Here is an 87,365-nt window from a genome sequence, read left to right on the forward strand (position 1 = left end):
GCCGTCGGGTCAGACACAGAATCCATACGTCACCTCAGCGCCAGCGCTTTCAGCAACGCCATATGCGATTCCCCTGCTCTTATGGGGGAGATGGCTTTTGGCACGACGGCTATGGGAAAGCGCGACAGGCCTCGATGCCGATCTCGCGCGCCTGCGCCTCCGCCCCCGCCACCCATTCGGCAACGAGCGGATGCGCCAGCACGGCATCCGCATAGGCCTGGGCATCGGCCGCCAGCGGCACGGAATAGGTGCGGAAGCGGCTGGCCATGGGAGCCCACATGGCGTCCGCGAAGCAGAAGCGCGCGCCGAACAGGAAAGGCCCGCCCTGCCCCCATGTTGCGCGCGTCTGGCGCCAGCTTTCCTGCACCCGCGCCACCTGCGGGGCGACGCCCGGCCGACCCAGCAGCTTCGCATTGCTCGGCACGCCATTGGCGATGGGCCAGCGCTTCACCAGGTTCATCGGCATGGCCGCGCGCAGTTCCACGAAATGCGCATGCATCTCCCCGGCCGAGGAGCGCGCCGCCGTGCGGGCGGGCAGGTCGGCGGGCCAGATGTCGCAGCCTGGCGCCTTCTCCCAGAGATATTCCGCGATCGCCCAGGTGTCGGTGATGGCGAGGTCGCCGTCGAAGAGGATCGGGATCAGCCCGGTCGGCGAGATGGCGGCCAGCTTCGCCTTGCTGTCGTCGCGTGACAGCAGCAGCGTTTCCGTCTCGAAGGGCAGGCCCGAAAGCTTGCAGGCGAGCCAGCCGCGCATGGTCCAGGTGGAGGACCATTTGCCGCCGATGATCAGCTTCATCAGGAAACGCCTCCGTCATGCAAATGGCAGGCCACCGTGACGCCATCGGTCGTCACGTCGCGCGGCGCCTCCCGCGAACAGCGCGGGCCGGCGGCGGGGCAGCGCGGGTGGAAGGCGCAGCCGGGCGGCGGGCGGATCGGGCTCGGCACATCGCCGGCGGCCTCGGGCGGCTGCAGGGTTTCGGCCGTCACGGCCGCCAGCAGCGCCTTGGTATAGGGGTGGCGCGGCGCGTGCCACAGCGCCTCGGCCGGGCCGATCTCCACGATGCGGCCGAGATACATCACGGCGATCCGGTCGCACAGCCAGCGCACCAGGCGCAGGTCGTGGCTGATGAAAAGATAGGTCAGCGCCAGGCGCTGCTGCAGCTCCACCAGCAGATTCACCACCTGCGCCTGGATCGAGACATCCAGCGCGCTGGTGGGTTCATCCAGCACGATGAAGGCGGGCTCGATGGCCAGCGCGCGGGCGATGCCGACGCGCTGGCGCTGGCCGCCCGAGAGTTCGTGCGGATAGCGGCGCATCATGTCCGGGCGCAGGCCAACCGTGCTCAGCAGCTCCGCAATACGCGCGCGACGCGCGGCGGCATTGCCGAAACGGTGCACCACCAGGGGCGATTCGAGAATCCGCTCGATGGTCAGCGAGCGGTTGAGCGAGCTCTGCGGGTCCTGGAACACCATCTGCGCGCGGCGGCGGAAGCCGGGCAGGTCCTGCGCCGGGGGCGCGCCGTCGAACAGGACGGTTCCGGTGGTCGGCGGCTCCAACGCCAAGGCGACGCGACCGAGCGTCGATTTGCCGGAGCCGCTTTCCCCGACGAGGCCCAGGATTTCGGTCCGCGCGATGGAGAGCGACACATCCTGCACGGCGCGCACCACCGGCTGGTTCGGCAGCAGTCGGCCGAGCACGGAGGGCTTCGTGGCATAGTGGCGGGAGACGCCGGTGAGGCTGAGCAGCGGCGTGGTCATGCGGCCTCCGCACGCCAGCAGGCGGCGCGGCGGCCGGAGGCAATCTCGCGCAGGGGCTGCTCCGCGGTGCATTCGGGGGCGGCGCCGGGGCAGCGCGCCTGGAAGGGGCAGCCCGGCGGAAGGCGCGCCAGGTCGGGTGGTTCCCCGGGAATGGCGGGCAGCGGGCCGTCCCGCTTGGTGCCGCGTGGCACGCTGGCCAGCAGCGCCATCGTATAGGGGTGGCGCGGCGTGGCGAGCAGCGCCTGGGTCTGCGCCTCCTCCATGATGCGGCCTGCATACATCACCGCCACGCGGTCGCAGATGCGGCCGATGACCGACAGGTTGTGCGAGATCATCAGCATGGCCATGCCGAGCTCGCGGCGCAGCTCGTCCAGCAACGCCAGGATCTCGGCCTCCACCGTCACGTCCAGCGCCGTGGTGGGCTCGTCCGCGATCAGCAGCGAGGGGCGGCAGATCAGCGCGAGGGCGATCAGCACGCGCTGGCGCATGCCGCCCGAAAGCTGGTGCGGATAGGCGGCCAGGCGGCTTTCGGGCTCCGCGATCCGCATCCGGCGCAGCAGCACCAGGGCTGCCTCCCGCGCCGCTTCCTCCGTGCCGCCATGCAGGCGGTGGATGCGGGTCAGCTGGTCGCCGATGGTCATCACCGGGTTCAGCGCCGCGGCGGGGTCCTGCACCACCATGGCGATCTGCTTCGCGCGCAGGCCGCGCAGCGCCTCCGCATCCAGCTTGCGAAGGTCCTGGCCACGGAACAACAGTTCGCCGCCGATGGTGGCGCTTTCCGGCTGTTGCAGGCGGATGGAGGCGCGCGCGGTGACGGATTTGCCGGAGCCGGATTCGCCGACAAGCCCCAGCACCTCGCCCGCCGCGATATGGAAGGAGACGCCGCGGGAGGGGCGGATCTCGCCGCCCTCGCTGCGGAATCGCGTGACCAGGTCACGCACCTCGAAAAGCATCTTAGGCATCGCCACGCCGTGTCAGCTGCGCCGGGTCCATCACATCGCGCAGCAGGTCGCCGGCCAGGTTGAAGGCGACGACGGTGAGGAAGATCAGCAGGCCCGGGAAGATGGTCAGCCACCACTGGCCGGACATCACATAGGTGCGGCTATCCGCCAGCATGCCGCCCCAGCTGGGTTCGGGCGGCTGGATGCCGAGGCCGAGGAAGGACAGCGAGGCTTCGGTGAGGATGGACGTGGCCACCAGCAAGGTCGCAAAGACGGCGACCGGGGAGACACAGTTGCGCAGCACGTCGCGGAACAGGATGCGCGTTTCGCTGGCGCCCACCGCGCGTTCGGCCATCACATATTGCTCGTTGCGCTCGACCAGCACCGCGGCGCGGACGATGCGGGCGACTTTCGGCGCGTTCAACAAGCCGATCACCACCATCACCTTCATGATGTGCGGAATGACGAAGGGGCCTAATTCCAGGTCCTGCGTGCCGAGCGCGGCGACCACCGCGATGGCCAGCACGATCGGCGGAAAGGCCATCAGCACGTCCATCACCCGCATGATGGCGGAGTCCGTAAAACCTGGGCTGCGGAAGGCGGCGATGGCGCCGAGCGGAACGCCGATGGCCACCGCGATGCCCACGGTCGTCAGCCCCACCGTCAGCGAAACCCGCGTCGCATGCACGCAGCGGGCAAAAATGTCTCGGCCGAACTGGTCGGTGCCGAACCAGAAGGTGGCGTCCGGCGGCCGCAGGCGAAGGCGGGATGGGCGGTTCGGCAGGAACTGCGCGATCTGCTCGGGGAAGATGGCGACGACGACAAGCACCAGCAGGAAGGCGAAGGCGATCAGCGCGAGCGGGTCGCGCTTCATCACCATCCACAGCCGGTTGGGGCGCCGCGGCGCGGCGAGCGTCGCGCTCATCGGCGGATCCGGGGGTCGAGCACGGCGTAGAGCGCATCCATGCCAAAATTGATCAGCACAAACAGCGTGACGTTCAGCAGCACCAGCCCCTGCACCAGCGGATAATCGCGAGAGAGGATGCTCTCATACAACAGCCGCCCCATGCCCGGCAGGTTGAAGATCACCTCCGTCAGCACCGCGCCGGCCAACAGGTAGCCGAAGGAAAAGCCGGCGGCCGTCAATGTGGGAATCAGGGCATTCCGAAAAGCGTCGGTCCAGATGATGGTGCGTTCCGGCACGCCATGGGCGCGCGCCACCGCGATATGCTCCCGCCCCAGCACATCGAGCATGGAGGAGCGCAGCATGCGGGTGATGGTGGCGGCATAGGCGGTGCCGAGCGCCACCGCCGGCAGGATGATGTGCGCGGTGGAGGTGCCGATGCCCGCGCTGAGCGGCTGGTAGCCGCCCGGCGGCAGCCAGCCCAGCACCACGGCGAAGAGCAGGATGGACAGCAGCCCCTGCCAGAAGACCGGCATGGAAATGCCGATCATGGCGACGATCCGGAACAGGTGGTCCAGCGCCCCGCCCTTGTAGCGGGCCGAGAGCACGCCGGCGGGAATCGCGATCGCCATGGCGATCACCAGCGCCACCAGCGAGACATGCAGCGTGACCGGGAAGCGTTCCCCGATCATCGCGGCCACGCCGGCGGAATACATGAAGGACCGCCCGAGATCGCCGGTGACGGCGCCGCCGACCCAGGCGAAATACTGCTGCCACAGCGGCAGGTGCAGGCCGATCGCCTCCCGCATCGCCTGGATCTCGGCGGGCGTCGCATTGCTGGTCATCATCGCGATGGCCGGGTCGCCCGGCAGCGCGCGGACCACCAGGAAGATCAGCACGCTTGCGCCGAACAGCACCAGCGCCAGCGTCGCCGCGCGGCCGAGAAGAAAGTTCGCCATCAGCCCTTCTTGGCGGAGGTCAGGTCCATGAAATACGAATAGCGCGGCCCGAAGCCCGTGATATCCGCGCGCCACAGATGGTAGGCATTGAGCCGCCCGATCCACAAAGCCGGGCAATGATCGACCAGGATCTCCGACACCTTGCGCAGCGCCGGCTTCTTCCGCGCCTCGTCCAGGTACCGGAAACTCTCCATCACGGCGGTGTCATAGGCGGGGTTGCGATAGCCCATCCACTGCGCCTGGTTGCCGTCCTTGTGGTAGTTGTTCCAGATCAGATAGTCCTCGACGGAGGACTGCATCGAGGGATGCGGGAAGGCCTGCCAGTCGCCGTTCTGCGCGCTGCGATACATGCTGACGAAGTCGGTCTGGCGGATGTTCATGCGAATGCCGACCTCGGCGAGGTTGGCCTGCATCACAACCGCGGCCTCCCGCGCCTCCACATAGGCCGAGGGCACCGGCACGATCGCCTCGAAGGTGAAGCCGCGCGGCTGGCCCGCGGCGCGCAGGTGGAATTTTGCGCGGTCCGGGTCGTAGGCCAGCTGCTTGGCCAGGTCTTCCTCGTACCAGAACTCGTTCGGCGAGGCCGGCAGCGCGCTGGCCGTGACCAGGCCGGAATAGATCTCCTCGCAGATATAGTCGCGGTCGATGGCGCAGGAGACGGCGCGGCGCAGGTGGATATTGTCGAAGGGCGCCTTGGCCACGTTCATCGGCATGTAGAAGATGCCGGCGGAGGGCCGCACCGCGCCGCCAAAGCCGCGCTCTCGGCTGACGGCCGCGAAATCCTTCGGCGGGCAGTTGGAGATGATGTCGACGCTGCCGGTGCGCAGATTCGCCAGCTGCGTCGCCGCATCCGGAATGCGCACCAGCCTGATGGTCTGCGTTGCGGGCGCGCCGCCGAAGTAATCCGAAAAAGCCTCGAACTCCACGGCGACATCGGCCTGAAAGCTCTTCGGGATGAAGGGCCCGCAGCCGGCCATGCGGCTGCCGCGATACAGGTTCTCGCCCGTCGCGCCTTCGTTCGTCACATCGCTGCCGCGGCGCACGATGGCGGCCTCATACCCCATCAGCCGCATCCAGCCGACCCAGGGCTCCTTCAGCGAGACCTTGACGACATAATCGCCGTCCTTCTGCACATCGCCGATGAAGCGGCGCAGATTGCCGCGGCGGCGGCCGGTGCTGAGATACTTCTCGTAGCTGTAGAGCACGTCGTCCGAGGTCAGCCGGTCGCCATTGTGGAAGCGCACGTCGCGGCGCAGCTCGAAGGTATAGTTCAGCCCATCATCGGTGATCTGCGGCAGCGCCACGGCCAGGTCCGGCAGCAGCGTGCCATCCACGCCCACCTTCAGCAGGTTGGAATAGGCGAGCAGATTGGCGGCCGCGGTTTCCACATTGCCGACATGCCAGGGGTGGATATTCGGCAGATTGCCGAGCAGAGACGCCGTGACGGTGCCGCGCGGCTGCGCGCCGGCCCGATGCGGCAGGGATGCCGCAGCCAGAATGCCCGCAAGACCCGTCAGCGCGCCACGCCGGCCGATCATCCCGTCCATGCCCTGAGCCCCCTTGCATCGGTTCGCTGGAAGCATGGACGCAAGCTGTGCACCGCGGCAACCCCTGAAACGCCAGTGGCTTACCGTATACGCGCGAACCCTGTTCGCACCCGGTTGCCCTGCCCGCCGCAGTCGCTAAGTTGGCGCCGGCGCAAGAGGACGACGAGAAATGGACGGCATCGCAGCACGCGTGGACCAGGCAGCGGAAGCGGGGGGCGAGGCCGCGGTCGGCTTCCTGCGCGACCTGATCCGGCTGCAATCGGGCGGCGAGGAAGCGGTGCAGGCGCGCGTCGCCGCGGCGCTGGAAGACCTCGGCTGCATCGTCGAGACGCGGCGCTACCAGCCCGCCAGCATCGTGCTGCGCGAGGAATTCGCCAGCGAGGCGGCGATGGCCGCAGAGGAACGCGCCGCTGTCGTCGCGCGCTTCCCCGGCAGCGGCGGCGGCCGCAGCGTGATCTTCTTCGCCCATCCGGATGGCGAACCCTTCAACCCGCAGCATGGCTGGCTGCACGACCCGATGGCCGGCGAGATCGACAATGGCCGCATCCATGGCTGGGGCGTGGCCGATGACCTGGCCGGCGTCGCCACCATGGTGGAGGCGCTGCGCGCCGTGCGGGCGGCGGGCGTCGTGCCGAAGGGCGATGTGATCCTCACCTCCACACCGTCCAAGCGCCATGCGCGCGGCGTGCATGCGCTGCTGCATGGGGGCATCACGGCGGATGCGGCGGTCTATCTGCACCCGGCCGAATCCGGCATCGGCATGCGGGAGGTGAAGGCGCTCGCCTCCGGCCAGCTGGTCTTCCGCATTGTGGTGAAGGGGCGGCTGCCGGCGACGCAGGAGCCGGGTCACACGGCCTTCGCGCATACCGCGATCAATCCGATCGACAAGGCAATGGCCGTGCTCGCGGCGCTGAAGGCGCTCGATGCCAAGCGCGGCGCGCGGGTGCATCACCCGGCGCTGGATGCGGCGATCGGGCGCAGCACCAATCTGCTGGTCGGCGACTTCAAGACGCTGGGCGATGGCCGCGCCGCGCGCGTGCCGCCCGCCGTGCAGCTCTCCTGCGCCCTGTCCTTCCCGCCCGGGGAGAAGCTGGCCGATGTGCAGGCCGAGGTGGAGGCCGCGCTGGCCGCCGCCCAGGCCGCGGATGCGGACCTGGTGCTGGAGACGACCTTCCTGTCGGGCGTCACCGGCGCGGAGGTGAAGATGGACCATCCGCTCTGGATCGAGACCTGCGAGGCGGTGCGCCGCGGCACCGGGACCATGCCGGAGATCAACCCGCTGCATACCTCCTCCGATATCCGCAATCCGATGGTGCAGTCCGGCATTCCCTGCGTCGGCCTCGGCCCGCTCTGTGGCGACCTGACGCAGAATGGCGGGCGGGACGAATGGGTGGATGTGGCGGATTACCGCCGCGGCGTGGCGGTGGTGGCGGCGCTGATCGCCGGCTGGTGCGGCGCGGACTGACCGCCGCGGCGCGGCCCCGGCTGATCCGCGCACACGCGATTTTGGGCTTGGCGCGGCGCCGCCTGACGCCGCACCCTGGCGGGCCAGCAAGGAGCCCGCCATGATGCCACCGATACCCATCCAGGAACCCGCCTGGCTGCGCGAATTCAAGGCCTTCATCATGCGCGGCAGCGTGGTGGACCTGGCCGTGGGTATCGTCATCGGCGCCGCCTTCACGGCGATCGTCGGCAGCCTGGTGGAGGACCTGATCAATCCCATTGTCGGCCTGCTGGTCGGCGGGATCGACTTTTCCAATGTCTTCGTCGTGCTCAGCGGCGAGCGCCGGGCGACGCTGGAAGCGACGCGGGAAGGCGGCGCGGCGGTGCTCGCCGTCGGCCGCTTCATCAATGCCATCATCAAGTTCCTGATCGTGGCGCTGGCGATCTTCTGGCTGCTGAAGGTGCTGACCCGGCTGCATATCCGGCAGGAGGCGGCGAAGGGGCCGAGTTCCACCGACAAGCTGCTGGCGGATATCCTGGAGGAGCTGCGCAAGCGGCCGGAAGCCGCGGCTACGGCGCCCACTCCTCCCCCGCCCATGTCTCCGGCACCCTGAGGGCGCCAGACAGGACTTCCTCGCGCAGCTGATCCAGCCGCGTGGCGAGGGCGGGCGGCACATCCGCCGCCAGCGTCAGCCGGACAGCCTCCTGCACTTCCAGCCCGATGCGCCGGTCGGCGAAGCGATCGGCGAGGAAGGCGGCGATGGCGGCCTCGATCGCCACGCCATTATCGGCGACAGCGGAGGCGAGAAAGACGGGATGCTCCGCCGTCCAGTCCCGCACATTGCCGATGGCGCGCATGCCCGCCGCCTTGCAGGCCGCGATCGCCCCGGCGCGGCCGCCATCCAGCATGGCGAAGTTCAGCGTGGCGCCGGCGGCGGCCTGCGCCGCGATCCAGCGCGCTGCGAGGTCCGGGTCGTGCTGGTTGCCGCAGAAGCCGCTCAACAGGCGTGCGGTGGGATTGGCATGGGCGAGACCTGCGGCGAAGCCGGCGCGGCCGCGCAGGCCTGGCGGCACCGGCTCCCCCGAGAGATGCGCCGCGGTGCCGCCGGGGGCGATCCACCAGCCGGCCAGCGCGCCGGCGAGGAAGGCCGATTGCTCCTGCAGCACCTCGAAGCCCGCGATGTTCGGGCCGCTGATGCGCCCCTGGGTCACCGCGAAGGCGACGTCCGGGAAGGCCGGCGCCACCGCGGCCACCGCCTGTTCCCCCTGCCCGCCATGCGCGATGACGAGCTCCGCGCGCGCCGCCGCGGCCTCGATGGTTTGGGCGCGGCGGGCGGGGTTTGGCTCCCACAGCGTCTCGATCCGCACGGGCAGGTCGCCGCAACGGGCCAGGCACTGGACGCCGGCGGCGTTGAAGGCGCCGATCTCCAGCGGGTCCGTGCCGGGGCGGCCGAAGAGCACGGCCACCACCCGGGGCAGATGGCTCATTGCGCGGTGAGGCCCAGCGCCTTCACCGCGCCGCCGACCACGCGCACTTCCACGGATACATAGGTGGCGAATTCGGGCTGGGTCATCGGCCGCATGGCGATGCCGTGTTCCAGGATGCGGCTTTTCATCAGGGGGGTGTCGAGCGCCGCCGCCACCTCCCGGTGCAGCGTGGCGATAATGGGCGCGGGCAGCCCGGCGGGGCCCGCCAGGCCGAGCCAGTTCTCCGCCACCAGGCCCGGAAAACCACCCTCCGCTGTCGTTGGTACTTCGGGCGCCATTTCCTGCCGCGCGGGCGCGGTGATGGAAATGGCGCGCAGCCGGCCGGCGCGGATGTGCTCGACATTCTGCGGCAGCGTGTCGAAGGACAGCGGAATGGCGCCGCCCAAAAGGTCCGCCTGCATGGGGGCACTGCCGCGGTACGGCACATGCGTCAGCTGCGCCCCGGTGCGCTGGATGAAGGACTCGCCAAAAATATGGGCGACGGAGCCGGCGCCGGAGCTGCCGAAGCCCGGCGGGGCGGGCTGCGCCTTGATCCAGGCGACCAGGCCCGCGAGGTCGGTGGCCGGCACCAGGCGCGGATTCACCATGATCACCAGCGGCGTCGCGCCGAGATAGGCGATATGGGTGAAGCCCGTGACCGGGTCGTAGGGCACATTGGCGTAGATGGGCGGGGAGGTGACGATGGGCGCGGTATTGGAGAGCAGCAGCGTATAGCCATCGGCCGGCTGCGTCGCGACATAGGCGGCGCCCAGCGTGCCGCCGGCGCCGGGGCGGTTCTCCACCAGCACGCGCTGCGGCAGGCGCTGGGACAGCACCTCCGCCAGCACGCGCGCCACGATGTCCGACGATCCGCCGGGCGGGAAGGTGACGATGATGCGGATCGGCCGGCTCGGCCAGGCCGGCTGCGCGTGCAGCCCGCTGCTGGTGGAGAAGGCGGCGAGTGCCGCGAGAACGGGCAGGTGGCGGCGGCGCATGGCGGTGATCCTCACTCGTATCGCCCGCGAGGCAATTGCCGTGCCGCGGGCGCCCGGTGCAGGCTGCGCGCATGGATCCCAAAGCCCTGATGCCGGAGGCGCCGCGCCTGCTGGCCACCATCCTGCCCTCCGCCAATACGGTGGTGGAGCGCACCACCCGCGCCCTGCTGCATGACCTGCCCGGCCTGCTGCCGATCTTCACCCGCGTCGCCAAGCGCGGCGCGGTCGATCCCTTCCCGGATGGCTATGACTGGGAGGCGATGATGCAGGCCGCCGTGCTGCTGGCCGATGCGAAGCCGGAGGCGATCATCTGGTCCGCCAGCAAGGGTGCCGTGATCGGGCTGCAGCATGACCGCGAACTGGTGCGCCGCGTGCGGGCGGAAACCGGCCTGCCCTGCGCCACCAGCGGCCTCGCCCTGCTGGAAGCCCTGGCCCTGCTGGGTGCGCGCCGCGTCGCGCTGATCGGGCCGCATACGGCGGAGTACAACCACCGCGCCGCGCGCGGCCTGGCGGCGGAGGGGGTGGAGATGGTGGCGGAGGCCAGCCTCGGCATCACGGACAACCTGGCCTTCGCCTCGGTGGGCTATGAAGGCGTGGTCGCGCTGGCGCGGCAGGTGGCGCGACCGGGGGTGCAGGCCATCATCCTGTGGAACACCAATTGCGCCGGCGCGCCGATCGCGGCGGCGCTGGAGGCGGAGACCGGCATCCCGCTGCTGGATGCGACGGCGCTCGGCCTCTGGGGCGGGCTGGGCGCGGCGGGCATTCCGCAAGGCCCTGGCCCGGCATGGGGGCGGCTGTTTACCCTGGCGCCAGGGGGAGATGCGTGATGCCTGGGATATCCGTGCATGCGGTGGATGTGGCGAGCGGCCGGCCGGGGCTCGGGATGAAGGTAGAGATCCACCGCATCCTGCCCGATGGCGGCCGGCAGGCCGTGGCGGAGGGGCGGCTGGGCGCGGATGGCGCGCTGGACCACCCGGTGACCCAGGGCCAAGGCGTGCAGGAAGGGGTGCACGAAGTGCTGTTCCATATCGGCGATTTCTTCGCCGAGTCCCACAACCCGCCGCCGCCCTTCCTGGAGCTGGTGCCCTTCCGCTTCCGCGTCTTCGACGCGATGCTGCACTACCACTTGCCGATCAAATTCACCCCCTGGGGTTTTTCGCTGTATCGCGGCGCATGAGCCTGCTTCCGGGCGGCATGCCCCCCGCCAGCCGCGACCTGGCCGGCCGCGCCGGCGCACCCTCCTCCGCCCGCTGGCCAGGCGGGGCGAAGCTCGCGCTGTCCTTCGTGGTGAATGTGGAGGAAGGGGCGGAGCTGTCCCTGACCTCCGGCGATGCCCGCAACGAGGCGACCTATGAGGCGCGGGAGGAGGTGGTGGGCCACCCCGACCCCTGCATGGAAAGCCATTTCGGGTATGGCAGCCGGATCGGCCTCTGGCGGATATTGGATGCCTTCGATGCGCATGGCGTGAAGGCCACCTTTTCGAGCTGCGGGCGCGCGGTCGCCGCCACGCCGATCCTCGCCGCGGCGCCGCATGCGCGGGGGCACGAGATCTCCGCGCATGGCTGGCGCTGGGAAAGCCATGCGGGCATGGCGGAGGATACGGAACGCGCGGTGATCGCCGCGACCGTCGCCGCCATCCGGGATGCCACCGGCGAAAGGCCGGTTGGCTGGCACACGCGCAGCGCCTCCTCCGTCAATACCCGTCGCCTGCTGCTGGAGGAGGGCGGCTTCCTCTATGACAGCGACAACTACGACGAGGACCTGCCGCGGCTGCACAGCGCGACGCATGTGCGCCTGCCCTATGCCTTCGACACCAACGACATGCGCTTCGCCCCCGGCGGCGGCTTTGTTCACCACGAGGACTTCTCCCGCACCTGCATCGCGGCGATCGACTGGCTGCTGGCGGAGGGCGAGCCGCGCATGCTCTCCATCGGCCTGCATCTCCGCATCATCGGGCGGCCGGCGCGCATGCCGGGGCTGGCGGCGGTGCTGCGGCATGTGGCGGGGCGGGAGGAGATCTGGGTGGCGCGGCGTTGCGACATTGCGCGGCACTGGCTGACGCAGGAGACGGCGCCGTGAGACTTCTGGTGGTCAACAGCAACACGACCGACAGCGTCACGGCGCGGATTGATGCCGCGGCCAAGGCGGCCGCCTCCCCGGGCACGCTCGTGCAGACCGTCTCCGCGCCCTTCGGCCTGCCGCTGATCGTCAGCCGCGCGGATTGGCTGGTGGCGGGGCCGGCGACGCTGGCGGCGCTCGCGGCGCAACGCGGCCAGTATGATGCGGCGGTGATCGCCTGCTTCGGCGATCCGGGCCTCGACGCGGCGAAGGAACTGCTGGACGTGCCGGTGCTCGGCATCAGCGAGGCCGCCTTCCATGCCGCGAGCATGCTCGGCCGGCGTTTTGGCGTGGTCTCCTTCACCGCGGCGCTGCGGCCGATGTTCGAGGACTGCCTGGCGCATCACGGCCTGGCCGCCCGCTGCGCCGGCTTTCGCATGGGCCCCGCCTTCGCCGGCGATCCCGGCCTGGTGGCGGAGCAGCGCGCGGAACTGCTGGTGGAGCTTTGCCTGAACTCGGTGGAGCAGGATGGGGCGGAGGCGGTGATCCTGGCCGGCGGACCGCTGGCGGGCCTCGCCCCCGTCATCGCCGATCGCGTCCCGGTGCCGCTGGTGGATGGCACGGCGGCCGCGGTGCGGATGGCGGAGGCGCTGGTGGGCCTGGCGCCACCCGGCGCGCCCCGCCCGAAGCGCGCCCGCGCGCTGACCGGTTTTGCGCGCGAGATTGCCGCCCTCTACGCGGGATGAAGATGCGCTGGCTGCTGCTCGCACTGCTGACCCTGGCCGCGCCCGCGAAAGCGGAGACGCTGGCCGCCTTCCGCATCACCCCGCCCGGCCGCGAGGCCCCCGCCTCCCTGCTCATCCCCAATTCGCACCAGCCGGAGCCCGGCCTGCTGCCGCCCGCCGCCAGCGTCTTCGAGGGCCGCGCCGCGCTGCTGCTGGAATCGGTGGAAGACGCGGAGGATGTCAGCGACCTGCTGCGCGCCCCGCCCGGCTTTGGCGTGCTGGACCCCTTCCCGCCCGCCGAGCGCCGGCTGCTGGAGGCCGCCACCGCCTGCACCCGGCTGATCCCGGAGCCGCTGAGCCCGCTCGGCCTGTTCCTGGCCCTGCTGGCCGCCACGCAGCCCCCCGCCGCCCCCTGCCCCGGCCTCCCGCCGCCCAGACCCATGCCGGAGGGTGCCGCCGAAGCTGGCGGCGGCGACCCGGCGCTGCGGGCGCTGGCGCAGCGCCAGGGAATCCCCATCCAGGGGCTGGAGACGCGCCGCGACATGCTGCTGGCCCTGCGCGGCATGGGCGGCGATGCGGTGCTGCGCCTGGTCGGGCTGATGGCGCGCCAGCTGCGGCAGGGCGATCCGGTGCTGGAGGTGCGGATGGTCGAGGCCCTGCTGGCCGGCGATTTCGACCGGCTGCGCGCCCAGATGCTGGCGCCCATGGCCGCCGAGCCCGGCCTCGCCCAGGCCTTCGCCCGGCAGATGCTGGATGGGCGCAATGCCGTGATGGCGCGGCGCCTGGCGCAGCGGCTGCCGCGTGAAAGCCTGGTGATCGCCATCGGCGCCGCCCACGCCGCCGGGCCTGCCGGGGTGCCGGCCCTGCTGCGCCGGGCGGGCTTCCGGGTGGAGCCGGTGCGCATCCCGGCGGCGCCGCTGGAGTGATGTCGGCACGGCGATTGCATCGTCACGCCAACGCAATGCCGGAGAGACCGATGACCACCCGCCGCCAGATCCTCGCCGCCGCCATGATGGCCCCCCTCGCCGCCCCGGCCCTGGCGCAGAGCCCCTGGCCGAACCGGCCGGTGCGCATCCTGAACCCCTATGCCCCGGGCGGCACCAGCGACCTCATCATCCGCCCGCTGACGGACCGGCTGGAACGCGCCTTCGGCCGGCCCTTCATCATCGAGAACAAGCCCGGCGCCGGCGGCACGGTGGCGACCGCGGAAGCCGCGCGCGCGCAGGCGGATGGGCATACGCTGCTGGTCACCAATACCGGGCCGCTGGCCGTGGCCGCCGCCTTGTTCCGCAGCCTGGCCTATGATCCCCAGCGTGCCTTTTCCTGGGTCAGCATGCTCGGCGGCGCGCCCATCGTCTGCGCGGTGAAGGGCGACAGCCCGATGGCGACGCTGGCCGACTACAAGGCGCTGGCGGCACGGCGGGCGGAGGAGGTTTCCTTCGGCTCCTCCGGCATCGGCTCCATGGGCCATCTCACCGGCGTGATGTGGGGGCTGGAGGCCGGGGTGCAGATGCTGCACGTGCCCTTCCGCGGCGCGGCGGAGGCGCAGCAGAGCGTGCTGGGCGGCAATACCACCTCGCTCTGGGACACCTCGGGCGCCAATGCGGGGGCGATCCGCGGCGGCTCGCTGAAGGCGCTCGGCGTCTCCAGCGCGGAGCGCGTCTCGGCCCTGCCGGATGTGCCGACGCTGGTGCAGGCCGGCTTCCCGGGATCGGTCTCCACCAACTGGTTCCTGATGGCCGCGCCCGCCGGGCTGGACCCCGCCATCGCGGCGCGGCTGAACACGGAATTGCAGGCGGGCCTCGCCGATGCCGCCATCAAGGCGCGGCTGGAGAGCGTGGGCGTGGTCTCGCTCGGCGATATGAGCCCGACGGCCATCGCGGACTTCGTGGCCAGGGAGACGACGCGCTGGGCCCCGGTGGTGCGCGCGGCGGGCGTGCAGCCGAGCTGACGCCCGGGGGCAGCGTTCGGGCATCGGGCGCGCCGCGCATCGGCATCGCCCGCCCCCTTCGCACCGCAGCATCGGGGTGCCAGCATGGCTCGGCACATCGATGAGGGATCGCGGATGCCTGAGCTTCCCCGACGCGGCCTGCTGGCCCTGGCCGGCCTCGCCCCCCTGCCCGCGGCCGCGCAGACGCCGCCCTGGCCCAGCCGGCCGCTGCGCATCATCGTGCCCTATCCGCCGGGCGCCGGCACGGACCTGTTGGCGCGGGCCTATGCCCAGCGGCTGACGGAGCTGCTGGGCCAGCCGGTGGTGATCGAGAATCGCGCCGGCGCCAGCGGCATGATCGGCACGGAGGCCGCGGCGCGCGCCCCGGCCGATGGCTATACCATCCTGATGGCCAATTCCTCGGTGCTCGCCATCAACCCCGCGATCCGCGCCAGCCTGCCCTATGACCCGATCGGCAGCTTCGACCCGGTGGCGCTGGTCGGCGCCAATGACACCGCCCTGGTGGTGCGCAGCGCCTCGCCCTTCCGCAGCGTGGCGGATCTGGTCGCGGCGGCGAAGGCTTGGCCGGGGGCGCTCAGCTATTCCTCCGCCGGGACCGGCACCTCCACCCATATGGCGGCGGAATTCTTCAAGCAGATGGCGGGGGTGGATATCCTGCACGTGCCCTATCGCGGCAGCCCCCAGGCGGTGACGGATATGCTGGGCGGCCAGGTCGACATGACCTTCAACACGGTGAATTCGGTGGTGACGGCGGTGCGGGACGGCGCGGCGCGGGCGCTGGCCACCACCGGCGCCACGCGGGACCCGGTGCTGCCGGATGTGCCGACCCTGGCGGAGCTCGGCTTTCCCGCCTACCAGGCCAGCGGCTGGCTCGGCTTCGTGGTGCCGGCGGGCACGCCGAGCGACATCGTCTCCGAACTGGCGGGCGCCATCGCCCAGGTGGCGGCGCAGCCGGGCTTTGCCGAGCGCATCGCGGGCATCGGCCTGAAGCCGATCCTCAGCACCCCCGCCGAATTCCGCGCCATCATCGCGCCCGAGATCGCGCGCTGGACGGATGTGGCGCGCCGCGCCGGGGTGCAGGTCGAGTGATGCTGACGCGGGAGACGGTCTGCGGCACGCGCCACGCCATCTCATCCGGCCACTACCTGGCGACAGCCGCGGGCTTCGCGGTGCTGCAGGCCGGCGGCAATGCGGTGGATGCGGGCTGCGCGGCGGGGCTGGCACTCGGCGTGCTGCATCCGGACCTGGTGAGCGTGGCAGGTGTCGCGCCCATCATCCTGCGCACGGCGGACGGCCTGGTGGAGACGATTGCGGGCGTCGGCCCCTGGCCGGCGGCGACCGATGCACATTACTTCCAGCGCGAGCATGCCGGCCGGATGCCGGCGGGCGTGCTGCGCACGGTGGTGCCGGCCGCACCCTGCGCCTGGATCACCGCGCTGCAACGCCACGGCACCATGGGTTTTTCCGAAATGGCCGAACACGCCATCCGCTTCGCCGCGGAAGGATTCTCGGTCTATCCGCTGCTGGCCGAGAATCTCGCGAACCATGCGGCGGAGTATCGGCGCTGGCCGCAGAACGCGGCGATCTACCTGCCGGGCGACAGGCCGCCCGCGGCCGGCGAGCTCTTCCTCCAGGCGGACCTCGCCGCCACGCTGCGCTTCATGGTGGATGAGGAGCGCGCGGCCCGTGCCCGCGGCGCGGATCGCGTAGCGGGGCTGCAGGCGGCGCGGGATGCCTTCTATCGCGGCGATATCGCCCGGCGGATGGTCGATTTCCTGCAATCCGAAGGCGGCTGGCTGTCGCGCGAGGACCTTGCCTGCTTCCGCTGCCCGGTGCTGCCGGCCGTGGGCGTGGAATGGCGCGGCCAGCAGGTGTTCACGGGCGGTGCCTGGTGCCAGGGACCGACCTTGTTGCAGGCGCTGCGCATGGCGGAACGCGCCGGGCTCGCGGAGCTGCCGCACAACTCGGTGGACTACCTGCACCTGCTGGCGGAGGTGCTGAAGATCGCCTTCGCCGATCGCGAGCATCACCTGGGCGATCCGGACTTTGTCGATGTGCCGCTGGCCGCCATGCTGTCCGACGAGCACGTGGCCGCGCGCGTCGCGGCGATCGATCCGGCAGGTGCGCATCCCGGCATGATGGCGGCGCGGCTCGGCAGCGGGCGCGGCGTGCCGGCCGCCACGACGGCACTCGATCCGCCGGTCGAGGCCGGCACCTCCTATGTCTCGGTGGTGGATCGCTGGGGCGGGGCCTTTTCCTCCGCGCCCTCCGATGCCTCCTGGTCCAGCCCGGTGGTGCCGGGGCTGGGCTTCGTGCCGTCCAACCGCGGCTCGCAGAACCGCACGGACCCCACGCACCCCGCCGGCATCGCGCCGGGCAAGCGGCTGCGGCTGACGCCGATGCCGGCGCTGGCGCTGGGGGCGGATGGCAGCGTGATGCCCTTCGGCTCTCCGGGGAATGACGTGCAGCCGCAGGCGCTGCTGCAGGTGCTGATGAATCTGTTCGTCCATGGCCTGTCGCCGCAGGCGGCAGTCGAGGCGCCGCGCATCGCCAGCTACGCCTTCCCCGGCACCAGCGCCCCGCACGACCATTTCCCGTCCCGCCTGGCGGTGGAATCGCGCATCCCGGAAGCGACACGCGATGCGCTCGCGGCGATGGGGCACGACATCCGGCCATGGCCGGAACGCACCTGGCTGGCCGGCTGCGTCGAGCTGGTGCGGCAGGATGCGCGCGGCCTGCTCTCCGCCGCCGCCGATCCGCGCCGGCCAGCCGCGGCCATCGCGATATGATCCTGGCGCGGCTGCGGCGCATCGGTGCGCTGGCGGCGCCGACCGCGCTGGTCGCCATCCTGCAGGTCTTCGGCCAGCTCTTCGAGACCTGGCTGGCGGCGCGGCAGGGTACGGCGGCGCTGGCGGGCTGGGCCACGGTGCTGCCCTTCGCGCTGCTGATGCAGATGATGTCCACGGGCGCCATGGGCGGCGGCGTGGTCTCCGCCATCGCGCGCGCGCTCGGCGCCGGAAGGCGGGACGAGGCCTCCGCCATGGTGCTGCATGCGGGGCTGATCGCGCTCGCCGCCGGGTTTCTGTTCGCGCTGCCGCTGGCGCTGTTTCCGCGTGCGATCTTCGGCGCCATCGGCGGGGCTGCGGTGGCGGAGGCCGCGGCGCCCTATGCGGTCTGGCTGTTCGGCGCCGCGGCGGTCCCGATCTGGATGACCAACACCCTGGCCTCCGTGCTGCGCGGCGGGGGGCGGCATGCGCTGGCGGCGCGGGTGCTGGTGCTGGCCTGGCTGGCGCTGCCGCCCACCAGCTGGGCGCTGGCGGAACCGGTCGGCATGGGCCTGGCCGGCATCGGCGCGGCCATGGCGCTGGTTTTTGGTATCGCGACGCTCGCCATGGCGCTGGTGGTGCTGCGCGGCGGCGCCGGCTTCGTGCCGACCTTGCGGATGCGCCCGCGCGCGGCGGTCTTCGCAAAGATCCTGTCGGTGGGGCTGGTGGCGAGCGGGCTGGCGGTGGTGGCGAACCTCGCCACCATCCTGGTGACGGCGCAGATGGCAGCCTATGGCGCCGTGGCGGTCGCGGCCTATGGCATTTCCGCGCGGCTGGAATTCCTGATGATCCCCCTGGCCTTCGGCATCGGCTCCGCGCTCACCGCGCTCGTCGGCCGCGCGGCGGGGGCCGGGGATTGGGCGGAGGCGCGGGCCCTGGCCTGGACCGGCGCGGCCATGGCGCTGCTGCTGACCGGCGCGGCCGGGCTGGTGGTGGCGCTGGCGCCGGTGCAGGTGGCCTCGCTCTTCACCGGCGATGCGGCGGTGGTGGCGATTGCAGCACGGGGCCTCGCCTATGTCGGCCTTGCCTTCGGCGGCTTCGGGCTCGGCATGGCGCTGTATTTTGCCAGCCAGGGCGCCGGGCGCATGGGCTATCCGGTGGCCGGCGCGTTGTCGCGGCTCGCGCTGGCGGTCGGTGGCGGGGCATTGCTGGCCGGGCCTTTCGGCATGGGCATCGAGGGGCATTTCCTGGGTGTCGCGCTGGGCATCACCGCCTATGGCCTGGTGACCGCCGCCGGTGTGCGCCGGGCGGTCTGGCCGGGACGCGCCTGACGCGGCAGGATGCGCCCCAAGAAATCGGGGAAACGCAGCCTTGGCCGAATCGGGTGAGCTGGCCGCCTTGCGCGACACCGTGCGCCGCTTTGCCGAAAGCGAGGTGGCACCCCGCGCGGCGGAGCTGGATGAGAGCGAGGCTTTTCCGGCCGAGATCTACCGCGCCCTGGGCGGGCTCGGCCTGCTCGGCATCACCGTGCCGGACCGCCTCGGCGGGGCGGAGGCCGGGGTGCAGGCCTATGCCATCGTCATGGAGGAGTTGTCGCGCGGCTATGCCAGCGTGGCGGATCAGGTGGGGCTGGTGGAGTTGCTGGGCACGCTGCTTGCCGAACACGGCACGCCCGCCCAGCAGGCGCAGTACCTCACGCCCCTGCTGCGCTATGAGCAAAACTGCGCCTATGCGCTGACCGAGGCCGAGGCCGGATCGGACCTCGCCAATCTGAAGACCACCGCGCGCCGCGATGGCCCCGACTGGCTTCTGACGGGCGAAAAGATGTGGATCCACATGGCGCCGCGGGCGGATCTCGCGGCGGTTCTGGCGCGCACGGATCCCGCCGCCGGGCATCGCGGCATGTCGATCTTCCTGGTGGATCTCGCCGCACCGGGCGTCGAGCGGCTGCGCGCCGAGCACAAGATGGGCCAGCGCGCCTCCCCGGTCGGCGGGCTGCGCTTCCAAGATGTGCGTCTGCCGGGGGATGCGCTGCTGGGGCCGCAGGGACGTGGCTTCCACATGATGATGTCCGTGCTGGACAAGGGCCGCATCGGCATCGCCGCGCTCGCACTCGGCATCCTGCAACGCGCGCTGGAGGAGAGCATTTCCTACGCGAAGCAGCGCGTGCAGTTCGGCAAGCCGATCGCCGAGCAGCAGGCGATCCGTTTCCTGATCGCCGACATGGCGAAGGACGCCCATGCGGCGCGCCTGATGGTGCGCGATGCCGCGCAGGGCATGGATGAGGGCCGCCGTGTGACGCTGGAGGCGAGCATGGCCAAATGCTTCGCCAGCGATGCAGCTGTGGCCCGCACCGCGGATGCGGTGCAGATCCATGGCGGCACCGGCTATATCCGCGGCGTGACGGTGGAGCGGCTGTATCGCGACGCCAAGATCACGCAGATCTACGAAGGCACCAACCAGATCCAGAGGGTCATCATGGCACGCGAGATTTTTTCGTGACGCGCCCCGTTGCATTGGTCACCGGCGCGCGGCGGGGGATCGGGCGGGCCAGTTGCGTGGCGCTGGCGGCCGCCGGCTATGACGTGCTCGGCTGCGACCTGGGCGAGGACGGTTTCGCCGAGACCGGTGCGGCGGTGGAAGCCGCCGGCGGGCGCTTCGCCTGGCAGCTCTGCGATGTCTCCGACCTGGATGCGGTGGAGGCCATGGTGGACTGGGCCTGGACTCACTGGGGCGGGGTGGAGGCGCTGGTGAACAATGCCGGCGTCGGCGCCCTGCAGCGCGGCGACCTGCTGGAGGTCACGCCCGAATCCTGGGACCGGTGCCTCGACATCAATACCCGTGCGCCCTTCTTCGTCTCCCAAAACGTGGCGCGGCGGATGGTGGCGGAAGGCGCGCCGATGCGCGGCAATCGCGCCCTGGTCTTCATCTCCTCCGCCAATGCGGCGATGGCGAGCGCGGATCGCACGGAATACAGCGCCAGCAAGATCGCCGTCAGCATGGTGGCGCGCTGCTTCGCCATCCGCATGGCGGAGGAAGGCGTGCCGGTCTACGACATCCGCCCCGGCGTGATCCGCACCGACATGACGGCGGCCGTGACCGCAAAATACGACAAGCGGATCGCGGAGGGGCTTTCGCCGATCCGCCGCTGGGGCGAGCCGGAGGATGTCGGCCGCGCCATCGCCGCCCTCGTCACCGGCGCCATTCCCTTCTCCACCGGCGATGCCTTCCACATCGACGGCGGCCTGCACATGCATCGCCTATGAAGATCGACCCCGCGCTGCTGCGCTACGAGCAGGTCGAACCAGGCCTGGTCATCAAGACCGGCGGCATCACCGTCACGGAGGCCCATATCATCGCCTTCGCCGGGCTGACTGGCGATTTCTTCGACATCCATATGGATGATGATTATGCGCGCGGCCTCGGCTATCCCGGCCGCGTCGCGCATGGGCTGCTGGGCCTCGCGCTCTGCGACGGGTTGAAGAACCGGGCGCCGACGAAATTCGCGGCGATCGTCTCGCTCTCCTGGCGCTGGTCCTTTGCGGGGCCGATCCTGGTGGGCGACCGGATCGCGGCGCGGATCACGGTGCTCTCGAAGCGGCTGACCAAAAATCCGGCGCGCGGGATCGTCACCATGTCCTTCGACCTGACCAATCAGCGTGGCGAGGTCGTGCAGAAGGGCGAGAACGACCTGATGGTGCACACCTCAAAGGTCGACGAAGGCGCCTAGCTCAGCGCTGCGCAGGATCGCCTCGATCGTGTGCAGCACGGGCAGGCCGGTGGCCCCGTCATTCATCGGCGCGCGGCGCTGGGTGATGGCGTCACACACCTCCGCCAGCATGGCGCGGTGCGGTCCGTGGTCGAAGGCCATGGGGTCGGCGCCGCCCCCGCCGGCCATGGCGCCGTCCACGATCTCGACGGGGCGGCCCTTCACATGCAGCTCCAGACGCTCCGCCACCAGCGATGCGCTGCCGCCGGTGCCGGCGATCTCGACGCGTTCCGGATAGCCCGGCTCCGCCACGGTGGTCGCATCCAGCACGCCGATGGCGCCGCTGCGGAAGTGCAGCGCGGCGGCGGCCATGTCCTCGGTATCGATCGCGCGCAGCCCGCTGGTCTTCGCCAGGGCACCAACCCGCGCCAGTGGCCCCGCGAGATGCAGCAGCAGGTCCAGGGTGTGGATCGCCTGGGTCAGCAGCACGCCGCCGCCATCCCGCGCGCGCATCCCGCGTCCGGGCTGCGCGAAGTAGGCCGCATCACGCCACCAGCGGATGCTGGCCGAGCAGGACAGCAGCCTGCCGAGCTCGCCCCCCTCCACCGCCTGCTTCAGCCGCAGCGCCGCCGGCCGGAAGCGGTGCTGGAAGACCACGCCGAGCGTCACGCCCGCCTCCCGCGCCACCTGCACCAGCGCCTCGGCCTCTGCCGCCGTGCGCTCCAGCGGCTTCTCCACCAGCATGTGCTTGCCCGCCGCGGCCGCGGCGCGAGCCACCGGCAGGTGCTGACCCGGCGGCGTCAGCACCAGCACCAGATCCAGCCCGGTCGCGGCCAGCAGCGCCTCCAGGCTTTCGAAGACCGGTGCCTTCCAGCGCAGTGCAAAGCCATCGCGGCGCTCCGCACTCGGGGAAAAACCGCCGACCAGCCGCGCAGTGCCGGCTTCCTCCAGGTCGCGGATCGCCAGCATATGCGGCTGGGTCGCCATCCCCAGCCCGACGACGCCGATGCCGATCATGGCCCCGCCCCCTCCCGCAGCGCCGCCAGGCACAGCACGTTCATCTCGTTCTCATAGGCGAGGCCGGCGCTCAGCGGCGCTTCCAGCGATTGCCGCACCGCCGCCTTCACCGCCTGCACCGCGACGGGCGAGAGCGCCGCCAGACGCGCACAGAGCGCGCGCGCCGCATCTTCCAAGGCGTCGTCCGGCACCAGCTGCTCCACCAGCCGCAGCCGCAGCGCCTCCGCCCCGTCGATTGGATCCCCGGTCAGCAGCAGCCGCATGGCCTGGCCGAGACCCGCCACGCGCGGCAGCAGCTGGGAGGCGCCGCCACCGCCGACCCAGCCGCGCGTGACTTCCGGAAAGCCGATGCGGCTGCTCTCCGCCGCGATGCGGATATCGGCCGCCAGCGCCAGTTCGAAGCCGCCGCCCAGCGCCCAGCCCTTGATCGCGGCGACCACCGGCTTGCGGATCGCTCGCACGGCGCCCGGGTAGTCCGGCCGGTGCCGGAAATCCCAGGCCGTCCGGAAAGCCTCGATGGCGCGCAGATCCATGCCCGCGCAGAAGGCCCGCTCGCCCGCGCCACGCAGCAGCACCGCGCGCACTGCCTCATCCGCATTGATGGCACGCGCATGCTCGGCCAGCTGCGCGGCCATGGCATTGGTGATGGCATTGTGCTTGGCGGGCCGATCCAGCGTCAGCACCGCCACGCCCTCGGCCACCTCCAGGATAACCTGGCCGTCCTGCATCCCTCTTCCTCCCCTGCGCCACCCGGTTAGAGTGTTGGGAACAACGGTTGGGGAAACGGGCGCAATGCGCAAGGTCACGGCGCGGCAGGCGGCATCGCTGCTGCAGGATGGCGACACGCTGCTGATCGGCGGCTCCGGCGGCGGACATGCGGTGCCGGAGGCGCTGCTGGCAGCCCTTGGCGCGCGTTTTCGCGAGAGCGGTGCGCCGCGTGGCCTGACCGCGCTGCATCCGGTGGGGGTGGGCGATGGCGCTGCGCGCGGGCTGGGGCACCTGGCCCAGAAGGGCCTGCTCCGCCGCAATATCGCCGGCAGCTATGTGAACAGCCCGCCGATCGGCGCCATGGCGCTGGCCGATGAGATCGAGGCCTGGTCCCTGCCGCAGGGTTCTCTCAGCCAGCTGATGCGCGAGATGGCCGCGGGCCGCATGGGTCTGTTCACGAAAACCGGGCTGCACAGCTTCGTCGATCCGCGCCTGCAGGGCGGCCGGCAATCCGCTTCCGCGAAGGAAGACCTGGTGGAGCTGGTGACCATCCGCGGCGAGGAGATGCTCTTCTACAAGCCCTATCACATCGACATCGCCTTCCTGCGCGGCACCACCGCGGATGAGGACGGCAACGTGTCCATGGAGCAGGAGGCGGTGACGCTGGAGATGCTGTCGGAGGCGCAGGCCACCAAGCGCTGCGGCGGCGTCGTGGTGGTGCAGGTCAAGCGCATGGCGCCGCGCGGCAGCCTGAATCCGAAGATGGTGAAGATCCCCGGCATCCTGGTGGACCTGGTGGTGGTGGAGCCGGAGCAGGAACAGACCTACCTCACCCCCCATTCCCCCGCCTATTCCGGCGAGGCGCGGATCCCGCTGGATGACATCCCCCGCCTCAGGCTGGATGCGCGCAAGATCGTGGCGCGGCGCGGCGCGCTGGAATTGTTCCCGCGCGCCATCTGCAATCTCGGCTCCGGCATCTTCACGGGTCTCGCCAATGTGGCGGCGGAGGAAGGCTGCCTGGATGCCATCTGCCTGACCAATGAACAGGGCAATATCGGCGGCGCACCGGCCAGCGGCGGGGATGCGGGCGCGGCCATGAACCCCGATGCCACGGTGGACCAGCCCTACCAGTTCGATTTCTACGATGGCGGCGGGCTCGACCTCGCCTTCCTGTCTTTCGCCGAATTTGATGCAGCGGGCAACGTCAATGTCTCCCGCTTCGGCGGCAAGCTGATCGGGCCGGGCGGCTTCATCAACATCAGCCAGAATGCGCAGCGCGTGATCTTTGGTGGCACGCTGACCGCCGGCGGCAAGCCCAAGGCGGTGCAGCAGGTGGAGCAGATCACCTTCTCCGGCGCCTTCGCCCGGCAGCGTGGCCAGCCGGTGCTCTATGTGACGGAGGCCGCCGTCTTCCGCCTCGGCGACCGCGGTCCTGAACTGATCGAGATCGCGCCGGGCCTGACGGTGGAGGAGCTGTGCGGGCGCATGGGCTTCCGGCCCGCCATCGCGCCCGATCTGCGGGAGATGGAGGCGCGGCTTTTCGCCGAGCCGCGCATCGGCCTCGCCGCCCACATCGCAGGACGCCCCGCCAAGGCGCAGTCGCCGCGGCTGGCCGGGCTGTGAACTTCGGGATCGAGGTCGGGGCCGAGGCGCAGTTCACCAAGCAGGTGACGGAGCGCGACCTGCTGCTGACGGCCGAGATCACCGGTGACCACGACCCGCTGCATGTCGATGCCGCCTATGCCGCGCAGACGCCCTTTGGCCAGCGCATCGCGCATGGCGCGCTGGTTCTGGGGCTGCTCTCCGCCACGGCATCGGAGATCGCACATCGCGCCATCGCGGCCGGCTGCACGGGCGTGCCCGTCTCGCTGGGCTATGACGGCGTGCGCTTCCTCGCGCCCGTCTTCATCGGCGATCGGCTGCAGGCCCGCTATCGGGTGGCGGCGCTGGATCCCGCGAAGGGCCGCAGCGAGGCTGACTGCGAGGTGGTGAACCAGGCGGGCCGATGCTGCCTTGTGGCGCGCCATATCCTGAAATGGGTGCCTGCAAGCCGGTAACTGGGCGGTTTCCAAGCCCGGCAGGACCGGTCTAAGCTGCCCGTGTGAACCGGGCGAATGACCCGGCAGCAAGGGGAGTTGGTCCATGGAACGTCGCGCTCTGCTCGGCGGCATTGCCGCTGCAACCGGTCTGCTCGCCGCGCCGCATGTCGTGCGCGCGCAGGCGCCGATCACGCTGAACGGCGCCAGCCAGTTCAACGAGGAACACGTCTTCACCCGCGCCATGAAGCACTTCGCCGAGAAGGTCGTGGAGTACTACGGCCGTCCCGTGAACTTCGTCTGGCACCTGAACAGCTCGCTGGGGCTGGAGAAGCAGTATTTCGAATACATGTCCGCCGGCCGCGCCGTGGATTTCGGCATCGTCAGCCCGGCGCATATGTCCACCTTCAGCCGCGCCGCCCCCTTCATCGACGCGCCCTTCCTGTTCCGCGACCTGGCGCATTGGAACAAGGTGCTGGACGGGGACATGCTGAAGCCTGTCTCGGACGAGGTGGAGCGCCGCGCCCGCGTGGCGCTGATCGGCTATGCCGGCGGCGGCACGCGCAACATCTTCTCGAACCGCCCGGCCAGCAACATGGCGGAGCTGCGCGGTCTGCGCGTGCGCGTGCAGGGCGCGCCGATCTGGTCGCGCACCTTCCAGGCCATCGGCATGGCGCCGCAGGTCATCGCCTATAACGAGGTCTACAACGCCATCCAGAACAACGTCATCCAGGCCGGTGAGAACGAGGCCGCGGGTGTCGAGCAGATGCGCTTCTACGAGGTCGGGCCGAACCTGATCATGACGGAGCATGCCATCACGGTCCGCCCGCTCTGCTTCTCCGCTCAGACCATGCAGCGCCTGCCGCGTGAGCTGCAGGAGGCGGTGCGCCGCGCGGGCCGCGAGGCTGGCGTCTTCGGCCGCAATGCCGAAAGCGGCGAGGATGCGCAGAAGATCACGGCGCTGGAAGCCGCTGGCCGCCTGAAGAAGATCGCCTTCACCGAACGCGCGCAGATGAATGCCGCCGTGCTGCCGGTGATGGAGGCCTATGCCAAGGAGATCGATGCGGACCGCATCTTCGCCTCGATCAACGCGCTGACCTCCTGACCCTCCCGGCGGGGCGCGCGGCTGCGCCCCGCCACCCCTCTCCCCGAATAAAGCCCATAGGCGAAGGATACCCACCCGCATGCCGCCACAGGGCGCGCGCGGCCTGTTCCGCCGCATCAGCGCATTCTACGCCAGGCTGCTCGACGTCCTGCTGGTCGTCACCGTCATTGGCATCATCCTGCCGGTCACCCTGCAGATCTTCGCGCGCTTCACCGATTTCCTGCCGCGCTACATCTGGACCGAGGAGCTGTCCCGCTTCCTGCTGGTCTGGATGATCATGCTGGGCAGCATCCTCGGGGTGCGGGAGGGGACGCATTTCAACGTCGATCTCTTCTACAACCTGCACGGCCGCAGGAAGGCGGCGCTGGATATCCTCTCCTCGCTCTTCGTGCTCGGCTTCGCCTATGTCTTCATCGTCTATGGCTGGGAATTCACCGATACCGCCTGGTACCGGATCAGCGAACTGGCCGAACTGCCGCTCTGGACCATCCACATCGCCTGGCCCATCGCCGGCGTCAGCTGGCTGATCTTCGCCGGCGAGCGAATCTGGGACGACCTGCAGGTCCTGCGGCATGGCGAAGGGGCGACTTCCTGATGGGCGGCAATGTCCTGGCCACCGGCGATGCCGCCTGGATCATGTTCGGCATCTTCTTCGCCCTGCTGGCGCTGCGCGTGCCCGTGGCCGTCGCGCTCGGCCTCGCCTGCCTGCCCTCCTTCATCATCGAGGACCGCCTCTGGCCGATGATCCTGGTGCAGGAGACCTTCAACTCCTACAACTCCTTCATCCTGCTGGCCGTGCCCTTCTTCCTGCTGGCCGCCAATCTGATGACCGCGGGCGGCATCACGGACCGGCTGGTGACGCTGTCGCGCTCCATGGTCGGGCACCTGCCGGGTGGCCTCGCGCAGATCAACGTCGTGCTCTCCGTCTTCTTCGCCGGCATCTCCGGCAGCTCCACCGCGGATGCCGCCAGCCAGGGCAAGATCTTCATCGAGGCGCAGATCAAGGAAGGCTATTCGCCCAGCTTCTCCGTCGCCATCACGGCCGTCTCGGCGGTACTGGCGGTGGTCATCCCGCCCTCGATCCTGATGATCGTCTGGGGTGGCGTGCTGACCACCTCGATCGGCGCGCTGTTCCTGGCGGGCATCCTGCCCGGCCTGCTGCTGGCGCTGGCGCAGATGGGCACCGTGCATGCCTATTCGAAGGCACGCAACTACCCGACCTATCCGCGCGAGACCTGGGGCCAGCTCGGCTATGCGCTGGTCGTCGCCATCCCGGCGCTGATGACGCCCTTCATCATCATCGGCGGCAAGATCTTCGGCTGGTTCACGCCGACGGAGGCCGCCTGCGTCGCCGTGCTCTACGCGCTGGTGCTGTCGGTCATCGTCTACCGTCAGCTCGACATGAAAGGCCTGTTCCGGGCCTTCAGCGAGACGGGGCGCTTCGCCGCCATCACCCTGTTCTGCGTCGGCACGGCGAGCGCCTTCGGCTGGCTGATGGCCTTCTACCAGATCCCGCAGGCGGTGCTGTCCGGCGTCTCGGCCTGGGAGATGGGGCCGATCGCGGCCGGCTTCTTCATCGCCGGTGTCTTCCTGGTGGTGGGCTGCTTCCTGGATGCGATCCCGGCCATCATCATCGTCGGCACCATCCTGCAGCCGGTGGCGGCGGCGGCGGGGCTGCATCCCGTCCACTTCGCCATGATCAGCATCGTCTCCCTCGCCTTCGGCCTGGTGACGCCGCCCTATGGGCTGTGCCTGCTGATCTGCTGCTCCATCGCCAACCTCCGGCTGGTGGATGTGCTGAAGGACGTGGTGCTGATGCTGCTGCCGATGCTGGCGGTGCTGGTGCTGCTGATCCTCTGGCCGGACATGGCGCTGCTGATCCCGCGCCTGCTCGAGCCCGGCTTCATGGAGTAGCGGCGGCGGAAGGTTGCGGAACAGGGGGCGCGGGGGCAAGTAGCGGGAGTGACCACGCCCCCCTCCCCCCGCCCTGCCGCGCCTGTGGCCTCCCTCGGCCTGCTACTGCCGCAATTGCGGCCCTATCTGGGGCGGGCCCTGGCCGCGGGCTTCGCGCTGGTGGCCGCCGCGGGGCTCACCCTCGCCCTGGGCCAGGGGCTGCGGCACCTGATCGACGAGGGCTTTGTCGGCGGTGCGGCCGCCTTGAACAATGCGGCGATCTTCATGGGCAGCGTCGTCGCGCTGCTCGCGATCGCGACCTCCGCCCGCTACTACCTGGTCTCCTGGCTCGGCGAACGGGTGGCGGCGGATCTGCGGCGGCGGGTCTTCGACCATGTGCTGACGCTCTCGCCCAGCTACTTCGAAACCGCCCGCACCGGCGACATCCTCTCCCGCATGACGGCGGATGTGGGGCTGCTGCAATCGCTCATCGGCTCCGCCATCTCCATGGGGCTGCGCAATGCGCTGACCGGGCTCGGCGCGCTGGCCATGCTGCTGGCCACCAGCGCCAAGCTGGCCGGCATCGTGCTGGCCGTGCTGCCGCTGGTGATCGTGCCGCTGGTGGTCTTCGGCCGCCGCGAACGCCGCCTGTCCAAGGTGGCGCAGGAACGCGTGGCGGACCTGGCGGCGACGGCGGAGGAGGCGCTGAACGGCCTGCGCATCGTGCAGGCCTTCACGCATGAGCCGGAGGATCGCCGGCGCTTCTCGCGGGAGGTGGAGGGCAGCGTCGCCGCCGCGCTCCGTCGCATCGCCTCGCGCGGCTTCCTGATCCTGGCGGTGATCCTGCTGGGCTTCGGCGCCATCACCTTCAGCCTCTGGGTCGGTGGGCATGATGTGGTGGCGGGGCGGATGACGGGGGGCGAGCTGACCGCCTTCGTCTTCTACGCCGTGCTGCTCGCCTCCTCCGGCGCCTCGATGAGCGAGTTGTGGGGGGAGATCCAGCGCGCCGGCGGGGCGGCGGACCGGCTGCAGGACCTGCTCGACGCGCAATCGGCCATCACCGTGCCGGCCGTGCCGGCGCATCTGCCGCAGCCGGCGCAGGGCCGGGTGGAATTCCGGGAGGTGCGCTTCGCCTATCCGACGCGGCCGGGCCAGGCGGCGCTGGATGACTTCTCGCTGGAGGTGGCGCCGGGGGAGACGGTGGCGCTGGTCGGCCCTTCCGGCGCCGGCAAGACCACGGTGTTCCAGCTGCTGCTGCGCTTCTACGACCCCCAGGCCGGCCGCGTGCTGGTGGATGGGGTGGATGCGGCGAAGCTGGCCCCGGCGGAGCTGCGCGGCAGGCTCGGCCTGGTGCCGCAGGACCCGGCCATCTTCTCCACCAGCGTGGCGGAGAATATCCGCTACGGCCGGCTGGATGCGACGGATGCGGAGGTGGAGGCGGCGGCCGTCGCGGCGGCGGCGGATGACTTCATCCGCAAGCTGCCGCAGGGCTATGCCACGCATCTCGGCGCGCGCGGCGTGACGCTGTCCGGCGGCCAGCGGCAGCGCATCGCCATCGCGCGGGCCATCCTGCGCGACCCGCCCATCCTGCTGCTGGACGAGGCGACCAGCGCGCTGGATGCCGAGTCGGAGCAATCCGTGCAGCGGGCGCTGGAGGCCCTGTCCCAGGGACGCACCACGCTGGTGGTGGCGCATCGCCTGGCCACCGTGCGCAAGGCGGACCGGATCGTGGTGATGGAGGGCGGGCGCATCGTCGCCATGGGCACGCATGACGCGCTGGTGCGGGAGGGCGGGCTCTATGCCCGCCTCGCCGCCCTGCAGTTCTCCGAGGCCGGCTGAGACATTTTCAAGCCTTGCGGCTGCACAGGGCGACTCGGAAAATGCCTTGGAAAATGGAGCTGGAGCCATTCCACCGCTTACGGTGAAACGGCTTCAGCCTCAGGCCCGGCGCGGCGCTTCCTCATCGGGCAGGCAGCCGCCGGCGGTGCAGTCATCCACCGCCTTCGGCAGGTCCCGCGCCAGGCGCGCCAGCAGTTCCTGGCGCGAGAGGCCGGTGTGGCGGGTCAGCTCGTCGAGCGTCTCCGGCCCGATGGCGCGCTCCATTCGGTCCGGCGCCATGTCGCGGTTCGGACCCTGGCGCACCCAGGAATCCGCCGTCTCGCCCTCGCCGGAGGCGCGGAAGCGGTCCACCAGCTCCCGCAACCCGCCGCTGAGCCCGCCGCCGGCGGCCCCGCCGCCGAGCAGGCCGCCCAGCATGCCGCCCAGGCCGCCGCCCTGGGGTGCCGCGCCGGCAGGCTGCAACCCGCCGCGGCCGCCATTCAGCAGTTCGGCCAGCTTGTCGCGGTTCTGGTAGCCGGCAATGGCCAGCACGCCCAGCAGCGCCGTCATGGAAGGAAAGCCGCGGCTCATGGATCTTCTCCGGTTGTTGCGGGGAAAACCCCGCCGCGACGCGGGAGTTCCGGTCAGTCCGCGCCCGGCGCTGCAAAGGGCACGCCCACCGTGCGCACCAGCCAGGCCAGCCGGTGCCGCTGCGCCGCCTGGGCATGGGCGCGGCTGGCGGCTTCCGCCGCATCGCCATCCCGCGCCCGCAGCGCGGCGAGGATCGCCCGGTGCTCCGCATGCGCCTGCTCGGCGCGGCCGGCGACGGTCAGCAGGCTGGGCAGCAGCGCCATGGTGGCGGAGATCTGCTCCAGGCTGCGCAGCAGGTAGCGGTTATGCGCGGCGAGATACAGCAGCCCGTGCAGGCGCTGGTTGGTCTCGGCGAGCGCCCGGGCGTCCTGGAACAAGGCGGGCTCCCCGGCCACCAGCTCGGCCATGGCGCCGATCTCGGTCGGGCTGGCGTGCTGGGCAGCGAGCCGCGCGGCCGCGCCCTCCAGCACCTCCCGCATCACATAGAGCTCGACCACCTGCTGGTGGTCCGGGCGGGTCACGGTGAGGCCGCGGCGGGGCTCGTGGGTCAGCAGCCCTTCCGATTCCAGCCGGGCGATGGCCTGTCGGACCGGGGTGCGGGAGACGCCGAAGCGGGCGGCGAGGTCGGTCTCGGTCAGCCGCAGTCCGGGCGCCAGCGCGCCCTCGCGGATCGCGGCGCGGATGCGGCCATAGGCCTCCTGGCCGAGGTCGCGGGAGGGGGGCGGCAGGTCCATGATTCCGGGTGTAGCGCAGCCGGCCGGCGCGATGGAACTGCCATCTGGACATCAGTGGATACGAATGGATACAAGGACGCGCTGCCCGAGGAGACCCGCGTGCCGGATTTTGCCCGCCTCTACGACGTCTTGGTGGTCGGCGGCGGCAATGCCGCCCTCTGCGCCGCCATCACCGCGCGCCGGGCCGGCGCCTCCGTCATCCTGTGCGAGGCCTCCCCGCCCCCGCTGCGCGGCGGCAATTCGCGCCACACCCGCAACCTCCGCGCCTTGCATCCCGGCCCCACCCAGGTGCTGACCGACAGCTACCTGGAGGAGGAATACTGGGACGACCTGAACCGGGTGACGGGCGGCAAGACGGATGAGGGCCTGGCCCGCATGTGCATCCGCGCCAGCCAACACGCGCCGGATTTCCTGGCGAGCTGCGGCGTGGTCTTCCAGCCCTCGCTTTCCGGCACGCTGTCGCTGTCCCGCACCAACGCCTTCTTCCTCGGCGGCGGCAAGGCCCTGGTGAATGCGCTGTTCCGGGAAGCGGCGCGGCTCGGCATCGTGCTGCTGACGGATACCGAGGTGCAGCACATCCAGGTGGAGGAAGGCCATGCGACGGAGGCCATCGTCTCCCACAAAGGCTTCCCCGAGCGCATCCGCTTCAAGGCCCTCGTCGCGGCCAGCGGCGGCTTCCAGGCGAATAGAACCTGGCTGCGGGAATACTGGGGCGATGCCGCCGACAATTTCCAGATCCGCGGCACCCCCTATGCCCAGGGCACCATCCTGAAGGATCTGCTGGCACAGGGCGTGCAGCAGGTGGGCGACCCCACGCAGTTCCACGCGGTGGCAAACGATGCCCGCGCACCCATGGAGGATGGCGGCCTCGCCATGCGGCTGGACTGCGTGCCCTTCAGCCTGGTGGTGAACCGCGATGTCGAGCGCTTCTACGACGAGGGCGAGGATGTCTGGCCGAAGCGCTATGCCATCTGGGGCCGGCTGATCGCGCAGCAGCCCGGCCAGATCGCCCTGGCGGTGACGGACAGCAAGGCGGTGCTGAATTTTTTGCCCAGCGTCTACCCGCCCTACAAGGCGGATAGCATCGCAGAGATTGCCGCGATGGCCGGCTTCGATGCCGGCAAGCTTGAAAGGGTGGTGGCGGATTTCAACGCCGCCGTCCGTCCAGGCACCTTCAAGCCCATGGTGCCGGACGATTGCAGCACCGAAGGCCTCGTGCCGCCGAAAAGCCATTGGGCCCGGCGCATCGATACGCCGCCCTACTACGCCTATCCGCTGCGGCCGGGCATCACCTTCACCTTCCTCGGCGTGAAGGTGAACGACCAGGCCCGCGTGCTGATGGCCGATGGCAGGCCTTCCGCCAATATGTTCGCAAGTGGGGAAATCATGTCGGGCAATATCCTCGGCCAGGGCTATCTCGCCGGCTTCGGCATGACCCTCGGCACCGTCTTCGGACGCCTGGCCGGTGAGGGAGCGGCGCGCCATGTCCGCAACTGAGATGAGCAAGCTGGACCTGCTGCTGCAGGAAGCGACCGGGATCGAATCCGAGGCCTACCAGGACGCCCGCCGTCAGATGGCGGTCTGCAATGCCTGCCGCTACTGCGAGGGCTATTGCGCCGTCTTCCCGGCCATGGCCGCGCGGCGGGATTTCGAGAAGGCGGACCTGACCCACCTGGCGAACCTCTGCCATGGCTGCAAGGGCTGCTACCACGCCTGCCAATACGCGCCGCCGCATGCCTTCGGCATCAATATCCCGGCGACCTTCGCGACCATCCGGCAGGAGAGCTACGCGGAATACGCTTGGCCTTCGGGCGCGGGCAGGCTGTTTGCGCGCAACGGCACGCTGGTGGCGGGGCTGGCGACGCTCTTCGTGATGCTGGCGCTGATCCTCAGCGTGGCGATCAAGGACCCGGCGGTGCTGTTCAGCGCGCAGACCGGCACCGGCGCCTTCTTCCGCATCATCCCGATGTGGCTGATCAACCTGCTGGCTGGCGGCAGCTTCCTCTTCGCCATCCTCGCCATGGCCATGGGCGCCATCCGCTACTGGCGCGCCACCGGCGGCATGGGCGGCAGTTTCCAGCCAGCACCGGCGGCGGAAGCGGCGGTGGATGTGCTGACGCTCCGCAACCTCGGCGGCGGCGGGCATGGCTGCAACGACCTGGACGACAGTTTTGCCCAGCACCGGCGCTGGCTGCATCAGTCCATGTTCTTCGGCTTCATGCTCTGCTTTGCGGCCACCACCACCGGCGCGATCTATCACCACATCTTCGGCTGGCATTCGCCGCACGCCTTCCTGTCCCTGCCCGTGCAGCTCGGCACCTGGGGCGGCGTGCTGCTCTGCATCGGCACGGCGGGGCTGATCGTGGTGAAGACCATCACGGACCCCGTGCCGGTGGCCCGCAAGCTGATGGGCGGCGAATACGCCATGCTCGGCCTGCTCTTCCTGATCGGCGCCACCGGGCTGCTGCTGCTGGCGGTGCGGCATACCGGGGCGATGGGCCTGATGCTGGTACTGCATCTGGGCCTTGTGCTCGCGCTCTTCGTGGTGCTGCCCTATTCGAAGATGGTGCACGGGATTTATCGCGGCATCGCCCTGCTGCGGAATGCGCGGGAGAAGCGGCCGGCCTGAGGCCGGGCTTCCGCGAAACAGGGACGAAACATTCGCCCCTGTTGCGAAACGCGATCGAAACCTCGCCACCCTAGCAAGCGCCCCCACCGCAGGGGCGCTTCCGAGGGAGTGGATCCGGCCCGCTGCCCTTCCACACCACGAGGTTTCCATGACCACGCCCAGAATGGCGTCCCTTGCCGCGTCGCCCCATGTCGTCGAGGGCACCGATGGCACGGACTACCTGTTCGGCACGGCCGCCGCCGACCTGATCCTCGGCTATGGCGGTGACGACCAGATCTTCCATGACAGCCCCGCCGGATTGCAGGGCGACACGATCTCGGGCGGCGCGGGCTTCGACGCGCTGAACCTGAGCTTCGCGGGCGCGACAGCGGGCGTCACCTTCACCGTGGTCGATTCGGCGGAGATGATCTCGCTGCTCGGCGCGAAACTCGTCGATATCGAGGCCTATGCCATCACCGGCTCCGCCTTCGCCGACCGTTTCACCGGCGGCACCTGGGACGACCGTTTTGTTGGCGGCGGAGGCAACGACACGGCACTCGGCGGGCTGGGCGACGACACGCTCTTCGGCGAGGACGGCCATGACCGCCTGGAGGGCGGCAATGGCGACGACGCGCTGCTGGGCGATGCCGGCAACGACCAGCTCGGCGGCGGCAATGGCCGCGACCAGCTCTTTGGCGGCAGCGGCAATGACCGCCTCTATGGCCAGGCGGGCGAGGACCAGATGTTCGGCGAGGCCGGCCACGACCTGATGGACGGCGGCACCGGAAACGACACGCTGCGCGGCGGCGAGGGCAACGACACGCTGCTCGGCGAGGCCGGCGACGACAGCCTGTCCGGCGGCACCGGCGCCGATACGCTGAATGGCGGCAGCGGCAATGACGTGATCGAGCGCTGGCAAGGCGAGGGCGCCGATTCCATCGATGGCGGCACGGGCCTGGACCGGCTGGTGCTGCATGGCCTGTCCGGCAGCTTCGTCGCCAAGGCGGCCAATGTTCTGAACGTCCTGGCCGATGGCACCCGCATCCTCAACATCGAGGCCTACAGCATCGACGGCGACGAGCAGGCCAATCTCTTCGCCGGCGAGGCCGGGGACGACGTGCTGAACGGCTTCTACGGCGCGGATACGCTGCGCGGCGGCAGTGGCCATGACCTGCTGATGGGCGGCGAAGGCGCCGACCTGCTGGAAGGCGGCGAGGGCGACGACATCCTCATCGTCGGGGCCGGCGGCATCGACACGATCCGCGGCGGCGCCGGCATGGACACCGCGCGGATCGACCGCTTCACCTATTCCGATGCGATCAGCTACCGCTTCACTGGAAGCGCGACCGCCACCCTCTCCGACGGCACCACGCTGGTCGATATCGAGATCGTCGAGATCAACACGGCCTATGGCCATGATGTGCTGACGGCCGGCACGGCCAAGCGCGTGGTCTTCAACGCCGCCGGCGGCAACAATGCACTGACCGGCAATACCGGCAACGACGTGATGACGGCCGGCCATGGCAACGACACCATCCGCTCCGGCAGCGGCATGGACCGCATCGTCGATGGCGGCGGCAACAACATCATCGATTCCGGCGCCGGCGACGACGATGTCAGCGTGGACGGCGCTTCAGGCCATAGCCGCATCCAGCTCGGCAGCGGCAACGACGTGGTCTATCTCAACAATGGCGGCGGCAGCGCCGGCGGCCTCTATACGGTGGATGGCGGGGACGGCATCGACTTCGCCTGGATCAACCGCTCCGCCAGCAGCCGCGATCTGACCTTCACCCTTTCCGCCAATGCCGTGATGGCGAATGGCGATGTCACGCTGGCCAATGTGGAGCGCGTGCATATCCGCGCCGGCTCCGGCCGGGACAGCCTGGTGGGCGGCGCGCTGGATGACTGGTTCAACGGCATGTCGGGTGCCGATACGCTGCTGGGCCTGGGCGGCAATGACGAGCTGACCGGCTGGTACGGCGCCGATCGGCTGGAGGGCGGCGATGGGGCCGACATCCTCTGGGCCACCGGCGGCATCAAGGATGGTGAGGCCGATACGCTGCTGGGCGGCGCCGGGGCGGATGCGCTGCACATGAACCGCGGCGACCAGGCCGATGGCGGGACGGAGGAGGACAGCCTCTTCCTCGACCTGACCGAGGAATATGTCGATTTCGCCTTCACCTTCGCCACCGGCCTGGTGCAGGTGGATGCCACCACCCGCTTCACCGGCATGGAGCGCCTGTTCTTCGACGGCGGCCGCGGCCATGACAGCGTCACCGGCGGGGCCTTGGCCGATGTGCTGGAGGGCAATGCCGGCAACGACAAGCTGCGCGGCGGCGGCGGCAATGACGAACTGACGGATGGCGACGGTCATGACAGCCTCTATGGCGAGGCCGGCGACGATCTCTTCATCCGCACCGACTTCGACGCCAATGGCACCGACTATTTCGACGGCAGCTCCGGCGTGGATACGCTGCGCTTCAATATCGTCTCGGGCCAGCCGGTCTGGCTGGACATGGTGGCGCAGCAGTTCAATGGCGGCCTGGCCCAGGGCCTGACGCTCCGCATGATCGAGAATGTGGTCGGCAGCGACGCCGGGGACGATATCCGCGGCTCCGCCTCCGCCAATGCCTTCTGGGGCGGCAAGGGCTCGGATTACCTGGAGGGGCGCGAGGGCAATGACACGCTGGAGGGCGGCGAGGGATCCGACATGCTCTCCGGCGGTGCGGGGCGCGACAGCTTCCTCTTCGGCCTCGGCGCCACCGGCTCCGGCGACCTCATCCTGGACTTCGTCCGCGGCGAGGACCGCATCGCGATCGAGCGCGAGGCCTTCGGTCTGGGGAATGCCACGACCGCGTCCCTGGTCGTCGGCGCCAGCCCGGTGGTGAATGCAGCCGGGCCACAATTCCTCTTCGAAACCGGCACCGGCCGGCTCTGGTTCGATGCTGATGGCACGGGGGATCTGGCCGATATCAGCTGGGTCGCGACGCTGTCCGGCGTCACCGCCCTCTCGACGGCGGACCTCATCCTGGTGTGAATGGTCCCCGGCAGGTGGGGACGGGGCGATGCGGCATTTCTACGGATGGGCGACGCCCAATTCCCAGCGCGTCTCCATCATGCTGGAGGAGTGCGCGCTGGATTATTCCGTGACCGGCGTGAACATCCGCGCCCGGGAACAGTTCGCGCCCGAGATCCTGGCGCTGAACCCCTATGGAAAGATCCCGATCCTGGTGGAGGAGGGGCGCCCGATCTTCGAAAGCGGCGCCATCCTGCTGCATCTGGCGGAGCGCCACGGGGTGCTGATGGGGGAGGATCGCGCCACCACCCTGTCCTGGCTGATGGTCGCCCTGACCTCGCTCGGCCCCTTTACGGGCCAGGCGCATCACTGGACCGAGCTGGCGCCGCAGAAGCCGGAGGCGGCGCGGGCGCATGCCACCGCCCTCGTCGACCGGGTCTACCGCCTGCTGGACGGGCGGCTGGCGGAGGTGCCGTATATCGCCGGCGCCAGCTGCTCCATCGCCGATATCGCGGCCTATCCCTGGGTGGCGAAGCATGGCTGGGCCGACCGGACCCTGGACCCCACCCCGCATCTGGCCGCCTGGTTCGCCCGGATGGGCGAACGCCCGGCGGTGCGGCGCGGCATGGCGGTGCCGGCGGGGGCACGGCTGGAATAGTGCTCCCGCGGCCGTTCAGGGCAGCCGGATGGTGTTGAGGCCGGTGAAGGCCTGGTCCTCATCCTCGTCAACATGCCGCCGGCGAAGCTGCCGACGCCTTCCGGCAAGGACGGCTCCGTCGGCGCCGGCTGCGAAGCCGGGGGCACATGGTTCGGGAACAGGATCTGCAGGAAGGCCGGCGGAACCCCCAGCTACTGCAATCAATCAAGGACATCCGGCGGAACATCGGACTGGTAATAGGACGGTATGGTGATGCCTGGTGCCTCGATACCGATTGGGGGGGTGTCGGGCATCTGTAGGATCTCGGGCGGCACCTCGATGTCGGGCAGGGGGATGCCGACACCGCCGGTGGTGATGGTGTTCGGCGCGCTGACGAAGCCGCCGATGACCGAATCCAGCATTGCCTCGTCCAGCTTCTGCGGCTCCGACGTCATCTTGCCCGCGTGATTGGCCATGGCCCCGATCACCCCTTGCCTTGCGACACGGCGGGCTTCGACTGGGCCGACCCGGCCCGGACCCCGCTTGCCCGAACCATGCCTGTTACGGCCTTCCGTAGGAAGAAACGAGTTCCACTCGTTGCGATAGGACCGCCCTATGGCTTTCGGCGCGGCCAGCCCGCCGGCGAAACTTTCCTGGCGTGCCCCGTCTCGAAATCCCAGCTATGCTGCACTGCCGTCGTGGCACGCGAAGGATGCACCGGATGAACGCCCAAACCCCTCCCCCCGGGCGCGAACTGATGGCCAGGGGCGCCGAGACCCTGAGCCGCTTCATGGAACAGGCCCAGGCCATGGGTGAGGTCGCGCGCAAGCAGATGGCCGCCATGACCCCGGCGCTCGCCCCGCCGCGCATCCTGGATGGCGCCGGTCCCACCGGCTCGGCCTTCCTCGGCCAGTCCCCCTTCAAGCTGATGGCCGATGCCATGGCCTATGCGGTGGATGCCTCGCAGCGTTCCGTCCTGTTCTGGGACACGATGCGCCAAGCCGGCAATGCCTTCGTCGAGCATGAGAAGGCCGGCTGCCCGCCGGTGCTGGTCTTCGAATGGGACATGGTGGTGGATGGCCGCACCCTGCCCCGCCGCTGCAACTACGCCCTGGTCCGCATCAAGCCGCCGGAGGGGGTGCGCGAGCCCGACCCGGCGATGCGCCCCTTCGTCATCATCGACCCCCGCGCCGGCCACGGCGCCGGCATCGGCGGCTTCAAGTCGGACAGCCAGGTGGGCGTGGCACTCCGCCGCGGCCATCCTGTCTATTTCGTCATCTTCTTCCGCGACCCCGAGCCCGGCCAGACCATCCTGGACATCACCGAGGCCGAGGCAATCTTCCTGCGCCGCATCCACGAATTGCACCCGGATGCGCAGCGCCCCGTGGTGATCGGCAATTGCCAGGGCGGCTGGGCGGTGATGATGCTCGGCGCCTCCGAGCCCGATCTCACCGGCCCCCTGGTGCTGAACGGCGCGCCACTGTCCTATTGGGCGGGCGAGAAGGGCCGCAACCCGATGCGCTATACCGGCGGCCTGGCCGGCGGGTCCTGGCCCGCGGCGCTGCTGGCCGATCTCGGCAATGGCACCTTCGACGGCGCCAACCTGGTCGCGAACTTCGAGAGCCTTTCGCCGGGCAACACCAAGTTCCGCAAGTACTTCAACCTGTATGAGAAGGTGGACACCGAGGCCGAGCGCTTCCTGGAATTCGAGCGCTGGTGGGGCGGCTACTTCCTGATGACGCGGGACGAGATCCGCTGGATCGTCGAGAACCTCTTCATCGGCGACAAATTCGCCCGCGGCGAGATCAGCGCCGGCAAGGGCGCCAGCTTCAACATGCGGTCCGTAAAATCGCCGATCGTGGTCTTCGCCTCGGCCGGCGACAATATCACCCCGCCCGGCCAGGCGCTGCGCTGGATCGCCGACGTCTATCGCGACGAGCAGGAGATCAAGACCCTCGGCCAGACCATCATCTACCTGGTGCATGACGAGATCGGCCATCTCGGCATCTTCGTCTCCGGCAAGGTGGCCAACAAGGAACATGCCGAGATCGCCAATACCCTCGACCTGATCGAGAGCGTGGCGCCGGGCCTTTACGAGCTTCGCATCACCGGCACGGCCGGCACGGGCCTCAACACCGGCTACCAGGTGGAGCTGGTGGAGAAGACGGTGGCCGATATCCGCGCCGTCTCCGGCGATGCGGAGAACGAGGCCTTTCCGGCGGTGGCGCGCATCTCCGCGCTGAACCAGATGATCTACGACCTGTTTGCCAGCCCGATCGTGCGGCAATTCGCCACCGAGGAATCGGCCGAGCTGCGGCGGCAGATGAACCCGATGCGCGCGCGCCGCTACCTGGTGAGCGACGCCAATCCGCTGATGCGGCCGCTGGGCACCATGGCGGAGATGGTGCGCGCGAACCGCCAGCCCGTGGCGCCCGACAATCCCTTCGTCGCCATGGAACGCGCCTGGGCCGATGGCGTGGAGCGCAGCATCGATGCCTGGCGCGACTGGCGCGACCAGATGCAGGAAACCGCCTTCCACGCCGTCTATGGCACGCTCTCCGCGCTCAATGTCGCCTCCGAGGTGCCGACGCTGGACGCCGCGCCGGAACTGGCAGGCGAGACGCCGGATGTGCGCGCGGCGCTGGAGCGCATCGCGCAGGGCGGCTATGCGGAAGCCGTGGTGCGGATGATGATCCTGCTGGCCAAGGCGCGCGGTGGCGTCCGCCGCAGCCGCCTCGCCCGCTCCAACGCCCTGCTGACGACGGAGGAGCCCTTCGCGCAGCTCACCGCCTCCGCCCGCCAGGCGCTGATCCGGGAGCAGACGGTGGTGGTGGAGATGGCGCCGCAGCAGGCCTTCGAGACGCTGGTCACCCTGCTGCCCGACCCCGCCGAGCGCCGCCGCGCCCTGGCCACCGTGGCCGATGTGGCGGGGCCGGAGGAGGAGCTCGGCGAGCCGGCCCAGGCCATGCTCGCGCGCCTGCGCGCCCTGCTGGCGCCACCGCCGCGACGCCCGCGCCAGCCCGGCTGAGGCCGGGCCGCGGCGCGAAATTCATCCCTGCCCGGATTCACTCCTGGGCAATCGGGCCATGCCATCCTGCCCCTGCGTCCGGCACTCCCCCGTATCGGACCCCAAGGCCGCAAGAATTGCGGCGCCGAGGCAAGAGGGCCAAGCCGATGATGCCGCATACCGCTGCAAGCCAGAGACCCCACCGCGCCCCCGATTTCGTGGCCGCGACACTGCTCACCTCCGAGGAGGGGGCCGAGATCCACCTGATGGACCGCGAAGGCCGCCTTCTGCGGCTGCCGACGGACGAGGCCAATGCCCGCCAGCTGATCATCGGGCTCTGGCAGGCACTCGACCGCGCGAAGTAGCCGCCGGCGCCCGGATCGGGATTGCGCGGCGCCACACGGCTTCTATCGTGACCCCCAAGGGGAAGACCCGGGGGAAGCGACATGGCGGAAATGCGCAAGGTTGCGATCGTGGGGGCCGGGCTGATCGGCCGCGCCTGGGCGATGATCTTCGCCCGCGCCGGCTGGCAGGCCGCGCTGCACGACCCCTCCCCCACCGCGCTGGAGGCCGCCCCCGGCCTGTGCCGCGCCGGGCTTGAGGAGCTGGCACGCCACGGCCTCTGCGAGGACCCGGCCGCCGCCGCCGCACGCATCAGCCTGGCGCGCAGCCTGACGGAGGCGCTGGACCGCGCGGAATTCGTGCAGGAGAACGGGCCGGAGGATGCCGCGACCAAGCGCGCCATCTTCGCGGAGCTCGATTTCCTGGCGGCGCCGGACTGCGTCCTGGCGTCTTCCACCAGCGCCATCCCGGCCTCGGTCTTCACCGAGGGGCTGGCCGGCCGGGCGCGCTGCCTCGTCGCCCACCCGGTGAACCCGCCGCACCTGGTGCCGGTGGTCGAGCTCTCCGGCGCGCCCTGGACCTCGCCCGAAACCCTTTGGCGCGCGCGGGCCATCTTTGCGGGCATTGGCCAGGCGCCAATCACGGTGAAGCGGGAGATCGAGGGCTTCATCCTCAACCGCCTGCAGGGCGCGCTGCTGGCCGAGGCCTTCCGGCTGGTGCAGGAGGGCTATGTCTCGCCGCAGGACCTGGACACGACGGTGAGCGAGGGCCTCGGCCTGCGCTGGTCCTTCCTCGGCCCCTTCGCGACCATCGAGCTGAATGCGCCGGGCGGCATCCCCGATTACTGCGCGCGCTACGGCCCCTTCTACGGCCGCATCGCCGCCGCGCCGCCCTCGCCCGAGGTCTTTGGCGCGGCGGGGCTGGAGAGCATCATGGCGCAATGGGGCGCGACGCCCGACCGGGCGGAGATCGCCGCCCGCAGCGCCCGGCGCGACGCGCGCCTGGCCGCCCTGGCCGCGCATAAGAAGGAGGCCGAGACGGCATGACCCGCAAAGTCATCATCACCTGCGCGGTGACGGGCGCGATCCATACGCCCAGCATGTCCCCGCACCTGCCGATCACGGCGGAACAGATCGCCGATGCGGCGATCGGCGCGGCGGAGGCGGGTGCCGCCATCGTCCATCTGCATGCGCGCAACCCGCAGGATGGCCGCCCCGACCAGTCACCGGAGGCCTTCGCCCCTTTCCTGCGCGTCATCAAGCAGCGCAGCGACTGCGTGGTGAACATCACCACCGGCGGCGCGCCGACCATGACCATCGAGCAGCGGGTGAAGCCGGCGGCAAGCTTCGCGCCGGAGGTGGCCTCGCTGAATATGGGCTCCATGAACTTCGGGCTGTTCGGCATGCTGAACAGGTTCAAGACGTTTCAGCACGACTGGGAAAAGCCCTATCTGGAAAACAAGGACATCCTGTTCCGCAACACATTCGGGGACATCGAATACATCCTCCGCACCTGCTCGGAGAACAACACGCGCTTCGAATTCGAATGCTACGACACCTCCCACCTCTACAACCTGAAGTACTTTCTGGATGCCGGGCTGGTGAAGGCGCCGCTGTTCATCCAGACGGTCTTCGGCCTGCAGGGCGGCATCGGCGCGCATCCGGAGGATGTGATGCACATGAAGCGCACGGCGGACCGTCTGTTCGGCGACAGCTACAAATGGTCCGTCCTCGGCGCGGGGCGGAACCAGCTGCCCATCGCGGCCATGGCGGCGGCGATGGGCGGCAATATCCGCGTGGGGCTGGAGGACAGCCTCTGGGGCGGGCCGGGGCGGCTGGCGGCGAGCAATGCGGAACAGGTGCGCAGCGCAAGGCAGATCATCGAGGGGCTGGGGCTGAGCGTCGCGACGCCGGATGAGGCGCGGGAGATCCTGAGCCTGAAGGGCGGCGACCGGGTGAATTTCTGATGCGGCGCCCCGACCGGTTCAGTCACCGCCCGCGCGGTGCGACCGGTTGAACAGCAGCGCGCCCTCCGCCTCGGCCCGTGCCTCCGTGCAGGCCTCCGGGCCGGTGCGGCCGGCCAGGTGCGGCGCGGCGGCGAGGAGGGCTGCGAGGTCGCCATTCTCCGGCACGCGCATATGCGCGACGCAGACGGCGCCCTGCGGCGTCCAGCCGGCCTCGAAGGACTGCTCCGCCTCCATCGCAGGGGACTGGATGCCGACGCGGTCATAGAGGTCGATGCGCGTGCCGTCGCGCGTCCAGGCGCGCTCGGCATCACCATAGGCGCCGCGCATCATATGGACGCAGGCGGCGTGGAAAGGCGCCAGGCTGCGCCCGTCCGGCAGGCTGGCCCAGGGGCGGTAGCCGAAACGGATGCATTTGCCGATGCCGCCGGCGGAGCAGGTCAGCCGCAGCATGCCATCCGGCCCTGGATAGGGCATCAGCAGGCGCTCGCCCTGCGGATCGGCGCCGCAAAACGCCTGCCATTCCGTGGCGGCGGAGCTGCGGGCGGAGGCCTGGAACAGCCAGACATCGCCAGCCCTTGCCCCGCCGGCCATCGGCACCGCCTCGTCGCGCCGGGCGGTGTCGAGGCGCAGCTCCATGCCGTCGAATTGCAGCACGGCGCCCACAAGGTCGGCGCCGTGCAGGGCCGTGCCGTCCGAAAGGTCGACGCGAAAATCGCCGCCCTCCGCCCGCAGGCCGATCAGCCGCGGGGGCTGTTGCGCCGCCGCCGAGCCTGCCAGCAGGAGCAGGAGCGGGAGCAGGCGGCGCATGGTCTCCGCCTCCTCAGCGAAGCGGCAGCACGGTGCCGGAGGGCAGGATGATGCCCTGGATGGCCCGCGTCGGCGCCTCGGCCGCGGCGCCGTTGCTGACCTGGCCATTGAAGGTGCGGCCGTTGGCCACCTGCCCGTTGAAGGCGAGGCCGTTGGCGACCTGCCCGTTATAGCTGAGGCCGTTGCTGAACTGCCCATTGTAGCTCAGGCCGTTCAGCGTAACGCCCTGGTGGCTGACGCCATTGGCGCTGAGCACGGCATGCGCCGGAGCGGCCAGGGACAGGCCGAGCAGCGGGGCGGCGAAGGCGAGGGTGAGCGTGCGGATCATGTCTTTGTCCTCCGGTTGCAGTGGCGACGGACCGCTTGTCGCAGCGTCGCATTGCAAGCCGGTGGCGGCAGGGTGGTGATCCGTTGCCGACGGTTTCACCGCCTCGTCATGATGTTGCGGCCGCCGAAACATACGCCGCGAGGCTCAGGCGTGATGGCAGGCGACCAGCGCGCCATCCTCGCGCGGTGTCAGCAGGGGCCGTTCGGCGCGGCAGATCGCCGTCGCCTTCGGGCAGCGCGGATGAAAGGCGCAGCCCGCCGGCGGTGACAGCGGCGAGGGCAGCTCGCCCGCGATCGGCCTGAACTGCGCCGGCGCGTCGCCGTCCAGCCGCAGTTTCGGGACGCTGTCCAGCAGCCCCTGCGTATAGGGGTGCCGCGGCGCCGCATAGATGGTGCGCGAAAACCCGCTTTCGACGATGCGGCCGAGATACATGATGGCGACGCGGTCGCTGACATGCCGCACCACGGACAGGTCGTGCGAGATGAAGACGCAGGTCAGCCCCAGCTCCCGCCGCAGATCGAGAAAAAGATTCAGGATCTGCGCCTGGATGGAGACATCCAGCGAGGCCACCGGCTCGTCGCAGACCAGCATCTCGGGCTGCATCGCCAGCGCCCGGGCGATCGCCACGCGCTGCCGCTGGCCGCCGGAGAACTGATGCGGGAAGCGCGTCGCGAAGGCGGGATCGAGGCCGACGCGGGCGAGCCACTGCGCCACCATCCGCGGCGCCTCCGCCCGCGTCGTCAGGCCGTGCGTGACGGGGCCCTCCGCAATCGTCTCGCCGATGCGCATGCGCGGGTTCAGCGAGGCGAAGGGGTCCTGGAAGACCGTCTGGATTCGCGTGGTGGATTTGTGCCGCCCCACCATCGGCGCGACGCCGGAGACCAGCACGCGGCCCTCGGTCGGCGCCAGGATGCCCGCCAGCATTCTGCCCAGGGTGGACTTTCCGCAGCCGGATTCCCCCACCAGGCCGAGCGTCTCGCCCGCGGTGACCGACAGGGACACGTCGGAGACCGCCTGCACCGCGCGCCGCTCCACCGGCGCGCCCAGCGCCCCGGCGATACGGTCGCCGAGTGACAGCCGCGGGTCAAATCGCTTGGTCACCCCCTCGGCCACCAGGATCTGGTTCATGCGGCCACCCCGAGCGGATGGTGGCAGCGGAACAGACGGTCGCCGATGACGACATCCGGCGGATCGGTCGCGCAGACCGCATCGGCCCGCGGGCAGCGCGGCGCGAAGGGGCAGCCGGGCGGCAGGGACAGAAGTGAAGGCGTGGTGCCGGGAATCTGGTTCAGCTTCTCACCCGGCCGCGCCGTGGCGGGCAGGCTGTCCAGCAGCCCGCGCGTATAGGGATGGCGCGGGTCGCGCAACACCTCTCCCACCCGGCCGGATTCCACGATGCGGCCGGCATACATGACCAGCAGCCGGTCCGCGAGGGAGGAGACGGTGGCGAGGTCGTGCGAAATCCAGACCAGCGCCGTGCCCGTCTCCCGCGCCAGCTTCTGCATCTCGGCCAGGATCTGCGCCTGGATGGAAACGTCCAGCGCCGTGGTCGGCTCATCCGCGATGATGAGGTCCGGCCCATGCAGCAGCGCGGTCGCGATCGCCACGCGCTGGCGCATGCCGCCCGAGAATTCGTGGGGATAGGCATCGAGCCGCGCCGCCGCATCCGGAATGCCCACGCGGTTCAGCGTGCGCGAGGCGAGGTCCCGCGCTGCCGTCTCGCTGGCGCCGCCATGGGCGCGCACGGCGAGCGCCATCTGCTGGCCGATGGTCAGCACCGGGTTCAGCGTCGCCGCCGGGTCCTGGAAGACCATGGCGATGCGCTTGCCGCGCAGCTTCCGCATGGCGCCTTGCGGCAGCCCTACCAGCTCCTGCCCATCGAAGCGGATGGAGCCGGAGACGATGCGGCCGGGCGGGTCGACCAGGCCGATCAGCGAGAAGCCGGTGACGGATTTGCCGGAGCCGCTTTCGCCGACCAGCCCCAAAATCTCACCGCGTCGCAGGGTGAAGGACACGCCCTCCACCGCCCGCACCACGCCGGCGCGGGTGAAGAAATGCGTGCGCAGGTCGCGGACTTCGAGAAGGCTCATTTGCGGAGCCGCGGGTTGAATTGGTCGCGGATCTGGTCGCCGACGATGTTGATGGCGACGATCAGCAGGATCAGCGCGACGCCCGGATAGACGGAAATCCAGGCGCGCCCGTTCATCATATAGGGAAAGCCGTTGGCGATCAGCATGCCGAGCGAGGGCTCGGTCGGCGGCAGGCCGAGGCCGAGGAAGGACAGCGTGGCTTCCAGCGCGATGGCATTCGCCACCTGCACGGTGCCGACCACGATCAGCGGCGGCAGGCAGTTCGGCAGGATGTGGCGCAGCACCACGCGCCAGCTCGGCAGCGGCGTGGCGGAAGCGGCCTCGACATAGTCCTTCTGCCGCTCCGCCGTCGCGGCGCCATAGGCCGTGCGGGCGAAGTAGGCATATTGCGCGGCCACCAGCGCGATGATCAGCTGCGACTTCCCCTGCCCCAGCACGGCGACCAGCACCAGCGCCAGCAGGATGGCGGGGAAGGAGAGTTGCAGGTCCACCACCCGCATCACCAGCGCCTCCACCCAGCCGCCGAGATGGGCGGAGAGGATGCCGAGTGCGGCACCCAGCGTCATCGCCACCGCGCCGGCGACCAGCCCCATCTGCAGCGAGATTCGCAGCCCGTAGAGGATGGCGGAGAGCAGGTCCCGCCCCTGCGCATCCGTGCCGAGCCAATGCACATAGCCGCCGGAGCCAATGAAACCCGGCGGCCGCCGCGCATCCATCAGGTCCAGCCCCGCCAGGTCATAAGGGTCTTGAGGCGCAAAGATCGGCGCCGCCAGCGCCGCCAGAACCACAAGCACGACAACGGCCAGCGCGACGACCGCCACCCAGTTTTCCCGGTATTCGTCCCAAAAGGCCTTCATGCCGCGCGCCCCCGCCGCAGCCGCGGGTCGAGCAGCGCATAGGACAAATCAACGATCAGGTTGATCACCACGAAGAAGAAGGCGACCAGCACCAGGTAGGCGACCATCACCGGGCGGTCGAGCGAGGTGATGGAATCGATGATCAGCTTGCCGACGCCGGGCCAGGAGAAGATCGTCTCCGTCACCACGGCAAAGGCCAGCGTCGAGGCGAATTCCAAGCCGAAGACGGTCACCAGTGGAATCGAGATCAGGCGCAACACGTGCCGCCGCAGGATGGTCAGTTCAGAAAGCCCTGCGGCGCGGGCGAATTTCACCGTATCCGTCAGCATGATCTCCCGCGTCCCGGCGCGCGCCAGGCGGATCATCATGGCCAGCTTGAACAGGGACAGGTTCAGCGCGGGCAGCGCCAGGTAGCTCAGCCCCTCCAGCGTCAGGAAGGACCAGCCGATGCCGAAGACCTCCACCGTGGGCCCGCGATCCCCCGCCGGCAGCCAGCCGAGATTCACCGCGAAGGTCAGGATCAGCAGCAGGCCCACCCAGAAGGTGGGCACCGAAAAGCCGAGCACGGAGACCGCCATGATGGCCCGCGAGGACACCGCCTCCGGCCGATAGCCCGCATAGATGCCGAGCGGAATGCCGATGAAGGCGCCGATCAGCACGGCGGCCAGGGCCAGTTCCAGCGTCGCCGGCAGCCGCTGCATCACCAGCTCCAGCACCGGAATATCGAAGACCAGCGACCGCCCGAAATCCCCCGTCACCAGCCGGCCGAGGAAGGCAAAGTATTGTTGCCACAGCGGCAGGTCCAATCCGTAGCGGCGGATCACCTCCGCCCGGATATCCTGTGTCGCATCCGGGGCGATCAGCACGTCGATCGGATTGCCGATGGCGTATACGCCGATGAAGACGAGCGCCGACATGGCCAGCATGACGCCGACCGATTGCAGGAGTCGCTGGATGATGAAGCCGAGCATTCCGGTGCAGTATCGGGCCATGGACAGCGGAGGCAAGCCGTTCCTACCATCGCCGCACAGGATGCTTCCCCGGGGACCAAAACAATGACCCAGACCTTCCGCCGCCTGGCCCTGGCGGCCACCACCGGCCTGCTGATGACGGGCGCCGCCGGCGCGCAGACCCTGAACCTCGGCGTCCGCGCCGGGCCGGAGGGGGTGGACCCCCACTACACCGCCACCGGCACCCATGCCGAGGCGCTGAAGCATGTCTTCGATACGCTGGTGACCAGCGGCGAGAACCTGCAGCTGGAACCCGGCATCGCCGAAAGCTGGCGGCCGATCGATGCCACCACCTGGGAATTCAAGCTGCGCCAGGGCGTGACCTTCCATGACGGCAGCCCGATGACGGCGGAGGATGTGGTCGCCTCCATCCGCCGCATGCAGGTGCTGTCGGGCCCGAACCCGACGCGCATCTATGTCCGCAGCGTGAAGGATCTGCGGATCGTCGATCCGCATACGCTGCATGTCATCACGGACGGGCCGGCGCCGACCCTGCCGAACGATTTCATCCGGGTCTTCATCACCTCGGCGCGCGCCACCGCCGGCCTGACGCCGGAGACGAGCAACGAGGCCTTCAACACCGGCCGCGCCGCCATCGGCACCGGGCCGTATCGCTTCGTCTCCTGGACCCCGCGCGAACAATTCGTGGTGGAGCGCAACGACAGCTACTGGGGCGGCCGGCAGCCTTGGGCGCGGCATGTGCGCCGCGAGATCCCGAACGACGCCGCCCGCGTCGCGCAGCTGCGCACCGGCCAGGTGGATATGATCGTCCGCGTGCCGGCGGCGGATGTCTCGACGCTGGAGCGCGACCGCGCGCTGCGGGTGGTGAAGGCGGATACCGTCTATGTCTTCAACCTGCAGCTCGACCTCCGCGAGAGCACGCCGCAGGTCACCGCCCGCGACGGGTCGCGCCTGCCCACGAATCCCTATCGCGACATCCGGGTGCGGGAGGCGATGGACCTCGCCATCGACCGCCGCGCTTTGGCCGAGATCGCGATGGAGGGCCTCGGCACGCCGCAGGGCCAGATGGTCACGCCCGGCATCTTCGGGTTCAATCCGAATATCCCCGTGCCCACGCCGAACCTGGCCCGCGCCCGCACCCTGCTGGCCGAAGCGGGCTACCCCAACGGCTTCCGGATGGTGCTGAACTTCACCAACAACCGCCTGCCGGGCGACAACGGCGTGGGCACGGCCCTCGCACAGATGTTCGCCCGCATCGGGATCGAGGTGCAGGCCGCCGGCCAGCCCGCCGCCGTCATCTTCCCCGCCCGCGCGCGCGGCGAGCTGTCCAACATCATGGCCGGCTGGGGCACGCTGACCGGCGAGGCGAACTACTACTATTCGTCCAATGCCCATACCAACAACCCGGCGCTGCGGCTCGGCGCCTTCAACTGGCATGGCTATTCCAACCCGGAGATGGACCGCCTGATCCAGGCCGCCTCCATCGAGCTGGACGACAAGAAGCGGGAGGAGCTGCTGCAGCAGATTGCCACGCTCTTCACCCAGGACCGCGTCGGCATGCCGCTCGCCTCCGTCGGCACCGCCTGGGCGATGCGGCGGGACCGGGTGAACCTGGTGCGTGCCCGCACCGACGAGGACACGCTGGCGATGGACATCGTGCCGACGCGCTGATGTTTGTCCCGGAGCACAACTGGCGGGATATCGAGGCGCGGCTGCGCCTCGATGACCGCTGCGTGCTGCCGCTGGGCAGCACCGAACAGCATGCGCAGCTTTCGCTGGCGACCGATGCCATCCTCGCCGAGCGCGTGGCGCGGGAAGCCGCGGCGCCGGTCGGCGTGCCGGTCTTTCCCGTGATGCCCTTCGGCCTGGCGCCCTACTTTGCCGCCTTTCCCGGCAGCATCTCGCTGCGCGTCGAGACGCTGCTGGCCGTGATGCGCGACCTCGTCGCCAGCGTCACGCGCGTGGGGTTTCGCCGGGTGATGGTGGTGAACGGCCATGGCGGCAATGCACCCGTGGCCGCGCTGCTGCAGGAGATGATGGTGGAGACGCCCGGCCTCAGCCTGAAATTCCACAACTGGTACAACACGCCGCGCGTCTGGGCCGCGGCCATGGCGGCCGATCCCTCCGCCAGCCACGGCAACTGGTTCGAGAACTACCCCTGGACCCGCCTGCCCCACGCGCCGGCACCGGAGGGCCGCAAGCCCACCCCCGACCTCGCCCGCATGAAGGTGTCCGGCCCCGCGGAGGCTCGAAAGATTCTTGGCGACGGTGCCTTCGGCGGTCCCTGGCAGATCGACGACGCGACAATGCAATCCATCTGGGATATCGGCGTGGCCGAGACCCGCGAGGCGCTGGAGGGACCATGGCAGAGCCGATAGTCATCTGGGGCGCCGGCGCCATCGGCGGCACGCTCGGCGCCTTCTGGGCGCGGGCGGGGCATGAGGTGCTGCTGGTCGATACCGTCGCCGAGCATGTCGCGGCCTGCCGCACCACCGGCCTTTCCATCACCGGCCCGGTCGCGCAGTTCACGCAGGTGATCCCCGCCGTGACGCCGGCGGAGCTGACCGGCACCTATTCCCGCATCGTCCTCGCCGTGAAGGCGCAGCACACGGCGGCCGCGATCCCGATGCTGGCGCCGCATCTGGCGCCGGATGGCTTCGTCTTCTCCGCCCAGAACGGGCTGAACGAGATCGCGCTCTCGCGCGCCCTCGGCGCCGAGCGTGTCATGGGCTGCTTCGTCAATTTCGGCGCCGACTGGCACGGCCCCGGCGAGATCCTGTTCGGCAATCGCAGCGCCGTGGTGATCGGCGAGCTGGACGGCAGCACGCGGCCGCGCACGGAGGCGATGTTCGCCCTCTGCCGCGACTTCGAACCCGATGCGATCCTCACCGACGACATCTGGTCCTACCTCTGGGGCAAGATGGCCTATGGCGCGATGCTGTTCGCCACCGCGCTGAACACTGACAGCATGAGCGCCAACTTCGCCGACCCCGCCCGCCTGCCGGTCTGGCTGACGCTGGGGCGGGAAGTGGTGGCGACCGCGCTCGCCCATGGCGTCACGCCGCGCGGCTTCGGCGAGTTCCGCCCCATGGCCTTCGCGCCCGGCGCGCCGGAAGCCGAGGCCCGCGCGGTGGTCGACTGGCTGCGCGACTTCAACGCGGTGGGTGCCAAGACCCATTCCGGCATCTGGCGCGACCTGGCGGTGCGCAAGCGCAAGACGGAGGCGGATGCGCAGATCGGCCTGGTGCCCGGCCTTGCCGAGGAGAAGGGCGTGCCCGTGCCGATGATGGAAAAGCTGTGTGCGCTGATCGCGGAGCTGGAGACCGGCCGCCGCGCGCAGTCGCCCGAGACTTTTGCGGCGCTGCTGGCGTGAGCGATCCGGTCCTCGATCATCTGCTGGCGGATCGCACGGGGTTCGTCGCGCGCCTCGGGGCGCTGGTCGCCTGCCCCTCCGTCTCCACCGATCCCGCCTATGCGCCGGGCATGGCGGAGGCGCGGGACTGGTGGTGTGCGCGCCTCGCCGCGCTCGGCTTCGAACAGGTGCGCGAGGTTGCGGCGGGCGGCCACGCCGCCGTCACCGCGCGCTGGCATGGTGCGGGGCCGGAGGCGCCGAGGCTGCTGGTCTATGGCCATTACGACGTGCAGCCGCCGGACCCCCTGCCCGCCTGGACCTCGCCGCCCTTCCAGCTGACGCCGCGCAACGGCCGGCTGCATGCGCGCGGCGTCTCCGACGACAAGGGCCCCTCGCTGCTGGCGATCGAGACGCTCGGCGCCTTCCTGGCGGTGGAGGGCAAGCTGCCCTGCAACGTCACGATCCTGCTGGAAGGCGAGGAGGAAGTCGGCTCCGCGACCCTCGCCAAAATCCTGGAGGAGAACCGGGCGCTGTTCGCCGCCGATGCGGTGCTCTCGGCCGATGGCGCGCGTTGGCGGGCGGATCTGCCGACCATCACCGTGGCCACCCGAGGCGTCGCGGCGCTGGAGCTTTCGGTCCGCAGCGCGGGCAAGGATCTGCATTCCGGCCGCTATGGCGGCGTGGTGGCGAATGCGGCCCAGGCCATGGCGCAGCTGCTGGCCTCGCTGCGCGATTCACAGGGCGAGATCGCGGTGGAAGGCTTTGCCGATGGCAGCGCACCACTGGATGCGGCCACGCGCGCGGAACTGGCAAAGATTCCCTTCGACGTGGCGGCGCATGATGCGGCCATCGGCGCGCCGCCGAGCGGGCTCAGCACCGCGGCGTTTCTCGAACGCCTCTGGCTGCGTCCGACGCTGGAGGTGAACGGGGTCTGGGGCGGCTATACCGGCCCCGGCGGCAAGACCGTGATTCCGCACGAGGCATTCGCAAAACTGTCGATGCGCCTGGTGCCGGGGCAGGACCCGGCGCGCGTGGTGGCCGCCGTCTCCGCGCATCTGCGCGCGCACTGCCCGCCTGGCGTGACGCTCGAACTCACCACCCATCGCGACGGCAGCCAGGCCACCGCCGTGCCGCCGGCGCATCCGCTGCTGCTGGCTGCGGAGGCGGCGCTGGAATCCACCACCGGCACGAAGCCGCTGCGCGTCCGCATGGGTGCGACGCTGCCGCTGACCGACATCGTGCAGCGCGTGCTCGGCCTGCACACCGTCATGTTCTCCTTCGCCACGGCGGATGAGGATTTCCATGCGCCCGACGAGAACTGGCGCGAGAGCGCGATCCCGGAGGGTTTCGCGGCCTGGGTCGCGCTGCTGCGGCGGGTGGGCACACTGAAGCGGGGCGACTTCGCCGGCTGATCAGGCCGCGGTGGCACCAAGCCGCCGCATCGTCGCCAGCCAACCCTCTCGCGTCGCGTCGTCGCGCCCCGCGACATTGCCGAGCAGCGTCCAGCGCACGGGCCGGATGCCGACGAAATGCAGCAGGTTGCGTTCCAGGCTGCGCAGGCTGTGGGCGCGGAAGAAGACCCGGTAGAGGATCGCCGGCATCCCCATCGTCACCACCACCCGCGCCGAACGCCCGCGCAGCAGCCCGGCATTCAGCCCGCGGGCGCCGCGGGGAAAGGCGAAGCCGGGGCGCATCACCTGCTCGAACAGCGCCTTCAGCGCCGCCGGCACATCGCCGAGCCAGAGGGGGTAGAGGATGACGATATGCTCGGCCGCCTGGAACGCCGCCTGCACGGCGGCGACCTCCGCATCCGGCTCCGCCTCCCAGTCCGCCGTGCTGCGCAGCGGCGGCAGGGCGAGCTTCGCCGCCTCCAGCCGCGTCACGGCATGGCCGGCGGCGGCGGCACCCTCGGCATAGGCCTCGGCCAAGGCATGGATCAGGCGGGCGGGGTCCGGGTCCGGATGGCCATCCAGGACCAGGATCCGCCGGGGGGTCATCCCCGCAGCCCCGCGATCGCGGCCTCGGCCAGCGCATCCGGCGTGGCGGCGACATCCAGCAGGATGGCGCCCTCCTCCGGCGCCGGCGGTTCCAGAGTGGCGAATTGGCTGGCCACCAGGCTGGCCGGCATGAAGTGGTTCTGGCGCGCCGCCTGGCGCGCCGCGACCAGGGCCATGTCGCCCTGCAGGAAGACCAGCCGCAGATCCGGCGCCGCCGCCCGCAGCCGGTCGCGATAGCTGCGCTTGAGCGCCGAGCAGGTGACGACGCAGCCGATGCCGCGATGCGCCGCCAGATGCGCGCCGATGGCATCCAGCCAGGGCGCGCGATCGGCATCATCCAGCGCCTCCCCGCGGCTCATCTTCGCGACATTCGCGGCCGGGTGAAAACTGTCCGCATCGTCGAAGCGCAGGCCCAGCCCGGCGGCTATCAGCGGCCCGACGGTGGATTTGCCCGCGCCGGAGACGCCCATCACCAGGACCAGCGCCGTCATTTCGGCTCCAGATGCCCGCCAAAGGCATTGCGCATGGCGGAGAGCGAGCGGTCCGCGAAGGGCGCCTCCTGCCGCGACCGGAAGCGCGAATAGAGCGCGGCGGAGAGCACCGGCGCCGGCACCGCGCTCTCGATCGCCGCCTGCACCGCCCAGCGCCCCTCGCCACTGTCGCCGACCCGGCCGGAATAGGTCGAAAGCTCCCCATCCGCCGCCAGCGCCTGGGCCGTGAGGTCCAGCAGCCAGGAGGCGACGACGGAGCCGCGGCGCCAGGCCTCGGTGATATCGGGCACATCGAGATCCAGCCGCAGTTCCGGCGCCACGGCCTCGCTCCCCTGCTGGCGGAGCAGTTCCAGCCCCTCCGCCATCGCCTGCATCATCCCGTATTCGACGGCATTGTGGACCATTTTCGTGAAGTGGCCGGCGCCGTTGGCGCCGCAATGGACATAGCCCTGGGGGGGACGCGGATCGGCCTCCGCGCTGCGGCCCGGCGTGGGCGATGCGGCGGCCTCACCGGGGGCGAGGGCCCGGAAAATCGGGTCCAGCCGTTCGACCGGCCCGGCCGGGCCGCCGATCATCAGGCAATAGCCGCGGGCCAGGCCCCAGACGCCGCCGGAGGTGCCGATATCCAGCATCTCGATCCCCCGCTCCCGCAGCAACGCCGCGCGGCGGATGGCGTCCTTCCACATGCCATTGCCGCCATCGATGGCGACATCGCCCGGCGAGAGCAGCCCGGCGAGCTGCGCCAGCGCCTCCTCCGTCGCCGCGCCGGCGGGAAGCATCACCCAGACGGCGCGCGGCGCGGGCAGGCGGCGCACCAGGTCGGCCAGGCTTTCCGCCCCCTCCGCGCCCTCGGCGGCGAGGGTCGCCACCACGGCCGGGTCACGGTCCCAGACGGTGCAGGAAATGCCGGCGCGCATCAGCCGGCGCACGAGATTGCCGCCCATCCGCCCAAGCCCGACCATGCCGAGTTGCATTCCCGCCCCCTCCTCGCTGTCTGCCCAGGATGCGGGCCGGCCGCGGTCAGGACAAGCCGGCGGCGGCCTCGGCGGTCTTCGGCTTCACCGGGATCTTCAGGTAGCGCACCCCATTCGCCTCCGCCGCCGGGAAGCGGCCGGCGCGGATATTCACCTGGATGGAGGGCAGCAGCAGCGTTGGCGCGGCGAGCTTCGCGTCGCGGGCGGTGCGGAAGGCAACAAAATCCTCCTCCGTCTGGCCGTCCTTCACATGCGGGTTGTGGGCGCGCTGCTCCGCCACGGTGGATTGCCAGGCGAAGCGGTCGCGGCCCGGCGCCTTGTAGTCGTGGCACATCCAGAGCCGCGTCTCGGGCGGCAGGGCCAGCAGGCGGTGGATGGAGCGATACAGCGTGCGCGCATCGCCGCCTGGGAAATCTGCCCGCGCCGTGCCGTAGTCATGCATGAACAGGGTGTCGCCAACGAAGACGTCGTCACCGATCTTGTAGGCCGCGCAGGCCGGTGTGTGGCCCGGCACATGCAGCACCTCCACCTCCAGCCCGCCGATGCGAAAACGCTCGCCATCCGCGAAAAGATGGTCGAAGTCGCCGCCCTCGGGCGCCATGTCGTCCAGGCCGAAGACGGGACGAAAAATGGTCTGCACCCGCTTCACCCCGGCGCCGATGCCGATCCGCGCGCCGCTGTGCTGCTTGATCCAGGGGGCGGCGGTCAGGTGGTCGGCATGGACATGGGTCTCCAGCACCCAGTCCAGCGTCACGCCCTCGGCCTTGGCCGCATCCAGCAGCGCCTGGGCGGATCGGGTATCGGCCTCGCCGCTGCGATTGTCCCAGTCCAGCACCGGGTCCACCACCGCGCCGCGCCGCGTGGCGGGGTCCCAGACCAAGTAGGAGACGGTATTGGTCGGCTCGTCGAAGAAGGCGCGGATGGTCGCCGTCGGGGAGGGCATGAGTGGGCTCCTGCTCCAGCCGAGGAAGGATAGAGCAGAAATCGGCTTCAAGCCACGCTTCATGCGAAAGATCGTGCTGACGATCCCCGGCTGGAACCATGCCGGTTCAAAGGGAAGCGGGATGTGATCCGCGGCACCCCTCCGCGATCCTCCGGCACGGTTCTAGCCTGATCCGAGAGGTGGAGGTGCGAATGGCCGAGACAGCTAAGCCCCAGGCGCCGCAGCCGCTGGAGGACCGGGACCTGGACCGCGTCACCGGCGGCGATCGGGAAGGCGGCGAGATCTCCGATCCCATGACCGAGATGATGGAGCTGATCCAGGACATCCAGGAGAAGCTGGCGGAGATGGAGCAGGAACGGAACAACCCCGCGAACGAGGTCACCCGCCCCTGATCAGCGCCGCCCTGCCAGCGCCATCAGCACCCGCTCCGGCGTCGCCGGCAGGTCCAGCCCCTCCACCCCGATCGCATCCTTCAGCGCATTCGCCACGCTGATCGCGAGCAGCAGCGGCGGCTCCCCCACCGCCTTGGAGCGGAAGATGGTTTCGGACCGCGCCGGCGCGCCTTCCAGCAGCCGCACGTTGAACACCGGCGGCACGTCGCGAGAACCCGGGATCTTGTAGGTGGAGGGGCCCACCGTCCGCAGCCGGCCCGCAGAATCCCACCACAGCTCCTCGCAGGTCAGCCAGCCCATGCCCTGCACGAAGGCGCCTTCGATCTGGCCGCGATCCACCGCCGGATTCAGGCTGCGGCCGCAATCCTGCACGATGTCGGTGCGCAGGCAGCGATGCTCGCCGGTCAGCGTATCCACGATCACCTCGGACACGGCGGCACCATAGGAGAAGTAGAAGAAGGGCTTGCCGCGCATGGTCGCGCGATCCCAGTGGATATCCGGCGTGCGGTAGAAGCCGGTGGAGGACAGCGAGACCCGTTCCAGGAAGCAGAGTTTTGCGAGTTCGCCGAATTCGAGGAAGCGGTTGCCGCCCACCTGTTCGGCCCAGACGCGATTGTCCGCGAAGACCACCGCCTCCACCGGAATGCCGAAGCGCCTGGCCGCCACCTCCGCCATGCGGCCCTTGATGGTCTCCGCCGCATTGTGCGCGGCCCAGCCATTCAGGTCGCTGCCGGTGCTGGCGGCGGTGGGCGCGGTGTTCGGCACCTCGGCCGTGCTGGTCGCGGTGATGGCGATGCGGTCGAGGTCGACGCCAAAGACGTCGCAGACCACCTGCGCCACCTTCACGAAGAGCCCCTGCCCCATCTCCGTGCCGCCATGGTTCAGCCGGATCGAGCCATCCGAATAGACATGCACCAGCGCGCCGGCCTGGTTCAGGTGCATCACGCCGAAGGAGATGCCGAAGGCCAGCACCATGGAGCCGAGGCCGCGCCGCAGCGTGGGATGCGTCGCGTTGAAGGCCGCGATCTCGCCGCGCCGCCGGTCCCAGTCGCTGTCCTGCCGGGCCTCCGCCCAGACGCGGGCGATCAGGTCGCCCTCGACCTTCTGGCCATAGGGCGTCTCCTCCCCCTTGCCCGGCGCGCCAAGGAAGTTCCGGGCGCGCACCTCCTCCGGCGGCAGGCCGCAGGCGGCGGCGATGCGGTGCACCACATCCTCCATCAGCAGCGCGCCCTGCGGCCCGCCGAAGCCGCGGAAGGCGGTGTGGGAGACGGTGTTGGTCTTCACCGCGCAGGCGGTCAGTGCCACATCGGCCACGTCGCAGCAGTTCAGCGCATGGGTGACGGCGCGGAAGACGACGCCGGGCGACATGTCGACGGACCAGCCGCCATCCGCCGCCAGCAGCGCCTGCAGCCCCAGCACGCGGCCCTGGTCATCGAAACCCGCGGTCCAGCGATAGAGGAAGGGATGGCGCTTGCCGGTGGCGATCATATCCGCCCGCCGCGACAGCCGCAGTTTTACGGGTCGCTCGGTGTGCCGTGCGGCCAGCGCCGCGGCGGCGGCAACCCAGCTCGCATTGCTCTCCTTGCCGCCAAAGCCGCCGCCCATGCGCCGGCAGGTGACGGTGACGCCGTTGCAGGCGCCACCGAGCACGCGGGCCACCACATGCTGCACCTCGGAGGGATGCTGGGTGGAGGAGAGCACGGCGATCTCGCCATCCTCGCCCGGCGTCGCGATCGCGATCTGGCCTTCCAGGTAGAAATGCTCCTGGCCGCCGGCGCGGAATTCCGCCTCCATCCGGCGTGGGGCCGCGGCGATGGCGGCAGCGGCATCGCCGCGCGCCAGCAGCTGGGGCGGCACCACATACTGCTCGCGCTCCAGCGCGGCCTCGATGCTCAGCACCGGCTCCAGCGGCGTGATCTCGGCGCGCACCGCGGCGGCGGCGCGCAGCGCCGCGTCGCGGCTGGTGGCAACCACCATGGCCAGCGGCTGGCCGGCGAATTCCACCAGGGGGTCGGCAAACAGCGGCTCGCCGGCGCCGGAGGCCGCGATGTCGTTCTCGCCTGGAATGTCGCGCGGGCCGAGGACGGCGACGACGCCGGGCATGGCCAGGGCAGCGGCCGTGTCGAGTGCCACCAGCGTGCCATGCGCGACGGGCGAGAGCACCAGCACGGCATGCAGCGTGCCGGCGGCCTCCGCCGCGTCATCGGCGAAGCGCGCCTCGCCGGTCGTGTGCTTCAGCGCGCTGTCATGCCGCAGCGCGGCGCCCATGCCCTTCATGGCGCATAGTCCGCGACATCGAGGGCGAGGTCCGGCTGCGCGGCCCGCAGATGCAGCCGCCGCAACAGCCCCTGCGCCACCATCAGCCGGTAGGCCGCGCTGCCGCGCCAGTCGGATTGGGGCGCGATATCCTCGGCCAGCGCCTCCGCCGCCGCAGCCAGGGCCGCCGCATCCAGCCGGCGCCCGAGCAGCGCCGCCTCCGCCCTGGGCGCCCGCGCCGCCATCGGGCCGACGCCGCCGAAGGCGAGGACGGCCTCCGCCACCCGTTCCCCCTCCAGCCGAAGCCGGAAGGCGGCGCCGACCGTCGCGATATCCTGGTCATGCCGCTTGCTGACCTTCTCGCAGACAAACAGGTCCCCCGGCGCCGGCCGCGGCAGGGTGACGGAGACCACCACTTCGTCCGGCGCCAGGTCGTTCGCGCGGTAGCCCCTGAGAAAATCCTTCACCGGCAGCACGCGGCTGCCGCGGACGGAGGCCAGCGTCACCTGTGCCCCCAGCGCCAGCAGCGGCGGCAGCGCATCGCCGATGGGGGAGGCCGTGCCGAGATTGCCGCCCAGCGTGCCGAGGCCGCGGATCTGCCGCGACCCCAGCCGCGCCAGCAGCGCGGCAAAGGGCGCGAAGCCCGGCTCCTGCCGGAACAGCGCCAGAAGCCGGGCATAGGCGACGGCGGCGCCAGCCTCGATGGCCTCCGGCCCCGCCCGCAGCGCGTGCAATTCCGGCACGCCCAGCAGGCAGATCACCTCGGCCGGCCTTTCCCGATGGTCGGAGACGCGCAGGCCGAGATCCGTGCCGCCGGCCAGCAGCCAGGCCTTCGGATGCGCCGCCCGCAGCGCCAGCAGCTCCTCCAGCGCCGCCGGCCGATGAAACACCTGTCCCGGCGCCTCGAAGCGCGCGGCTTCGGGCGCGGGCAGCTCCGGCGCCGCGGCACCGTCATCGGCGAGTTGCGAAAAAACCTCGAGGATCGGCCGGTAGCCGGTGCAACGGCAGAGGTTGCCGGCGAGGGCTTCATGCACCTCCCCGCCCTGGCGGGCGAAGGCCCAGGCCGTCAGGACGATGCCGGGCGTGCAGAAACCGCATTGGGTGCCGTCGCTCTCGGCCATGGCGCGCTGGATCGGGTGCGGCCCGCCATCCGCGCCGCGCAGCCCCTCCACCGTGCGGATCGCGCAGCCGTGCATCTGGCCGAGCAGCGCCAGGCAGGCGTTGATGGGCGTGCGGCCGCCATCCGCGTCCTCCAGCACCACGGTGCAGGCGCCGCAATCGCCCTCCGCGCAGCCTTCCTTGGTCCCGGGCAACGCCGCCGGCCCGCGCAGCCAGTCGAGCAGCGAGGTGGTGGGGGAGGTGCCGGGCGGCAGGCTGACCGGCCGCCCGTTCAGGACAAAGGCGATGGAGCTGGCATTCATGCCCGGAGGATAAGCAAAAGCCGGGCCTCACGCCTACTCGGGCGGCGCCTCCCCCAGCAGCCGCGCGGCCAGGGCCACCAGCCCGCGCAGCGGCACCGGCAGCCAGGCCGGGCGATTGGCCAGTTCATAGCCCACCTCGTAGCCCGCCTTCTCCAGCAGGAAGAGGTCGAGCGCCGAGGCCGCGCCGGGCGCCACCGGCCCCGCCTCGGCCTCCCAGGTCGCGTCATAGGCGGCCAGGAAGGCCGCCGCCGCCGCCTGCCGCCAGCGGGCGATCAGCGCGGCGCGGCGCGGCGTCGGCGCGGCCGTCGCGGTGCCGGAGTCCTCCGTCGCGGCGGCCACCGCGGCGGCATAGTCCAGGCTCCGCAGCAGGCCGGCCACGTCCCGCAGCGCGCTGGACTTGGCCCGCCGCGCATCCAGCGGCCGCGCCGGCTCGCCCTCGAAGTCCAGGATCACCGCATCACCGGGCGCGACCAGCACCTGGCCCAGGTGGAAGTCGCCATGGATGCGGGTGGCGGTCAGGCCCGCGGGCGCCGGCGGAGTCTTGCGGATCTGCGCCAGCAAGGCGTCCTTGCGCTCCAGCAGCCAGGCGGCCAGCGGGGCCGCCTCACCCTCCAGCGCGGTGCGGCCCAGCTGGTCCAGGCTGCGGGTCAGCATCTCCTCCGTCTGCGCCACCCAGGCCTGCATCATCGCCGGGTCGGCGGGCTCCGGCGCGAAGTCCGGATCCTCGGAGGGCCGCGCCAGCACCAGGTGCAGCTGCGCCAGGCGCCGGCCGATGGCTTCCGCCAAGGGAAGGTAGCCGGCCAAAGGGTCCTCGGGCTCGGCCTCCGTCAGGGCGGCGTCGTCCACCGTCCGGGCGAGCCAGTCCAGCGTCCAGCCCCAGGCATCGCCCTGGTTCCGGCTGAAGGCCTGCAGCACCATCAGCGTATGCGGCTGGCCATCCGGCCCGCGGCGAACCACCTCCCCCAGCAGGGCGGGCGTGCCGGGATAGCCGGAGGCGGTGAGATGGCGCGCCATCTCGGCCTCCGGGTGCCGGCCCGGCAGCACCCGGCGGAACAGCTTCAGCACCACCGCCTCGCCGATGATCACGGTGGAATTGGACTGCTCGACGCCGAGCCGCCGCACCTCCGGCACCTCGGGCAGCGCCATCTCGCGCAGCGCCTCGGTCGCCGTGAAATGCAAGGTGCCCTGCGGCGTCTCCAGCGTCGTGCCGGCGCGGCAGGCGGCCAGCATGGCACGGACGAAACCGTCCACCGCCATGGCATCCGTCAGCAGGCCGACGCGCGGGCCCTGGCGCAGCCGGGCCAAGGCGAGCTGGCCGGCCGGCAGGCTTTCCTCCTCCACCCCGATGCGCGCCAGCGGCAGCGACCAGCGATTGCCATCGGCGGATTCGATTTCCGCCAGGATCATCAGCGGCGCGGTGTGGAAGGGCACCGCATAGGCGAATTTCGGCGGTGCGGTCATCGCCTGGTCCTTGGCGCCGAACCAGCGGCGGCGGCGCAGCCATTCGGGCAGCACCTCGCGCTCCAGCACCCGGCGCGCCTCCTCGATCAGCGCCTGCGCGCTGCCCGCCTTCATGTCGGCCGGCGCCACCAGCGTGCGCAACTCCGGCAGCGGTTCCGGGGCCGGGCTGTGCCAGGGCGGCAGCTGTGCGCCTTCGGCCAGCAGGAACCAGAAGAAACCATAGGGCGGCAGGGTCAGCGGATAGCTGGCGCCACCGATCGGGGGGAAGGTGGTGCCGCCCAGCATCTCCACCGGCACGCGGCCCGCCATGGAAGACAGGTCCAGCTCCACGGCCTGTGCCGCACGGGACAAGTTGAAGACGCAGAGCACGACATCGCCCTCATGCTCGCGCAGATAGGCCAGCACCTTGCGATTGCCGGGATAGAGCAGCCGCATGGCGCCGCGGCCGAAGGCGCGGGATCGGCGGCGCACCGCCAGCACGCGCCGCGTCCAGTTCAGCAGGCTATGCGCGTCGCGGGACTGCGTTTCGACATTGATGGCCTGGTAGCCATACATCGGGTCCTGGATGGTCGGCAGCACCAGCGCCGCGGGATCGACGCGGGAGAAGCCGCCATTGCGGTCCGGCGACCATTGCATCGGCGTGCGCACGCCATCGCGGTCGCGCAGGAAGACATTGTCGCCCATGCCGATCTCGTCGCCGTAATAGATCACCGGCGTGCCGGGCATCGACAGCAGCAGCCCGTTCATCAGCTCGATGCGCCGGCGGTCATTCTCCATCAGCGGCGAGAGGCGGCGGCGGATGCCGAGGTTGATGCGCGCCCGCCTGTCCGCGGCATAGACGGACCAGAGCGTATCCCGCTCGGAATCCGTCACCATCTCGAGCGTCAGCTCGTCATGGTTGCGCAGGAACACCGCCCATTGGCAGCCCTCCGGAATCTCCGGGGTCTGGCGCAGGATATCGGTGATCGGGAAGCGGTCCTCCTGCGCCACGGACATGTACATGCGTGGCATCAGGGGGAAGTGGAAGCACATGTGGCATTCGTCGCCAGCGCCGAAATATTCCTGCACATCCTCCGGCCACTGGTTCGCTTCCGCCAGCAGCATGCGGTTCGGGTAGCGATCCTCCAGCGCCGCGCGGATGCGCTTCAGGATGGTATGCGTCTCGGGCAGGTTCTCGTTGTTGGTGCCGTCGCGCTCGACCAGATAGGGCACGGCGTCCAGCCGCAGCCCGTCCACGCCCAGGTCGAGCCAGAAGCGCATCACCCGCAGCACCGCCTCCAGCACCCGCGGGTTGTCGAAGTTCAGGTCGGGCTGGTGGCTGTAGAAGCGGTGCCAGTAGTAGGACTTCGCCACCGGGTCCCAGGCCCAGTTCGATTTCTCGGTATCCAGGAAGATGATGCGGGTGCCGTCGTAGCGGTTGGGGTCGTCCGACCAGACGTAGAAGTCGCGCTGCCAGGACCCCGGCGGGGCGTTGCGGGCGCGCTGGAACCAGGGGTGCTCGTCGCTGGTGTGGTTGATCACCAGCTCCGTGATCACCTTCAGGCCGCGCGCATGGGCTTCCCGCACCAGGCGGCGGAAATCCGCCAGCTTGCCGTAGTCCGGATGCACGCCGGTGTATTCGCTGATGTCATAGCCATCGTCGCGCCGCGGCGAGGGATAGAAGGGCAGCAGCCAGATGGCATCCGCGCCAAGGCCGGCCACGTGGTCCAGCCGCGAGATCAGCCCGGCGAAATCGCCGATGCCGTCGTCATTGCCATCCATGAAGGATTTCGGGTGCAGCTGGTAGATCACGGAATCGCGCCACCACTGGGCCTCAAGCTCGGCCCGTGGCGCCTCCGCCCCGGGCAACATCTCGCGGCCCAGGCCCGGCTCCGCCGTGCCGGACTGTCCCATCGCCTGAGCCTTGGTGATCGCTCCGTCAGCCATGCTTGTCCCCTCGGTCAAGCCTGCGGAACGCGACGGAGGCCGCGCCGTTCCGCCTGCGGCGCCGATACGTCACCAAACCGGCGCCAATGCGCCGCCATCCGCCGGCCCTGGCCCATCAACCCAGGATTACAACGATGTCAATTGTCGCCAAATCCCAGCCAACGTCTTGGGAATGCGACACGCCCGGCGTGTGCCAGGCACGGCCGCCGCGCCGGTCTCAGCTATTGGGAAAGCCGATGAAGACGTAGCCGACCTGGCGGATGGTGATGATGCAGCGCTCCCCCAACTCGGGGGCCAGCTTCTGGCGCAGGTGCAGCACCGCATTGTCCACCGCCCGGTCCCCCGGCCGCCAGGCGCGGCGGAAGACCTGCTGGGTCAGCGCCTCACGGGTCTGCACCTCACCCGGCATGGCGGCCAGCACCGCGAGCAGGTCGAACTCCGCCCCGGTCAGCTCCAGCAGGCTGCCATCGGGCCGCACCAAGCGGCGTTCCACCGGCTGCAGGCGCCAGCGGTCGCGGCGCGGCGGCGGCGCGACATTGCCGGGGCGGCGGATCCGCGCCCGCAGACGCGCCACCAGCTCGCGGCCCGAGACTGGCTTCACCAGGAAATCGTCGGCGCCGAGCTCAAGCCCCAGCACGCGGTCCGTCTCCTCCCGATTGCCGGTGACGATCAGGATCGGCGCCTCCGTCCGCGCCCGCAATTCCGGCAGATGCGGCAGCGTATCCACAGGGCCGAGGCGCTGGTCCAGGATGATCGCATCCAGCCGATGCGTCTCGACGATCGCGACCGCGGCGGCGAAGGAATTGGCGACGATGGTGCGCAGGCCGTAGCGCGCCAGATAGGCGGCCATCTCGTCCGTCAGTTCCCGCTCGTCATCCGCCAGCAGGACGAGCGGCACCAGGGCCTGGCCAAGCAGGGCCTGGTCCTCGGCACGCTTCTCCCGCTCCACGGCACCGGGCTGGGCGCGCATTGTCGCCAAGGTCATGCTGTGTCTCCCGGAGCGGGGCCTGTCCCCACAAATGGAGACATAAGTCGACGTTAACCTTTAGCCGAGGATACCCGCCGACGTCGAGCGCCACACGCAGCAATTGCGAGATTTCTTAATACCAAACGTGACAACACGCTGACGCGTTAACGTCTCATTCATCGGTTCGCCTTCCAGGGCGGTCAGGCTGCGTGGTGCCGCCCTGTGCCGGTCCGAGATGCAAGACGGAGCGACACGATGAACCTGCCGATCGGGCTTGGCGGCCCGCACCCAGCCCCCAGGCCGCGCCTGCCCGCTGGCGACCTGGCCCCCGATCTGTCGCCGGACCCGGACCCGGGTGCCGTGCTGCTGGTGGATGACGAGGGGGAGGTGCTGGAGGAGCTGGCCGGCGCCCTGGGCCGGCGCGGCCTGACCGTGCTCTCGGCCACCACCGCCGAGGCGGCGCTGGCGGTGCTGCGCTGCCGTCCGGATGTCGCCGCCCTGGTCACCGATATCCGCATGCCGGGGACCGATGGACTGGCGCTGGCCGAGGCCGCGCTGCGCGGCCGCAGCCAGGCGCAGGCGCTGGAGGTGGTGCTGGTCACCGGCTATGCCTCCGCCACCCATGGCATGGCGGCGGCGCGGCTCGGCGCCTTCGGCACGCTGCAGAAGCCGATGCGCGGCGCCGAGCTGGCCCGCATGGTGCGGGAGGCGCTGGAGCGCGCGGCGCTGCGCCGCGCCGCCGTGGCGCATGCGGATTGGGACGCGCCCTGCGCGGCGACGGCGGTGGACGCGGCGCCCGGCTGGCCCCTGCCGCTGCGGCTGGCCGGCACGCCGGAGGCGGGTTGGCCGCCGCGCCGCGCCAGCGGCACGATCCATGCCCCGATCGCCTGGACCCGCCGGCCGACCGCGGCGGAGCGGCTGACGCCGATCCCGGAGCCGCAGCCGCGCCACCTGCCGCCCGGCACCCCGCGGGCCGAGCCGGCCGGCTGGCCGCAGGAGGTGCCGCTGAGCCCCTGCCGCGCGGCGGAGGCGCTGCTGCGGACCCTGGCCCAGCGGCTGGATGCCGAGGGCCATGGCATAGAGGGCATCGCCCGCGACCTGCGCGGCCCGCTCGGCGACCTGCTGCGCGCCGCGCCGCGCCAGCCGCCCGCCCCGCGGGAGCCGCGGCGTCTGCTGCACCTGCTCGACGAGTTGATGGATATCGCGGCGCTGGAAGAAGGGGCGGCGCAGCCGCGCCGGGCGCCGGTCTCGGCGCAGGCGCTGCTGGAGCGGGCCGCGCGGGAGCTGGAGGCGCTGGGCCTGGACTGCGACCGGGGCCCGGTCCCCCCGGGGCAGGCCGCGCGCGCCTTCCTGCTGGACGATGCGCGGCTGGCCCGCGCCATGGCCCTGCTCGGCGGCACCACCCTCGGCGGGCCGGCCGGCGGCCGCGCCGGGCTGGCGGTGGAGGCCGCGGGCGGCCAGGTGCAGCTGCACCTGCTGATCCAGCAGGGCGCGCCCCCGCAGCCGGAGGCGGAGGCCGGGCGGCGCATGGCGATCGCCATCGCCCGGCGCCTGGTGACGCTGCAGGGCGGGCGGCTGGATGCCTGGGGGCTGCCGCAGGGCGGGCTGCGCGCCCGGATGCTGGTCCGCGCCAGCTGATCCGGCCTGCGGGCGGGGTGCCCAGCCGCCCCTCGCCCGCCAGGGCGCCCGCCGCCCCAGGGAGACCACCGCATGCTCGCCGAATCGCCCTTCCGCCGGGGCCCCCGCCGGGTGGCGCCGCGCAAGGCCGCAGGCCCGCCGGCGCCGCGGGCGCGGCTGCGGCGCGGCCTGGCGGCCCTGACCCTGGCGGCACTGCTGCTGACCCCGGCCTGCTGCCAATTCGGCGCCGGTGCGCGGGACCGTGATGGGGGCGGAACATCCGGCCCGGCGCGGAACCCGGGCGGGGGCCTGCCGTTCGCCCAGCACCTGCCGTGAAGCATCGAGGGAGCATGCCATGTCCGACGAGGACCTTATCCGCCAGCGCGCGCATGAGATCTGGGAGCGCGCCGGCCGGCCAGAGGGCCAGCACGAGGCGCATTGGGCCCGCGCCCGCCATGAGCTGGCGGAGGAAGCCGCCGCGCCGCCGCCCGCAACCAGCGCCAGCCCGGCGAAGGCGCCAGCCTCGGTGGCACCCGACAAGGCTGTGCCGGCGGCGGCCAAGCCGGCCCGGCCCAGGAAGACGGAAGCCGCGGCCGGGCGGAAGACCGGGCGCCGCTGAGCCGCGCCCCGGGCGGCGCCGTCAGTAGATGTCCGGCTCCGGCGTCGCCTCCCCCGCCTCCAGGAAGCGCAGGTCGCAGCCCTCATCCGCCTGGGTGACCTGGTCCAGATACATGGAGGTCCAGCCGCGCGCATAGCGGCGGGCGGGCGGCACCCATGCGGCCTGGCGACGCGCCAGCTCCGCCTCCTCCACCAGCAGGTCCAGCCGGCGGTTCGGCACATCCAGCCGGATCAGGTCGCCGTCGCGCACCAGGGCCAGCGGCCCGCCGACATGGCTCTCCGGCGCCACATGCAGCACGCAGGTGCCGTAGCTGGTGCCGGACATGCGGGCATCGGACAGCCGCACCATGTCCCGCACCCCCTGCTTCAGCAGTTTCTGCGGGATCGGCATCATGCCCCATTCGGGCATGCCGGGGCCGCCCTGGGGGCCGCCGGACTTCATCACCAGCACGCTGTCGGCCGTCACGTCGAGATCCGGATCGTCCAGGCGCTTCTTCAGGTCGGCATAGTTCTCGAAGACCACCGCGCGGCCGGTATGGCTCAGCAGCCGCGGATCGGCCGCGCTGGTCTTGATGACCGCGCCGCGCGGCGCGAGCGAGCCCTTCAGCACCGCAAGCCCGCCCTCCGCCTGTAGCGGATTGTCGAGCGGGCGGATGATGTCCTCGTTGAAGACATCCGCATCGGCGATGTCCTCGCCCAGCGTGGCGCCGGAGACGGTCTTCGCGCTGAGGTCCAGATGCGGCGAGAGCCGGTTCAGGAAGGCGCGCGACCCGCCGGCGGTGAAGAAATCCGCCATCAGCCAGGTATCGCCATTCGGCCGCAGATTGGCGATCAGCGGCACGCGGCGGCTGATCGCGTCGAAACGCTCGAGGTCCAGCTCCAACCCGGCGCGGCGGGCCATGGCGATGATGTGGATGATCGCATTGGTCGATCCGCCGAAGGCCATGGTGGCGGCCACCGCATTGTCGATGCTGCCCTGGCTCAGCAGTTTCGCGGGCGTCTCGTCCTGCCAGACCATGTCGACGATGCGACGGCCGGAATCGGTCGCCATGCGCGGATGCGCGGAATCGGCGGCTGGGATGGAGGAGGCGCCCGGAAGCGTCAGGCCCATGGCCTCCACCGCCAGCATCATGGTGGCCGCGGTGCCGGCGGTCATGCAGGTGCCGAAGGACCGCGCCATGCCGCCCTCCATGTCCTTCCACTGCGCCGGGGTGATGGTGCCGGCCCGCAGCTCCGCATGGTATTTCCAGGCGTCCGACCCCGAGCCCAGCGTCTTGCCGCGCCAGCTGCCGCTGTTCATCGGCCCGGCGGGGACGAAGATGAAGGGCAGGCCGGCCGAGAGCGCGCCCATCACCAGCCCCGGCGGCGTCTTGTCGCAGCCGCCCAGCAGCACCAGCCCGTCGCAGGGCTGGCTGCGCGCCAGCTCCTCCGTCTCCATCGCCAGCAGGTTCCGGTAGAGCATGCTGGTCGGCTTCATGTACTGCTCGGTCACCGGATGCGCCGGCAGTTCCACCGGGAAGCCACCCGCCTGCCAGACGCCGCGCTTCACCTCCTCCGCCCGCGTGCGGAAGTGGAAATGGCAGGGGCTGAGCTCCGACCAGGTATTGATGATGCCGATCACCGGCTTGCCGCGGAAATCGGACTCGGAAAAGCCCATCTGCAGCATGCGGGACCGGTGGCCGAAGGCGCGCAGGTCGTCCACGCCATACCAGCGATGGCTGCGCAGCTCCTCCGGCCGCTTGCGGGCGCCACCCCTCATGCCATCCGCCATGCGCTTCTTCCCCTGTGGGCAGGCTGCCCTACAAAACAATACTCTCGGCAATCTGCCAGTCGCGCGCTGGCACGAACAGCCCGGCGGCCTTCCGACGGGGTTCGGGCCCGCTTGACCATGCCCGCGCCGCCTTACAGTTTCGCGGCCTTGCATGCCGCCCGCCGGAGACATGATGGCCCTGTTGCTGCCGCGCCGCCCCCTGAAGGCGATGTTCATCCACCAGAACTTCCCGGGCCAATATGCCCACCTGGCCCCGGCCCTGGCGCAGCGGCAGGGCGTGCAGGTCTGGGGGGTGGGGGAGAAGCCGGGCTATAGCGCGCCAGGGGTCAACTACATCTCCTACGGCGCGCCGAAGGGTGCCGGGGATCAGACGCATCGCTACCTGCGCTCGCTGGAGGCCTCCACCCGGCGCGGCCAGCACATGGCCAACAAGCTGGTGCAGCTGCGCGACAAGGGGCTGCGGCCGGATATCATCGTCTGCCATCCCGGCTGGGGCGAGGGCCTGTTCCTGAAGGACGTCTTCCCGCAGGCGCGCACGCTCTACTACTGGGAATTCTACTACAACTCGACCGGCCAGGACCTCGGCTTCGACCCGCAGCAGCAGGTGGGCCTGGACGATGCGGCGCGCGTCCGCGTGCTGAACGCGACCCAGCTCATCTCCCTGCAGGCGGCCGATTGGGGCATCAGCCCGACCCGCTGGCAATGGAGCCGCTACCCCGCCTGGGCCCGCCGGCGCATCACCTGCCTGCATGAAGGCGTGGATACCGTGCGCTGCGCCCCCGATCCGCAGGCGGTGTTCCGCACGCCGGAGGGGCGCGAATTCCGCCGCGGCGACGAGGTGATCTCCTATGTCGGGCGCAACCTGGAGCCCTATCGCGGCTTCCCCAGCTTCATGCGCGCCCTGCCCCGGCTGCAGCGCGAACGCCCCGACCTGCACACCGTCATCGTCGGCGGCAATGAGATCTCCTACGGCCGCAAGCCGGAGGGGGCGGAGAACTGGAAGGCGAAGATGCTGGCGGAGCTGGAGGGGCAGCTCGATCTCTCCCGCATCCACTTCACCGGCCGCGTCGCGCATGACGACCTGCACGCCCTGTTCCGGGTGACGCGGGCGCATGTCTATCTCAGCTACCCCTTCGTGCTCTCCTGGTCGATGCTGGAGGCGATGGCCTGCGGCGCGCTGATCGTGGGCTCCGCCACCCCGCCGGTGGAGGAGGTGGTGGAGCACGGCCGCAATGGCCTGCTGGCGCCCTTCTTCGAGCCCGACACCCTGGCGAAGACGGTGCTGAAGGTGCTGGCGGATCCGGAGGGCCATGCGAAGCTGGCCGCCCAGGGCCGCGCCGATATCATCGCGCGCTACGACCTGCGCAGCATCTGCCTGCCGCGGCAGCTCGACCTGGTGGAGAAGCTTGCGGCGGGCGGGGAGCCGGAGCCGGAGCGGGAGGATTAGGTCGCGCTGCCCGCCTTCCCCTTGCCCCATTCAACCCGGAATCTGGCGGGCGACCCTGTCGGCCACCTTCCCGTGCGGCCTGGCTTGTATTAAGAAATCGCACGTCTCTCGAAACGTGGATCGGATAGGCCGGTGTCCAGAACTCTCTTTATTGAGACGAACGGGCCAGATGTTCCGCGCCGAGGACAACCGCAGGTCTGAGCCAGGAAGACAGGGGAGTGGTCGCCATGCCGGACGGGATCGGACCGCAAGCCGCCGAGATCCGCCGCGCCGGCAATGTCGAGGCGGTGCCCTTCGCCATCGACGGACCCCTGCTGGTCTCCGTCCGCCGCTTCGCCGATGCGCGCGGCGCCTTCGTCGAGACCTATTCGCGGCGCGACTTCGCAGCGATCGGCATCGCGGATGAATTCGTCCAGGACAACCAATCCATGTCGGTCGCCGTCGGCACCGTGCGCGGCCTGCATTTCCAGGTGAATCCGCATGCCCAGGGCAAGCTGGTGCGGGTGCTGCGCGGGCGGATCCTCGATGTGGCGGTGGATCTCCGCGCCGCCTCCCCCAGCTTCGGCCGGCATGTGGCGGCGGAGCTTTCGGCCGAGAATGGCCGGATGATCTGGGTGCCGCCCGGCTTCGCGCATGGCTTCGTGACGCGGGAGGCTGAGACCGAGGTGGCCTACAAGGTCACCGCCCTCTATGCGCCGGATTGCGACCGCTCGCTGGCCTGGGACGACCCGGCGCTCGGCATCGACTGGGGCCTGGCCGAGGTGGCGGCGACGCTCTCCGACAAGGATCGCCGCGCGCCCCGCCTGGCCGATCTCGGACCCGCCTTCTGATGCGCATCCTGGTCGCGGGCCGCGAGGGCCAGGTGGCGCAGGCGCTGCTGCGGCGCTTCGCCGGGCATGAGGTGGTGGCGCTGGAACCGCCGGCGCTGGACCTGACGGAGGAAGCCTCCATCGCCCGCGCCATGCGCGAGGCGGCGCCGGAGCTGGTGGTGAATGCCGCCGCCTATACCGCGGTGGACAGGGCGGAGGACCAGGAAGCCCTGGCCTTCGCCGTGAACCGCGACGGCGCCGCGCGGCTGGCCGCCGCCGCCGCCGCATGCGGGGCGCCCTTCGTGCATTTCTCCACCGACTATGTCTTCGACGGGCGGAAGGGCGCGCCCTATGTCGAGACCGACCCCCCCTCCCCCCTCGGCGTCTATGGCCGCAGCAAGGAGGAAGGGGAGCGTGCGGTGCTCGCCGCCAATCCGCGCAGCGTCATCCTCCGCACCGCCTGGGTCTGCAGCCCGGACGGCGCCAATTTCGTGAAGACCATGCTGCGCCTGGCGGCGGAGCGGGAGGAGCTGCGCGTGGTGGCGGACCAGCATGGCGCGCCGACCTTTGCCGCCGACCTGGCCGAGGCCGTGGCCCGCATGGCGCCCCGCCTGCTGGCGGCGCCGGCCGGCGATGCCGCCTTCGGCCTGTTCCACCTGACCGGCGCGCCCCATACCACCTGGCACGGCTTCACCGCCGAGATCCTGGACCAGGCGGCCCGGCGCGGGCACAAGCGGCCGGGACTTGCCGGGATCGCAACGAAGGATTACCCGACGCGGGCCGCCCGCCCGGCCGATGGGCGGCTCGACTGCAGCCGCATCGGCCAGGTGCATGGCATCCGGCCCGCGGATTGGCGCCAGTCGCTGGCGCAGTGCCTGGATGTGCTGGTCGGACCAGCAGGGGAGAATGGCGTATGAAGGGCATCGTGCTGGCTGGCGGATCGGGCACGCGCCTGCATCCGGCGACACTCGCCGTCTCGAAGCAGCTGCTGCCGGTCTTCGACAAGCCGATGGTCTACTACCCGCTCTCGGTCCTGATGCTGGCCGGGATCCGGGAGATCATGATCATCTCCACCCCGCATGACCTGCCGCTGTTCAAGCGCCTGCTGGGCGATGGCGCGCGCTGGGGCCTGAAGCTGGAATATGCCGAGCAGGACAAGCCGCGCGGCATCGCCCATGCCTTCGTCCTGGCCGAGGATTTCCTCGCCGGCGAACCCTCCGCCCTGGTGCTGGGGGACAACCTGTTCCATGGGCATGACCTGGAGGCCCGGCTGCGGGAAGCGCAGGACAATGCCGCCACGCAGGGTGCCACCGTCTTCGCCTATCGCGTGGCCGACCCGCACCGCTACGGCGTGGTGGAATTCGATGGCGAAAGCCGCGCGCTGACGATCGAGGAAAAGCCCACCCTGCCGCGCTCCGACTGGGCGGTGACGGGCCTCTATTTCTACGATGGCCGCGCCGCCGCGCTCGCCAAGGCGCTGGCCCCCTCGCCGCGCGGGGAACTCGAGATCACCGACCTCAACCGGGTCTATCTGGAGGAAGGCTCGCTGCGCGTTGTGCGCCTCGGCCGCGGCTATGCCTGGCTCGATACCGGCACGCATGACAGCCTGCTGGAGGCCGGCGAATTCGTCCGCGCCATCGAGAAGCGCACCGGCCAGAAGGTGGCGGCGCCTGAGGAAGTGGCCTGGCGCATGGGCTTCATCGATGGCGATGCACTTCGCGCCCTCGCCGCGCCGCTGCGCAACAGCGGCTATGGCACCTATCTGGAAGGCCTGCTGGCCCGCGAGGATTCATGACCGTGGAGGGCGACCAGGACGGCGGGGCGCTGGACCCGCAGGCGCAGGATCCAAAGTACCAGGCCCGGCAGGAACTGGCCGCCAGCGGCCTGATCGACGCCGCCTGGTATGTCGCCCAATACCCCGACGTCGCCCATGCCGGGGAGGATGCGGTCCAGCACTTCCTGCAGCAGGGCTGGGAACAGGGCCGCGCGCCCTGCTTCTACCTCGACCCGGGCTGGTACCTCTCGACCCATGCCGATGTGCGGGAGGCCGGCATCGACCCGGTGCTGCATTTCCTGCGGCATGGCGATGCCGAAGGCCGCCGCCCCGGCCCGCATTTCGACACCGCCTGGTACCGCAGCCGCAATGGCCTGGCGCCGGAGGAAGCAGCTCTCGCGCATTTCCTGCGCCACCGCGACTACGGCGCCAGCCCGATTCCGGAATTCGACGGCGAATTCTACCTCTCGACCTATCGCGACGTCGCCCGCGCCGGCGCCGATGCCTATCAGCACTACGTCACCCTGGGCTGGCAGGAGGAGCGCGAGCCGGCGCCCGATTTCGACCAGCGCTACTATGTCCAGCACCACATGGCGGGCCGGCTGACGGAAGCGCCGCTGCTGCACTGGCTGCGCCACCGCCACGATGCCGGCGTGCATCCGCGCATGCCGCAGGAAACGCCGACCATCCCGCGCGAGGTGCGCCGCAATACCCGCCCGGCCGAGGAATTCGAGGAAGTCCGCCCGCTGCCGGACGGCGCGCGGCCGCGGGCCAAGGTGCTGGCCTATTACCTGCCGCAGTTCCACGCGATCGCGGAGAATGACCGCTGGTGGGGCCGCGGCTTCACCGAATGGACCAACCTGCCACGCGCCCTGCCCCGCTTCGCCGGCCACTACCAGCCCCGGGTGCCGCGCGATCTCGGCCACTACAACCTGACCGACATGGAGGTGATGCGCCGGCAGATCGCCCTGGCCAAGCGCGGCGGCGTGCATGGCTGGATCTTCTACTGGTACAGCTTCAACGGCCACCGCCTGCTGGAAAAGCCGGTGGATGCCTTCCTCGCCGATCGCAGCCTGGACATGCCCTTCGCCCTGATGTGGGCGAACGAGAACTGGACCCGCCGCTGGGACGGCGCCGAGAACGACATCCTGATGGGCCAGGACTACCGGCCGGAGGATGAGCCGGAGCTGGTGGCCACCCTGGCGCGCCACTTCGCCGACCCGCGCTACATCCGCGTGCAGGGCCGCCCGGTGCTGATGGTCTACCGCGCCGGGCTGATCCCGGAGCCGAAGGAGATCGTCGACGGCTGGCGCAAGCGTTTCCGCGATTCCCATGGCGAGGACCCGGTCTTCGTCATGACCCAGTCCTTCGACGACATCGACCCCACCGAATTCGGCTTCGACGGCGCCATCGAATTCCCGCCGCACAAGCTGGCCAAGCGCTGCACCCCGATCAGCGCGCATCTCGACTACCTGGACCCCGACTTCACCGGCACGGTCTTCGCCTATGACGACGTGGTGCGCGTCTCGCTGGAGGAGCCGACGCCGGATTTCCCGCTGATCAAATGCGCCGTGCCGGGCTGGGACAACGACCCGCGCAAGCAGGGCCAGAACACCGTCATCATCCATGGCTCGAAGCCCGCCAGCTACGAGGCCTGGCTCTCCGAACTGGTGGAGCGCGCCGCCCGCGCGCCCTTCTTCGGCGAGCCGCTGGTCTGCGTGAATGCCTGGAACGAATGGTGCGAGGGGGCCTATCTCGAGCCCGACCTGCACTACGGCGGCGCCTTCCTGAACGCCACCGCCCGTGCCGTGGTCGGCGCCCGCGCGGCGGAGGCGCCGGGCCTGCTGGTCTGCGCCGCGGATGCGGAGGAGAGCGAGGCCGCCCGCCGGCTGATCGAGGCCAGCGCAGCGCTGCGCCGCGCCACCGGGCTCCGGCTCGATGTGCTGCTGCTCGCCGGCGGCCCGCTGGAGGAGGATTTCGGGCGCCTCGGCGCGCTCACGGTCGCCACCACGCTGGAAGAGGCGGAGGCGGCGCTTTCCACTGCCGCGGCCGATGGGCTGCGCAGCGCGCTGATGACCAGCGCCGCCGCAACCCGCCTGGCGGCGCGGGCCAAGGCGCGCGGCATCGCCGCCACCGTGCTGCTGCAGGAAATGCCCGGTGAGCTGCGCGCGAAGGACCAGCTGGCCGGCCTGCGCGGGGCGCTGCGCCATGCCGAGAGGGCGCTGCTGCCCGCCGAGGCGGTGCGGGAGGCCCTGGCCGCGGAACTCCCGGCCCTGGCGGAGACGCCGCTGCGGGTGCTGGAGCCCGGGCTCGCCTATCCCGCGCCGCGCGATGCCGCGGCCGGCGCCGCCTCCCGCGCCGATCTCGGCCTGGGGGAGGCCGATCGGCTGCTGCTCGGCGCCGGGCCGGGCGACCTGCGACATGGCTTCGACCTGTTCCTGCAGCTGTTCCGCCGCCTGCGGGCGCAGCAGCCGGCGCTGCAGGCGGTCTGGGTCGGCGCCATCGATCCCGGTCTGCGCATCTGGCTGGGCAGCGAGCTGGCCGCCGCGCGGGCCGAGGGGCTGCGCGTGGTGGAGCATATGCACGAGCCCGGCCCGCTCTTCGAGGCCGCGGACCTGCTGGCGCTGACGGCGCGGGAGGCGCCCTTCCCGCTGGTGGCGCAGCAGGCGCTGGCCGCCGGCCTGCCGCTGCTCGCCTTCGCCGGCGCCGGCGGGGCCGCCGCCCTGGCCGAGGCCTTTGGCGGCGCCGCCCTGCCGCTGGGCGATGTGGAGGCCATGGCCGCCGCCGCCGCCCGGCTGCTGGCCTCGCCCCGCGAGGAAGCCGCGCGCGCCGCCCGCAGCACCGCGGCGCTGGATCGCTTCGCCTTCGACCGCACCACCGCCACCCTGCGCGGCCTGCTGCTGCCGGACCTGCCGGACCTCTCCATCGTGGTGCCCGGCCAGGGCCGGGGCTTCATGCTCACCAGCCGGCTGGACGCCGTCTTCCGCCAGGACCTGCCGGTGCGGGAGGTGGTGCTGCTGGAGGATGCCGCGGATCCCCGCGTGGCGGAGGGCGCCCGTCTGGCCGCCGAGCGCTGGCAGCGCGAGCTGCGCATCGTGCCGGGCGCCGGCGGCGGCTGGGCCAGCATCGCCGCGGCGGCGCTGGCGGCGACGGAGGGGGCCTTCCTCTGGATCACCGACCCCGACCAGGCGCCGGGCGGCAATTTCCTGCGGCGTGCCCTGGCGGCCCTCGCCGCCGATCCGGCCGCCCCCTTCGCCGCGATCTCACCCCAGGCACCCGGGGCGGTGGTCTGGCGCCGATCGGCGCTGGAAGCGGCGCGGCTGGCGCCGGACCCGCTGGCCGATCCGGCGGGCCTCCTGCTGCCGGGCGTGGCCCTGCTTCGGCTGGCCCCGCTGGCCGCCGCCCCGCCCCGCGATACGGCTTCGCGGCAGCCGAGACCAGATCTCAGGGCTGGTGACGCCGCATGAAAACGCGCCGCATGCCCGGAAAACCGGCATGCGGCGCAATCTTCGAGGCCAGGCGTATGCAAAGCAATCCGCCGCCGCGCGCCTTCGCGCCATCGACACATTCTTAATTTCGCCCCTTCTTTTCACCCGCTGTGTCCATCCGTCACAAAAAGACAAAAACTGTGCACCCTAGGCGCTTGGGGCGCGACTTTGAGGTCATTTCTGTGCTTGCTGCGCAGCCAAAATGGTTGACTCCAACCCCGTCCATTTCCTAATACAAACCAGAGATAAACGGGCGCGATCTCGCGAACCCACACCTCTGCGGAGGCTACTATGTCTGGTTTCGCCTCGATCTCCGGCGGCAGCAGCGATGACGTGCTGACCGCGCCCGCCGGGCCCATCGACCACCTGATCGCCGGCCTCGATGGCAATGACCTCATCCGTGGCCTGGGCGGCGACGACCTGCTGCTCGGCGGTGGTGGGGATGACGTGATCCAGGGCGGCATCGGCCAGGACATCCTGCGCGGCGGCATCGGCGATGACGATCTCAACGGCGGCAATGGCAGCGACATCCTCGATGGCGGCGCCGGCAACGACGCCCTGGATGGCGGCAATGGCCCCGATTCCTTCGAATTCGACGACGGCTTCGGCCATGACCTGATCATCGGCTTCCAGGTCGGCACCGATACGCTGCATATCGCCAGCAATATCAACGCGACCGGCGTGGCCGCGCCGAGCGACCTTCTCTCCCTGGTCTCGGCGGACAGCTTCGGCAATGCGGTCATCACGCTGGGCAGCGATACCATCACGCTGCAGGGCATCAGCGTCTCCGACCTGACCAACAATATCGGGTCCATCGTCCAGATCGTCTGAACCCCGGCCGCCTGAACCCGGGACGGCGCCCCCAGCATGCCGGCAGACCTTTCCGACACGGCACCGCTGCCCGCCTGGCTCCGGCTGGGCACGGAGCTGCTCGGCGTGCTGCTGCGGCCGGCCCTGGCCGGGGCGCGGGATTTCGCGCTGCGCCTGGGCGAAGCGCCCACCTTCCAGCCGCTGTCGCAGCTTCCCCTGGCCGGCGGCGGCGCCCTGCTGCTGGCCCGCGCGCCGCAAGCCGCGTCCGAAGCGCTGTTCCTGCGCCTGGGGGATGCGCAGTGGATGGCGCTGGGCCCGCCCGGCAGTCGCGCCCTGCTGCAGCCCGTCGCCGCCACGCCCCGCTTCCTCGCCCTGCTCGCCAGCAAGGCGGCCGGCCCGCTGCGCGCTGCGGCGGATGCCGCGCTGGCCGTCGATCTCGCCGCCCTGGCCGCCCCCCATCTGCAGCCGGCGGCAGAGGCGGTGCGGCCGGTGGTGGGCCTGGCCCAGGGGCGCGCGCTCTGGCGCCTCGATGCCGGCGGCTGGCTGCTGACGCCGCAGGGCCTCGCCCGGGTGGCGGAGCCGGAGGCCGGGCTCGCCTTGCTGCCCGCCGGCGCCGGCGGCGCCCTGCTGCTGCGGGCGGAGGCCCCCCCGTTGCGCCTGCCCGCCGACCCGGCCCCGCCGCCGGGGCTGATCGAGATCGCCAGGCAGGCGGAGGCCGCGCCGCGCGGCCTGCTGCGCCAGGCCCTGCTGGCGCTGCGCCGCCATGCGCAGGAGCCCTGGTGCCGCGACCTGCTGCGCGATGCGCAACTGCTCTCCATGGCCCCCGCCCGCGCCGCGGCGGAGCCCGGCCAGGCCGTGGCGGCGGCGCTGGACCGCGCGATCTCGGACCATGCCGGGGGCGTCTTCCTGGTCGGCTGGCTGCACGACCCGCTGCGCCTGACCCGCGGCCTCGCCCTGCGCGGCCCCTTCGGCAGCACGCCGCTGCCGCCCGAGGCGCTGTTCCGCGTCAGCCGCCCGGATGTGGTGAAGCGCTTCGAACAGGCGGCTTTCGGCACCGCCGATCCCCGGCCCGGCTTCGTCGCCCATCTGCCGGATGCCGGCCCCGGCCCGGTGGCGCAATGGCGCCTGGACCTGGCGCTCGGCTCCGGCGAGGCGATCGAACTGGTGGCCGGCCCCGCCCTGCTGCCCGCCCCCCAGGCGCGGGAGGCGGTGCTGCGCGGCGTCAACCCGCTGGATGTCGGCCCGGAAATGCTGGACCGCTGCCTGGCCCCGGCGGCGGAGCGCCTGCACCGGGCGGCCGCGGCGGAGCCGCTGGAGACGGAGGTGCTGCGGATCGGCCAGGCGCCGGCCCGGGCCGAGGTCAGCCTGGTGATCCCGCTCTATCGCAACCTGCGCTTCGTCCGCCACCAGGTCGCCGCCTTCGCGCGCGACCCCATGCTGCGCCAGGCCGAGATCATCTATGTGCTGGACAGCCCGGAGCAGCGCGGGGAGGCCGAGCACCTGCTGCGCGGCATCTGCGGCTTGACCGGCCTCGCCGCGACGCTGGTGCTGCATGGCCGCAATGCCGGCTATGCCACCGCCTGCAACAGCGGCGCGGCGGTGGCGACGGCGCCGCATCTGCTGATGCTGAATTCGGATGTGGTCCCGGATGCGCCCGGCTGGCTGTCGCCCATGCTGGCGCGGCTGGCGGCCGACAAGCGCCTCGGCTGCGTCGGGCCGAAGCTGATGTTCGACGATGGATCGCTGCAGCATGCCGGGCTCTACTTCGCCCGCGGGCCCGGCGATGACTGGACCAATTGCCACTATTTCAAAGGCTTCCCGCGCCACTACCCGCTGGCCTGCCGGGCGCGGGAGGTGCCGGGCGTGACCGGCGCGGCCATGCTGATGCGGCGCGCGGCCTGGGATGCGGTGGGCGGCTTCTCGGCCGAGTACATCGTCGGCGACTACGAGGACAGCGACCTCTGCCTGCGTCTGCGCCAGGCCGGCTTCGGCATCCTCTACGAGCCGGCGGCGGAGCTGTATCACTTCGAGCGGCAGTCGATCTCCCAGCATGGCGGCTACGCCGGCACCGTCGCCGCCGCCTACAACCGCCGCCTGCATCACCGCCGCTGGGCGCCGGCCATCGCCGCGCTGATGCAGGATTTCCCCCGCATGGGGGAAACCCACGCCGCCGCCTGAAACCTCCGGTGTCCCGGATGCTGTCTTTACTCTAGCGTAGTCACCCCATGCGCCTGCTCGTCTTCTGCCATAACCATCCTGACCTGCAGCCGGGCGGCACCGAGGTGGTGGCGCGCGGGCTGTTCCGCGCGCTGCGCGACCGGCATGGGGTGGAGGGGCTGTTCCTCGGCGCCGTCACCGCGCAGCACCGCGAACGCCGCCCCGGCACGCTGTTCCAGTCGATCGGCGCCCATGCGGATGAGATGCTGGTCTGGCTCAGCCATTTCGACCGTTTTCACCTCTCCCAGGTCGATAGCTGGGGCCTGGCGGAGCTGGTGGAAGTCGTCGCCGACTACCAGCCGGATATCGTCCATTTCCACCACCTGCTGTATTTCGGGCTGGAGACGCTGGAGCTGGTGCGCCGCGTCGCGCCGCGCGCACGCATCGTGGTGACGCTGCACGACTTCTTCGCCCTCTGCCCGCAGGAAGGCCAGTTGCTGACCACCGATGGCCGGCTCTGCCCCGGCCCCTCCGCCGATGGCTGCCGGCGCTGCTTCCCCGGCCGCGGCAGCACCGACCTGGTGCTGCGGGAGATTGCGGTACGCGGCGCCATGGCGGGGGTGGACCTGCTGCTCGCGCCGTCCGACTTCCTGCGCGACCGCTTCATCGCCGCCGGCTGGGATGGCGCGCGCATCGAGGTGATGCGCAATGGCATCGCCGAAGGCCCCGCCGCGCCGCCGCGCCTGGCGCCGGATGGGCGCCGGGACCGCTTCGGCTTCTTCGGCCATATCAACCGCTTCAAGGGCAGCATGGTGGCGCTTGCCGCCTCCGCCCGGCTCAGCCGGCAGGGCGTGGCGCATGACCTCGCCTTGCATGGCGGGACCGCCTTCCAGCCGGACGACTTCCTGGAGAACTTCAAGGCGGCGCTGGAGGCGGCGCCGGATGCGCGGCATCACGGGCTCTATACCGCGGCCGACATGCCGGCGCGGATGGCGGCGGTGGATTGGGTGGTGATGCCCTCCATCTGGTGGGAGAATGCGCCCCTGGTGGTGCAGGAAGCTTTTCGCCATGGCCGCCCGGTGATCTGTGGCGATGTCGGCGGCATGGCGGAATCGGTGCGGGACGGCGTGGATGGGCTGCATTTCCCGGTCGGCGACGCCATCGGCCTGGCGCAGGTGATGCGCCGCGCGGCGGAGGAGCCGGGGCTCTGGGACCGACTGGCCCAGGGCATCGCGCCGCCGCGCAGCCTGGATCAGGCGGCGGCCGCGCATCTGGCGCTCTATCGCCGCCTGCTGGGCCTGCCGACGCCTTTGGCCGCCGCCCGCCCCGCCGCCCTGCGCAGGGAAGGACGCGCGCGTGTCCGCCTTGGCTGAAGCCCTGCCCGGCCCGGATATCCGCGGCTTCGTCGATGCGGTGACCGGCAACCAGATCGATGGCTGGGCCTTCGAGCCGGCGCAGCCGACGGAACGCGTGGTGGTGGAGTTGCGGCTGGATGGCGTGGCGGTGGCCACCAGCGTCGCCGACCGGCATCGCACGGACCTGATCCGCGCCGGAATCGGCGATGCCTCGCACGGCTTCCGCTTCCCGCTGAAGCCGGCCTGGGCGGAGCGCCGCGCCGATCTCAGCGTGGTGGCGCGCGGCGCCGAGGGGGGCGAGGTGGTGCTGCCCCTGTTCCGCCGCGGCGCACCGGCGGAGGCGCGGCTGGACCATCGCGCGGCGGCCCCCAATCCGCAGCTGGTCAAGGTGATCGAGCAGCTGGTGGTCGGGCAGCGGGCGCTGGAATCGCGGCTGCAGGAGCTGGCGCAGCGCGCCGCCGACCAGCCCCTGCCCGCGCCGCTGACGGCCGAGCCGGCGGAGGTGGAGCAGCGCATGGCGGTGCTGGAGGCCTGGGTGGCGCGGCTCGATGAGCGCCTGGCCAGCCTGCAGGCCGCCACCCCCGCCCCCCGCGCCCCCGGGCCCGCGGGGCTGGATACCTGGCAGGTGGTGCTGATCGCGCTGCTGGCGCTGACCGGCCTCGGTGCGCTCGCCGCCTTCGCCCTGGTGCTGGCGCTCTAGTGGCCCAGGCGCGCAGCCTGCCCCGCGGCGCGGCCGCCCCCGCCAGCGGCGGGGCGCGGGACGTGATCGAGGTGGCGCGGGCGGAGGTGGCCGCGGCGGCGCGGCTGACGCTGGCGCTGGGGCTGGCGCTCTCGCTCGCCACCTTCGGCGTGGTCGCGGCCAAGCTGCTGATCTGGCAGATGGTGCTGCCCACCGGCAATCCCTGGACCCTGGCCGGGCTCGCCATCGCCTTCTGCCTCGCCGTCGGCATCCTGCTCGGCCTGGACCAGCTGCGGGAGCTGGGGCTGATCGCCATCTCGCATCGCCTGGCGCGGCGGCTGGCGGCGCCGCTGGTGCTGGCCGCCGCGCAGCAGCCGGGGCGCTCCGACCTCGCCGCCGCCCAGGCGCTGCGCGATGTGGAGGAGCTGCGCCGCAACCTCACCGGCCCGGTACTGACCGGGCTGGTGGATGCGGTGCTGGTGCCGACGCTGATCCTGCTGCTGCTGTTCTTCCACTGGGCCTTCACCCTGTGGGCGCTGTCCTGCTGCCTGGCCGCGGCGCTGCTTTCCCTGCTCGGGGACCGGCTGACGCGGCGCGCGCTGGGGGCGGCCAATGAGGCGCAGGCGCGCACCGCGGGGCTGGTCGCGGATGCCATGCGCTGCGCCGAGGCGGTGGAGGCGATGGGCCTGCGCGCGCCGCTGGCCGCGCGCTGGCAGGCGCGGCTGGGCGAGGGTGCATCGGCGCTGCGGGGCGCCCAGGCCGGGGCGCGCTGGGTCGGCGCCGGGCTTGCCACCATCCATGGCGTGGGCTCAGGCGGCGCGCTCGTGGTGGGCACGCTGCTCTCGGCGAATGGGATCAATGTCGGCTACGGCATGGTGCTGGCCATGCTGGTCACCGGCCAGATCATCACCCCCTTCGCGCGCCTCGGCGGCGCCAGCCATGAATGGGGCGCGGCGAGCGCCGCCTGGAAGCGGCTTTCGGAGATGATGCGCCCGGACCGCACGGCGGATGGCGCCATCGCCTTCCCCTGCCGGGAGGGGCGCCTGGTGCTGGAGCGCGTGAGCTTCGCCCATCGCGGCGCGCCCCGCCCCCTGCTGCGCGAGGTGGCGCTGGAGGTGCCGCCGGGCCGGATCGTCGCCCTGGCCGGCACCGCAGGCGCCGGCAAGACCACGCTGCTGCGCATCGCGATCGGCATGATCCGCCCCTCCGCCGGCGGCGCCTTCCTGGATGGCCAGGCCACCTGGCAATGGGCGCGGGAGGATTTCGCCCGCCATGTCGGCTACCTGCCGCAGGACCCGCTGCTGACCGACGGCACCATCGCCGAGGCCATCGCACGGCTCGGCGTGCCGGACATGGCGGCCGTGATGCAGGCGGCGCGGCTGGCCGATGCGCATGGCCTGATCTGCGCCCTGCCCGCCGGCTATGCGACGCCGACGCGCGCCGAGGGCCCGCTTTCCGCAGGCCAGCGGCAGCGCGTGGCGCTGGCCCGCGCGCTCTACGGCAGCCCCCGCCTGCTGGTGCTGGACGAGCCCGCCGCCTTCCTCGATGCGGCCGGCGAGGAAAGGCTGGTGCTGCTGCTGCGCAACCTTGCCGCCCGCGGCACCGGCATCCTGCTGACCTCGCATCGCCCGGCGCTGCTGGCGGCGGCGCATCGGGTGGTGACGCTGCGCGGCGGCCAGGTGGTGGCGACCGCCGGCGCGCCGCTGCTCACGGCTCCGGGTCGCGCGGCATGAGCGGGCAGCTCACCGAGGCCTGGGGCGCGCTGCGCGCGGCGCCCGCCTTCCGCCGGGTGCTGGCGCTGACGCTGGCCATGTCCCTCGCGCGGCAGGCCGCGCTGCTCGGCATGCCGCTGCTGACCATGCATATCTTCGATGGCGTGACGGAGGGCCACAACCTCGACACGCTGACGGTGCTCTCCATCGCCTTCGTCGTGGCGCTGTCCATGGCCGGCGCGCTGCGCGCGCTGCGGGCCGCGCTGATGTCCGCACTCGCCGAGGATATCGCCCGCAGGCTGAGCCTGGAGGCGCTGCAGGCCGCGGTGCGCAGCGCGCTGCTGGGCAGCCGCCAGCCCGGGCTGGCCGCGCTGCAGGATGCGGCGGAGCTGCGCCGCTTCCTCGGCGGCAATACCCTGGCCGATATGTTCGACATGACGGCGCTGCCGGTGGCGCTGCTGGTGCTGTTCCTGCTGCACCCGGTCTATGCGCTGGTGGTGGCCAGCGCCTGCGTGATGATGGGCCTGCTCGGCCTGGTGCTGGACCGCACCACGCGCGGCCTGCTGCGCGGCGCCTCCGAACGCCAGCTGCGCAATGCCGGGGAATTGCAGGGCCGGCTGCGCCAGTCCGACATGCTGGAGGGGCTCGGCATGCTGGCCGCCGTGGTGCGGCGGTGGGAGCCGGCGCAGGCGGCGGCCCTGGCCGAGGGCGACCGCGCCCAGGCCCGGGCGCGGGCGCTGCGCGGGGTGACGGAATTCGCCTCCTACATGGCGCAGGGCGCGGTGGTGGTGGTGGGCGTGGTGCTGGCACTGGGCGACCAGGCCTCGCCGGGGTCGATCATCGCGGCGATGATGCTGGCCGGCACGGCGACGCAGCCCATCGCACGCATCGTGCTGGCCTGGCGCGAATGGGCCTTTGCCGCCCTGGCCTGGCGGCGGCTGCAGGAGCTGTTCGCGGATCATGCGGAGCCGGCCCCGCGGCCACCCGAGGCGGAGGCGCATCCGGGGCTCTGGCTGCGCGACCTGCGCTGGACGCCGCCGGGCGGACTGCAGCCTGTGCTGGCGGATCTTTCCCTCTATTGCCCGCCGGGCTCCATCACCCTGGTGCTGGGGCCGAATGGCGTCGGCAAGTCCAGCCTGCTGCGCCTCGCGCTCGGCCTGCTGCCGGCGGATGGCGGCGATGCGCTGCTCAGCGGTCAGAACACCAGGCATGCGGACCGCGCCACGCTCGGCCCGCGCATCGGCTATCTGCCGCAGGACGTGCAGCTGCTGGAGGGCAGCGTGCTGCAGAATATCGGCCGCTTCGGGCCGGAGGATGCGGCGGGCGTGGTGGAGGCGGCGCGCCAGGCCGGCGCGCATGACATGATCGGCCGCCTGCCCCAGGGCTATGCGACGGAAGCCGGGCCAACGGGCGGCCTGTCCATGGGCCAGCGCCGCATGGTGGGCCTGGCGCGTGCCCTCTACGGCGCGCCGGAACTGCTGGCCCTGGACGAACCCGAGGCGGGGCTGGACCAGGCGGGGCGGGAGGCGGTGCGCGATGCGGTGCTTGCCGCGCGCGAGAACGGCGCCGCCTGCCTGCTGATCAGCCACGAGCCGGCGCTCTGGGCCGGGCATGTCGACCAGTTGCTGCGGCTTGCGCCCGGCGGCCATTGGCGGGCGGAAGCGCCCGTAGGAAGGTCGGCATGACCGCGCGACTGACCGGCCCCCGCGCCCTGCCGCTGCATTTCGCCGAGGCCGAGGCGGCAGCCGCCACCCCCGATGTGCGGCGCGTGATGCGCGCGGCGCTGCTGCTGCTGGTGGTGGGTTTTGGCGGGCTTCTGGGCTGGGCCGCCATCACGCCGATCGAGCGCGCCGTGGTCGCGCGCGGGGCGCTGGTGGCGGAAGGGCGGCGCAAATCCATGATGCTGGCGGAGCCCGGCATCCTGCAGGAATTGCTGGTGCGCGAAGGCCAGCGCGTGCAGGCGGGCCAGGTGCTGCTGCGGCTCGACCCCACCTCGGCCGAGGCCAATGCGGTGCAGCTGCGCGCCCAGTCCCGCCTGCTGACCGCCCGCGTCGCCCGGCTGCGCGCCGAGCAGCAGGACCAGCGGCAATTCTCCGTGCCCGCGGAGATCATCGCGGCGGCGCAGGCCGATGCCGCCCTCGCGGCGCTGCTGAACGCGGAGCTGCGGCTGTTCCTGGCGCGATGGGAAGCCTTCGACAGCAACCAGCAGGTCTATGAACGCCGCGTCGCCGTGCCGCGGGAACAGCTGCAGGCCGCCGGCGCCCAGCGCGCCGCCGCCGCCGCCCGCGCCGCCTCCGTCCGCGCCGACCTGCAGGGGCTGCGCCCCCTGGCGCGGCAGGGCTTCGCCCGGGTGCGGGAGGTTCGGGAGCTGGAGCGGCTGGAAGCCCAGGCGCGCGGCGAGATGGGCCTCTATGCGGCGCAGGAGGCGCAGTTCCGCCAGGCCATCGCCCAGGCGGAGGCGGAGCTTGCCACCCTGCGCCTGACCCGCGCGCAGGATATCGCGCGCGAATTGCAGGATGCGCAGCAACAGCTGGTGGAGGCCGAGCAGCGCCTGATCGCCGCCGAGAATATCCGCGCGCGGCGCGAGCTGGTGGCCAGCGAGCCGGGGATCGTCACCGATATCCGCTTCGTCACGCCGGGCAGCAGCATCACCGATGGCCAGCCGGTGCTGGACCTGGTGCCGCTGGATGACCGGCTGGTGGTCGAGGCCCGCGTGGCGCCCACGGATGTGGAACAGCTGCGCGTCGGCCAGCCGGTGAATGTGCGCCTGACCGCGCTGCGCCAGCGCACCACGCCGCTGCTGGCCGGGCGCCTGACCTATGTCTCGGCCGACCAGCAGACCGATCCGCAGGGCGTGGTCTATTTCCTGGCCCGCGCCGAGATCGCGGCCAGCGAGCTGGAGCGGGTGCCCGGCCTTCGGCTGAATGCCGGCATGCCGACCGAGATCTTCGTCCTCGGCGAGGTGCGCAGCGCGCTCAGCTACCTCGTCTCGCCGATCCGGGATTCGTTGCGGCGCGCGTTGCGTGACTGAATTGCGGCGGGAGTCCCGCTTCGGCTGCATGGCACCCCTCTGAAGCGATGCTGGTCCTGTCTTTCGCCAGGGTGCAGGAACTGGCCTCCTGTCCCCGGTTGACCCTGACCTGATGACCTCGACCGAGCCCTCCGCCGAGGCGCTGCGGCTTTCCGCGCTCGACCGCTACGACATCCTCGATACCGGGTCCGAGCAGGCCTTCGACGATATCGTTCGCATCGCGTCTCAGATCTGCGATGCACCGATCGCCATCGTCAGCCTGGTCGGCGCCGACCGCCAATGGTTCAAGGCGCGGGTCGGCCTGCCGGCGCAGGGCACGCCGCGCAGCCAATCGGTCTGCTCCCATGCCATCCAGGGCCGCAGCCTGTTCCAGATCACGGACCTGGAGGCGGATGACCGCACACGGGAAAACCCGCTGGTCACCGAGGAACCGCATCTGCGCTTCTATGCCGGCGCGGTGCTGGAGACGCCGGATGGCCACGCGCTCGGCACGCTCTGCGTCATCGATACCGCGCCGCGTCCCGCGGGCCTCACGGAGCCGCAGGCGGAGGCGCTGCTGGCCCTGTCGCGCCAGGTGATGGCGCAGCTTGAGCTCCGCCGCAGTGCCCGCGCGGAGGCGGCCAATCGCCGGATGCTGGAGGTGACGCTGGAGCGGCTGGCGGCCAGCGAGCGAGAGCTGCTGCTGCGGGATGAGCGGCTGCAGATGGCGCTCGATGCCTCGGGCAGCGTCGGCCTCTGGGACTGGCCCGTGGCCACCAATCGACTGACCGGAGATGCGCGCTTCGCGCGGCTCTATGGCCTGGAGGTGGACCGGACTGCGGCCGGACTGACCATGGAGGAATACCAGGAATTCGTCCTTCCCGAGGACATCCCCCCGCTGCGCGAGAAGATCCGTGCGGTCTTCGAGGAGGGTGCCGATTTCCGCGTCGAGTATCGCGTGGCCCCGCCGGGCAAGACGCTGCGCTGGGTCGAATGCCGGGGCCGGCTGGTGCAGGACGAGGCGGGCCGGCCGCTGCGCTTTTCCGGCACCGCCGTGGATGTCACCGACCGCCGCAGCCGGGAGGAGCAGAAGCAGCTTCTGATGGAGGAGCTGTCGCACCGGGTGAAGAACACCTTCGCCATGGTCCAGGCGCTGGCGATCCAGACCCTGCGCGGCGCCGATCCCGAGGCCTCGCGCTCGCTGCAGAGCCGGCTGGCGACGCTGAGCCGGGCGCATGACGTGCTGGTGCAGACCAGCTGGTCCGCCACCACCCTGCACCGGCTGCTGGACACCGTGCTGCGGCTGGAGACGGAGGGCCCGCGCTTCCAGCTCTCCGGCCCCGACCTTCCGATCGGCTCGCGCGCCGCGCTCTCGCTCTCGCTGCTGCTGCATGAACTGGCGACCAATGCGATGAAATACGGCGCACTCAGCCGCGAAGCGGGCCGGGTGGCGATCGACTGGCGGATCGAGGGCCGGCGCTTCCTGCTGGGCTGGCGCGAGAGCGGCGGCCCGCCGGTGCGGCCGCCGGCCGAAACCGGCTTCGGCGCCCGGCTGATCCGCATGGGCATCTGCGGCGCGCGCCATGCCGAGCTGCATTTCGGCTGCGGCGGGCTGCAGGCCGAGTTCGGCGCTGATCTCGCAGTGGTGACCGAGGACTAGGTGTGTAGTCCCGAGGAGTAGTGGTGCATCCTTCTCACCTCAGGAGGAGGATGCGTTGTGGCAGCAGGTCTTCATGGCTCAGCCCGAACGACGCCGCGAGTTCGAGCCGAGCTCCAAGCGTCGCAAGCGCCGACCCGCGCCCTCGCCGCCCGGTACCGCCTGAACCCCAAGACCGTCGCCAAGTGGCGCAGGCGCACCACCACCGCCGACGCCCCCATGGGACCGACCCGCCCGCGCAGCACCACCCTGACCGAGGTCGAGGAGGCCGTCGTCGTCGAGTTCCGCCGCCGCACCCTCCTGCCGCTCGACGACGTTCTGGGCGCGCTGCGCGAGACGATCCCCCGGCTCACCCGCTCCGCCCTGCACCGCTGCCTGGCCCGCCACGGCATCTCGCGCCTGCCTAAAGGCGAGGAGAAGGCGACCAAGCACGGCCGCTTCGCCGAAACCGCCATCGGCTTCGGCCACGTCGATGCCTGCGAACTGCGCCTGGCGGAGGGCAAGCGCCACCTGTTCCTCGCCATCGAC

77 protein-coding genes and 1 pseudogene are annotated in these 87,365 nt (G+C 71.0%); 50 read left to right on the top strand and 28 right to left on the bottom strand.

Annotation, left to right across the window (positions count from 1 at the left end):
- Positions 1–109: 109 nt before the first annotated feature.
- The 6 genes from ACTIF1_RS17685 to ACTIF1_RS17710 are packed head-to-tail and all read right to left on the bottom strand — an operon-like array spanning position 110 to position 6,109.
- Positions 110–796, bottom strand: coding sequence for a glutathione S-transferase N-terminal domain-containing protein (locus ACTIF1_RS17685; RefSeq protein ID WP_439597773.1), 687 nt, complete (start codon positions 794–796; stop codon positions 110–112).
- Positions 796–1,758, bottom strand: coding sequence for an ABC transporter ATP-binding protein (locus ACTIF1_RS17690; RefSeq protein WP_439597774.1), 963 nt, complete (start codon positions 1,756–1,758; stop codon positions 796–798). Before ACTIF1_RS17690 ends, ACTIF1_RS17685 begins: the two co-directional genes overlap by 1 nt.
- Positions 1,755–2,720 (bottom strand): ABC transporter ATP-binding protein, encoded by a 966-nt coding sequence (locus ACTIF1_RS17695; RefSeq protein WP_439597775.1) that lies wholly within the window; start codon positions 2,718–2,720, stop codon positions 1,755–1,757. Before ACTIF1_RS17695 ends, ACTIF1_RS17690 begins: the two co-directional genes overlap by 4 nt.
- Positions 2,713–3,624, bottom strand: coding sequence for an ABC transporter permease (locus ACTIF1_RS17700; protein ID WP_439597776.1), 912 nt, complete (start codon positions 3,622–3,624; stop codon positions 2,713–2,715). The genes ACTIF1_RS17695 and ACTIF1_RS17700 overlap by 8 nt, the downstream gene beginning before the upstream one ends.
- Positions 3,621–4,562, bottom strand: a complete 942-nt coding sequence (locus ACTIF1_RS17705; RefSeq protein WP_439597777.1) for an ABC transporter permease — start codon at positions 4,560–4,562, stop codon at positions 3,621–3,623. Before ACTIF1_RS17705 ends, ACTIF1_RS17700 begins: the two co-directional genes overlap by 4 nt.
- Positions 4,562–6,109, bottom strand: coding sequence for an ABC transporter substrate-binding protein (locus ACTIF1_RS17710; RefSeq protein ID WP_439597778.1), 1,548 nt, complete (start codon positions 6,107–6,109; stop codon positions 4,562–4,564). Before ACTIF1_RS17710 ends, ACTIF1_RS17705 begins: the two co-directional genes overlap by 1 nt.
- Positions 6,110–6,278: 169 nt before the next feature.
- Between ACTIF1_RS17710 and ACTIF1_RS17715 the strand changes: the two genes are divergently transcribed.
- On the top strand, positions 6,279–7,574 hold the full coding sequence (locus tag ACTIF1_RS17715; protein ID WP_439597779.1) for a M20 family metallopeptidase: 1,296 nt from the start codon (positions 6,279–6,281) through the stop codon (positions 7,572–7,574).
- A 100-nt stretch (positions 7,575–7,674) separates the two neighbouring features.
- Positions 7,675–8,166, top strand: a complete 492-nt coding sequence (gene mscL / locus ACTIF1_RS17720) for a large conductance mechanosensitive channel protein MscL (protein WP_439597780.1) — start codon at positions 7,675–7,677, stop codon at positions 8,164–8,166.
- Here mscL and ACTIF1_RS17725 read toward each other — a convergent pair.
- Together ACTIF1_RS17725 and ACTIF1_RS17730 are read right to left on the bottom strand one after the other, a co-directional pair.
- Complete coding sequence (locus ACTIF1_RS17725; protein ID WP_439597781.1) at positions 8,123–9,040, bottom strand: BMP family ABC transporter substrate-binding protein; 918 nt, start codon at positions 9,038–9,040, stop codon at positions 8,123–8,125. The genes mscL and ACTIF1_RS17725 overlap by 44 nt on opposite strands.
- Complete coding sequence (locus ACTIF1_RS17730; protein WP_439597782.1) at positions 9,037–10,014, bottom strand: Bug family tripartite tricarboxylate transporter substrate binding protein; 978 nt, start codon at positions 10,012–10,014, stop codon at positions 9,037–9,039. Before ACTIF1_RS17730 ends, ACTIF1_RS17725 begins: the two co-directional genes overlap by 4 nt.
- Before the next feature lie 71 nt (positions 10,015–10,085).
- Between ACTIF1_RS17730 and ACTIF1_RS17735 the strand changes: the two genes are divergently transcribed.
- The 12 genes from ACTIF1_RS17735 (at position 10,086) to ACTIF1_RS17790 (ending at position 21,243) form a co-directional block, all read left to right on the top strand.
- On the top strand, positions 10,086–10,841 hold the full coding sequence (locus tag ACTIF1_RS17735) for an aspartate/glutamate racemase family protein (RefSeq protein ID WP_439597783.1): 756 nt from the start codon (positions 10,086–10,088) through the stop codon (positions 10,839–10,841).
- A complete protein-coding gene (locus ACTIF1_RS17740) occupies positions 10,841–11,191 on the top strand; it encodes a hydroxyisourate hydrolase (protein WP_439597784.1) in 351 nt (116 codons plus the stop codon). Before ACTIF1_RS17735 ends, ACTIF1_RS17740 begins: the two co-directional genes overlap by 1 nt.
- Complete coding sequence (locus tag ACTIF1_RS17745) at positions 11,188–12,093, top strand: polysaccharide deacetylase family protein (protein WP_439597785.1); 906 nt, start codon at positions 11,188–11,190, stop codon at positions 12,091–12,093. Before ACTIF1_RS17740 ends, ACTIF1_RS17745 begins: the two co-directional genes overlap by 4 nt.
- Positions 12,090–12,818: an aspartate/glutamate racemase family protein gene (locus tag ACTIF1_RS17750; RefSeq protein WP_439597786.1), complete on the top strand. Its 729-nt coding sequence runs from the start codon at positions 12,090–12,092 to the stop codon at positions 12,816–12,818. Before ACTIF1_RS17745 ends, ACTIF1_RS17750 begins: the two co-directional genes overlap by 4 nt.
- The gene (locus ACTIF1_RS17755) at positions 12,815–13,723 is read left to right on the top strand and encodes a TraB/GumN family protein (protein ID WP_439597787.1); all 909 of its coding nucleotides are present in this window, start codon (positions 12,815–12,817) and stop codon (positions 13,721–13,723) included. The genes ACTIF1_RS17750 and ACTIF1_RS17755 overlap by 4 nt, the downstream gene beginning before the upstream one ends.
- Positions 13,724–13,773: 50 nt before the next feature.
- The gene (locus tag ACTIF1_RS17760) at positions 13,774–14,748 is read left to right on the top strand and encodes a Bug family tripartite tricarboxylate transporter substrate binding protein (protein ID WP_439597788.1); all 975 of its coding nucleotides are present in this window, start codon (positions 13,774–13,776) and stop codon (positions 14,746–14,748) included.
- 114 nt (positions 14,749–14,862) lie between these two features.
- The gene (locus tag ACTIF1_RS17765) at positions 14,863–15,837 is read left to right on the top strand and encodes a Bug family tripartite tricarboxylate transporter substrate binding protein (protein ID WP_439597789.1); all 975 of its coding nucleotides are present in this window, start codon (positions 14,863–14,865) and stop codon (positions 15,835–15,837) included.
- Positions 15,837–17,537 carry a gamma-glutamyltransferase family protein gene (locus tag ACTIF1_RS17770; RefSeq protein WP_439597848.1) on the top strand — a complete coding sequence of 567 codons (1,701 nt, stop codon included), beginning with the start codon at positions 15,837–15,839 and terminating at the stop codon, positions 17,535–17,537. The genes ACTIF1_RS17765 and ACTIF1_RS17770 overlap by 1 nt, the downstream gene beginning before the upstream one ends.
- The gene (locus tag ACTIF1_RS17775) at positions 17,534–18,844 is read left to right on the top strand and encodes an MATE family efflux transporter (RefSeq protein WP_439597790.1); all 1,311 of its coding nucleotides are present in this window, start codon (positions 17,534–17,536) and stop codon (positions 18,842–18,844) included. Before ACTIF1_RS17770 ends, ACTIF1_RS17775 begins: the two co-directional genes overlap by 4 nt.
- Positions 18,845–18,884: 40 nt before the next feature.
- Positions 18,885–20,015 (top strand): acyl-CoA dehydrogenase family protein, encoded by a 1,131-nt coding sequence (locus ACTIF1_RS17780; RefSeq protein ID WP_439597791.1) that lies wholly within the window; start codon positions 18,885–18,887, stop codon positions 20,013–20,015.
- Positions 20,012–20,779, top strand: coding sequence for a 3-ketoacyl-ACP reductase (locus ACTIF1_RS17785; protein WP_439597792.1), 768 nt, complete (start codon positions 20,012–20,014; stop codon positions 20,777–20,779). Before ACTIF1_RS17780 ends, ACTIF1_RS17785 begins: the two co-directional genes overlap by 4 nt.
- Entirely contained in the window at positions 20,776–21,243 is a 468-nt protein-coding gene (locus tag ACTIF1_RS17790; protein ID WP_439597793.1) for a MaoC family dehydratase, read from the top strand. Before ACTIF1_RS17785 ends, ACTIF1_RS17790 begins: the two co-directional genes overlap by 4 nt.
- Here ACTIF1_RS17790 and ACTIF1_RS17795 read toward each other — a convergent pair.
- Complete coding sequence (locus tag ACTIF1_RS17795; RefSeq protein ID WP_439597794.1) at positions 21,220–22,239, bottom strand: Gfo/Idh/MocA family protein; 1,020 nt, start codon at positions 22,237–22,239, stop codon at positions 21,220–21,222. The genes ACTIF1_RS17790 and ACTIF1_RS17795 overlap by 24 nt on opposite strands.
- Positions 22,236–22,967, bottom strand: a complete 732-nt coding sequence (locus ACTIF1_RS17800) for an enoyl-CoA hydratase/isomerase family protein (RefSeq protein WP_439597795.1) — start codon at positions 22,965–22,967, stop codon at positions 22,236–22,238. Before ACTIF1_RS17800 ends, ACTIF1_RS17795 begins: the two co-directional genes overlap by 4 nt.
- 64 nt (positions 22,968–23,031) lie before the next feature.
- On the opposite strand from ACTIF1_RS17800, the gene ACTIF1_RS17805 reads away from it, so the two are divergent.
- From ACTIF1_RS17805 to ACTIF1_RS17830, 6 genes are all read left to right on the top strand, one after another.
- Entirely contained in the window at positions 23,032–24,570 is a 1,539-nt protein-coding gene (locus tag ACTIF1_RS17805) for an acyl CoA:acetate/3-ketoacid CoA transferase (protein WP_439597796.1), read from the top strand.
- Positions 24,567–25,004, top strand: coding sequence for a MaoC family dehydratase (locus ACTIF1_RS17810; RefSeq protein ID WP_439597797.1), 438 nt, complete (start codon positions 24,567–24,569; stop codon positions 25,002–25,004). Before ACTIF1_RS17805 ends, ACTIF1_RS17810 begins: the two co-directional genes overlap by 4 nt.
- 85 nt (positions 25,005–25,089) lie before the next feature.
- Entirely contained in the window at positions 25,090–26,088 is a 999-nt protein-coding gene (locus tag ACTIF1_RS17815; protein WP_439597798.1) for a TRAP transporter substrate-binding protein, read from the top strand.
- A gap of 79 nt (positions 26,089–26,167) precedes the next feature.
- Positions 26,168–26,683, top strand: coding sequence for a TRAP transporter small permease (locus tag ACTIF1_RS17820; protein ID WP_439597799.1), 516 nt, complete (start codon positions 26,168–26,170; stop codon positions 26,681–26,683).
- Positions 26,683–28,002, top strand: coding sequence for a TRAP transporter large permease (locus tag ACTIF1_RS17825; RefSeq protein WP_439597800.1), 1,320 nt, complete (start codon positions 26,683–26,685; stop codon positions 28,000–28,002). Before ACTIF1_RS17820 ends, ACTIF1_RS17825 begins: the two co-directional genes overlap by 1 nt.
- 84 nt (positions 28,003–28,086) lie before the next feature.
- Positions 28,087–29,820 carry an ABC transporter transmembrane domain-containing protein gene (locus ACTIF1_RS17830; RefSeq protein WP_439597801.1) on the top strand — a complete coding sequence of 578 codons (1,734 nt, stop codon included), beginning with the start codon at positions 28,087–28,089 and terminating at the stop codon, positions 29,818–29,820.
- A gap of 99 nt (positions 29,821–29,919) precedes the next feature.
- Here ACTIF1_RS17830 and ACTIF1_RS17835 read toward each other — a convergent pair whose 3' ends face one another.
- Positions 29,920–30,390, bottom strand: coding sequence for a YidB family protein (locus ACTIF1_RS17835; RefSeq protein WP_439597802.1), 471 nt, complete (start codon positions 30,388–30,390; stop codon positions 29,920–29,922).
- A gap of 53 nt (positions 30,391–30,443) precedes the next feature.
- Positions 30,444–31,124: a GntR family transcriptional regulator gene (locus ACTIF1_RS17840; RefSeq protein WP_439597803.1), complete on the bottom strand. Its 681-nt coding sequence runs from the start codon at positions 31,122–31,124 to the stop codon at positions 30,444–30,446.
- Positions 31,125–31,178: 54 nt separating this feature from the next.
- Between ACTIF1_RS17840 and tcuA the strand changes: the two genes are divergently transcribed.
- From tcuA to ACTIF1_RS17860, 4 genes are all read left to right on the top strand, one after another.
- Positions 31,179–32,621, top strand: coding sequence for an FAD-dependent tricarballylate dehydrogenase TcuA (gene tcuA / locus ACTIF1_RS17845; RefSeq protein ID WP_439597804.1), 1,443 nt, complete (start codon positions 31,179–31,181; stop codon positions 32,619–32,621).
- The gene (tcuB, locus tag ACTIF1_RS17850; RefSeq protein ID WP_439597805.1) at positions 32,608–33,753 is read left to right on the top strand and encodes a tricarballylate utilization 4Fe-4S protein TcuB; all 1,146 of its coding nucleotides are present in this window, start codon (positions 32,608–32,610) and stop codon (positions 33,751–33,753) included. Before tcuA ends, tcuB begins: the two co-directional genes overlap by 14 nt.
- Positions 33,754–33,901: 148 nt before the next feature.
- A complete protein-coding gene (locus tag ACTIF1_RS17855; protein ID WP_439597806.1) occupies positions 33,902–36,769 on the top strand; it encodes a calcium-binding protein in 2,868 nt (955 codons plus the stop codon).
- A gap of 28 nt (positions 36,770–36,797) precedes the next feature.
- Positions 36,798–37,406: a glutathione S-transferase family protein gene (locus ACTIF1_RS17860; protein ID WP_439597807.1), complete on the top strand. Its 609-nt coding sequence runs from the start codon at positions 36,798–36,800 to the stop codon at positions 37,404–37,406.
- A gap of 200 nt (positions 37,407–37,606) precedes the next feature.
- On the opposite strand, the gene ACTIF1_RS17865 is transcribed toward ACTIF1_RS17860, so the two are convergent.
- Positions 37,607–37,861, bottom strand: coding sequence for a hypothetical protein (locus ACTIF1_RS17865; RefSeq protein ID WP_439597808.1), 255 nt, complete (start codon positions 37,859–37,861; stop codon positions 37,607–37,609).
- A 281-nt stretch (positions 37,862–38,142) separates the two neighbouring features.
- On the opposite strand from ACTIF1_RS17865, the gene ACTIF1_RS17870 reads away from it, so the two are divergent.
- The 4 genes from ACTIF1_RS17870 to ACTIF1_RS17885 all read left to right on the top strand — a co-directional run bounded on the left by ACTIF1_RS17870 (position 38,143) and on the right by ACTIF1_RS17885 (position 42,700).
- On the top strand, positions 38,143–40,413 hold the full coding sequence (locus tag ACTIF1_RS17870; protein ID WP_439597809.1) for a DUF3141 domain-containing protein: 2,271 nt from the start codon (positions 38,143–38,145) through the stop codon (positions 40,411–40,413).
- Positions 40,414–40,610: 197 nt separating this feature from the next.
- A complete protein-coding gene (locus tag ACTIF1_RS17875; RefSeq protein ID WP_439597810.1) occupies positions 40,611–40,757 on the top strand; it encodes a hypothetical protein in 147 nt (48 codons plus the stop codon).
- An 81-nt stretch (positions 40,758–40,838) separates the two neighbouring features.
- Complete coding sequence (locus ACTIF1_RS17880; RefSeq protein ID WP_439597811.1) at positions 40,839–41,780, top strand: 3-hydroxyacyl-CoA dehydrogenase; 942 nt, start codon at positions 40,839–40,841, stop codon at positions 41,778–41,780.
- The gene (locus tag ACTIF1_RS17885; RefSeq protein ID WP_439597812.1) at positions 41,777–42,700 is read left to right on the top strand and encodes a 3-keto-5-aminohexanoate cleavage protein; all 924 of its coding nucleotides are present in this window, start codon (positions 41,777–41,779) and stop codon (positions 42,698–42,700) included. Before ACTIF1_RS17880 ends, ACTIF1_RS17885 begins: the two co-directional genes overlap by 4 nt.
- An 18-nt stretch (positions 42,701–42,718) precedes the next feature.
- Here ACTIF1_RS17885 and ACTIF1_RS17890 read toward each other — a convergent pair whose 3' ends face one another.
- From ACTIF1_RS17890 to ACTIF1_RS17915, 6 genes are all read right to left on the bottom strand, one after another.
- A complete protein-coding gene (locus ACTIF1_RS17890) occupies positions 42,719–43,507 on the bottom strand; it encodes an ADYC domain-containing protein (RefSeq protein WP_439597813.1) in 789 nt (262 codons plus the stop codon).
- A gap of 13 nt (positions 43,508–43,520) precedes the next feature.
- The gene (locus tag ACTIF1_RS17895) at positions 43,521–43,835 is read right to left on the bottom strand and encodes a hypothetical protein (protein ID WP_439597814.1); all 315 of its coding nucleotides are present in this window, start codon (positions 43,833–43,835) and stop codon (positions 43,521–43,523) included.
- Between the two features lie 144 nt (positions 43,836–43,979).
- On the bottom strand, positions 43,980–44,963 hold the full coding sequence (locus ACTIF1_RS17900) for an ABC transporter ATP-binding protein (protein WP_439597815.1): 984 nt from the start codon (positions 44,961–44,963) through the stop codon (positions 43,980–43,982).
- A complete protein-coding gene (locus ACTIF1_RS17905) occupies positions 44,960–45,925 on the bottom strand; it encodes an ABC transporter ATP-binding protein (protein WP_439597816.1) in 966 nt (321 codons plus the stop codon). Before ACTIF1_RS17905 ends, ACTIF1_RS17900 begins: the two co-directional genes overlap by 4 nt.
- Positions 45,922–46,782, bottom strand: a complete 861-nt coding sequence (locus ACTIF1_RS17910; protein WP_439597817.1) for an ABC transporter permease — start codon at positions 46,780–46,782, stop codon at positions 45,922–45,924. The genes ACTIF1_RS17905 and ACTIF1_RS17910 overlap by 4 nt, the downstream gene beginning before the upstream one ends.
- Positions 46,779–47,774 carry an ABC transporter permease gene (locus tag ACTIF1_RS17915; RefSeq protein ID WP_439597818.1) on the bottom strand — a complete coding sequence of 332 codons (996 nt, stop codon included), beginning with the start codon at positions 47,772–47,774 and terminating at the stop codon, positions 46,779–46,781. Before ACTIF1_RS17915 ends, ACTIF1_RS17910 begins: the two co-directional genes overlap by 4 nt.
- Positions 47,775–47,837: 63 nt before the next feature.
- Here ACTIF1_RS17915 and ACTIF1_RS17920 point away from each other — a divergent pair, with 63 nt between their 5' ends.
- Genes ACTIF1_RS17920 through ACTIF1_RS17935 form a run of 4 tightly spaced genes read left to right on the top strand, consistent with a single transcriptional unit; the run spans position 47,838 to position 52,517 of the window.
- On the top strand, positions 47,838–49,424 hold the full coding sequence (locus ACTIF1_RS17920; protein ID WP_439597819.1) for an ABC transporter substrate-binding protein: 1,587 nt from the start codon (positions 47,838–47,840) through the stop codon (positions 49,422–49,424).
- The gene (locus ACTIF1_RS17925) at positions 49,424–50,131 is read left to right on the top strand and encodes a creatininase family protein (RefSeq protein ID WP_439597820.1); all 708 of its coding nucleotides are present in this window, start codon (positions 49,424–49,426) and stop codon (positions 50,129–50,131) included. The genes ACTIF1_RS17920 and ACTIF1_RS17925 overlap by 1 nt, the downstream gene beginning before the upstream one ends.
- Positions 50,116–51,126, top strand: coding sequence for a ketopantoate reductase family protein (locus tag ACTIF1_RS17930; RefSeq protein WP_439597821.1), 1,011 nt, complete (start codon positions 50,116–50,118; stop codon positions 51,124–51,126). The genes ACTIF1_RS17925 and ACTIF1_RS17930 overlap by 16 nt, the downstream gene beginning before the upstream one ends.
- Positions 51,123–52,517, top strand: a complete 1,395-nt coding sequence (locus ACTIF1_RS17935; RefSeq protein WP_439597822.1) for a M20/M25/M40 family metallo-hydrolase — start codon at positions 51,123–51,125, stop codon at positions 52,515–52,517. The genes ACTIF1_RS17930 and ACTIF1_RS17935 overlap by 4 nt, the downstream gene beginning before the upstream one ends.
- Here the strand turns inward: ACTIF1_RS17935 and ACTIF1_RS17940 are convergent, their stop codons facing one another.
- The 4 genes from ACTIF1_RS17940 to ACTIF1_RS17955 are packed head-to-tail and all read right to left on the bottom strand — an operon-like array spanning position 52,518 to position 55,510.
- On the bottom strand, positions 52,518–53,102 hold the full coding sequence (locus tag ACTIF1_RS17940; RefSeq protein WP_439597823.1) for an NAD(P)H-dependent oxidoreductase: 585 nt from the start codon (positions 53,100–53,102) through the stop codon (positions 52,518–52,520).
- On the bottom strand, positions 53,099–53,593 hold the full coding sequence (locus ACTIF1_RS17945; RefSeq protein WP_439597824.1) for a gluconokinase: 495 nt from the start codon (positions 53,591–53,593) through the stop codon (positions 53,099–53,101). The genes ACTIF1_RS17940 and ACTIF1_RS17945 overlap by 4 nt, the downstream gene beginning before the upstream one ends.
- Positions 53,590–54,567 (bottom strand): phosphogluconate dehydrogenase (NAD(+)-dependent, decarboxylating), encoded by a 978-nt coding sequence (gene gnd, locus ACTIF1_RS17950; RefSeq protein WP_439597825.1) that lies wholly within the window; start codon positions 54,565–54,567, stop codon positions 53,590–53,592. The genes ACTIF1_RS17945 and gnd overlap by 4 nt, the downstream gene beginning before the upstream one ends.
- Before the next feature lie 46 nt (positions 54,568–54,613).
- Positions 54,614–55,510, bottom strand: a complete 897-nt coding sequence (locus ACTIF1_RS17955; RefSeq protein WP_439597826.1) for an MBL fold metallo-hydrolase — start codon at positions 55,508–55,510, stop codon at positions 54,614–54,616.
- Positions 55,511–55,701: 191 nt separating this feature from the next.
- On the opposite strand from ACTIF1_RS17955, the gene ACTIF1_RS17960 reads away from it, so the two are divergent.
- Complete coding sequence (locus ACTIF1_RS17960; protein WP_439597827.1) at positions 55,702–55,902, top strand: hypothetical protein; 201 nt, start codon at positions 55,702–55,704, stop codon at positions 55,900–55,902.
- Here the strand turns inward: ACTIF1_RS17960 and xdhB are convergent, their stop codons facing one another.
- The 4 genes from xdhB to ACTIF1_RS17980 all read right to left on the bottom strand — a co-directional run bounded on the left by xdhB (position 55,903) and on the right by ACTIF1_RS17980 (position 63,951).
- Positions 55,903–58,179 carry a xanthine dehydrogenase molybdopterin binding subunit gene (gene xdhB / locus ACTIF1_RS17965; protein WP_439597828.1) on the bottom strand — a complete coding sequence of 759 codons (2,277 nt, stop codon included), beginning with the start codon at positions 58,177–58,179 and terminating at the stop codon, positions 55,903–55,905.
- A complete protein-coding gene (locus tag ACTIF1_RS17970) occupies positions 58,176–59,579 on the bottom strand; it encodes an FAD binding domain-containing protein (protein ID WP_439597829.1) in 1,404 nt (467 codons plus the stop codon). Before ACTIF1_RS17970 ends, xdhB begins: the two co-directional genes overlap by 4 nt.
- 33 nt (positions 59,580–59,612) lie before the next feature.
- Positions 59,613–62,891, bottom strand: coding sequence for a maltose alpha-D-glucosyltransferase (gene treS, locus ACTIF1_RS17975; RefSeq protein WP_439597849.1), 3,279 nt, complete (start codon positions 62,889–62,891; stop codon positions 59,613–59,615).
- A gap of 292 nt (positions 62,892–63,183) precedes the next feature.
- Positions 63,184–63,951: a response regulator transcription factor gene (locus ACTIF1_RS17980; protein ID WP_439597830.1), complete on the bottom strand. Its 768-nt coding sequence runs from the start codon at positions 63,949–63,951 to the stop codon at positions 63,184–63,186.
- A 237-nt stretch (positions 63,952–64,188) separates the two neighbouring features.
- Between ACTIF1_RS17980 and ACTIF1_RS17985 the strand changes: the two genes are divergently transcribed.
- From ACTIF1_RS17985 to ACTIF1_RS17995, 3 genes are all read left to right on the top strand, one after another.
- Positions 64,189–65,571, top strand: a complete 1,383-nt coding sequence (locus ACTIF1_RS17985) for a response regulator (protein ID WP_439597831.1) — start codon at positions 64,189–64,191, stop codon at positions 65,569–65,571.
- Between the two features lie 72 nt (positions 65,572–65,643).
- The gene (locus ACTIF1_RS17990; protein WP_439597832.1) at positions 65,644–65,886 is read left to right on the top strand and encodes a hypothetical protein; all 243 of its coding nucleotides are present in this window, start codon (positions 65,644–65,646) and stop codon (positions 65,884–65,886) included.
- A 19-nt stretch (positions 65,887–65,905) separates the two neighbouring features.
- Positions 65,906–66,169, top strand: a complete 264-nt coding sequence (locus ACTIF1_RS17995) for a DUF2934 domain-containing protein (RefSeq protein WP_439597833.1) — start codon at positions 65,906–65,908, stop codon at positions 66,167–66,169.
- Positions 66,170–66,190: 21 nt separating this feature from the next.
- Here ACTIF1_RS17995 and araD read toward each other — a convergent pair whose 3' ends face one another.
- A complete protein-coding gene (gene araD / locus ACTIF1_RS18000) occupies positions 66,191–67,939 on the bottom strand; it encodes an L-arabinonate dehydratase (RefSeq protein WP_439597834.1) in 1,749 nt (582 codons plus the stop codon).
- 151 nt (positions 67,940–68,090) lie between these two features.
- On the opposite strand from araD, the gene ACTIF1_RS18005 reads away from it, so the two are divergent.
- The 14 genes and pseudogenes from ACTIF1_RS18005 to ACTIF1_RS18070 all read left to right on the top strand — a co-directional run.
- Positions 68,091–69,386 (top strand): glycosyltransferase family 4 protein, encoded by a 1,296-nt coding sequence (locus tag ACTIF1_RS18005; protein WP_439597835.1) that lies wholly within the window; start codon positions 68,091–68,093, stop codon positions 69,384–69,386.
- A 227-nt stretch (positions 69,387–69,613) separates the two neighbouring features.
- Entirely contained in the window at positions 69,614–70,216 is a 603-nt protein-coding gene (gene rfbC, locus ACTIF1_RS18010; protein ID WP_439597836.1) for a dTDP-4-dehydrorhamnose 3,5-epimerase, read from the top strand.
- The gene (gene rfbD, locus ACTIF1_RS18015; RefSeq protein ID WP_439597837.1) at positions 70,216–71,112 is read left to right on the top strand and encodes a dTDP-4-dehydrorhamnose reductase; all 897 of its coding nucleotides are present in this window, start codon (positions 70,216–70,218) and stop codon (positions 71,110–71,112) included. Before rfbC ends, rfbD begins: the two co-directional genes overlap by 1 nt.
- Complete coding sequence (gene rfbA, locus ACTIF1_RS18020; protein ID WP_439597838.1) at positions 71,109–71,990, top strand: glucose-1-phosphate thymidylyltransferase RfbA; 882 nt, start codon at positions 71,109–71,111, stop codon at positions 71,988–71,990. The genes rfbD and rfbA overlap by 4 nt, the downstream gene beginning before the upstream one ends.
- Complete coding sequence (locus ACTIF1_RS18025) at positions 71,987–75,436, top strand: glycosyltransferase WbsX family protein (RefSeq protein ID WP_439597839.1); 3,450 nt, start codon at positions 71,987–71,989, stop codon at positions 75,434–75,436. The genes rfbA and ACTIF1_RS18025 overlap by 4 nt, the downstream gene beginning before the upstream one ends.
- 312 nt (positions 75,437–75,748) lie before the next feature.
- On the top strand, positions 75,749–76,288 hold the full coding sequence (locus ACTIF1_RS18030) for a calcium-binding protein (protein ID WP_439597840.1): 540 nt from the start codon (positions 75,749–75,751) through the stop codon (positions 76,286–76,288).
- 36 nt (positions 76,289–76,324) lie between these two features.
- Positions 76,325–78,445 carry a glycosyltransferase gene (locus ACTIF1_RS18035; RefSeq protein ID WP_439597841.1) on the top strand — a complete coding sequence of 707 codons (2,121 nt, stop codon included), beginning with the start codon at positions 76,325–76,327 and terminating at the stop codon, positions 78,443–78,445.
- Between the two features lie 47 nt (positions 78,446–78,492).
- Positions 78,493–79,797 (top strand): glycosyltransferase family 4 protein, encoded by a 1,305-nt coding sequence (locus ACTIF1_RS18040; protein ID WP_439597842.1) that lies wholly within the window; start codon positions 78,493–78,495, stop codon positions 79,795–79,797.
- Entirely contained in the window at positions 79,781–80,479 is a 699-nt protein-coding gene (locus ACTIF1_RS18045; protein WP_439597843.1) for a hypothetical protein, read from the top strand. The genes ACTIF1_RS18040 and ACTIF1_RS18045 overlap by 17 nt, the downstream gene beginning before the upstream one ends.
- On the top strand, positions 80,479–82,191 hold the full coding sequence (locus ACTIF1_RS18050; protein WP_439597844.1) for an ATP-binding cassette domain-containing protein: 1,713 nt from the start codon (positions 80,479–80,481) through the stop codon (positions 82,189–82,191). Before ACTIF1_RS18045 ends, ACTIF1_RS18050 begins: the two co-directional genes overlap by 1 nt.
- The gene (locus ACTIF1_RS18055; RefSeq protein ID WP_439597845.1) at positions 82,188–83,855 is read left to right on the top strand and encodes an ATP-binding cassette domain-containing protein; all 1,668 of its coding nucleotides are present in this window, start codon (positions 82,188–82,190) and stop codon (positions 83,853–83,855) included. The genes ACTIF1_RS18050 and ACTIF1_RS18055 overlap by 4 nt, the downstream gene beginning before the upstream one ends.
- Positions 83,852–85,201: an HlyD family type I secretion periplasmic adaptor subunit gene (locus tag ACTIF1_RS18060; protein WP_439597846.1), complete on the top strand. Its 1,350-nt coding sequence runs from the start codon at positions 83,852–83,854 to the stop codon at positions 85,199–85,201. The genes ACTIF1_RS18055 and ACTIF1_RS18060 overlap by 4 nt, the downstream gene beginning before the upstream one ends.
- A 112-nt stretch (positions 85,202–85,313) precedes the next feature.
- Positions 85,314–86,840 carry a sensor histidine kinase gene (locus tag ACTIF1_RS18065; protein WP_439597847.1) on the top strand — a complete coding sequence of 509 codons (1,527 nt, stop codon included), beginning with the start codon at positions 85,314–85,316 and terminating at the stop codon, positions 86,838–86,840.
- A gap of 57 nt (positions 86,841–86,897) precedes the next feature.
- Positions 86,898–87,365: pseudogene (locus tag ACTIF1_RS18070) on the top strand (IS481 family transposase); the annotation flags it as partial.

Source organism: Falsiroseomonas sp., from assembly GCF_051860665.1.
Lineage (GTDB): Bacteria > Pseudomonadota > Alphaproteobacteria > Acetobacterales > Acetobacteraceae > Falsiroseomonas.

Bases quoted from the DNA above. Each gene is read 5' to 3' on its own strand.
- ACTIF1_RS17705 (WP_439597777.1), bottom strand. From the start codon at position 4,562: ATGGCGAACTTTCTTCTCGGCCGCGCGGCGACGCTGGCGCTGGTGCTG.
- ACTIF1_RS17900 (WP_439597815.1), bottom strand. From the start codon at position 44,963: ATGAACCAGATCCTGGTGGCCGAGGGGGTGACCAAGCGATTTGACCCG.
- ACTIF1_RS17745 (WP_439597785.1), top strand. From the start codon at position 11,188: ATGAGCCTGCTTCCGGGCGGCATGCCCCCCGCCAGCCGCGACCTGGCC.
- ACTIF1_RS17960 (WP_439597827.1), top strand. From the start codon at position 55,702: ATGGCCGAGACAGCTAAGCCCCAGGCGCCGCAGCCGCTGGAGGACCGG.
- ACTIF1_RS17685 (WP_439597773.1), bottom strand. From the start codon at position 796: ATGAAGCTGATCATCGGCGGCAAATGGTCCTCCACCTGGACCATGCGC.
- rfbA (WP_439597838.1), top strand. From the start codon at position 71,109: ATGAAGGGCATCGTGCTGGCTGGCGGATCGGGCACGCGCCTGCATCCG.
- ACTIF1_RS18065 (WP_439597847.1), top strand. From the start codon at position 85,314: ATGACCTCGACCGAGCCCTCCGCCGAGGCGCTGCGGCTTTCCGCGCTC.
- ACTIF1_RS17820 (WP_439597799.1), top strand. From the start codon at position 26,168: ATGCCGCCACAGGGCGCGCGCGGCCTGTTCCGCCGCATCAGCGCATTC.
- xdhB (WP_439597828.1), bottom strand. From the start codon at position 58,179: ATGAAGGGCATGGGCGCCGCGCTGCGGCATGACAGCGCGCTGAAGCAC.
- rfbC (WP_439597836.1), top strand. From the start codon at position 69,614: ATGCCGGACGGGATCGGACCGCAAGCCGCCGAGATCCGCCGCGCCGGC.
- ACTIF1_RS18025 (WP_439597839.1), top strand. From the start codon at position 71,987: ATGACCGTGGAGGGCGACCAGGACGGCGGGGCGCTGGACCCGCAGGCG.
- ACTIF1_RS18060 (WP_439597846.1), top strand. From the start codon at position 83,852: ATGACCGCGCGACTGACCGGCCCCCGCGCCCTGCCGCTGCATTTCGCC.
- ACTIF1_RS18040 (WP_439597842.1), top strand. From the start codon at position 78,493: ATGCGCCTGCTCGTCTTCTGCCATAACCATCCTGACCTGCAGCCGGGC.
- ACTIF1_RS17735 (WP_439597783.1), top strand. From the start codon at position 10,086: ATGGATCCCAAAGCCCTGATGCCGGAGGCGCCGCGCCTGCTGGCCACC.
- ACTIF1_RS17955 (WP_439597826.1), bottom strand. From the start codon at position 55,510: ATGCCCTCCCCGACGGCGACCATCCGCGCCTTCTTCGACGAGCCGACC.
- ACTIF1_RS17930 (WP_439597821.1), top strand. From the start codon at position 50,116: ATGGCAGAGCCGATAGTCATCTGGGGCGCCGGCGCCATCGGCGGCACG.
- ACTIF1_RS17795 (WP_439597794.1), bottom strand. From the start codon at position 22,239: ATGATCGGCATCGGCGTCGTCGGGCTGGGGATGGCGACCCAGCCGCAT.
- ACTIF1_RS18035 (WP_439597841.1), top strand. From the start codon at position 76,325: ATGCCGGCAGACCTTTCCGACACGGCACCGCTGCCCGCCTGGCTCCGG.
- ACTIF1_RS17890 (WP_439597813.1), bottom strand. From the start codon at position 43,507: ATGCGCCGCCTGCTCCCGCTCCTGCTCCTGCTGGCAGGCTCGGCGGCG.
- ACTIF1_RS17840 (WP_439597803.1), bottom strand. From the start codon at position 31,124: ATGGACCTGCCGCCCCCCTCCCGCGACCTCGGCCAGGAGGCCTATGGC.
- ACTIF1_RS17825 (WP_439597800.1), top strand. From the start codon at position 26,683: ATGGGCGGCAATGTCCTGGCCACCGGCGATGCCGCCTGGATCATGTTC.
- ACTIF1_RS17880 (WP_439597811.1), top strand. From the start codon at position 40,839: ATGGCGGAAATGCGCAAGGTTGCGATCGTGGGGGCCGGGCTGATCGGC.
- ACTIF1_RS17695 (WP_439597775.1), bottom strand. From the start codon at position 2,720: ATGCCTAAGATGCTTTTCGAGGTGCGTGACCTGGTCACGCGATTCCGC.
- ACTIF1_RS17815 (WP_439597798.1), top strand. From the start codon at position 25,090: ATGGAACGTCGCGCTCTGCTCGGCGGCATTGCCGCTGCAACCGGTCTG.
- tcuB (WP_439597805.1), top strand. From the start codon at position 32,608: ATGTCCGCAACTGAGATGAGCAAGCTGGACCTGCTGCTGCAGGAAGCG.
- ACTIF1_RS17805 (WP_439597796.1), top strand. From the start codon at position 23,032: ATGCGCAAGGTCACGGCGCGGCAGGCGGCATCGCTGCTGCAGGATGGC.
- treS (WP_439597849.1), bottom strand. From the start codon at position 62,891: ATGTTGCCCGGGGCGGAGGCGCCACGGGCCGAGCTTGAGGCCCAGTGG.
- ACTIF1_RS17740 (WP_439597784.1), top strand. From the start codon at position 10,841: ATGCCTGGGATATCCGTGCATGCGGTGGATGTGGCGAGCGGCCGGCCG.
- ACTIF1_RS17700 (WP_439597776.1), bottom strand. From the start codon at position 3,624: ATGAGCGCGACGCTCGCCGCGCCGCGGCGCCCCAACCGGCTGTGGATG.
- ACTIF1_RS17980 (WP_439597830.1), bottom strand. From the start codon at position 63,951: ATGACCTTGGCGACAATGCGCGCCCAGCCCGGTGCCGTGGAGCGGGAG.
- ACTIF1_RS17860 (WP_439597807.1), top strand. From the start codon at position 36,798: ATGCGGCATTTCTACGGATGGGCGACGCCCAATTCCCAGCGCGTCTCC.
- ACTIF1_RS17870 (WP_439597809.1), top strand. From the start codon at position 38,143: ATGGCCAGGGGCGCCGAGACCCTGAGCCGCTTCATGGAACAGGCCCAG.
- ACTIF1_RS17730 (WP_439597782.1), bottom strand. From the start codon at position 10,014: ATGCGCCGCCGCCACCTGCCCGTTCTCGCGGCACTCGCCGCCTTCTCC.
- ACTIF1_RS17915 (WP_439597818.1), bottom strand. From the start codon at position 47,774: ATGGCCCGATACTGCACCGGAATGCTCGGCTTCATCATCCAGCGACTC.
- ACTIF1_RS17770 (WP_439597848.1), top strand. From the start codon at position 15,837: ATGCTGACGCGGGAGACGGTCTGCGGCACGCGCCACGCCATCTCATCC.
- ACTIF1_RS17920 (WP_439597819.1), top strand. From the start codon at position 47,838: ATGACCCAGACCTTCCGCCGCCTGGCCCTGGCGGCCACCACCGGCCTG.
- ACTIF1_RS17710 (WP_439597778.1), bottom strand. From the start codon at position 6,109: ATGGACGGGATGATCGGCCGGCGTGGCGCGCTGACGGGTCTTGCGGGC.
- ACTIF1_RS17790 (WP_439597793.1), top strand. From the start codon at position 20,776: ATGAAGATCGACCCCGCGCTGCTGCGCTACGAGCAGGTCGAACCAGGC.
- ACTIF1_RS17835 (WP_439597802.1), bottom strand. From the start codon at position 30,390: ATGAGCCGCGGCTTTCCTTCCATGACGGCGCTGCTGGGCGTGCTGGCC.
- ACTIF1_RS17910 (WP_439597817.1), bottom strand. From the start codon at position 46,782: ATGAAGGCCTTTTGGGACGAATACCGGGAAAACTGGGTGGCGGTCGTC.
- ACTIF1_RS17905 (WP_439597816.1), bottom strand. From the start codon at position 45,925: ATGAGCCTTCTCGAAGTCCGCGACCTGCGCACGCATTTCTTCACCCGC.
- araD (WP_439597834.1), bottom strand. From the start codon at position 67,939: ATGGCGGATGGCATGAGGGGTGGCGCCCGCAAGCGGCCGGAGGAGCTG.
- ACTIF1_RS18005 (WP_439597835.1), top strand. From the start codon at position 68,091: ATGCCGCCCGCCGGAGACATGATGGCCCTGTTGCTGCCGCGCCGCCCC.
- ACTIF1_RS17690 (WP_439597774.1), bottom strand. From the start codon at position 1,758: ATGACCACGCCGCTGCTCAGCCTCACCGGCGTCTCCCGCCACTATGCC.
- ACTIF1_RS17995 (WP_439597833.1), top strand. From the start codon at position 65,906: ATGTCCGACGAGGACCTTATCCGCCAGCGCGCGCATGAGATCTGGGAG.
- ACTIF1_RS17775 (WP_439597790.1), top strand. From the start codon at position 17,534: ATGATCCTGGCGCGGCTGCGGCGCATCGGTGCGCTGGCGGCGCCGACC.
- ACTIF1_RS17985 (WP_439597831.1), top strand. From the start codon at position 64,189: ATGAACCTGCCGATCGGGCTTGGCGGCCCGCACCCAGCCCCCAGGCCG.
- rfbD (WP_439597837.1), top strand. From the start codon at position 70,216: ATGCGCATCCTGGTCGCGGGCCGCGAGGGCCAGGTGGCGCAGGCGCTG.
- ACTIF1_RS17885 (WP_439597812.1), top strand. From the start codon at position 41,777: ATGACCCGCAAAGTCATCATCACCTGCGCGGTGACGGGCGCGATCCAT.
- ACTIF1_RS17940 (WP_439597823.1), bottom strand. From the start codon at position 53,102: ATGACCCCCCGGCGGATCCTGGTCCTGGATGGCCATCCGGACCCGGAC.
- ACTIF1_RS17945 (WP_439597824.1), bottom strand. From the start codon at position 53,593: ATGACGGCGCTGGTCCTGGTGATGGGCGTCTCCGGCGCGGGCAAATCC.
- ACTIF1_RS17760 (WP_439597788.1), top strand. From the start codon at position 13,774: ATGACCACCCGCCGCCAGATCCTCGCCGCCGCCATGATGGCCCCCCTC.
- ACTIF1_RS17865 (WP_439597808.1), bottom strand. From the start codon at position 37,861: ATGGCCAATCACGCGGGCAAGATGACGTCGGAGCCGCAGAAGCTGGAC.
- ACTIF1_RS17765 (WP_439597789.1), top strand. From the start codon at position 14,863: ATGCCTGAGCTTCCCCGACGCGGCCTGCTGGCCCTGGCCGGCCTCGCC.
- ACTIF1_RS17990 (WP_439597832.1), top strand. From the start codon at position 65,644: ATGCTCGCCGAATCGCCCTTCCGCCGGGGCCCCCGCCGGGTGGCGCCG.
- ACTIF1_RS17925 (WP_439597820.1), top strand. From the start codon at position 49,424: ATGTTTGTCCCGGAGCACAACTGGCGGGATATCGAGGCGCGGCTGCGC.
- ACTIF1_RS17800 (WP_439597795.1), bottom strand. From the start codon at position 22,967: ATGCAGGACGGCCAGGTTATCCTGGAGGTGGCCGAGGGCGTGGCGGTG.
- ACTIF1_RS18030 (WP_439597840.1), top strand. From the start codon at position 75,749: ATGTCTGGTTTCGCCTCGATCTCCGGCGGCAGCAGCGATGACGTGCTG.
- ACTIF1_RS17755 (WP_439597787.1), top strand. From the start codon at position 12,815: ATGAAGATGCGCTGGCTGCTGCTCGCACTGCTGACCCTGGCCGCGCCC.
- ACTIF1_RS17895 (WP_439597814.1), bottom strand. From the start codon at position 43,835: ATGATCCGCACGCTCACCCTCGCCTTCGCCGCCCCGCTGCTCGGCCTG.
- ACTIF1_RS17855 (WP_439597806.1), top strand. From the start codon at position 33,902: ATGACCACGCCCAGAATGGCGTCCCTTGCCGCGTCGCCCCATGTCGTC.
- ACTIF1_RS17725 (WP_439597781.1), bottom strand. From the start codon at position 9,040: ATGAGCCATCTGCCCCGGGTGGTGGCCGTGCTCTTCGGCCGCCCCGGC.
- gnd (WP_439597825.1), bottom strand. From the start codon at position 54,567: ATGCAACTCGGCATGGTCGGGCTTGGGCGGATGGGCGGCAATCTCGTG.
- mscL (WP_439597780.1), top strand. From the start codon at position 7,675: ATGATGCCACCGATACCCATCCAGGAACCCGCCTGGCTGCGCGAATTC.
- ACTIF1_RS17715 (WP_439597779.1), top strand. From the start codon at position 6,279: ATGGACGGCATCGCAGCACGCGTGGACCAGGCAGCGGAAGCGGGGGGC.
- ACTIF1_RS18055 (WP_439597845.1), top strand. From the start codon at position 82,188: ATGAGCGGGCAGCTCACCGAGGCCTGGGGCGCGCTGCGCGCGGCGCCC.
- ACTIF1_RS17970 (WP_439597829.1), bottom strand. From the start codon at position 59,579: ATGAATGCCAGCTCCATCGCCTTTGTCCTGAACGGGCGGCCGGTCAGC.